A 115343-nucleotide genomic window follows, 5' to 3' on the forward strand; every position below is an offset into this window, starting at 1 on the left:
ACTGGAACAGAACGAATTCTATTCCAGTTTAATTATTTTAAAATATTAATCCAGTCAACCTTTTTCAGGACTACTCATATTAATTGAGTCCCTAATGGATCAATATAAAAACCCGTGGAAAAATAAAAATATGAGTCAATTTTGTGTTTATTTAACCGCAAAGTATTAACACAAATCAAAGTCTTTTGCACGCAGATTTTGCAGATTAAGCCGATATTTTTACTCTGTGATTTCGATAAAAACTATCTAAATAAATCTACTAGATCTGCGTGAAAAAATTTCACTGTAAACATAGCAGACGCAAAGTTTCTTTTTATACACGCAGATCTAGCAGATTAAGCCGATATTTTTACTCTGTGATTTCGATAAAAACTATCTAAATAAATCTGCTAGATCTGCGTGAAAAAATTTCACTACAAACATAGGATACGCAAAGTTAGCAGAGATAAAAAGCTTTTTTTAGATAATGCTTTGCGAACTTTGCCTCTGCACAAACAAAAATTCTTGCGAGCTTTGCGGTTAAAATAACCTATGCATTTATAAAAGACAATATTTTTATAAAAACAACTCTTTATCAAAATTGAAAAACCTGTTTCATTTCGTCACCTCGTCAATCAAAAAATACAATACGCATTCTCAACTTTGGAAATGCAACAGATTTACTAAAATTTGTTTTAAACACAACTGAAGTATTAAATTTATTCATACTAAAAAATATTTTTAACCCGACTGATTACTAAGATAAAACTCAAACACAAGACAGTTCTTAGTCCTGATTTACAGATACTTACAAAACAAAAATCTAAGTCTGGCAAGTTTACTTAAAAAGAAAGAGCCATCCCAAAAAAAACAGACTGTGGAGAACCAATGTTTTAAATGAAGCTAAAAAAAAGGGGGGAAAATAAAATCTAACCTAAATGTTCTATATTTAACATTCTAAAAACTTCAAAAAACAAAAAATGAAACAAATTAATCGACTTGCTTTATTTTTATTGTGTATCTGTACGACCGCTACTTTTGCTCAAAAAAATACAAAAATGGACATTATCGCTTATTATACGGGTGATGATAAATTAATCAACGAATACGAAGTAGGCAAACTAAATCAGATTATTTTTAGTTTTTGCCATTTAAAAGACGACAAACTAAGTGTTGATTCTCCTAAAGATTCTACCACAATCAAACATCTAGTTTCTTTAAAAGCTAAAAATCCACAACTAAAAATTCTTTTATCTCTTGGTGGCTGGGGAGGCTGTGAACCATGTTCGGGAGCCTTTTCAACAGCAGAAGGGCGATCTGTTTTTGCTAAATCTGTAAAAGAAGTCAGCGATTATTTCAAAGTAGACGGTTTAGATTTAGATTGGGAATATCCTGCGATAGAAGGCCTTCCAGGTCATTTGTATCAGCCTGCTGACAAAACTAACTTTACGGAGCTAATCAAAATTTTGCGTAGCACCCTTGGAAAAAAATACGACCTGAGTTTTGCTGCGGGAGGTTTCCAAAAGTACCTGGACGAATCTGTAGAATGGAAAAAAGTTATGCCTTTGGTTAATCGTGTCAACATTATGAGTTATGATTTGGTAAACGGTTATTCTAAAGTTACCGGTCATCATACTCCTTTGTACAGCACCAACCCAAAAGAAGAGTCTACAGACCGTGCTGTTGAATATCTATTGAAGTTAGGAATTCCGGCTGAAAAACTGGTAATTGGTGGTGCTTTTTACACCAGAATATGGAACAATGTTGAAAATGTAAATAATGGTCTGTACCAATCCGGAGTGCATATTGAAGGTGTTCCATTCAGAAACTATGCTTCAACATTCACAGAAGCAAACGGATGGAAATATTTTTGGGATGACAAGGCAAAAGCAGCATATTGGTACAATGAGAAACAAAAGACATTTGCAACCGGAGACAATATCGCTTCTATAAAAGCCAAAACAGAATACGCTAAAGCTAAAAAATTGGGTGGCATCATGTTTTGGGAACTTCCGTTAGACACTACTCGTGACGGGTTGGTAAAAACCATTTACGAAGTTAAAACAGCTAAATAAACCCGCTGTAAAATTAGAAAACACCCATTGTTTCTATAGAAATATTTCTCGCAAAGCCGCGAAATCGCAAAGTTTTTTTATTGATTATTTTAAACTTGGCGACTCCGCGACTTTGTGGGATTTTTCACAAACATGCCTTTTAGCAATACATAAAAGTACTTTGTTTTTTTAGATACCATCGCCCATCCAAAAAATGAGTTATCTAACCTTACTCTTATCCAACTCGCCAATAAAAGGAATTGCCTCCAAAATTTCGGCTTTTATTATGGTTTGCAGATAAACTTCCAGTTGAATAAATTTTGCAGCATTAATTGCTCCAACCGCTTTTTTAGCCTGGCCGTACGTTTTACAATACAATTTCTCATAGGCCATATGATTTTTCAGAGTTCCTTTGGCTAACTCATCTGCTTTTGCATCAGTAAGCGTTTCATAATTTGCCGCATAATCATTTATTAATTTAAATTTTGCCTGACCAAGAGCATTACGCTGCTCCTCGTATTTATCATAAATTTTGGTAAAGACCACGTTTTGGGTATCAGATAAATTCATGTATTGCTTTACAAGATCGGCTTTAGATTTACCGTAAATACTTTGCAAAACCTCAACATCTTCTTTAAATGAAGATTGAGAATAGCCCCAGAAGGCAGAAACACACATAACGAAAACAAGAATTAATTTTTTCATAATTTAAATGTTTAGTAATGGTTTATAATTTTTAATTTTCATACAAATTTGCATTGCCAAACGCTCCTACTTTCGTTAAAAAAAAGGAATATTGATACGAAAGCGTTAGCGCATAATAATTTAATCCGTTATTGGTATAAGCCCCACATGATACTGTAATTTTACAGACTGTCCTTTTGCAACAGGTTGTACACGAACCAGTTTATTAGCAAGTCCAAAGGTTCTGATATAACTTGCCAACAGATTGTGAATCTGAATGGTAAAATCCGCAACAGCTAACGAAGGTTCTGTAAGTACATTTCCGTTTACAAAACCATAGCCAACAGCAACCACATTAAGATCTTTGACAACATTGGCATATGCTCCGGGTTCTAAGTCCTGACTGTAAATTGAAAGATTCAAGGCATAATAATTCAACTAAAAACGCTATTTTTTATTCTCTTCCGTTTTGGGAGGCCTGATTTTCCCATCATAAGAAATCACCGCTCTGTTGTTGCTGTTAATAGACACGGTTGCTCCTCCATCATAAAACACGGAAAACAAGAGAGCATAGACATCATTTTGTCCCTTTACCGTCATTTTGACGCTGTATCCTTTTTTCTTTTTTTCTATCGTAATATTTTCCGGTTTGCCGTCAAATTTCATCCCTCCGTCAGACGATCCGTACGCAACATTGTACCCTCGCCCGAAATAAGGCAAATCACACACTACTTTCTCTTCATTGACCTTGATGGTGTAGAAATTATAATCTAAAATGATGGTCCGGTATCCCATTGGAGTAACTCGCTCTGCATCAAAAACGAAATTCTTCGAATCAATCAGTCCTTCTGTTTCTTTTTGTTTTTGAAGTTCTCTTTCGGCTTTTAATTGTTTTTTTGTTTTTTCCTGAGTAAAACCATTCAAACTTACAAAAGTCAATAACACCACTAAAAATGATAATTTCGTTTTCATAAAATAAGTTTTAATAGGATTCAAATAAAAGTACTCTCTATTTTTTGGTAAATCGCATCATCGCAATATCACCTGAAATAAAATGCAACGTTTTGCCTTCATCAGTAACATCATAGGAAGTTATTTTTGGGAGTGTACTCATAAAAACCTGTTCTCCCTGACTATTTGCACACATCATTTTTGTAGAGGCCATAGGCTGTGTAAAATCAATTTTATTACCGTCGATGCTTAATTTTCCGGAAAAAGTATTGCAGCTGTTATTTCCTGAGACTTGTTTTTCCTTTACATTAAAATTGATTGTTGGCTTTTTATTGGGATAAAGACCGTCAAATGTTATTCTTGGCCCGGTTATATAATTGAGTTCCCAGGTTCCCTCTAATTTAGAAGCAGTATCTTCTTTTTTACACTTAAAAACATTACATGAACTTATCATAAGTCCAAGAAGAACTAGAGCAAATACATTTTTTTTCATAACGTTAAGTATTAAAAATTAACCAATTACAAAATCAGACTTTGAAATTTTTCTATCAAACCCTCTACGAATTTAAACAATATTTTCGGTATATATTTAAAACTTATCCTTAATTGCAACCATTAATTTTAGTTTTTTTTAACTTTTACCGACCGGTAATTCAGTCCTTTTATGTTAATTTTACTTACTCTATAAATTTAAAAATCTCTCTAAATGAAAAAAATAATCGTTTCTTTCGCTATAATTACAGTCTTAATCATTGGTTGTAAGACCAATACAAAATCAGGTGATGCCAAAACTTTAACCATAACACTAGAACCAAAAAGCAGTAGTACTGTAAGCGGAACCGCTACCTTTACAGAAAAAAAGGGTAAAGTAACCTTTGTGGCAAAAATGGCCGGTTTAAAACCGGGGGTACATGCCATCCACATTCATGAAAAATCAGATTGTACCGCTGCCGACGGAAGTTCTGCAGGAGGACACTGGAACCCTACTTTTAAGAAACACGGTAAATGGGGTGTCGGCGAATACCACAAAGGTGATATCGGTAACTTTACCGCCGATGATAAAGGTAACGGAACGATCACATTGACAACTGACGAATGGTGTATTGGCTGTGAAGATGAAACCAAAAACATCTTAGGAAAAGGACTAATCGTTCATCAGGGAGCCGATGATTTTGTCTCTCAACCTGCCGGAAATGCAGGAGCCCGAGTTGCTTGTTCCGGAATCATTAAGTAAAAAACACGATAACCATCAGATTTAACAAAATCTGGTGGTTATTTCATTTAAAATTAATCTTAACAACAGAAAAAAATATAGCTTTGTAGCCTCAAACTAAAGTTAATGATTAATGCATCAGCATCCGGTTGGATAGATAAGTTTTTTAGCGAACAGAAGTTCTCAGAAGCCATACCTTTTGAGACAGTAGACTCGTTTTATTACAAAGTCAGAGAAACGGGTTTTATTTATGGTCATATCATCTCTATTGATTCTCAAATTCCAATTTCTATAAAGGGATGGTTTAAAACCGAAATTTCTAAAGTTGCGCTTTTAAACACTTTGTACAATATTTTTTGTTTGGAAAAAAGAAGTTCCGAACCTAACAATTTTATCGCCGAAGTTTTAAAATTCTATAAAGAAATGAATCCTGAAGGATTTAATTTGTTTAAAATTTTACTTCCAAAAGACACTCCTTCTTTAGCCTTAGAAAACATAATCGATCAGCGCGTTCAGACTAATGACAGCATTATTAGTAAAAACTTTTCGCATCTGGTAACCAATGCCTTATTATTTATTGACGTTTTGGCCTTCAGACAATATTTAGCGCATGGCGAAATTCCCGAAAAATACCTAAAGCGAATCGAAGAAACGGTATTGGGTATTGTAGCATTAGCCTTAAAAACCAAAACAGTAAAATCACAGCATGATGATTTATTAATCAAACTCTTTGAAGCTTCTATACGTTATTCGAAATTTTCAAAAGTCACAGTAGATACATTAGAGACGCTGCAATTGGATTATTTCAATACCAAACTGGAACAATACTATCTAATTGATATGGCCGGAATGGCACTTTGGAGCGATGGTGTTGTAGAAAATGAAGAGGCCTATTTCCTGTATTCATTAGGCTCAATGATGGGGGTTTCTGATGATTTTGTAAAGACCAGTATCGATACAACAAACACCTTTATTACGACGCATCAAAAGAAAATTCCTTACTTTAATTACTCTAATCCGGTAAAACATTTTTACGATCAGATGACACATACCGTTGTAAAACTGATTGTACGAAACAAAAACAGATTAGTAAAGGAAATTGTTCAAAGTAAAGAGCTCATGATTCTATTAGCGTTATCGACCACAAGAGATTTGGATGCCAAAGAAAAGAAAAAAGTAAAAAAACAACTTCTTGATATCTGTAAAACGATTCCGTCTCTAACGATTTTTTTACTTCCGGGAGGAAGTTTGTTATTACCGATTTTAATCAAGTTTATCCCAACGCTATTACCGTCTGCTTTTAATGAAAATCTGGACGAAAACGAATAAAAAAAATCGCCCTTTTGAGGCGATTTTTCTTTTTCTTAAAGATTATTCAATTGATAAACGTTATCCAATTCTTCATTCGAACTGATGTTTACATTCAGGTCAGTTACAAAACCTGAATTTAAACCGTAAACCCATCCGTGAAGTGTTAAATCCTGACCATTTTTCCAAGCTCCTTGTACGATTGATGTTTTAGCCAGATTGTAAACCTGCTCTTTCGCATTAATCTCTACAAAAGCATTAAAACGCTCCGTTTCATCAACAATAGAATTCAAATATTTATCATGTAAACGGTATTCGTCTTTAATATGACGAATCCAGTTGTCAATAATTCCAACAGACTGATTGCCCATAGCCGCTTTTACACCACCACAACCATAGTGCCCGCATACAATAACATGTTTTACTTTTAAAACATTAACCGCATAATCCAGAACACTCAACATATTCATATCAGAGTGCACAACCATGTTGGCAATATTTCTGTGTACAAAAACTTCCCCAGGTTTAGCTCCGATAATTTCATTAGCAGGAACACGACTATCAGAACACCCAATCCATAATAATGGTGGAGTTTGTCCTTTAGCTAAATCTGCAAAAAAATTAGGATCTAATGCCAATGATTTTTCAACCCACTCTTTATTATTTTCTAATATTTGTTTATAAAAATCTTTCATTCTTTATTTTAGTTTTTAAGTTGTATTCCTATCTTAATTAAAAACATCAAACTAATTTCACTTTAAGTAAATCTATTTTGACATTCCTATTTAGTTTCGGAATACTTAATTAATTTATTTTTTTTCTTCGTGTTCCACTTCTTTTTTCACCACTGTTCTCTTCACAACATCATAATAATGTTCGATGGATACATGATTATTAATGTCCGGTGAATTTTCTAGTTCGTAAGCTTCTTTAAAACCTTTAAGTTTTACTTTGATATTCTGATCTACTGCGCGTGTTCCTTTAAATTCACGAATTAAATCTAAAACGTCGTGTGCAATATACTCTGTATCGTGTGCATTAATAATTACTTTAGAATTTTCCGGAATTTCATTTAACGTCGATTTAATTGCCGCTTTATTTAAAAATGAAACTTCCTGGGCCAAATCGATATGAATAACATCTCCGTCTTCATATTCTTCTTTTTTGAAGCTGTATGCTCTTTTTAAATTACCCCTTAATACAAAGATAATACTGATAATAATACCTAAAGCAACTCCTTTCAACAAATCTGTTGCAACAACAAATACTAGGGTCGCGATAAAAGGAACAAACTGATACTTCCCTTTTTCCCAGAAATGCATAAATGTCGCCGGTTTGGCTAATTTATAACCAACCAGAATCAAAACAGTCGCTAAAGTTGCCAACGGTATTTTATTCAAAATCGTTGGAATGGATAAAACACTAATTAATAAAAGGACACCGTGAATGATTGCAGACATTTTAGATTTTGCCCCTGCATTGTTGTTTGCAGAAGATCTTACCACAACAGAAGTCATTGGTAAACCGCCTAAAAGTGAACTAACAATATTTCCTATTCCCTGAGCTCTTAGTTCAACGTTAGTATTCGTATAACGCTTTTGAACATCCATTCTGTCAGCCGCTTCAATACACAACAATGTTTCGATAGAAGCCACAATAGCAATTGTAATTCCCACAACCCAAACTTGCGGATTCGTTACCGCACCGAAATTTGGCAGAATCAAAATAGACTTGAATTCATCAAAAGACTTTGGAACCGGTAAAGAAACCAAATGGTCTTTTGTAATAGCTAATGAACTTCCTGATGAAACAAAAATTTCATTTAAAACTACTCCTGCAACAACAGCTACAAGTGCTCCCGGAATTAATTTCAGGTTCTTTAAAAATGAAATTTTATCCCATGAAATTAAAATCACAAAGGAAACCAAAGAAACAACTACAGCCCCTAATTGGATATGATTTAGCAAGTCGAATAAAAACGAGAAGGTATTACTGCCATCGTTCTGAATAAAAGCCTGATCTCCTTCAAAATCTGCATCATAACCAAAAGCGTGTGGCAATTGTTTTAAGATGATAATGATTCCGATACCGGCCAACATTCCTTCGATCACATTTGTTGGAAAATAATTTGAAATACTTCCGGCTTTTAAAAACCCTAATGCTAATTGAATTAATCCTGCGATAAAAACAGACATTAAAAACACATCAAAAGCGCCAAGATCTGTAATAGCGGTTAAAATAATAGCGGTTAAACCTGCTGCCGGCCCTGAAACACTAATATGCGACTGGCTTAAATAACCGACCACTATACCACCGATTACACCTGCGATAATTCCTGAAAATAAAGGAGCTCCGGACGCCATCGCGATACCTAAACACAATGGAAGAGCCACCAAAAACACCACTAAACCTGAAGCAAAATCAGATTTAATATTGGCAAAAAGATTGATTTTTTTTGTCATAATACAATACGTAAGAATTGATACATTAAAGAACTACTGCATAATTATCAATGCAGTTGGTTTAAAATAATCGAAAGTATTATGCCAAGTTGGGTGGTGGAGCAAATATGCTCGGAGAAATATTATCTAATTTAACAATATTTCCGGATACTATAATTTTTGATTCATTAAAAACCGGCATAACCAATTCATGCTGAAATATAGCTGCATAAACAGCTGCTTTAAGTTCTTTGTGCGATTGCTCCTCTTCAGAGCAACTGAAAGTCACGGTCGTATCAGTACTCTTCTTTATCATACTAACAATTGTTGGTGCAGATAAAAAAGTAATAAACAGAAATAGTAATATGCGAGCGATCAATTTCATAGTGGCAAAAATAACTTTAAACGAATAAAATCAAAGCGAGAAGGCAAAAATTTTATAGAAATTTAACATTATTAAAAAATCAGAATGACAGCAATCCACCATTCTGATTTTAATCCATTTATAATTAACTATTTATAATGATTCTTCCAACCAGGCATTCATCATCCAAATGGTTTTTTCCTGCTCTGCAATAAAATCACTCATCATAGAATTGGTACCTTCATCGTTAATTTCAGCTGATTGGTTCAGGATCTCTCTTTCAATTTTTAATAAATCCGATAAAGAATGTACAATCAAATGCACTGCTTTCTCATCGTTGGAGATATTTTTTCCAATCGTCAGTTTGTTATTTTTTATATAATCCTCAAAAGTATGCAGAGGTGTTCCTCCAATGGTTAAAACCCTTTCTGCAATCATATCTATTTTTAATTGAGAATCTGTATACAATTCTTCAAACTTCACATGCAAATCAAAAAAACGCTTACCACGAATATTCCAATGTACTCCACGTAAATTTTGATAATATACTTGAAAATTGGACAACAATACATTTAATTCCTTTACTAATAATTCCGACTCTTTTACAGGTAATCCTAAAATATTTGTTTTCATAATCTTTATTTTTACACTAATTTACTACAAATTTATTGTAAGTTCTTTAAATTTTATATAAATAAAAATTATATTTTGTTATTTTTGCATCAAAAAATACTATCAAAATGACGATAACTCAATTACAATATGTGTTAGCTGTTGCCGAGCATAAAAACTTCACTCTTGCTGCTGAGAAATGTTTTGTAACTCAGCCTACACTTAGTATGCAGATTCAAAAAATCGAAGAAGAACTTAACATTTTAATTTTCGACAGAAGTAAAAAACCAATCCAACTTACCGATATAGGTCATAAAATTGTAAATCAGGCCAAGAATATTGTCAATGAAGCCGACAGAATTAAAGATATAGTCGAACAACAAAAGGGTTTTATTGGTGGTGAATTTCGTTTGGGGATAATTCCGACCATCATGCCAACGCTGTTGCCAATGTTTCTAAACAATTTTATCAAAAAATATCCAAAAGTAAAACTTCTCATAGAAGAGCTTAACACTGATGAAATTATTCTGAAACTAAAAAATGGTCATCTGGATGCTGCGATTGCCGCCACTCCGCTAGAGGATGAAAAAATCAAAGAAATTGTTTTGTATTTCGAACCTTTTGTAGCTTACATACCGGAACACCACGCCAGTTTTGAAAAAACCGAAATTGAAGTAGCCGATTTAAATCTGAATGAAATTTTACTTTTACAGGACGGACATTGCTTTAGAGACGGAATCCTGAATTTATGTAAAAACGGTTCTGACATCGATCCGACCAATTTCCAGATTCAAAGCGGAAGTTTTGAAACCCTTATAAAATTGGCAGACGAAGGTCTTGGTACAACGTTACTTCCATACTTGCACACCTTAGACTTAAAAGAATCCGATAAACTGAAACTTCGTAACTTTAAGGAACCAAAACCAGCTCGTGAGGTAAGTTTAATTTACCCGAAAAGCGAATTAAAAATGCAAATCATTGACGCCCTCAGATCTACAATCGCCGGAGTTGTAAAAGGAGCAATCGTTTTTCAGAATGTTCAAATCATTAGTCCGCTACAAAAAAAATAAGCGCATAAAAAAGGAGCCGATTGGCTCCTTTTTTTATACTTTGATTAGTAGTAAACTTTGTTTTAATTCTGGTTTCTCAATAATAAAATTTAATAACCATTCTTGCAATTGTTCCATTTCGTACGGTAACAGTGTTTTGATAGCTTTCTCTAATTCTTTACAGAAAAGTATCGGATCGAAACTAACTCTCTCAAGTATTGATTTCGTGTAATCAAACATCATTTTAGACATAATAAGATAAGATTTTTGGGGGTTATATCTATTTTTAAACTCGCAACAAATTTAAACAAATATCAGGTCGAATGGCATTTTTTAACTTATTTTTTTAAAAACTTTAGCAACTAATACGTTTTCTTATTACAAATAAATCAATGTAGAATCATTCTAAACAACTCATTTAAACCTTTTTAAATGCTCTAAACATTTCTCTTTTTCCCGGTGGGCCTGCCAACTTTTCAACCGTAAATCCTACAGAAATCATACTTCTTTTAACAACTCCCCGGGCAGCATAAGTTACTAAAACGCCACCGGGCTTTAAACTATTGTACATCTTCTGAAAAATTTCAGTACTCCAAAGCTCAGGCTGCACCCGATATCCGAAGGCATCAAAGTAAATCAAATCAAAAATTTCAAAATCGCTTATTTCATCAAAAAATTGTTTCCTTTTGGTTAACGCAAAATCAGTACTAATTTCAACTTCTTTATTCCATTCGCATTCATGCATTCTTTCAAAAATAGTAACATGCTGATCTGCTTCTAATTCAGAAACATAATTCATTTCTAAAACTTCTTTTGCTTCGACCGGATAAGCCTCTACTCCGACATACTTAATTTTTTGCTGTTTCTGAGCTGATTCTAAAAAAGTAATAAAAGCATTTAACCCTGTACCAAATCCAATTTCAAGAATACTGACCGCTTTACCATCAAATAACGAAAGTCCGTTTTTAATAAACACATGTTTTGCTTCCTGAATCGCACCATGCTTCGAATGATAACATTCGTTCCATTCCTGCAAATGAATTGTGGTTGAGCCATCTAGCGTTTTAATTATTTCTCTTTTCACCTTTTAAACCGTTTATCGTACAATATCGCTGATTTTCAAGCGATTTTCAGGGGCAAATTTAGTCAAAACAACTGCGTAAAGTCATAAAAAACGAGAGTTTTTTCATAAATTCTTTACAAAACTATGCCAATTTTTTGAGTTTATTACAAGATAGATAAATCTCGGTTAGACACCGTAATTAATGTAGTTATACTAAGCAAATTATATATTTTTCCTTAATTTTGCATTCAATAAAACCTATTTACACCAAAACATTATCGTAGCCTTTCTATGGTGATGAAATTAGATAAAACTTTACATTATTATGAGTACAACTCAAACAAGCAAAATTGAAATCAGAAAAGCTACTTCATCGAAAATAAGTGGAGTTGATTTTGAAAACCTAAGCTTTGGTGCTGTTTTTACAGACCATTTATTTGAATGTGATTTTAAAGACGGGCAATGGCAAAATCCAGTCATTAAGCCTTATGCTCCTATTTTAATGGATCCTTCTTCAAAAGTCTTCCACTATGGTCAGGCTATTTTTGAAGGAATGAAAGCTTACAAAGACGACAATAATGATATTTGGTTGTTCAGACCTGATGAAAACTACAAACGTTTCAACAATTCTGCAGTACGTATGGCAATGCCGGAAGTGCCTGAAGCTGTTTTTATGGATGGATTAAATGAATTATTAAAAATAGATCAGGAATGGATTCAAAAAGGAAACGGAAGCAGTATGTACATCCGTCCTTTTATGATTGCAACCGGAGCCGGTGTTATCGCAAACCCATCTGACGAATATAAATTTATGATTTTATTGTCTCCTGCAAAATCGTACTATTCAGGAGAAGTAAAAGTAATTATTGCTGAGCACTACAGTAGAGCTGCAAATGGAGGAATTGGAGCTGCAAAAGCAGCCGGAAATTACGCTGCTCAGTTTTACCCAACTAATTTAGCAAACAAAGATGGCTTTCAACAAGTAATCTGGACTGATGATGCTACACATACTAAATTAGAAGAAGCAGGTACAATGAACGTATTCTTTAGAATAAACGATACTTTATTAACTGCTCCAACCAGCGAAAGAATCTTAGACGGTATTACCAGAAAAAGTTTAATTGCTATGGCAGAAAAAGAAGGTCTTAAGGTAGAGGTTCGCCCGGTTATCGTTTCAGAATTGGTAGAAGCGGCTAAAAACGGATCTTTAAAAGAAATCTTCGGAGCCGGTACTGCTGCCGTTATTAGTGTAATTAAAGGATTCTCTTATCAGGATACTTACTATGAAATGACTCCTGTTGAAAATTCATACGCTTCACTTTTAAAAGAAAAACTAACAAGCCTTCAAAACAAACTTTCTGAAGATACTTTTGGATGGACGGTTAAGGTTCAATAGTTTTTTAAAATTTAATTTTTAATAAAATTATTTTTAAATATTAAACCCGACAGGTTTTTGAAACCAGTCGGGTTTGTTTTTTTATTTTTTATAATAATTTCGAAAAATCGGGTTTAAAATAATTAGGCCCTTTCATCACTTTTCCATCTTCGCGGTAAATAGGCTGACCGTCTTCTCCTAATTTACTCATATTACTGCGTTGGATTTCATCAAAAACAGCTTCAATTTTATCTTGCAGACCATGTTCGATAATCGTTCCGCATAAAATATACATCATATCTCCAAGCGCATCAGCAATTTCAACAAGATCATTATTTTCTACAGCTTCAAGATATTCTTCGTTCTCTTCTTTCATTAAATTGTAACGAAGGTATTTTTTGGTAACTCCCAAATCTGCAATTGGCGTTTCACTATGACCGATTTTAAAAGCAGTATGAAATTCTTTAACTGCATCTATTTGCTTCTTCATGATTTTATTTAATTAAATGAACCACCAAATTAGTAACTATTCGTGTACAATTATCTAAATTTGCCAAAAATAATTTCAACTATGTTTAGTCAAGGTCAATTAATATTCGCAGTCTGTTTTTTTATTGCATTTGTAATCGTAATGATTTTTGCTTATCGTAAAGATTTGGCATTACACAAAATTTTCTACAAAGGAAATTACAAAGTATTACTTACTTTCCTGTTTTTTATTGTGATCCTATTTGTGATCAAATTCTTTTTTAAGAGATAAATAAAGATTTTTTTCTTATATTTAAAAATCAAAAAAATAAATTCTGTTAAATTCAAATTTAACATTTTCAAAAAAAAGGCTCTCCATAAGTTCTTTTTTATGAAATATAACCCTAAAGTATTGTTTTAACACTTATACGATTCTCAGGACCAGTATAAAATTTATAACTTTACGACACCAAATAACCTACCCAATGAAGATTTTAAAATATCTGTTTCTTTTAGCATTATTAAGCCTGGTTGCCCTTAGTGTTTTTGTAGCTACTCAAAAAGGAGATTTTACAATAGAACGAAGTAAAGTCATCAATTCACCACGAAGTACGGTTTATAATTATATCAATGATTTTAGAAATTTTGAAGATTTTGAATCTTGGGCGGTTGAAGATCCAACTATGAGAATGTCTTTTCCGGCTAAAACAATTGGCAACGGAGCTTCATTTTCCTGGGAAGGCACTGAAGGAAAAGGAAACGCAATTACATTAAAAACCAAAGACGGAGAGAGTATTAATCAAAAAATGAACTTTGACGGTACGGAAGCTGATGTAAATTGGACGTTTAAAGATACATTGGCTGGTAAAACAAAAGTGACCTGGAAAGCAAAAGGAACAATGAGCTTCCTGTTTAAAATTTATGCATCAATAAATGGCGGTTCTGATAATGTAATTGGAACAATGTATGAAAAAAGCCTTGTAAATATTGACAAAAATCTGGACTACGAAACAAAAACATACAACATAAAAGTAAATGGACTGGTTAAAAAAACCGAAACCGCTTACATCAAACAAACTTTTACAAGCGAGATACAAAAGGTAAATAAAAATGCCCGAGTTGTAATTCCGAAGCTTTTAAACTTCAGCAAAACAAATGGTTTATTGACTAATGGAAAACCTTTTATCATTTACCATACCTATGACACAGCAAGCGGTTTAGCCAAAATATCGATTTGTTTACCCATAAGCAGAGATATTTCTATAAGTGCCGGAAGCGACATCCTATCCGGAAAGTTAAATGGATTTGAAGCCGTAAAAACAACGCTGACCGGAGATTACTCGCACACCAATGAAGCAATAGCTAAAACAAAAGCTTTTATAAACAACGAAAAAATCGTTCCCGAACTAAACTGGTCGCATCTTGAAATCTTAACGATTAACAAACTAGATGTAAAAAGTCCGTCAAAATTAATAACGGAAATTTATTTCCCAACAAAACCTAAAGTTGTTCCTGTTGCCGCTCCTGTTTACAAACCGCGAGCAGAAACAACAGTTGAACCACAAAAACCTGCAACGCCTCCAACAACACCGGCAGAAGAAGAGAAATCAGAATTCTAAAAAATAACGAAAGCACATTAAACCTTTTGTAATAAATTCATTCTAACAAGATATAAATCAAAAGCTTGACAGACGAGAAGGAATTTATAGCACAATTATTAGATCCTAAAACGCAAAATACAGCGTTTCAAAAACTCGTGTCCGATTATCAAAAACCATTGTATTCTCATATTCGAAACATTGTTTTGAATCATGATGATACCGATGATGTGCTGCAAAATACTTTTGTAAAAGTTTTTCAATATTTAAAAAACTTCAAAGGAGAAAGCAAACTCTTTTCGTGGATGTATCGCATTGCCACCAACGAAGCTTTGACTTTCCTAAATCAAAAAGCAAAACTAAACGGCATAACATCTGAAGCTTTACAGAACAAAACAATCGACAATTTAAAAGCCGACGTTTATTATGACGGAGATGATATTCAGATAAAACTCCAGAAAGCCATAGTAACATTACCTGAAAAACAGCAATTGGTTTTTAAAATGAAATATTTTGAGGAATTGAAGTATGAAGAAATTGCAGAGATTCTGGGGACTTCGGTAGGCGCATTAAAAGCATCTTACCATCATGCAGTAAAAAAAATTGAATTATATGTTACGACAAATTAAACCTTTTGTAACAAAACCTATCTTATAGACATTATGAAAGCATTTAAATTAGAAAACGAACCGAAAATAACAACAGGATTTAAAACTCCGGAAAACTATTTTAATGATTTTTCGGCAAAAGTTTTACAGCAAATTAATGTCCCGGAAGTAAAAATTATTCCGTTTTACAAACGTAAAAAAGTAATTACCTTGCTTGCTGCTGCCGTAGTTGTTTTTGCCTTGATGATTCCAATCGTTAATAATTACAACAAATCAAAAGAACTGGATGAGAAAACCTTAGAAACCTATTTGGCCTATCAATCCAATCTGAATCAATACGATTTAATTAATCAGCTCGACACTAAAGACATCGAATCGCTTAACAAGAATGTTGCTCTTGAAGAAGAAACACTTGAAGACATACTGGCTACAAGTCCAAATATTGAAAATTTAATTTCAGAATAAAACAAAACTCAAAAATATGAAAATCAAAAATATACTTCCCATACTGTTATTTTTTGTTGGTTTTTCATTTTATGCCCAAAGCGATAAATCAGATGAAAAACGTGAAAAAATCAAAGCTTATAAAGTTTCATTTTTGACCACTGAACTTGAACTTACTCCAACAGAAGCTGAAAAATTCTGGCCTGTTTATAATGCGTATGACGACAAGCAATTTGAACTACGCCACGATAAAATGAAAACGTATCTTCATAAATTAGATGATGACAACATCAGTTCGCTTTCAGAAAAAGAATCGTCATCTCTTCTTTGTCAAATAGAAAGCACCGATAAAGAATTATATCTTTTACGTGAAAAATATATGTCGAACCTAAAAAAGATACTTTCGGCAAAAAAAATATTAAAACTTAAAAAATCGGAAGATGATTTTAATCGAAAACTATTAAAACAATATAGAGATAAAGCAGGGAAAAATTAATTCCAAAGAAACAACAGCGATAAGAACCCTATATAATAATACTTACTTTATTATTTAGGGTTCTTGTTATTTTATTGAAAATGAATTCGGACCAGTTTATTATAACCAGCTGCGATTGCCGTGTTTTTATTAATAAAACGAATAGTAAAGAATTTAGTGTCGCTTGATAATTCTTTCCATGAAGCCCCTCCATCTTTAGAATACTGAATCCCCAAAGCTCCTACACAAACCAGCTCTTTAGCGTTACTTCCCGGCACATATTGTATGCATGAAGCATATCCAAATCCTACATCCTGACCTGTTAACTCCCAGGTTTTTCCTCCATCTTTTGTAAATGCTTTATTATCTGTTTTTTGCTCCGGAAGCTCGTAATCTCCTCCGGCAATAAATCCGTGTTTTGAATCATAAAAATCGGCCGTAAAAATCCCTGTCATCGTTTTTCCCTGAACAATCGGCGTATCAATAACTTTCCAGGTTCTCCCTTTATCCGGCGAATAAAAAACACGTGCTTTTTTCCCTCCGGATACCAACCAGGTATCATTTCCTTTTATTACAATATTAGAATTACTGGCAGCAAAAGCAGCTTCTCCGTTAGCATTTGTCGGCAATTTATCAGAGAGTATCTTCGTCCACGTTTCTCCTCCGTCACGAGTAACAATAATCGAAAAAGTATCTTCTATAGGATCACCAATAGCAATTCCTTCCTTATCATTCCAGAACTGCATACTGTCGTAAAACACTTTAGCATTAATCTCCTTGTATACTAATTTTACCTTATGCGTTTTTTTATTCACCTGATACAATAATGCCGGATTTGCCACACTTAACAAAAAGATATTTTTTGAAGTCTGAGCAATACTTCTGAATTCTAATTTTAAAGTATCACGATAAATATGCTCCTCAAATTTTTCTTTTTTATCTAAATCAAAATAACCAAAACGGGAATTATCTGCCCCATACCAAACCTTATCTTTGTCAATTGCAATGGCACGAATACTAATTTTATCCTGTATTAAAGTTTCTATTTGCGCTGTGGTAAAACCACTATTTACGACTTCTTCATCATTGTTATTCAATGTTTTAAAAGACACAAACAAAACAAAAGCACTAAAAAACAGAATCCCTTTTTTCATATCAATTATTTTTTTTCTTGCTAAAATACAATTATTTATAACATATAAAATAGGTTTTGTTTTTTTTTCTGGCACAGTAATTGGATACCTCCAAATAATAATTTTAATATGATTTGTCATGAAAACCAAATTACTTTTTATAGCATTACTTACATTAGGTTTTAGTAGCATTCAGGCACAAAATCAGACTACTGTTTATGCAAAAAATTCAGATATAAGTGATAATTTAGATCTTAGAGCTGTTGCTTCCATATTTGGAGAATCGTCCAATCTTCAGGATTTTGAAAGAAGATTAAATGATCCTAAATATCAAATTTCCAATCTTGACTTAAATGACGATGATCAGGTTGATTATTTACGTGTTATCGAATCTGTAGAAGACCGAACTCACGTTGTAATTATTCAGGCGGTCCTCGATCGCGATGTGTATCAGGATATTGCAACCATTGATATAGAACGTAAAAGATCCAACAAAGTGATTGTTCAGGTGGTAGGTAACTCTTATTTGTACGGTCCTAATTACATTTATGAGCCTGTTTACAATGTGACTCCGGTAATTTACACCTCCTTTTGGGTTACCAATTACAGACCTTATTATTCAACATGGTACTGGAATTACTACCCAAGCTACTATTACGCCTGGAGACCTTACCCAATTTACAGATACAGAAACAATATTAATATTTGTATCAACGTAAACAACCGTTATAACTATGTGAACCAAAGAAGAAGTTACAGAGCTCCGGCATTGTACGAAACAAGACGTACGTACGGTTACGAAACAAGGCATCCGAATTATAGTTTTTCTCAAAGACATTCGAACGTTAGAAACAGATATGATTTAGATCAAAGACGTGTTGCCAGCAGAGAATACAACAGAAACGAAAACAACTATAATACCAACAGATCGACTTCCGGAAGAAATAGCGACTCAAACAACAGAAACTATACAGAAAACAGAAGTTCTAACACCAACAGAAGCTATACAGACAGAACCGGAACAGACAGATCTGCTGCAAATAGAACCAGCACGGACAGAACTGGTACTAATAGAAGTTACAACAGCAATCGTGACACTTACGAAAGAAACAATTCAGCAACTGTGACTAATCCGGTACGAGTAGAAAATACTCCGCGAACTGAAGCCGGAAGAAGTTCAAATGAAAACAGCTCAAGAGGTTATTCGGATAACAGAGGAAATTCAAACCGAACAGCTCCAACACAGCGAACTGAAAGTTCAAGAAGCTACTCTGATAACAGAGGAAGTTCAGAAAGCAGAGGAAACACTTCAAGATCACAAGCTACTCCACGATCTGAATCTCCGAGATCCTATCAGGAATCACGAGGAAGTCAGCCACAAAGAGAAAGCGGATCCAGCTCAAGAGGTGAAGGAAGAAGAATTTAATTTTACCGTCCTTACCAGTCCTAAAAATCAAAGCACAATTTCACGATTGTGCTTTTTTTTATCTTTATCTATTATAATTGACGCTAATATATTTTAAAACAGTAAATTTGCAACCGTCTTTTATAAAAATAACATGAACGCATCGCATAAAAACTTACACAGTAAGTTGTCTATTGGGGGTCTATTAATCACATTAGGAATTATTTATGGAGATATTGGTACTTCTCCATTGTATGTAATGAAAGCCATTCTTGGCGACCACACCATTAATGCAGACATCGTTTTAGGCGGTATTTCTTGCGTCTTCTGGACGCTGACACTACAAACTACCATAAAATATGTCCTTATAACCTTAAGTGCTGATAATCATGGCGAAGGTGGTATTTTTGCTCTATATGCCTTAGTCAAAAAGACAAAAATACAATGGCTCATCGTACCGGCAATTATAGGAGGTAGTGCATTACTGGCAGATGGAATTATCACACCGCCAATTTCGGTTTCTTCTGCCGTAGAAGGAATTAAAACCTATTATCCTGAGATCAACACGATCCCGATTGTTATCGGAATTTTATTTGTTCTGTTTACCATTCAACAATTTGGAACCAAATTAGTGGGTAAATTTTTTGCTCCAATGATGCTGATTTGGTTTGCCATGTTAGGAACATTGGGAAGTATTCAAATCGCCAGTCATCCTGAGGTTATAAAAGCAATTAACCCTTATTATGCTTATCACTTATTACAAATACACCCGGAAGGATTCTTTGTTCTTGGATTAGTATTTTTATGCACAACGGGAGCCGAAGCTTTGTACTCGGATATGGGGCACTGTGGTAGAAAAAATATCAGAATCAGTTGGATTTTTGTTAAAATGACTTTGGTATTAAACTATTTTGGTCAGGCAGCTTATTTAATTCACCACGAAGGACAGACCCTACAAGCTTTAGGAGGAGAAAACGGAAATCCGTTTTACCTGATCATGCCGGATTGGTTTCAACCGGTAGGAATTGTTATTGCGACTTTAGCAGCCGTAATTGCCTCACAAGCTTTAATCAGCGGATCGTTTACGTTGATCAACGAAGCAATGCGTTTGAATTTCTGGCCAAAAGTAAAAATCAAATATCCGACAGAAGTTAAAGGACAATTGTACATTCCTTCTATTAACTGGTTGTTGTTTTTTGGTTGTGTTGGCATTGTACTACACTTCGAAAAATCCAGTAATATGGAGCATGCCTACGGTCTTGCCATTGTATTATGTATGATCATGACCACAATTTTGCTTAACTACTACCTCATCATGAAACGTATCAAATTATTTTTCATGGTTCCGTTAATTACGATTTATCTATTAATTGAATTTAGCTTTTTGATTGCCAATGTTACAAAATTTGCCGAAGGCGGTTATGTAACTTTAATCATTGCTGCGGTCCTAATTTCGGTTATGACTATTTGGTATGTGGCTAAGAAAATCAATAAAAACTACACTAAAATTATCAAAATTGACGATTACAAAAAAGTGTTGATGGAGTTAAGCGAAGATTTAACGATTCCAAAATATGCCACGCATTTAGTTTATATGACCAATGCCAATCGTGTAGACGAACTGGAGCAAAAGGTGATGTATTCTATTTTGCAAAAGCGTCCAAAAAGAGCAGATATCTATTGGTTTGTACACGTTAATATCTTAACTGAGCCTTATAAAACACAATATAAAGTTACCGAAATTGCAAAAGATGATATTTACAGAATCGATTTTAATCTAGGTTTCAGAGAGCCTACCAAAATCAATTTGATGTTCCGTGAGGTAATCCGCGACATGGTAAAAAGAGGCGAAGTGGATATTACCAGCCGTTACGAATCATTAAACAAAAACAATATTATCGGAGACTTTAAATTTGTATTGTCTGAGAAGTTCCTTTCTAACGATAATGACTTAAGATGGCACGAAAATATTATCATGAACTCTTATTTCTTTATCAAAAAACTGAGCTTATCTGAAGAAAGAGCTTTTGGTTTAGACAGTAGTTCTGTAAAAATAGAAAAATTCCCGATGGTGCTTCATGCCCCTGAAAATATTGGACTAACAAGAATTACAAAATAAAGTTGTTCTAAAATAAAATCAGAAAAACACTCTTTTATACTTTATTAGAGTGTTTTTTTTCTTTTTAATGAAAGTCGAAATAACAATCAAAATTAAAAATTTAACTTTCAATCAATTAATAGTACCTTTGCAACTCAAATAATTAAAATGAGATTACACAGAAATTTAGTTTATACTACCATTGATTCTTTGAATGCTATCTTCAACGAAGGAGAATATGCAGACAAAGTGGTAGCAAGAGCCTTAAAAAAAGACAAACGTTGGGGAAGTTCCGACAGGAAATTTGTTGCTGAAACCATATACGAAATAGTTCGTTGGAAAAGATTATACGCTGAAATTGCCGAAGTTAAAGAACCTTTCGACAGAGACAATCTATGGAGAATGTTTGCTGTTTGGGCAGTTTTAAGAGGTTACCCTATTCCGGATTGGAGACAATTGGAAGGAACTCCTGAAAGAAAAATAAAAGGTCGTTTTGATGAACTTTCAAAAATCAGAGCTTTTAAAGAATCTATTCCGGATTGGATGGATGAACTGGGCGTTAAAGAACTGGGCGAAAAAGTATGGGCAGCAGAGATCGCAGCACAAAACCAGCCAGCAAAAGTTATTTTAAGAACCAATACACTTAAAGGCACAAAAGAGAACCTAAGAAATACGTTGATGGATTTGAATATTGAAACAGAATATTTAAAAGATCAACCGGAAGCTTTAGTTTTAAAAGAAAGAGCCAATGTATTCTTGACGGACGCTTTTAAACAAGGGCTTTTTGAAGTTCAGGACGCCAACTCTCAATTGGTTGCCGGTTTTCTTGATGTAAAACCGGGAATGCGTGTAGTAGATACTTGCGCAGGTGCGGGAGGAAAAACATTGCATATCGCTTCTTTAATGGAAAATAAAGGGCAATTGATTGCAATGGATTTGTACGAAAGCAAATTGAAACAATTAAAATTAAGAGCCAAAAGAAATGGTGCTTTTAATATTGAATATCGTATTATCGACACCACAAAAGTAATCAAGAAATTACACGAGAAAGCAGATCGTGTTTTAATTGACGCTCCTTGTAGTGGCTTAGGAGTTTTAAAAAGAAATCCTGACTCAAAATGGAAATTACAACCGGAATTTATCGATAACATTCGTAAAGTTCAGGCAGAAGTTTTAGAGAGCTATTCTAAAATTGTAAAACCGGGCGGAAAATTAGTGTACGCCACTTGTTCTGTATTACCATCAGAAAATCAGGAACAAGTAGAGCGTTTCCTTAAAACTGAAATCGGAAAACAATTCACCTTCATAAAAGATCGTAAAATCCTGGCTTCAGAATCCGGTTTCGACGGATTTTATATGGCTTTGTTAGAAAGAAAAGCTTAAGGTTAAATTCCAAAAAAAATACAAATCCCAAATTCCAATTTTAAACTGTTGGGATTTGGGATTTTTTTGTTTCAAGTTTCAAGTTTCAAGTTTCAAGTTTCAAGTTTCAGAGGATCAACACAAAAACTGTAGAGAGATAAATCCTTGCAAACTTTGTGTTTATTTAACCGCAAAGCTCGCAAGGTTTTTTACTTATGCTGATCGCAAAGTTCGCTAAGCTACATGTAAAGTTTTTTCAATCTTAGCGAACCTTGCGGTTAAACTTTTCAACCAGAAAATTAGGCGATGGCAAGGAAATTCCAATTAAAAAATCCCAAATTCCAATTTTAAACTTTTGGAATTTGGGATTTTTTGCTTGAAGTTTCAATTTGGAATTTGGAATTTTTCCCTTTTGGAATTTATCTTCACGATTGAAGGCTTGATTTACGAAGAAGTTTTCCATTTTCGTTTTCTTTGAATTTCGGAACAAAAACAATCTCTTTGGGCTTTTCAAACTTTCCTAAGACATTAAAAAAGTCAGGGACAAACTCTTGTTTTTCGCCTTCGATAACCAATATTAATTTTTCTCCTAAAACCGAATCAGGTACGCCTGTTACAAAAAACCTATTCGTTATTTTTCCGGTGAGTTTGGCTTCTATCTGCTCAGGAATAAGCTTCACTCCTCCACTATTAATTACATTATCAATTCTACCTAAAAAAACGAATTGTTTTTCATTTACCAGCTCCACTAAATCATTCGTAACAATTGGCTGATCCGAAACAGAAGGCACAGTAATCACCAGACAATCGCGATTATCCTTATCGATTTTCACATTCGGCAAAATCGAAAAAGCGGCTTCTCCTACCCTCTTAGCAGCAATATGCGTAATGGTTTCGGTCATACCGTAAGTTTCGTAAATCTGTGTCTTTAATGGCAGAAGCTTCTCTTCTAAAGCGGTATCTATTTTCGCTCCGCCAATGATTAGTTTCTTGACATTTTTTAGTTCTTTTATTGAATTCTGAACTTGTACCGGCACCATAGCCACAAAATCATATTTATTCTTGCTTAGCGCTAATGGTGCTACACTTGGTGAAACCACATCAAGATTTAAACCTAGAATAAAACTGCGAACCAGCATCATTTTACCGGCTATAAATTGAACAGGCAAACAAAGCAATGCCTTGTCTCCGGGTTCTAAATCAAAGAAATCGCCCGTTGCCAACGCTGACTGAATCATAGCCCGTTTTTCTAACCGCACCAATTTTGGAAGGCCCGTTGTGCCGGAGGTCGTCATTTCAATATAATCTTTATTATCGAACCAATCCAACAAAAACTCTCCTATTGCCCGTTCGTACGGATCACCTTCTTTAATATAACTATAACCGATTCTACTCAGGTCTTTTCCGTTTAGGTGATACCCATTCAGTTTAAAATAATTATGAACCTTTTTATGTGTTAATTCCAACATGATCGTTTTAGTTTTATGATTTTGTACTAATCAATTTTACCTGTTAATTTTTCTTTCCAGTTGCTCCACCCGTATTTTTTAGCAAAAATAAAAAGCAAAATAGGATATACCACCACAACCGGTAAGATAACATCAAAGCCTGCTGAAGGCTCAGACATGTCTTTAAAAATAGAATGAGTCTGGAAAACAGACCAGTCCGAAGTAACCAATAAAGCCCCTATCAGATTGTTAGCGGCATGAAAACCCAGAGACAACTCAATTCCTTCATCCATAAGCGTCAAAACACCTAAAAATAAACCTGTTCCGATATAATAAACCATAATAATATATCCCATTTTTTCTACCTCAGGGTTAAAAATATGCATCGAACCAAAAATTATCGATGTCATTACTAATGGAAACCATCTGTTTCTGGCCAGATTAGCAAATCCTTGCATTAGATAACCTCTGAAAATATATTCCTCCGTACTGGTTTGTACAGGAATAAGCATAGTACCTAAAACCGCCAAAATTAGAAAAGGAATTGCTTTAAAATTCCATACAAAATTTTCGGGCGACTGAAAATAGATCACTGCAAAACTAATGATTGAAAAAAGAGACCATAAAACAAACGAAAATGTAATACGTTTCCAATCTAGTTCCCGACGGGATGTTGATATAGACAAAATAGTCTGATGATGCAAATACTTCACCACAAAATAAATCCCGGCAAAGGCGAAGGCAAAAGATATCAATACCAAAAACAAAGTTGCATTTGGCTCAAACATTCTCATAATTGCCGCATTATCTGTAGGGAATGTAGTATTAGAAGCAAAACTCTTATAAAGCACAGCTACCGAAAAAGGAATCTGACCAATAAATGAGGCCGCAATAATAAAAACAGATCCCAGAAGATATTTCCAAAATTTATTTTCGGGTTTAATTCCTTGTTCTAAAAACATATATGATAAAGTTTAAAAATGAGAATTCAGTTTAATAAGTAAATCTTATTTTTGGAGTTGCTAAAATACCGAATTTTTTACTTTAACAATCTCATAACAAATTAAAAATATTAAAATGATCGAAATCTATCACAATCCACGTTGTGGAAAATCAAGAAGTTGTCTTGCCTTTTTAGACCAATCTAATGAAGACTACAAAATCATTCCTTATCTGACAGAAACACCTTCTTTTGATGATTTAAAGGCCTTACTTCAAAAACTGAACTTAGAACCTGTTCAATTGATAAGAACCAAAGAAAAAGTATGGATTGAAAACTATAAAGAAAAAACACTGAGTGCGGATGAAGTTATTCAGGCTATGGTCGATAATCCAATTTTGATAGAACGTCCAATCGTTATAAAAGATGGAAAAGCTATAATCGGAAGAGACTTAGATTTGGTTGCTTCTTTTTTAGATTGATTATAAAGAACAGCATTAACATTTTATTGTGATTTCAGTCTTTAAACCAAAAGCTACATTTGGTGTCTAATGAAAAAAAAGTAACCAAAATAACAATGAAACAATTCAGATTTGCTGTAGTACTTGTATTCCTTTTTACAAGTTTTTACAATTATGCACAACAACCACCCAACGGTAAAAACAAAGTAAAAATTACCGGAAAAGTTTTTGAAAAAGTTAGCAAACAACCTCTTGAATATGCTACAATTTCAATCATGAATCCAAATGATACCAAGGTTCTTGCCGGAGGGATTACCAACCCCAAAGGAGAATTTGAAGTAGCAGTTGCACCGGGGACGTACGATATCAAAATTGAGTTTATTTCGTTTAAACCAACAGAAATTAAACAAAAAAGCATTCAAAACGACACCAATTTAGGTGCTGTTAATTTATCTGAAGATGCAGCTCAGTTAAGCGAAGTTGTGGTTCGTGCAGAGAAGTCAACAGTAGAAATAAAACTGGACAAAAAAGTGTATAATGTCGGACAGGACATGATGGTAAAAGGAGGAACAGTAAGTGATGTACTGGACAACGTACCATCTGTTTCTGTTGACACGGAAGGAAACGTAAGCTTAAGAGGCAGTGACAATATCCGAATTTTAATTGACGGAAGACCTTCAAATGCTATCAATGTAGCTGAAGCATTACGCCAACTTCCTGCGGATGCTATTGACAAAGTTGAAGTTATCACCAATCCGTCTGCACGTTATGATGCGGAAGGAGGATCCGGATTAATCAACATTATTCTTAAAAAAGGTAAAAATCAAGGTTTTAACGGAACTTTCATTGCCTCAACCGGACTTCCGGAAACGTTTGGATTAAGTGCGAACTTGAACTATAAAACAGAAAAACTAAACTATTTTACTACGGCGGGCTACAATCACCGAACAAATGAGGGAGGCGGTCTAACCAACACCGAATATTTTAATGAAGACGGTTCAACCAAAAACTTTCTGGACGAGGATCGTGATACCAAAAGAACCAGAGACGGATTTAACGGAAGAGCCGGTATTGAATGGACGGTTGCTCCAAATACTTTTTGGACAAATGCTATCAATTACCAAAAAAACACAGGAGAAGATCGTGATTTAATCAACTTCAATAATTTTGACGCCAATTACAATTTTACAGGTTCAACTTATCGTTTGAATAAGGGAGATACAAGCAGTGACAATATTGAATATACTTCGAACTTAATCAAAAACTTTAATGATAAGGGTCATAAACTTACTGTTGACGCTTCTATTTCAAAAAACAGAGACGATAACAATAGTTTCATTACGGGTTCACAAAATTACAATAGTACCCTAAACGATCAGGTTCAGAAACAAGTGCTTTTACAGGCAGATTATGTTCTGCCAATAAGCAAAGGAAGTCAGTTTGAAGCGGGATACAAAGGAAGCTTTGGTGACTTAAACAACGAATACTATGTTCTGGATCCCTTTGGAGTCAAATTGACTGATTTATCGAATACTTTAGAATACAAAGAAAATATAAACGCAATTTACACACAGTATGGCTTCAAAGTAAATAAATTCTCTTATTTATTCGGATTGCGTTGGGAAGACACCAATATTCAGGTTAATCTTTTAGACACAAAAGAATTCAATACTAAAAAGTACAACAATTTGTTTCCAAGTGCCTTTATCAGTTATGAAATTTCAGATCAGAGCAACTTCACAGCAAGTTACAGCAAACGTGTTTCAAGACCAAGAGGCCGTTTTATGAACCCTGCGGTAAATTATTCGAGTAACATCAATATTTTTAAAGGAAATCCTGACCTGGATCCGGCATTAACCGACAAATATGATATTGGTTATATCAAACGCTGGGACAAATTAACTTTTAACACCTCAGCTTATTTCGAAAACACAAAAGATGTTTTCAGCTTCGTAAGAACTCCAAACGGAAACAAAGTAAACGGAATACCGGTAATTGAAAGCAAACCGATCAATTTAGGAAACGAACAAAAATTTGGTTTTGAGTTTACACTGAACTACACACCATCTAAAAAATGGAGATTAAACAGTAACTTCAATTTTTATAATGTAAAAACAACCGGAGAGAATACTTACAAAGATCTAAATACAGGTGCTCTTGTAACTCAAAACCTGGACAATCAGGCCACTACATGGTTTGCCAGAATCAATTCAAAACTAACTTTACCTTACAAAATAGACTGGCAGCTAACCGCAATGTACAATGGTTCTCAAAAAACAGCACAGGGTAAAAGTTTAGATATGTTTGGTATGAATACCGCTCTTAGCAAAGATGTTTTAAAAGACAAAGCAACAATTGCATTTAATATTAGTGATATTTTCAATTCAAGAATTATGAGATCGTACACTTATCTTGATAATCAAACCTCGTATAATGAAATGCAGTGGCGTAAACGTCAGTTTAACTTATCGTTTACCTACCGTTTCAACAAACCTAAAAACGATAGAGAAAAAAACGGTCCTCCTAAAAACGAAGGAGGCGATGGTGGAGATTTTCCGGGATAATCGGTATCAATTTAAAAAAGAAGAGGCTGTCTATATTACGTAGACAGCCTCTCTTTTTTTTTGGATGACGCTAAGCTATTTGGCTAAAGCCTTTTTTCCTCTCTTTCTTGAATCTCCAGCTAAAGCTGGAGGCTATTGAAAAATCCCTCGGCTTCGCTCGGCATGACATCCTTCGGCTTCGCTCAGGATGACAGGTTTCAGCTTTGCTCAGGATTACAGGCTTCGACTTCGCTTAGGATAACAGGCATAAAAAAAGGACTCGTAAAACGGGTCCTTTTATGAAATCAATTAAAGTTTAACTGATTGTTCTTCTCTCTTTTTCGCTCTCTTTTCTTTGAACATTTCCCAGCTAGCACCCGTAACCCAATAAGATACGAATCCAACCAAGAAAAACATTAACCAAAACCCTATAGTTAGTATGGTTAAGAAAAGTAAAAAGCCTAAGTACTGTGAAAATTCAAACATGTTTTCCGGAATTTTTGAATGTAGCCACAAATGTAAGCCTAATATTTATCGTTGCCAATAAAAACCAAATCATTTTTTACAAAATAACGACAATAAGTGTATTTAAAATGATTATAAATAAGGATTTTTTCCTAAGTTTACACACGCTGAGATACGGTCTCTTCAATTAAGATTTAAAAATTAAAAAACTAGCAACTAAGTACCAGAGACTTGGAACTAGGGACAAAAAACCAACAAAATGAAATACAGAATAGAAAAAGACACCATGGGGGAAGTTCAGGTTCCAGCCGATAAATATTGGGGTGCGCAGACAGAACGTTCAAGAAATAATTTCAAAATCGGACCATCGGCTTCTATGCCTAAAGAAATTATTGAAGGTTTTGCTTATCTAAAAAAGGCTGCTGCCTATGCTAATCACGACTTAGGTGTTTTACCAATAGAAAAAAGAGATGCTATTGCAGCGGTTTGCGACGAAATCTTAGCCGGAAAATTAGACGATCAGTTTCCATTAGTAATCTGGCAAACAGGTTCGGGGACTCAAAGTAACATGAACGTAAACGAGGTAATCGCTAACCGCGCCCAAGTTCTTAAAGGTTTTGAAATTGGCGAAGGCGAGCAGTTCGTAAAAGCAAATGATGATGTCAATAAATCACAATCATCAAACGATACTTTTCCAACCGGAATGCACATTGCCGCTTATAAAATGATAGTGGAAACTACAATTCCGGGTGTTGAAAAACTAAGAGACACCTTACATGCAAAAGCTGTAGCCTACAAAGATGTGGTTAAAATTGGCCGTACCCACCTTATGGATGCTACACCGCTGACTTTAGGGCAGGAAATTTCAGGCTACGCTGCTCAGTTAACTTTCGGTTTAAAAGCATTAAAAAATACTTTAGCGCATTTAGCTGAAATTGCACTGGGTGGAACCGCAGTAGGAACAGGTCTTAATACTCCAAAAGGATACGATGTAAAAGTAGCGGCATACATAGCGGAATTTACCAAACATCCTTTTGTAACTGCTGAAAACAAATTTGAGGCTTTGGCTGCTCACGATGCTATCGTTGAAACACACGGAGCATTAAAACAACTGGCCGTATCTTTAAATAAAATTGCAAATGATATTAGAATGCTGGCCTCAGGACCTCGTTCGGGAATTGGGGAAATTCATATTCCTGAAAACGAACCGGGATCTTCTATTATGCCGGGGAAAGTAAATCCAACGCAATGTGAAGCTCTAACAATGGTTTGCGCACAAGTAATCGGAAACGACATGGCAATCGCTGTTGGGGGAATGCAAGGACATTATGAATTGAACGTTTTCAAACCGGTTATGGCAGCAAACTTCCTTCAATCTGCTCATTTATTAGGTGATGCCTGCATTTCTTTCGATGAACATTGCGCACAAGGAATCGAACCAAACCACAAACGCATCAAAGAACTGGTTGACAACTCATTGATGTTAGTTACAGCATTAAACACCAAAATCGGATACTATAAAGCAGCCGAAATTGCTCAGACCGCACACAAAAACGGAACAACTCTAAAAGACGAGGCTGTTCGTTTGGGTTATGTAACTCCTGAAGATTTTGACGCCTGGGTTAAGGCGGAGGATATGGTGTAAGGTTGTGGGTTGTAAGATGTGAGATGTGAGTTATGAGATGTGAGATGTGAGATGTGAATTATGAGGTGTGGGTTTTGAAATACTGAACGTGACACATGAAATGTGAGATGTGCGTTTTTTAAACTTGAAACGTAAAATGTTAATTATAAAAAGCGGATAAACAAATCTTACTATTTACTTTTAATAATTAATCTGATAATTGTAAAATACATAAATCAATTAAAAACATCAACAACCTCATCAATACTCTTCGAAATTAAACAAAGAGCCCCGTAACTTTGAAATTACGGGGCTCCTTTTTATACATATTAATTCTCTACTTCTAAAATTTAACGTTTCAGGTTTCAAGTTTCAAGTTTAAAAAACTCACAACTCCCAACCTACAACCCACATCTCACAACTAAGACTTCCCATCCACATAATCTTGTAAGTAGCTGAATCTCGGAGTTAATTTACCATTCTCCGTCATTTTTGCTCTTTCGAGAATTCCGTCTTTGTCTTTATTAAAAAAAGCAGGAATTACGTGCTCCATAAATTGTTCTCCAAAACCTTCACTCGCATCTTTTGGAATTTCACATGGCAAATTATCAACGGCCATCACTACAACAGCGCCGGGATGAAACACATCTACTTCTTTGCCTTCACTTGGCCAGTATCCGTAAATAGGCTCTGCTATTGTAGAAGAACGCAATGTACAGGCAATAGGTCCATTCACATCACAGGAAATATCTGCTACCACTTTTATTTTGCAGTCACTAGCATTTAGCATTTCTCTTGTCAAAATAACAGGAGCACCACTGGCGTAAAAATGGCCTGTGAAATAAATATCGGTTACCTTTGTGAATTTTTCGAAATCTGAAACATAAGCTTCAGGATGATCTACGAAATCATTAAAGTCGATAACCTGTCCGTCAATTCTTTTGTTATATTCTAAAACATCCAGTTGCACATAAACCGGTTGTGTGTAATTCTTAGTCAAATAATTTTCAACTTCTATTTCCTTAACCTTTATGGCATCCAGAATTTCTTTGGCTCCGCTCCCAACCTTACCGGTTCCGGTGATTACAAATTTTAAAGGAGGTAAAGTAATACGTTTTAAATGCATAATTAGTGCCTCTTTACCTGCAAGTGTTTCTGCTTTTGGCAGTTTAAACAATTCGAATTTAATTCCGAAAGCACGTATTCCGTTATAAACACCAACCATTCCGGCATATTTTCCAAAACCGATTAGCCTTCTGTTATGACTGTCTACTATGGTCTCATGATCGTATAAGTCAATATTCTTTTCTAAAATCGCCTGTAATAGTTTTCTATTATAAGGTTGTTTTTTTATGGTATGCGAAAAAAAGAAATACGACTTGTTCGGAATTAAGTCCTCTACAGGAACTTCCTTGACACCAAATAAAACATCACTGTTGGAAATATCGTCTGTAACAGTTATCCCCATACTTTTATATTGTACATCCGAAAATATTCGGATATCTGAACTTTCAACCTCAACTGTAGCTTCATGATAAAGCTGTTTTAGTTTAGCCAATTCATTAGGAGCAAACACAACGCGTCTGTCCGGTGGGTTTTTTCGTTCTTTTATAATACCAAATTTCATTTATATCGGATTAAAGTGAATATTAATATAACTTTTTTGATTCAATTTGTTTCAAATATAACAAAATAAGTTAAATTTTTGTTGTAAATCTTTAATTTTAAACAGAAATATAACGCTAGAAGCTGACATACAATCGACTACAAAAAAAAGACGTTAAAAAAAAGTTAAAAACTATATGTTGCAGATTTAAAAATGCCAAAACAAAAGTATTGAATTCTATATATTTGTTTTTAAAGAATGATGAAAATGAGCTTCCTTAAAAAAACAAATATAATACAAATACTTTTTCTAATTTTAGTTTTAGGATCGTGCGGAAAAGATAAAAAAAACACAGAAAAAGAAGTTACAACGGCAGAAGATACTTTGCCTAAAATGAAACCTTTAGGTCCCGAAAAAAAAATAAGTCAGGCGTATATCAATTCCGTTGCAGGAAGAATAAATCACTTTTACAACAAAAACTGGCCTAATAATAGTATGAATGGTAGCTTTCTTGTAGCGAGAAACGGCCAGATTATCTTTGAAAGATACAATGGTTTTGCCAACAAAAATGAAGGCACCAAAATAACAGCTGAAACACCGGTTCAAATTGCTTCTGTAAGCAAAGTTTTAACGGCAACAGCTGTTTTAAAACTAGTAAATGCAGGCAAACTTGATTTAGACCAGAAAGTAAATACGATTCTGAAAACGTTCCCTTATCCGGAATGTACGGTAAGAATGTTATTAAGTCATCGTACCGGAATGCGTAACTATGCCTACTTTACAGACCGCGATAAATCAATTTGGGACAGACACAACCAATTGACCAATAAAGATATTTTAGACATCCTGGCAACAAAAGACATTGGACTGGAATCCAGAACGGGTACCCGTTTTAGCTATTGCAATACCAATTATGCTATGTTGGCCCTGATTATCGAAAAAATTACGGGACTAACTTATAAAGAAGCAATGTCTCAAATGATTTTCAAACCACTGGGTATGACGCATACCTATGTTTTTGATGATGATAAAGACCGAAAAAAAATTGTTCCTTCGTATAAAGGAAATGGTGTAGAAATCGGTTTTGACTATTTAGACAATGTTTATGGGGACAAAAATATCTTTTCAACGGTACGAGATCTTTTAAAGTTTGACAGAGCCCGAAATTCACCTGATTTTTTAAAACCTGAATTACTCAAACAAGTTTATACAGGTTACAGCAATGAGCGCAAAGGAACTAAGAATTATGGTTTAGGAATCAGAATGATCAATTGGGAAACCGGTCAGAACTTTTATTTTCACAACGGTTGGTGGCATGGTAATACCTCATCGTATATTACTTTAAAGAAAGAGAACGTTACGATTATTGCCTTGTCCAACAAAATGACCCGTAATACTTATGCGGTGCGTAAACTGGCTCCTATTTTTGGCGATTATCCTTTTAATTTTAAAGACGAAGAATAATATTATTTTTTTATCGGTTAGATGCCGTTCGTAAAAAATTATTCTTAACACATAGAAACCGCAAAGGTTCTCACGCAGATTTAGCAGATTATGCTGATATTTTTTTGTGGTTCCGATAAAACTAAGTGAATAAATCTGCGTAAAAAAACATTTCTATCACATAATCAAACCAGGAGGTTTTAATTAAGTGAAGCATCTTTTTTTTCAAAACGATGTACTTATGTGTTTTAAGAATAATTACATCTAACGCGATATTTTTCTCAAAGTTTTTTACGATACTAAGTTCAAATAGTATAAATTTGCAAACTCATTTTTGGGGTCGACTGGTTTTGACAGCAAGTCGAATTGAAAAGTAAGCACGTCGAGCATTGAGACCTTGCTCGTAAATATAAGATCTTACAATTTTACACGGCGAAAATAACTACGCTTTAGCTGCATAATCTGAATTATAGTACGATTAGCCACGTCCCTATAAGATAGGGAAGCTGGATTCTCCTTGAAAGCCTTGGTTTGTGGCGGTCAGTTTAGGGGAACCGTAAAAATAAACCTAGATTTCCATGAGCTTCGGGTGGATTTCGAAATTAAGAAGATAAGTGTTGAGTGGTTGTTCCTGACCTAGCTTAACATCGAAAATCCAATCAGGGAATAAGCGTGTAGAAAGCTCTTTAGTTGCTTGTTTGGACCCGGGTTCGATTCCCGGCGACTCCACAAAAAAATCCTGAAAACGTACTGTTTTCAGGATTTTTTGTTTATAGCTATGTTTTAACCGCAAAGTACGCAAGAATTTTTGTTTGTTGTGAATCGCAAAGTGCGCAAAGCTTTGCCTAAAAAGCTATCTCTAATCTTTGTGAACTTTGCGTAAAATCTTTGTGCACCTTGCGGTTAAATCGCAGTTTGGAAAAGTCAAAAAAACATATAAAAGTAAAAAGTCTCTGTTAAAGAGGTCTCCGATGCTTTCCTACTTAAAACTAATTTGTAACAGCAGCTTTTATGAAACAAAAAAACACTCCGAATGGAAGTGGCTCTTGTATTTGCTTTAGATTGCGGGCGCAAAGCCAGAGACATTTGCGCAGCACTAACAACAAATTTATTTATGCATTAGAACACTTTGCGCAGCTGGGTTTTATTCCTGGACAAAAGAAACTAAACCGAGATTGTGCCTCAAAATTATGGAGAAAACTCGTAATCGATGGACTCAAAATAAATGTAAATATGTACTCTCTAAAACATCTTGGAGCAAATAAGAAAATATTAGCCGGAGTTGAATTAGATGCTTTACGAGAACTTTATGGTCACACATCAAAAATGATGACTTTGAGATATGCAAAAGTTGTTAGAGAAGTTAATCGCCAGTAAATATTAGAGAAATCCTCAGATTTTTAATACTAAAATGAATTAAAAAAAGCCACTATGTCGTGGCCTTTTTTATTAAGAGAATTAAGATCTTAAGATCATCCCAAAAGAAAATATAGCAGATTCTTTATTTGCGAAAGTTCCATTAGCAAAAAAACCTAATTCCTTAGAAATGGGTAAAATAAGAGTAGCATCCCAGACAATTAGTTCCTTTTTTTCTTCATCAAAAATTAATTTGTATTGATTTTTATCAAATCCTAAGTAAGAAAGACTTCCTGTAAGAGACATTGCTCCACCACTTTTAAATCCAGCTAATTCAAATTCGGTTCCTAAACTACTAACCCATTGTGTGAAATTTTGGCTTTCCTTATTTACGCCAACATTTTTGTATGTTGCAAAACGTCCTCCGCTAGTTAAAAAACCTCTCCATTTTGTAGTTATGTATTTTCCTTGTGCATTTTTATACACAGACAAGAATGTCTCCATTGTGTAACCAAATCCAACCATTAAACCATTTATGGATTGAGCCATCTTTTTCACGTTACTTGCGTCAGTTGAATCCTTTGTAAAACGAAAGTTTCCAATATTACCTAATACTCCAAACTTATGATGCCACCTATATTTAGTAATATTATATTTTTCCATATCAATACTGCCATCTGCCTTCGTAACTACCGTGCCATCTGCATTTTTTTTTGCTCTTTCTTTTTGCTTTTTGTAAACAAATTGATTTAAATATTCGTCTGATCCTACTTCAAATGGTTCACTAGTTTCCTCCTCTGGCCCAATGTAAGACTCAGCTTTTATACGTTTAATAGGATGAGAATTACTTAATAAATTAATAGCGATACTAGCTGAACCTATAAAATTATCGTCAGTATTTGACGTGAAATTATAACCTATCTTAGCACCAATCCAAAAATTATTCATTGATAAAACAGGTCCTACTATTGCTCTTGGACGCTTACTTTGTGCTGCTGCTTCTGCTACAAGCGCTGCTGCCTCATCTGCCTTTTTTAGCTTAATGTATACAAATCTGTCTGATGCAGGCACTGTAAATTTATAATCGTCAAATTTGGGGTATTTAATAGTTATAGTTTCATCTTTTTTAGCAATAATTGCAAATTCTCCAATTTCATTCGACTTACTCAAATATATTTTGTCGTTCAATATAATTGTACATTCAGATAATGATTTATTTTTATCATCCACGACAACACCTTGTAATTTTACATCTTGTGCATATGAAAATGTCATTGATAATAACAAAACTAACAGCAAGTAATTTTTCTTCATATTTTTTTGGTTTAAATAGATTAATAGTATTTTCTTATAAAAATAATATTTAAATGCAGAAAAATAACTGGAGCTGTTAAAACAGGTATTTATACGTGTTTTAATTATTTGTCTTGAGTATATATTTGATGATTATAAAATAAGTAAACCTTAACAGTTCTAGAAATTTTAATTGTTGATTTATGTCGTACATTTGCACACCCTTTTTGGGGTATGCAGGACTTAATCTTTAAAAGGTGCATTTTGTCGATTATTTAGAATTAGTACAAATAAATAATAAAAATAGACCTAATCTAATTGAATTTCGTAAATTTAGATATATTTACACGGGATTTGAAGTAATTAAGTTACATAAAATCAAAAAACTATCATGACACAAGAAACACTACAAAATTCAACAGGGATAAAATTGTTTAATGAATATTTAGCAAACCACTCTGAGGATGCTAAAACATCGCAAACAAATGATTCATATTATCATGTAGATATCGTTGCAGAAGCCTATGGTCAAGGATTAAATGATGGTAAGAATTTGGGCAGAAAAGATTTTTTAGAGAAAGTAATGAAATCTTCAGCTGATAGATTTGCTCAAAAGGCAAACCAAGTTTATATTTGTACAAAAAAAACTCAATCATTTTTGGATCAAAATGGATATACTGTTCAATCATTTCATATAAATATATTTCATTCTAATCCGAAGGTTATTATTGCGGTTAGTAACGAACTTTTATTAAATGATGAATTTGTGGAGCTTGCCTATACTAAGATTCATGAAGTTAAATGTGCATTTAAAGAATTATTTGATAGTACATTGGATATGGGATTAATTGGAAGTGACAATATTGATTTAGAACTTTTAGGTCAAGATGGATTTGAATTTTCTGAAGAAGTATAAGTATGGCGAATAAGAAAGAATTTGGTGATAGAAATAAAGCACTTAGTGATAAACTGCTTGAAGAAAAAATATACTATGATTGGGTAATTACAACTGCATTCTATTCTTCAATTCATTTTGTAGAAGACAAAATCTTGCCGCTTAAAATTTCAACTACAGAATGTAAATGTATTGCTGAGGTAAAGAAGGCATACAAAATGAATGGTAGGCATGAAGCCAGAGAAAAATTAGTTTTCGATAATCTTGGTACTGTGGTAGGGGCAAAATATAGGTGGTTAGATGATAGATCGCGTTATTCGAGATATGAAACATTTAAACATCAACCTGCCGAAGGTGCAAAAGCCCAAGAATATCTGAATTTTATTAAAAAGGTATGTTATCCACCGGCAGTAAAAGTGACAATTGAAGAATTATAAAAAACCACTCTAATTGAGTGGTTTTTTATTGTAACTTATTGATATGCAATATAACACACTCATATTATCTACTTCGAAGGTAATAATTCCTAAAGTACTTACAATTGATTTTGTTACAAGATTAATTAATCGTGGCTTGACTGCAATTGATTATTTTGGAATTGAAATTGACAATCCAGAAGATTATATTGAGAAAGACATGAAAGAAGTTAGTAAATCTATTTCTTACTTTGAATTTCAATTTGAAACTTCGGATAATATAGATTACGACTCTCTTACAGAACTATAAGTTGATTCTCTTATTTTGGACCCAGATGGCACAGATATCAACGCAACGATAGCACAGATTTACAATCTGTTTCCACAACGATGAGCAGATAAAAGTCATAATGACAGAAATTCAGACGGCTCGGATATGTCGTCAACGTTTCTGGGTGCTAAGTCAAAGAAATTCGTACGACACGACTATAAATTTATTTTTAACTTTAGAACTCTTTGCTACGCATGGGAAGATATTTTACAGGATATTTTTTTATCTTTGAAATTCGGACTTTTTAAGCGAAATGGCTTTATCTTTGAGCCTTTAGAAAATTGATACTCATTATGGAACAGAAAATACATCAGGGAAGAAACGTAAAACGCTTCAGAGAAATGCTTGGCGTCAAACAGGAGGCATTGGCTTTTGATCTGGGAAATGAATGGAATCAAAAGAAAATTTCTATGCTTGAACAAAAAGATGTAATTGAGGATAATTTGCTTAAGCAAATCTCAAATTCATTAAAAATTCCCGTGGAAGCGTTTCAGAATTTTGATGAGGAGCAAGCAGTAAATGTTATTGCAAATACATTTAATAACAATGATAGTGCGATTGGGTTTGTAATTAATAACCACAATCCAATTGAAAAAGTTATTCAATTACATGAAGAAAAGATTGCTTTGTTTGAACGCATGTTGAAAGAGAAAGATGAAATGATGGCAAAGCTTGAAAAATTAATCAATAGATAATTTCGAAATAATTCTTACTCCTATTTGAAAAAATTAAAAGTGAAATAACCTTATCCCACCCTGAAATAAGTTTATACAAAACTGGCTTATAAAAAACAAAAGCCCATTCCTTTTCGGTTTGGGCTTTATTGTATTCTGATTTCAGTCTTACAACTCGATTGTTATTTTGTATTAGGTTTACTTATTTATCCTAATTTCTTGTTTTATCTTCCAACAACAGCTTTCAGTTGCACATATTTGTCAAGGTCTTTAAAATCATGTCCTTTTGATTTCATTGATTTTATAAAATCCGGTGAAGCTCCTACTGATTTTGCCGCAATGACATCGTCCAGATTCAGGTCACCAAAACCTAAATCTTTGTATTGCTTAATTAAATCAGCTGTAATATTCTGCGATTTTAAAGCAAACAGATCATTCGGTTTAATGTTTTTATAACCAGTTTTTTCAAATTCGTTTATATATTTCGGAGTAATATTCATGGATTTCAATGCAAACAAATCATCTACTTTGATGTTTTTGTAACCTATTTTTTCAAAGTCTTTTACATACTCCGGAGTTACATTTAAGGACTTTAACGCCATTAGTTCATCGTTTGAAAGATCATTATACCCTAATTGTTTAAAGGAATCAATAAATTCTTTATCAATATTTAATGATTTAAATGCTAATATATTGTCCTCTGTTATGTTGCCGATATTTCCTTTTGAAGCATCATGAAAATCAGCAATATATTTCCCGTCAATTCCCTGAGACTTTAAGGCAATCAGTTTATCTGCACTAATGTCTTTATAACCTGCTTTGCGTATCTCGTCTATAAAATCTTTATCAATTCCCAGTGATTTAAAAGGAATTAAATCTTCCAAATCGAAGTTCACAAGTCCGGATCCTTTGATCGAATTGACATAGTCTTCATTTACATCTAAAGCAGCCAAGGGAATCAATTGTCCCTTATCTACATTTTTGTAACCGTTTTTCTTAAGCATTTTTACGTATGAACTTTTTAGGTTTACCATAAAAAACACCATAAGATCATCCTCTTCTGTAACTTTCACACCTTCCTGAGCCATTTCTTTGCTGAAATTTTTATTGGCAACAAATTTATAGGTTCCCATACCGGTTTCTCCTTCAAATTTTCCAATAAAGTTCATAGTTCCGGATTCACGTGTTATGGTAAATTCCCCATTTTTATCTTTTGGAAGCGCACTTAATTCACTCAATTGAAAAGTAGTGGAAGAGTTATTATTTCCATCGTTTTTGAATTGAATGTTTACGGTATTGCCTTTGATCGTAGCAAACCAACTTCCTTCTGTTTTCATTCCGTTTTGAATGTTTGACTGCTCTTTGTTCTCTTTAATTGAACTTAGCGTCTGACTTTGCGCTGCCGGTTGATTAAAAAGGCAGGCAAACAATACCAATAATGGCACCAGGAAAAAATATTTCCAGGTGGTGTGTACGTTTGATTTTTTTGAATTCATCATAATGATTCGTTTTTTGAGTAATGATTGATTATAGTTAGTTGTAAGACTCAAAGGAAACTGGGGCGCCGCTACTTTGAGCAGGCTAAACTGATAACTTTCTTTTTCTACAGTGTTTTGTTGTAACATTTTGTCATCAGTCAAAAATTCAAGATTGCTTTCCAGTGTTTTTCTCCATTGCCAAGCAAAAGGATTAAACCATTGAAAAATGAGCACCAGCTCTGCAAGCAAAAGATCGATAGTGTGTTTTTGTTCTACATGAATCTTTTCATGCAACAAAATCTGATTGTAGGTGTCCCACTCGTATTTTTCGGGATTGATAAAAATCGTATTGGCAAAGGAACAAGGTGCTTTGTCTTCTTTTATTTCGACAATTCTGAATTTACCATCCTGAATCACCGATAATGAATATGATCGATATAACAGTATAATGGTCTGCATCAAAAAGTTAAATGCAAAAATCAATACACCAAACCAATACAAATAAACCAAACCTTGTAACATTACCTCAACATTAAAGTGTTGCTGCGTTTGTTCGACCTGGGCTTCCTGAACGGGCGTTACTTTCGGTGCTACGATTGTATTATCATCAACCGGCATTTTAGCCACTACAATTGGCGTTACTACCGTATCCTTTCTAAAAGAAATTTGATGCGGTACCGGAAGCAGCGGCAAAACAAAAGCCACTACCATGCAGGCCAACAAAACAAACCTATTGAGATGAAAAAAAGTTTCTTTCTGCAAAAGCAACTTATAAAATGCCAAACAAGCGGAGAGAATAAGGGCTGTATATAAGATATATGGTATCATACTTTTCCTTTTTTAATGATTCCAACGATTTCGTCCAATTCATTCTCTGTCATTTTTTGCTCTTTGGCAAAAAAAGCAAGCATTCGGGGATAGGAATTATCAAAATATTGACTTACAATATCCTTTAATGCAAATTTCTGATACTCCTCTCTGCTGATTACCGGAAAAAAGCAATGCATATTCCCTATGGTCTCGCGATTCAGAAATCCTTTTTCTTCCAATATCTTGACTATTGTGGCTACACTGTTGTAATGTGGTTTTGGGTCCGGCAACAATGGAATTACATCTCTGATAAAGGCTTTATTCAGATCCCAATATACTTGCATGATCTGTTCTTCTCTTTTGGCTAGTTTTATCATAGTTAAATCTTTTCACAAATATAACTACTAATTAATTAGTAGCAAAACTAATTCATTAATATTTATACTAATTTGTTAGTGATTAACTGGAAGTCGTTTAACCGCAAGGGGTACAAAGGGTTACGCAAGGTTCGCGAAATTGAAAAAAGAGGCTGATTCACTAAACTATTGTGAAACGGCCTCTTTTTCTCTTCTAAGTCAGAAAACACAAATCAAAGAAAGTATAACTTATGCTCTTTCTATTGTCTTATCTCAACATGTATTGCACCTTCTTTCGCATCATATAGCAACTTTCCACCCGACCCAAGACTACTATAAGGATGAATGATTTTAGTCACAGCATCAAACTCAACTAAACTCCTTATAAAATCTCTTGGGTTAATTATTCCATATTTATAAGAGACATCGACAATATTAAAACTTTTAAAGACTTCTTGAGATACACAATGCCTAGAAACTAGCTCACCTAATTTATAGAGTTTATCTGTCTTTTCTGCCATCAATTTTATAATTTCATCTTTAGATTTCCCATTCTTTACACCATCTTTATAGACTTTAACTACTGCTTCACCCGGTGCTGCATAATCAATATGATTACCGTTTGACTCATTTTCATACATAGCATTGGCTTGCTGAAGGGAGTTTCTAATAGTACTGGTTATGATTACTGATGTATTTGACGAATCAATGGCTGCTTTTTCTAAAATTTCTATAGTTTTATTACTAATTTGTTTAATTCGTTCTTGCGATAAACTTCTGGCAAACGAAACAATAGTACTATGTTTTCTTTTACTTTCAATTGCACTTTTTTTCTTATCAACATTTTTGTTCTTATCTGTGTTTTTGTTCTGCTTTATTTTCTGCTCCCCAATACTCACAGTTCCGGTGTTACTAGTTTTACCCGCCGGGTTTTGCACAATTTTTAAACTTTTGCTAAATTTTTCAGCATCCGCTGCAATCTCCCTACTTCTATCCCTTCCATTAATAACTTTTCTGGCATTCACATAATCTGTTTTTGAATCATTTATATATCTATTAATCCCAACACCGGTAAAAATTCCATTATTCATACCCCAAATCAAAATTTTAACCGCTAATTTTGGCTCTAACACTTTGTCAGGATAATTAACAGTATCTACACCAAACTGATCCTTTATTTTTTTATAATTTTTCTTCCATGTCAATTGCACATATCCTCTACCACAATACTTTACACCATCACCTTCTTTAGTATTTCCATTCTCAATTGCGGCTTTTCTTCTTTTTTCAGTATTAGCCAAGACCGGGTCATATCTATGATAACTAGCCTCTCTTCTTTCTTTATTCTTAATCCAAAAGCTCTCAATTACAGGTTTAAATGTTTTAAATGTTTCTGTATAAACCGTTGCAAGTATATAAGCGACTTGTTCTCGTCGTGGTGTTATTTTTTCTGCTGTATAATATTCGTTCATATCATTCAACAGATTTTTTAGATTTTCTTTGTTTTCGTCCTTATATTTTGCCATAAAATACTGCACATCAATTCCATATTTAGCGCCTCCTTTTATAGCGTTCTTAGATTCTCTCATAACAGCATTCAATCCGTTTGCAAAATACAGACTCGACTCAAAACCTTCTATTTCAATACAATAAACATCAATCAATGTTAACAAAGAATTCATTATATGCCAATCTTTGTTTAAAGTAAAATTGATTGCAATCGTACCTTCATTATTAACAATAGCCCTTTCTTTAACTTGTGGGTAATGCGCATATTTTTTAGAAACTTTTAATATTACATTGTTCCCAATCATATTTAACGTTTTAACCACCCCCGTTACTTTTGCGCCATACGGTACTTGGGTAAATGGCGTTACACGACTACCTTCATACATAAAATAAACATCGGTAATTTTTACACCGGACGTAACATTTAAAATAGCATCTTTATAAGCATTCTCATTTTTCTTAAATGGAAATACTACTCCATTTTCCAACCTTTCCAGTTCAAATCTAACCTTAGCCGTTTTACTGTTCTGAATACCAAAACGTTGTTGTAAAGCTGTATCAAATTTTATTGTTTTATTTATATTTCCGTTTTCGTCAGTTTTAGTGTCATTGTAATAATTAGGAACTTTACTGCCATTTAAGTAAAAATTAATTCTTACCGATTGTTTATTGTATTCCGGAATACTTGCTACAATATGATTGACCTCTCCTGCAAAACCGGATGTTTTCTTTTTAGTACCATCCTGGTATGCCCAATACGTCTGCGTTACTTGTGGGTCTTTTACAACTATCCTTTTAATCGATTTAGAATTAGATCCTTCTTTACTATTACTATAGGCTTCAATAATGAAATCCCCTTCTTTTTTAGGAATAGGAAAAGTAAAAGATTCTCCTTTAGCCAAATAAGGTTTTTTAGTTTCATCATTTTCTAAGTTTAACATCCAGTCGTCAGGAATATATATTCCGTTTTTATCATAAACCAGCCATTTCACATTTGCTTTTTCCTGCGGAGTAGCCGGAATTTGAAACGTATCGGCCTTAAACTTTGCCTTTTGATTGGTTTGTTTCAATAGGTAAGTATCTTTTACATTTCCTTCTTTTATAATGCTTTTTACAAAATTCTTAATCGTTTTGATACTATGATTTTGGCTCAAACCATATTGATCTTTACTGAATACTTTAATCGTAAATTGTCCTAAATCAGACATAACAAGACTGATACTGCCTGTTGTATCTAATTCTTGTTCTTTCGAAATGATACTTTTTTTCTCGGCATTTTCGTATATTACCTGATAGTACAGTTTTAACGGATTTAACGTTTTTACTGTCGGGTATTTTAAGTCAACTTTAAACGATTGTGTTTCTGCAGAAGGTCTTATAAATTTGCCTGTACTACTTGCGGGAGGAGTAATTGTAATTTCCTGAGCCACAATTTCTACCTGAACAAAGGCGGATTCATTTTCTTTTTTGCTATTGTTTGCTCCGGGATTAAGTCCGTATGCTTCTATTCTATAAATTCCTGCTGTTTCAAAAATATAATTAAACGAAGTTCCTTTGTCTGCAAAAACAATTCCTTTGTCTTTTTTATTTTTGCTATTGTAAATAATCCAGTTGATGTTTCCTTTTTCATGTAGATTTTCATTTATAAAAATTTCATCAACTAAAAATTCAAGATTTTCCCCAACAATAAATGAAGTTACCGCAGCATTTTTAATTTTTACTGCACCTTTATTTACGCCACTTCCCTGGATATCTTTCATTTTTCTTAGGAAAGCATAAACTTCCACTTTCCCAATAGCTGCGTATAGTTTATCGGCACTTAAATTAGGATATACTTTGGTTTTGGTGGTTATGGTAATGGTATTAGGTAAAACATCCAGTCCTTCGACTTCTTTTAACAATAAAAACAGTTCGTCGTATTGTTCGAAAAGGTTACTTATATTGATTGTATCATTGCTTAATTGTTTTACAATTGCTGTCCAACGCAATTTACTTTCTTTAGAAATCTTCCCTTTTAAGATATTGGCATCAATTGCCTTAATCATTTTTTTGCGAACAATATCCCAATTAAAACTTTGAGTTTCTATCACTTTCGTATTCGCCTGTTTTAAGAGGGCATACATTTGTGTGAATAGTACGTCTTTCGGTTTATCAATAAAATCTGCTGCAATGGCTCCTTCATCAAAAGCTTTAGAAATACTAGTCCAGTAGGCTATTACAGTTGCATCATTTGTAACTTTAGCAGCAGCTAGTCTCTTTTTAATTGCTTCTTTAATAGCTTCTAAAGTTGGTTCATCTGTATTCGTTTGAAGTTTATCCGGTACTGTTACTGTTTCTAATGCTGCCACACCCGCATAGGCCTGAGTTGTTAGACCGCTACTTAAATTTGACACACCATTCACCGCTCCCGACACCGGAGAAGTAATGCCGGCTGATGTGGAAGAACTAGTAGTCATTCCTTTTGTTACATCAGTAACGCCTTCTCCGGTTGGAGCATTTGAAATTGGTTTTGTTACCTGAGTAATCGAAGAATTACTATTTGACGATGTTGATCCTTTGGTTATTTGCCCTCTCTTTGAGGCAGTCGAGGAAGAAACCGAAGAGATGATACCATCGCCAGTACCTCCTACATTTGATGCTATCAAACCTGATTTGGCTCCCTCAGAAACCGAAGGAGTAGTACCAGCCAATACAGACGGATTGTTATTTGTTCCGATCATTTTATTGGTAGCGCCTCCTTCGATTGAGGTATTGGAATTATTTAAAATAGCAGCAGCATTTCGCTGTTTTTGCTCCTCCCATTCTTGTACTATATCTTTCTGCTGACTCATCTCTTTTGAAACTTTGGCCAACTCTTTTAGAATGTCTTTAGTTAATTGTTCGGAGCTACTTATAGCAGTACTGTCTTCTATCGAAATATTGAAATTATGAATGGTCTTTTTACGCATAGCTAGAGTATTTTTCAGGGTGTAAAAGTACCATTGACATTCGCGATTTTAAAATTTCAAAGCACTTGTATTCAGTAGTTTCAGCAAGTTTACTTTCTACTGAAACTACTGAATAGAGTGGCTTTTTTTTAGTTCTTTTTACATCCCTCTGCCCTACTTTTACACCCTCAAATAATACATGGTATAGTTGTATAACAGCCAATAGAAATTTGAAAATTTTCCCCAAATCAGCCTTATAAAATAATCCCTGTTTTATTAGAAATTAAATAAGGAAAAAGAAAATTTTATAAGAATCAATCGTTTCCCATTCATTACTATTTACGAGAACCATACAATAATCTCAACCATTGTTTTAACATCCTAAAATCTTTACTGTACAAGTTCCAAATCAGTCAGTAATTACCAATTGAATCACTTAATTATTTAAACTATATAAAAATGAAAAACAGCATTAAAAATTGGAAAACAACAGTAGCAGGAATTATCGTTGGCGGAGTAGCTGCCGCCGTTGCTTTAGGCTATATCACAACCGAAGTGGGCACACAAATAACCGGTATTTGTATTGCTCTTGGCTTAATTGTGAGCAAAGATGGCGATCAGAGCGGACAAACCGGTACAGCAAAATAACATTAAAAAAAACTAAGTCAGCTGTCACAAAATTGTATACTACTCCGTTGCAACAAATACTAAAATCAATTAAAAAAACGGAACAAATTAAAAAACAGCTCTTTATCAACATCTCTTAAAAAGAAAAAAACATGGCTATACAAACATTAGACACTATAAAAAACTGGTTTAAAACACGTTCGAAACCAACGCAAACCCAATTCTGGGATACCTGGGATTCCTTTCGACATAAAAACGAGAAAGTTCCCGTAAAAGAGATCGAAGGCATTGATGCTTTCCGACATAAAAGTGAAAAAGTTCCGACAAAAGAGGTTGCGGGCCTTGACGCAATGCTAAGTTCCAAAACAAGCAGATATGATTTCAAAACCGTTAATGGAGAAGAAATAGTCGGACAAGGAAATATAACAACATCCGGACCGGCTAAAATATCCTTACGCATCAGTAATAGAAACTCCAGCAACTTAACATTTGACGAATATTACAATTCTACTGATATAGCGGTAGCGATTAATCCTAAAGTCAGGACCGTAAATATATCAGGAGTAAACACGCCTGTATTGGTTTTAGAAACAAACATCCCCTATAACGGAGTGGTTAACGGTAGAAATGTATGGAGTGTACCACAAGAAGCCAGTACTCTCATAGTAGCATACTTCGTAAATGCTATTAGTAAGAATACAGAAGAAACAAATTGGATCAGAACTTCCCAAATGACAATGCCTTATGAGTACAAGATTAAATGTTTTCAGGATCCATTGAATGATTACAAAATTACTATGTTTTTAGAAAGGAAAAATGTAACCACCGGTTTAATAGATTACCCTATAGCCGGTTCAGCAATTGACAACGTTTATTTCAACATCACTATAGACTTTTTTGATCAAGTAATGGCTCCATAACAAATCTACTACTCCAATATCCGAAAGAGCTGAACCTAATAAAATCTACACTCAAAAATTTAAAAGAAAAAAATGCCTATACAAACTTTAAACACCATCAAAAACTGGTTCAAAACCAACTCCAAACCAACACAAAAACAATTTTGGGATACCTGGGATTCTTTTCGTCATAAGCACGAAAAAGTTCCGGTAAATGAAATTGAAGGAATTGACGATTTGCTTAATTCTAAAGCTGACAAAACAGTTTTAGATGAACACTTAAACGATGAAAACGCGCATGCTCCACAAGTGAATACAGATTGGAACAGTTCGTCCGGGTTTAGTCAGTTGCTTAACAAACCTACATTTAAAACTATAAATGGAGAAGCGGTAATTGGTGATGGAGATATCGTTATAAATAATGAGCCTCAAGGATTAAAATCGGTATTGGATAATAATCCTATTGCCGCTTATCCAACTGATTCTCATGGATACAGTAATGCAACCATAATGGGCAATTACGGTAATTATAAGTATAATAATATTACGGTAGGAAGTGAATCAGACAGCACCTCTTTTTTCCAGTTAACAAATCAAATATCGCTTAGTTGCAGAGTACTAGAAACTGGAGATACGGGTACAATATCTCTTTTTAGAGGTGACCCTCAAATATCTAAATATAAAAATGGAAAAAGTACAATAATAAAAATAGCTGACCCCATAACAAGCACCTTATTTGAATTTCCGGCAAAACCAGAAATATTTAACAAACATACTTATACCATCGCTACTACGGACGATTTCAAAACCGTTAATGGAGAATCTATCGTTGGAGAAGGAGATATCATTATCAATGAAAAAATAGGAGAAGCTCCCGTTGACGGAAATCAATATGGCAGACAAGATGGGGAATGGAAGCCAATTGCGAAAGCGACGTCTCCGAATTTACAAGAAGTTCTGACACAAAATAAAATTGCAGCATTTGATGGTATTGCGATGCAAATTGAAGATACGGCTACAAATAACCAAACTACAATATCCGGATCTACCATTACGATGACCGGTGCACCTCATAACAATACCTCCACTCTTTACAATGTAAACGGTTTTCAAACAATAGATAAAGTCAACAATAGCAATTTTTCATCAACAAAAAATGGATTCTTTTATTTCAATAATGCCTCTAAACATAATAGACTTGTTTTTGCTGAACCAGGTGACTCCAATTCGACAATTATACTTCCAGCCAAATCAGGAACTATAGCAACTACAGATGAAGTAAAAGCTCCGGTTTCGGCTACACAAATAGGAGTAGTTGACAATACCCCTCTGCAAGAATTAGGAGGAGTTGATAAGCTTATAAATGGCGTAAGAATAGGTAAAGGCAGTGGTACAGTTGATGCGGTGGGTAATACTGCGTTAGGTAACCTTGTTTTATCTAATAATACCACGGGTACCTTTAATACCGGTGCCGGTTGGAATGCGCTTACTGCCAACACTACCGGAACACAAAATTTAGGATTAGGAGCAAGTGCATTGAGCAGTAATGTTTCCGGAAACTATAATTTGGCCATAGGAGCATTAGCTTCAGCATATACTACAACTGGCAGTCAGAACACAACTATAGGAGCCGCAGCTGGTGGCGGAGTTGGTTCCAATTTTAAGCGAAGCATAGCAATTGGTTACAAATCATTAGGAGGTGCCGCTAATACCGGAGACCTAAATATTGCAATTGGCCATCAAATTGGGGGCAATCTAACCACAGGCTCGAGAAACGTTTTAATTGGGAATTCAAGCAACTCAACGACAGCTAATAATTTAACAACAGGAAATGACAACGTAATTATAGTCACTGCCGGTATTACTGCTGTAGGTATTACTACCGGATCAGGAAACGTAGCCATAGGCAAAATAACCGGTTTGGATCCCGCATTATCAAATACCATCGTTTTAGCTGATGGAGCCGGAAATAGAGCAATAGTTAAAAAAACTAATGGAGAAATACAAGCCCCAAATTTAACCAATGAGCTTATCGAGTCCGGAGGAAATACGTCACTAATTACAAAACAGTACTTTGACAGTATAGTTCCAAAAGTTGTCAATGACCTGTCAACTTCTCCTGTATCACTCGAATATTTAAATTCAACGTATCCCTTATTTCCTATCGGTTCAAGGGTTCAGTGTTTATCTATTGATACTGGCGCAATGATTTATGAAAAAACAAATTCGGGGTGGGTTAGCCATGCTATTAATTGGGTCGCTTAAATTTAAAATTAAATAATCTAAAAAAATACTCTCAAAAGTAATTCAACTTCCGGGGCTAAAACATTTAGATAAAGCTCCCGGATGAGAATTACATCTAACATAAAATCAACAATTATCAACAGAAAATTGGTTATTGCTTTAGAACTTAATTCTAAAATAAACAAACAACATAACTATAAAAAATATGGCTATACAAACATTACAAACTATTAAAAGCTGGTTTAAGACCGGTTTAAAACCAAAACAGCAAGAATTTTGGGATACCTGGGATTCTTTTCGTCATAAGCACGAAAAAGTTCCAGCAAAAGATATTGAAGGAATTGACGAATTATTAGAGGGAGATAAAATTATCCCATCTGGACAGTTTCTAATTTTTAAAGTAAATCCCAATATCGCAAATTATTTAGAAGCCGGTGACAGTGTAATAGGATATTGTGAAGGCAATTTTCTTTGTGAAGCCACCTATTATGGCGGAGACACCAATTTGATGAGCAGTTTTACAAAACCAAACAATATAGTGGGGAAAATTATATCATATGCCTCTAATGATCGACAATATCTTGACACTATTACTTATGAACTTAATGAGGAAGTATTACTAAGATCTTATAGTTGTGGTGCCTACAATGGAATTTTAATTATGTATAAAAAGCCTGGACAATCCGAATTTTCCAGTGCATGGCCTAGTGGTGTGTACCCACAATCATGGGTAACATGGCTTGAATTGACTGAAGGCACCATTATTAAATTAGTAGATACTATAGGGGGCCTAGCGGATTCGGAAGAATTCATAATACCTTATATACCAGCAGAATAAACATTGAAGAAAACAAATTAACAACTATGAAAAAAGCAATTGTACTATGCCTTTTAGCTATCGGAACGATAGTAAATGCTCAAAACCAGATTATAACTAAAAAATTACAACTTGATAATGTGCCTGATGGAAATAACACTGAAAAAATTCTTGTCATTGGAACGGATAAAATTGTAAAAAAAATCAATATTCCAGCTGCTGCTGATGGTAGTGAAACAAAGATACAAGCCGGAACCAATACCACTATTACAGGCGTTGGAACTCCCTACAGCCCATACATTATTAATGCTTCCGGTGGATCATCTTCTCCCGTGAGTGCATCACTACCGGGAATTGTTGATAACAAACAATTACAGGAACTTGGTGGAGTTGATAAATTGATCAATGGTGTCAGAATTGGAAGAGGCAATTCTAACCTACACAGAAACACCGCAATAGGCGCAGAAGCACTAAGATCTAATACTACCGGCGACTTTAATACTGCAGTTGGATTTCTTGTCCTGGAATACAATACGACAGGAAAATCAAATACCGGGCTTGGAGCTGGAGCATCCTATTATAATACTACCGGATCTGAGAACACAGCCTTAGGTCATCAAACTCTAAATTTTAATACTGTTGGAAATGGTAATACTTCTGTAGGGTTTCAAAGTTTAGTTCGAAATTACGCAGACAACAATACCGGAATAGGAACTTATTCATTGTGGGGGAATACAACAGGTGTCAACAATGTAGCTGTCGGATACAGCTCCGGAGCTGGTATCTCTTCAGGATCCGGAAATGTAGTAATTGGTGCTCGAACAGCTACTTCTGACAATACAAAGACCATAACTACCGGTAATAATAACCTAATAATTGCTCCAAACGGTGGTATTTTTAATGGCATAGTTTCCGGTTCCGGAAATATTGTACTCGGAAAAGCAGAAGGATTGCCAGCTACTTTAGAGAATAATATTGTAATTGCTAACGGTGTTGGTCAGATCAAAGCTCAAAATAATGGCACAAACTGGACTTTTAACGGACAAATCAATAAAAGTGCATTGGATACCCCTCCAACCTCAGCAACCGCTCCAGGTGTACTTGGAGAGATTAGAATAACAACAGCTTACATCTATGTGTGTACGGCAACAAATACATGGGTTCGTTCTTCTTTAACAACCTGGTAAAATAGTAATAATACAATCCGTTGGGTCTACTTATTATCTAACACATAGGAACATAGTTTAGAAATCAAAAAAAGACGTTTCACTTATTTAAAATTTCAATTGTCGGTCTGAGCAAAATCGATGGCCTCATAGCTAGACTATGTGATAGAAATGTGTCTCACTTTTATACTCTTTTTCAGAAGTAGAATCTATGCCTCCACATGTTATGTATAATTTTACCACTTTTACCCAACGGATTAATAACTTATAGACCTGGTTGCATCATATCAATGTAAAACTTACTTGCACGTTTTACTGAATTAGCACTATCGACTGCAACATCATTCTCAGTGATAGGAATCTAAAAAATCCGCCAAATCAGTATTTTCAAAACAATTTAACTAACCATTAATTCCAATACAATATGGCAACAAATATCAATACCATTCTAAGCTGGTTTAAAACCGGTAAAAAACCAACGCAAAAGCAATTTTGGGACGCTTGGCAAAGCTTCTGGCATAAGGATGAACAGATTCCACAAAGCAGTGTGGCTAATCTGGTAAATACACTGGATGAAAAAGCAGAAAAAACACAGTTTGAGGCACATCAAACAGACGAAAAAGCACATGCCGATTTACTGAATCTAAAAGAAGATAAAGCTCGTAAAGGACTAGCAAACGGTTACGCCCCTCTTGATGCCTCAGGTAAATTACGATTGAATTATCTATATGCCGCAAACGATCTTACTTCCGGCGGAACTCAAGTCGTACTAACGGCTGAGCAAGGTAAAATTTTACAAAACACAAAGCTAACCGCTACAATGGCTACTGATTCTGAAACACAAATTACCGGTCTCATTACCGAGGACGTTAAAGTCGTTAGTCGTTTAAAGCTTTTTAATTGGTGGGAATGGATTCGCTCCAAAAAAATACTTTTAAAATCAATTCAGTTACAACCAGGCACTACTACTGAGTCTCCTTTGATAATTCCAAACGGAATTTTGACCACAACACCGCAAGAAGGAGCGATTGAAAGAGATGCGAATGGTATCTTATGGGAAACACATGGTGGAGTAAGAACCCAAATTACAGCAACTCGATTCACTAAAAATATCGATCCCACTATCGGTACTAGTTTATTCGCACAGGAGAACCTTGTTGCGGGATCTGTTATCCCAGCTGCTACCTCTACAGGTCAGGGCAAAATTTACCCTTATGGATTAAAAAGCTCAACAAACATGGAAGCATTCGATATAATTGAAAGCTCATTTCTTATGCACCGGGAAACAAATCCTCCTACTGCCAATTACACCCTTAGATTTGAATTTTGGAAAACGGTAACAGCAAAAGGAACACCTGTTGTTCACAGGACTTACAACTATTCCTGGAACTCTGCCGAATTCCGTACACTTCCGGTAAAAATAATAATGACAAAAAATACCAACATGACAGAATTGGGGTATATCCTTTCGTATGTTGTATTAATTAATGGTGTTTTTGCTTATTCAACGTTTAACTTTTTTACCAATGATGATGCCGATTGTCGTCTGTTTTTGGTAAACAATGCACCGGAAACACATAACATTAATATCACTCAGATTCAGGCAACTAATTTGTTCATCCCAAGAGCTTTAAGCTTGTAAAAAACTAAGCTATAACAGCAGATTCAAAATTTCGAATAAAGCAAGTTCTCTACCGGCAGTAAAAACTCAAACTGCTTCATTAATAGTAAAGCCCACATCGGAAAACATAAGTTATCGATGGTGGCTTTACTATTTTTTTTTAATTGATATCAACTTTAATTTACATTTTCAAATCGATAAAAAACATCGGAAGCACAGCAACTAAACGCTCTACTCCTTTCTACTGAAACTACTGAAAACGAGAACTCTAAAATTCTTTTTTTCTCTTCTTCTGGAGTACTTTTACATACTCTAATATCGGCTATTGATTCTCAAAATAAACACTATAGTCCCTCCTAATTTTCAGATTTTTTAGAGCAGCATCACCTCAACAGTTTTAATAATCAAGTAACAATTAAACACTAAACCAATTATGGATTATACACCAAAAGATCTGGGAGAAACACCTAGAACACCCGACATGAGTACGTTTAAAAATCCCTTAGCACAAGTATCTGAAGGGAATATTTTTATAGACAGTTTTACGATTAATCCTTTAAATGTCTCTGAAAAAAAAGAAAGCCTGTCTGAAGTCATAAAAAAAGAAAGTCGAGACAGTTCGATTTAGTATTCAAAAGCTATAAAAAACTTTTGTAACTGACTCCGGATTACCATAAAATGACACCATTTATAAAACCACAAAAAAATGCCTGACGAAATAACCCTGCAAAACCTAAAAGAAAAATACGGTACCGTATTAAAACTCACCTCAGAGGATCAATTAACAACCGCTTACTGTAAAAAACCATCCTTTACTACATTTTTAAACTATCAAAATAAATACAAAGGCAATCCGCATGAAGCCATACTGTTTTTATTTAAAGAATGTGTACTTGAGAAAGAAAATTACGAAGACGAATTCATGCTTTCGGCCGGAAATTCTCTTGTAGCAATGATAAAAGCGGATAGCGAATTTGCAATAGACGCTACACCTCAGAAGGATGAGTTTAAAAAATCGGCAGCCCTTATCAGACAAGCTTTTCAGGTAGATCCTTATCAATTAACAATGGATGAGTTTTACAAATTACTCGAAGAAGCCCTATGGTTGCAAAAACACAATGAGATAAGGCTGGAAAACACTTTCATCACGGCCTTTGCTAAAACATTTTCAAACTAAAAATAATAACATAAAAACACATGAAATTCAATTTTAATGTAAACGAAATTTTAGATCCTAAAGACAACGAATATACAGGTATTAACTATAACGAAACCGAGTCGAAAGATTTTATTATAGACAAAACTGGGGGAGAATTTAATCTGAGAGTATTTGCCCCTTTGGTTTTTGAACCTCTAACCAAAAAAGACCTTAAACTTCCGGGTTTGCGAATCGATGCAGTTACCGTTAATCTAAATCGATCCAAAACCATAAAAAAAGAGAGCATCGAAGGGAGAGATTCAACGATCAAAGAACATATTACAAATGGAGATTTTAGCATTTCTATAGATGGACTTATTGCTAATGAAACGGGAGATGAATATCCAAAAGAAAAACTTTTTTTGCTGAAACAATACTTAAATGCCCCTTATGCTTTAAGAATTACACATGCCATTTTAAATCGATTTGGAATTTATGAGTTAGTAATCGATTCGTATTCCATTCCTTCTATTTCGGGAACAAAAAACATCCAGAAATTTACGGCCAGTGCCACATCAGACGAAACAGTAGAACTAATAATTAGAGACAATGCTTAAATTAAATGCTAAAATTAGAGTTTACGAAACAATAAAACTTATCCCGACTCCTAAGTTTTATGAATTTACTTATGTAAAAAATGTAGAGATCAGCAGTTCGTATAAATCACTTACTGACACAGCTACTCTTGTAATGCCCAAAAAAGTATATACGGATACTAAAGATTTTGATCAGAATCTATTTTCAAATGCAAGTGGTAAGGAAAAAACAATTCATGATTTTTTTAAGCTGGAAAACTTCATAGAAATATTTTTAGGCTATGACGGCGATTACAAACCCGCTTTTAGAGGTTATATAACAGGAGTACAATCTGACATCAATGCGACTATATCTTGTGAAGATATGATGTATGCTTTAAAAAAAATAAAAGCCGTAAAAAATGACGATGTTCAGGATCCGAAGGATGCACTTAATATTGTGGCAGCGAATCCGACTACAAATGTTGAAAATTTTAATCCCAAAACATTCTTCGAAAAAAGAATCAGAGAATTAAAATTACCTTTTAAAGTGAATGCTCTTAACGAGGAATTGGGCAATATAATGATTAACAGAAATCATAGCTTGGCTCAGGTTTTTGAAATGCTGAAAGACCGTGGAATTTTTACCTATTTCAAAATCGAAAAAACAGGACCTGTACTTACCATTACCAATAATCCGCAGCAGTATACAGCTACTGAATTAGGCGGTTTTATTGATCGAAATTTTATTAAAAGTCCACTGGTTGGAGCCCTTACAAAAAAATTGATCAATAAAGGGCTTGACTTGTTAAGTTCTCAATTAAACAAAGCAATGCAGGCCATTCCCGGAGGTTTTTTAGGGAAAGCACTTTTTAGATTTCATTATAATATCATAGAAGATAAATTGGTTGTTGTTAAGGAATCCACAAAGAATACCCGTACTCGAGTAGAAAAATACTTTAAAAATTCAAACACTCCAATCTATATTGAATTAGGAGATCCAAACGGACAGTTAATAAAAACCCATGTATTGCATAGTGATACCGACGAATTGCCTACAGATCCTACAGCTTTTAAAAAAGCGGCTGCCGAAACTGCTTCAGCATTATTTCAACATGCTGCTTTTAGAGCAATAGAATCTAAACCAAGTGGATTTGAAGGTTCTTTCCTCACTTTTGGAGAACCGTTTGTAAGACCAACAGACAAAGTAATTCTTGAAAATGCAAAAGACAAAGAAAAAAACGGAACCTTTCAGGTAGAAAAAGTAGAACGTAGTTATGGCGAAAATGGCTATAGACAAAGGATTTATATAGGACGAAGAGTCGAAGCAATCTAAAAACACAAAAATGGAAAACATTACAGATCTAATAAAAAATGTTGCTGCTAAAAATCAACTTATTGAAACTTTTGCGGCAAAAGTCATTGCGATAAATAAGGAAAAAGAATCCTTTCATAACACCGAAGATGCTTATACCGTAAACATTATGCGAGCCGATGGCGCCATACTTAAAAACGTAAGACTGAAGGCATCCATTCAGGATTTGGAGCAGGGAATTATCACCATTCCTAAAAAAGACAGCTGGGTTTTAGCCACCATTATCGACGGAGTAGAAACCCGTGCGTTTATTTCACAATATGCCGAAGTCGATAGATTAATGGGACGAATCCAAGCTACCAATGACCCAAAATTATTTTTTGATTATAGCGCTGATGGCAGTAAAATGCATATCCGTTACATAAAAACAGAAAACAAAGCTGAAAGTAATGAAACCCAAATTACTGATATCGCTAAAATAGAGTTTGATAAAGACCAAAATTTTAAGGTTAGCTATTTTAATGAGGATGAAAAACCATTGGCTATCACCCATTTCTCGCCTGATAGTCTGACAACGACTTTTAATTCCATTAAAGACAAAGAAGCAAAGGAACGTTTGGCTTTAACGATATCAAAAGAGACTGTTTCCCTGAAGTTTAAAGACGATCAAGGCAAAGAATTAAACACTTTGATCGCAACCCCAGAAAAGTATGACATCTTACTAAAAACCGATCAGGATAAAAAACAAACTTCTTTGACAATTGAAAAAGAAAAAATAGCCGGCTACCTCTACCAAGAGGATGAACTCAAAAAATTAGCATTTGAACTAAATGGGGAAAGCGATAGTATTCGATTAAAAAAAGATGACAAAAATTTAATTGAGTTAAAAGGAAAAAGCGCAATTACTCTAAAAACCGAAGGAGATATAAACATAGAAGGAAAAAACATCAATATGAAATCTACCGAAAAAACAAATATTAATGCTGCCGGCGATACAACTATTAGCGGAGCTAATGTAAAAATTAATTAGTTATGGCTACCAAATATGTATGCAATGGTGCTTCATGCATTTGTGATAAAGGTTCTGCTCCGGGTACTTTAATTGTAGCATCTCAAACCAACATTTTTATACAGGAAAAATTAATGGCTACTGACGAGGAAAAAAAATTTGGCCCCTCTTTTTTCGGAACCTGCTCTATGCAAAATAATAAACCTTGTACTCCTGTTATACAAACCAAATGGGAAAAACCTGCAAATAATGTAAATCCAAACGCTAAAAAAGCACTTTTAGAAACCTCAACAGTAAAATGTTTTGCTACTGGGGTAATTACCGGAACAATTTCTATTACTGATTCCCTCCAAACCGGTCCTAAAAAAGTTGTATTTGATGATTACTCGCCACCCACAATAACGCCTTTAGAAAAGCAAATAATAAGTGTGAACTGGAAAAATGGAAATTTGGACAATGATATAGACACTGCCAATATTGGAGACAAAGTGAGTCTGGTTGTAAAAACAAAAAATTACACAGAGGGAGAAACAGTGGTGGTAGTAATAGATGAAGTAAACGGCAAAGATATTAAAGCAAACACTAAACTACTAAAATTTAGTGGAGAAGTAAACGCAGACGGCCTTGCCATTTTAAAAGAAGAAATTCCAATAGAAAGTGTAAACTAGTAACAAATAAGATGGAAAGAACATTTAGAATTAAAGAAGTTAATGGTGATACTAGTTTTCAAGATCAAACGTTAGTAGTAGAAAAGAAAAAAATCAATCTTCTCATTGTTTTAGAATTAGGAGGTGTAGCACAATTTAAAAGAACTTATAATGACATTTGGGAAGTTATCAAGTTGGAAAGCCTCACTGACTTAAGCAAAATTAGAAAACTTGGTGATACATTTGAATATAAAAACATTTGCATTGTACATCATGGGAATATATTTTCTGACACTTCTATAGGTAAAGCAAGCTGGGCAGTTTTATTTGCCAATAAAATTCGTGAAATAAAATTAGTTATTTCCAGATTAGGAGAAAGTCCGGACGTTATAGATGATGCCTATGCATTAAAAATATTAGAAAAATCAAAACTTGTGTTTACCAAAAATGGTCCCGATGAATTAAGAATCAAAACTTTTTTAGGTTTAAAAATTTTACTAAGTGGTTTGCTAGATGAGGGAGCATTCATTTCGGTAGCTTGTAATGAAGCAGATGACTCGGATTTCTTAAAAGAGCTTGCGGATTTCACGAATAAAAACATTAAAATATTTGGCAATACTAATTTTTCTATCATTGATGATGGAAGTGATTACAAATATGGCAAATTAACCATTTATGACTATCACTCCATTTTAAATACTTACTTGTCATCTGCATGGCAAGACACAAAAGGATGGTTGTATTATGACACTAAACTAAAAGAGTTAATCGTTACAAAAAAAGAGCTTTGGCTTCATAGTAAAGGAAAGAAAATATACACTTTGTTAAATAGAAAAAGTAAATTGACACAAGTACAAATTGATAAAGAACATTATGCCCAATTATATTTTTCGAAGAAATATGAGATATTCCACCGAAAAAATGTCACCACAATTAGCTATGAAAACTGGAAAAAACAAATAGAACAAAAGTATCCGGATTTTAAATAAAAACAAAGATTTCATTGCTTTTCCAAGTCAAATATTCCGAAGAACAAGCTTTAATGACAAAGAGTTAACGGGTTTGGATATTACTGCCGAAAAAGAAAAAATCATACTGGAAATATTCGGCGTAAAAATGGACAACTAAATACTATATAAACAAAAACTGCAACATATTTGTTGCAGTTTTTGTTTATAATTAATTCTGTTTTTTTCTTATAGTCTCTTCCAATTCATAGAATTTACTTTCAAGCGTATGTAATTTTTCATAAATATTGATCGGATCCGGCATTTGTTTAGAGGCATACATACTGGCGTACCAAACCTCCAGGATATCTTCGGCATAAATAGAATACATCGGGTAATTTCCATCTCTGTTGTCGGATTTAAGAATTAGTTTACCACTTTCCCTAATCCTGTTTAAAACCCTTTTTACAACTACTCCGTCATTTTTGCTGATAATAACATAAATTCTTCCGTCTAGTATATCATCAAAATTATCAACATATTTTCCAAAAAGATAATCTCCGTCATGTATCGTTGTCGACATGGAGTTTCCTTTAATTTCAAAACACCTGTAGGTTCCGTTCTTTAACATTGGCATACTAAAGGAAGGAAGACTCTCCATATATTCCGGATCAGCATAGCCGTCTAAATAACCGGCACGTGCTTTGACACCAATAAAATTAATATTTTCGTCTCCTTTTTCATTTACCGTTATAATCTTTGGCAACTTTAAATTGGCGTCATTACTTGTGGCACGCACAAAAATCTCTTCACTGTCTCCAAAAAAATACTCCGGATTTACATTACAATGTGTAATGATACTATTAATAAGATCAAAACCCGGTTTGGTTCTTTTTCTATTTCCGTCAGATTGTAATCTGCCACTGGTAATACTGTCTATCGTAGTACTGGTTACTCCAATTAGCTTCGCAAAGGAGTTATTATTGAGATTCATCTCATCTATAATGCGTTTTATTTTTGCGTGTATTTCCATGTCATCAATGCTTTTATGTAATATGTTTTTATTTCTTATAAAACATTCCACTATATGTTGCAAAAATAAATAATATATAGGTAACAATTGTCTTTCTTTCGCTTTTTTTTCATTAAACACTTAATTATCAAGATTTACTTATTCTGTTTCTTACTACCATCTCATAACACAAAAGGACGTAAAGCCCTAATAATACTGGGCTTAATGCGTTTTTTTCATTCAAAAATCAAAGCTCTTTATTTATTTCAATCTAAATTTAAATAGGTAAAATTTTTCTTAAACCCTCATAATCCACAAGATAAAGAGATTTTTATTGTAGCAAAATACTGTAGAAAAAGGCTTTTTTCCAGATTTTAACTGAGAATCAACCAACTTATCATATTACTGAAACTATTGCTTTTATTATGTAATATGTTTGTATTATTTAAACATATGTTTTATATTTGCATAAAAATAATCCAACATATGATTCTAAAAGATTTTTATACCGAGAAAAAAAATGCCATCGAAACAGCCTTTGCTGCTAATGCTCCAATAGTACATTTGTATAGTGATGCCATTTTTAAAAATGCTATTGATAAACCTGTAGTACTGTTTAAATACAACAACGTAGCCTGGGAAACCTCTTCTGAGAAAACCTACAAAGCAGATGTTACTTTTTGTCTTTCTGTTGTAATGCCTGTTGGTACGATCTCTTCAACAAGTTATGAAGAAGCTTTTGAAATTGCACAACGCATAGACAAAGCTGTATTGTCTGTGAGTAATAGCAATAGTTTTATAGATACCAATTCAACATTTAAGATAAATGAAAAACAATGCAACAATGACAAAGTTTATTGGGCTAAAAACGATTATTTCATTTGGGAAATAACATACAAAACGACATTAATAGAAAATATACTCAAGAAAAAATACATCCTCTTTAATAACGGATTAAGCAATGAAGCTCTGGAAAAACTTGGTTATAATCTGACGACAGGAATAATTGGAATAAACCCAAACCAGGTTGGCGGAATTATAGAATTAACTCCCAAGAAATAAACAGGAACCGCATACAAAAACCACAAGCAAATAAAAATTAATCCCACTATTAAATACCACAAAATGAAAAGAAGCAGAACATTATTAGACAAAAGAAGAGATTATGTAATCAATTACTTAAATAATAATCAAGCTAAACAAATGAAAGTTGTAGTCTCAGAACTTTCCGACACTTTGTTCCTGACAGAGCGTACCATCTATACCATTATAAACGAAGGACTCTCTTCTGAAGCCAGAGCTTAAATCGCTGAAACTACTGACTTTGCAAGTCAAAAAAATTGGAAAAAGCAACCTTGAATCTTAAATTTGTACTCGATATCAAAAGCAAATTCAACTCCTGGCCAAGAGTAAAATCCAATTAAAAAAAACGCTTTTTCAAATCCTTCAAAAAATACCAATCCACTTTTTGGATTACAGATTACAAACACTTTAAAAAAAGAATAAACAATTGATTATAAGAAAACTAAAAACTTCTTACAGCCCTTCTTTTGCCTTTTTTTAAGCAAAAACAAATTTTAAACAATTAAATATTTTATATTATGAGTACATTAAACGATGTAGTGATTACCAAATTATCAGGCGGATTAGGAAGAAGAAATCCAGAGCAGGACATGGTTTCCGGGTTACTTTTTGATGACAACGGAAGTATCTCTAAAATGGATTTTGGCAAAATCGAACGTCTGGCTTCCTTAAAAGATGCTGAAAAATTAGGTATCACTGCCAGCACAGACATAGAAGGCCAATCTGTTTACTATCAAATTGAGCAATTTTTCAGAATGAATCCTTCTGGAGACTTGTATATCATGAAAGTAAAAGCTTATTCTTACCAAGAAGTTGTCGAAAGGGCATTAGAAATGCAGGAAAAAGCAAACGGGAACATTCGTCAAATGGCGATTATCTATTCTGGAGCAGAAACTGAATTCACAGACACAAAAGTAGCAGTTAAGGCGGCACAAAGTCAGGCAAGTTTGGCTTACAAAAACTACATGCCTTTTGAAGTTATAGTGGAAGGAAAAGGTTTTTATCCGGAAGCAGATACTGCTATTTCTTTAGCTGAATTAAACGCAGAAAACGTATCAGTAGTTGTGGCTATGGATGTTGAAAAAGCATTTGAACAAAAGTTATTTAAAAACGGAACTTCAACACTTTATACTTTAGCGCCAAAAGAGAAATTAGTCCCTACACAACCTAATTCTGTTGTTTACAACATAGAGACAGAAAAAGGCTTGAAAAAAGAAAACGAAGTCCTTATTGAAGTCATTTTCAAAGAATCATACAATAATACTGCAGCAGTAGGAATGGCATTGGGTACTATCTCGAGAGCAAAAGTATCAGAAAACATTGCCTGGATCGAAAAATTCAACCTGACTGGTCAAGGTTTTGCAAAAGCCGGTTTTGTTGGCGGTCATGAAGTTAAAACATTGGGAACTTTAGAAACATTAAACGAAAAAAGATACATTTTCGCTAGAACACATACTGGTTTACCAGGGGTTTATTTCAACGACAGTCATACTTGTACTACCGGAACTTCAGACTTTGCTTATGTAGAAAACAACCGTACCATCAATAAAGCAACTCGTTTATTACGTACTGCTTTATTACCAAAATTAGCGTCTCCAATTTTAGTAGATATCGATGGCAAATTACCGCAATCTGTTTCAAAAAACTTTGAAGGTTTGTGCAGAAGCGCTTTAGAAGGAATGGTAGCCAACCAGGAAGTATCTGTCTTTGATGTATATGTAGATCCAAAGCAAAACATTCTGGCTACTTCAGAATTAAAAGTGAAGGCAGAAATTACTCCAGTTGGAACTGCCCGTAAGATTATGGTTGATTTAGGTTTCAAAAATCCTTTTGGAATTGACAAAGCCTAATTTGTTTTCCAAACTATAATTTACAAACAATAAAAATTCACAACCGATAGCGCCATAATCCAATTGTAATCCATACAAATGGAGAATAATGGTACTCCCCGATCGTTATCAGGATCATTAAAAAACAAACAAAAATCACATTATGAATAAATTACCATTAATTAACGGACAACAACACAGCTGGTCATCAATTGAAGTAAGTATTGCAGGGAACATCGTTACCGGTATTACAGCAGTAAACTATAGCGACTCTGTATCTAAAGAAAACCACTATGGTGCGGGAGATATGCCGATACACAGAGGTAGAGGTAAATATGAAGCAAAAGCTTCCATCACTTTATACAACTACGAAGTAGAAGCTATTTTGGCTGCTTTACCAAAAGGACAAAGATTACAGGATATTAATCCTTTCAGCATCATCGTAAGCTATTTGGATGACAGCAACGAAGTAATTACACATACCGTAAGAAACTGTGAGTTTAACTCAAACAGCAGAGGAATCAGCCAGGGTGATACCAAAATTGCGGTTTCTTTTGACTTGATCTGTTCTCATGTTGAATGGAACTAATCGTTACAAATAGGTCTTAATCCTCATAATTCCCGTCTAAAACCGACTCAAAAGAGAAAACCAATTGTACAGCGTTATACCGAAAAGAAGCTCAAAAGCAGCATGATTTTGGTCAGCAAATTTTTTCTACCGCTCTTAACGAGTCCGTTTTCAGACGGGCAATTATTTACTTCACAGGCTGCCTGAGCATTTTTCGTCCTGAAATGCAGCTCAGGCAGCCTATTTTCAATAAAAAATAAAATGCTTAAAATGGAAACAACAGAACCAAAAAAGGTTGACATTCTTGACGGAAACATTACTCAGGCACAATTAAACCAATGGAAATACAAGCATAAAAAAGTAGTAAAACTTACCATCGCAGACGATGATGAAACTACTTTGTTTGCTTATTTCAAAAAACCTGATATGAGTATTCGCGCAGCAGTATTGCAAGCCTCCAAAATGGATGAATTTAAGGCTCTGGAAGTATTGTTTAAAAACTGTTACTTAGGTGGTGATGGTAAAATTGAACAGGAAGACGATTTACGTCTCAATATCACCACAGCTTTCTCCGATCATATCCAGCCCAAACCTGTAAAAATTGAGGTGCTGTAACAACAAAAAACATCTTTTTCGCACTCTTATAAAAACACCCTCAAAATGATTATTAGAAACCACAAAATAAATTTAAAAAACGTCAGTCCTGCAGAAATGGCAAGACTCAGACAAAGTATCATTGATATTTGGCGTCAACAGTTGGAAGATGATAAAAATGCTGATGAAATGCAGAAGTTGGTTAGAGAGAATTATGTTACCGCCAATACGCTTACTGAAGAAAATGCGGAGGGCTCTAATACACCGAAAGAAATTAGCGATATCTCTTATACTTTTAATACTGATTTAACGGATCCCCAATACAAATATTCCGGAGACTTTTATTCTATAGACGGTCGATATTTAGGTAATAATGGTAATACAATAGATAATAATTTATATATAGTTGAAAAAGATGCGTACAGAATACACAGCACCGGAAAACGAACCGCTGAAATCCTTATGGATAAGGATAAAATTATCAATCTAACGGAAAAAACAGGACTCACTCACTCACAAATGTTAGATAGAGCCAATTGGATATATGCGGAAGGAGGTTATAAAATTCCTGAATTTTATGCCTATACCATAGAAAATGCCTACCAGGATAAAAACATTGCAAAGAAAAAAGAAGCTCGACTTTATTATTATTTAATGCAAGATGAAAGTGGCAGACTTGATAAAGACAAGTATTTTTCCGGAGGATATAAAAATCAGACCGGTAAACTTTTTTGGGAAGCAAGAGGCACAACTACAATGAACAATGATATGAGAAATACAATAGCTGCCGTAATAAAATCCAAATTATTTCCTGAAAAAGACCCGACGGGTGGTACCAATTCCTGGTTGGGGTATGCCGGTGGTTATCATCAAGGAGAATATTATATTGTATCACTAAATTCCAGACATTTTTTTCAAAAAAGAGCTCCTAATATACCTCTTCAAACGACAACTACTGAAAAAAAATACAAAACAATAGAATAAGAAAGATACTATTTTGTTTTTCTTACAGTACTGGTATAAACGAATATCCAATTATGTTCCTGAATACAAAAAAGGATATCTAAAACTAAATTGCCTCCAAAAAGTTAAATACTTTTTGGGGGTATTTTTATAAAAAAAAGCCAACTATCATCTACTGAAACTACTGATTTACAAAGCTCTATCATTCTTCAAACAAGCCATTTCAAAGTATCTTTACACTGTTATTCAAAACGGCTGTCTTCCTCTTAAAAGTAGCCAAAAAAAAAATTTTTCACAAATTTATTTACTGTCTTGTTTTAGGCGAAAATAAATTTCAATCACACCATTTCATTCAGCTCAATTTTACACTGTGCTTGTTTTCGAACAATCACAATGGCTTTTTAGGCTTTAAACTGTAAATCATTATTACACAAATATGGATCAAACAACAAAAAAACACATTGATTTGCTTCATCCTACGGTAAGGGAAGAAGTCACCAAAATTATCGAGGAATGCGATCTTGCTCTGACCGGAAAAGCAAAAGTGCGCATTACACAAGGGCTTAGAACTTTTCAGCAACAAGAAGATCTTTATGCTTTTGGAAGAACCAAACCCGGAAAAAAAGTAACCAATGCCAAAGGTGGCCAATCAATTCATAATTATGGTTTTGCAGTAGACATCTGTTTGATTATAGACGGTAAAACAGCTTCCTGGGATACGGCAAAAGACTGGGACAACGACCAAATTTCGGATTGGCAGGAATGTGTCAAAATTTTCGCCAAATATAACTGGAACTGGGGTGGTGACTGGAAAACCTTTAAAGATCTGCCACATTTTGATAAAAAAGGATGCGATGACTGGAAAGTACTAAGCAAACTAAAACGAGACAAAAAAAACTATGTAATCTTATACAAGTAGAAAAATGAAATATTTAAAAGTAAAACTACTCCCTTTTCTATTCCTTTTTTTTGCAACAACCTCTTGTATCTCTACCAAAACGGCACTCTTCGATGTCTACTCCTATCAAAAAACCACCGCAATAAAAGTAGAAGCAACCGCATTAATGGCTAAAGCCAATACTCCTTATACTTCACATAAAAAAGACGTTGAAATAGTACTGCTGGATATTGAAAAATTACTCGAATACGAAAAAAACAAACCCGACAACGAAATCACTTTTGCCATGTGGAAACTGTTGACGGACAAAGAAAAAAATCTTCTTACCGGTTTTTTCAAACGTTGGGAAACAAAAGAAACTTTTACAGAAGATTTTCTGGAGGAATCCAAAAAACAGGTTATAGACGCTTTGGATTTACTTATTCAATATGAAATAAAAAAAGATAAAGAATCAAAGGATGCGCTTTTGAATTTGCTTAACAGTAACACTTAGTACTTATGGATCACGATAAATTAATAGAAGTTCTAAAAAAACAATTAAAACCTCTTATTACAAAAAGTTACAAAGACAGTAAATTCGAGTTAGAGAAAGACCTGAATCATTTTTTGGAAACCTCCAAAGAAAAACTCGAACGCTGGGTCAAACTCTATACCTCTGCTTCCTTAAGCGAAGAAGAATTTGAATGGTTGCTGAAAAGTCAACTTGATTTACTAACCTTACAAGCGTTGCAAAGCACAGGGATATCAAAAATAAGGCTGAATACCATTAAAAATAACATTGTCAAAATGATACTTAAAATCATTCTTGAACTGGTTATTCCGGGAATCTGATAATCGAATTCTTTTATCAAAAAGAAACGAAAAAGCAAATAGAAAATAAGACCATCAGTACTGATTAAGAGCACTAAAAAAACAAAATCGAACTTACTGAAACTACTGATTACTAGCCCCAAAAATCTTGGCAAAAGATAAAGCATAGCTTATTTTTACAGTATCAAATACGAATCCTCTTTTAGGATATGGCGCGCAAATCCGGAGAAGATTTTACAAGAAGTATTAACCAAAAATAACAACAAACGGTAACTAAATATGACAGATTTTATCATTGAAGAAGACTTGCTAATTGTAGGTAATGATTTTGCTCTTCAAGAGGCAGACCAGCAAAATCTACAACATTTACTCCTAAGCCAAAAAGGAAGCTACAAAGAGTTTCCAATACTTGGAGTAGGAATTAAAAAATTCATCAATAGCCCTGACGCAACCTCCAGGCTAAGACTAGAAAACGAAATAGATAAACAATTAACGTATGACAACTTTTATGTAAAAACATTAGATGTTAACGATTTACAAAACATTAGAATCGATGGGAACTATTAAACCACAGCAAAACCAAAACATTTTCGACATCTCCTTACAGGAGTACGGCAGTATCGAAAAAGTATTCGACCTCCTGGAGGACAATGATCAATTTGATCTTACAAAAGATATTTCTGTTTATAATGATTTAAAAGTAGGCAGAGAAGTTTTTAAAAAAGATATTGTTGAATATTACAATTCCAGAAATTTAAATCCCGCCACTGCACTTAGCGAAGAAGAAGAGTATTTATTAGATAAATTCTCCGGGATTGATTATATGATTATTGATGATGATTTTTTTGTTTATTAATAAACAATCTGGTCTCCAATTACCTGAAATACAAGCTCTAAAGTAGCCCAATTAATCAGTAACGCTACAACTTCTAACAGCTTCTTCTTAGGAATCTCCAAGAGCAAAACTACATCTCTGTAGTATTTACAAAAAACATAAACAAGTATCGATAAGCATATTACACATGTCTTACAGGCTAACCTATATTAAAAAATTAAAATATGGCACGTACAATTGCTGAAATACAGAATGAAATTCTGGCAGAAAAAGAGAAATATGCTTCTCTCAACAACTTAACAAAATCAAAGACCAGTATTTGGAATCTTTGGATCAACATAATGGCCACTGCCATTTGGATACATGAAAAAATCGTAGAAAAAAATGCCTCAATATCAAGACCACACACCTTAAACTGGTATCGCGAGCAGTCTTTAAATTTTCATTACGGCAAACCTTTAGATCCGGATTCCAGCAACGAAATGTCGCTAATTTGGAAAGAAGGCTCCTATCAATTTGATACCACAGGTCTTACACCGGACGAAATTGAAGCCTCTAAAATCATAAAACACTGCGCTGTAAGTGAAGTTGATTTGGGAACAATCCTTGCCCCAAAAAACAAACCCGAACAAACTTTTTCAGATTACTTTCACAATAAAATTGGGGTTGTTTTTATAAAAGTGGCCACTATGACTGGTGGAAAAATTTCTAAAATAGACGTCCCGAACGAACTTTATGCCTTCAAAGAGTATATTGCTAAAATTAAAGATGCAGGAAATCAAGTGCATATTACTTCTGATCAGGGTGACATTTTAAAATTAAATTTAAATGTCTATGTAGATCCTTTGCAAATTTATATCAACCCAAACGATATTGAATATTATCAATTAAAAAGTTTAGGTGAAGAATTAACGACAGAAGAGAGAGCGAAATTGCAAGAATATGAATCGAAAGGTCATAAACTACATCCTGAAAACGGTTCACTAATATCTGATAAAGAAACTTTTCCAATACTGGAAGCTGCCAACGAGCATTTAAAAAATATCGAGTTTAATGGTGCCTTCGTCAAAACTTATCTAATTGATAGTCTTCAGAAAGCTGTGGGCATTAAAATTCCAATAGTCACTAAGATTCAAACCAGTGCGGCAAAAAATCCGAATGACGAACAGGATCCTGAAATTTATGATGTTAGTAAAATAGAGTATTTCATTCCAAAAGCAGGTTATTTTGATTTGGATACTCTGGCCGTTGAGGTAAACTACATTCCCTATAAATTTTACCGAGATAAACAATAGTCTAATATATATACCATGAATAAATACACCACGTTAAAATGGGAAAAGCTGCTTTTATGGCTCATCCCTCCTATTCTCAGAAAAAACACACATTTTGATTGGCTCAACGTTTTACTTGCCCCAATTCGGATTATTTATGAAGAGGTTCTTTATAAAATGCAGCATACCGGTCAGGTTATTTATCTGGAAAAAGTGTTGAATGAGACTTTTAATCCGACCAAAGATTACGATCCTAATTTAAGCACCGAACAAAAACGACTGAAGGAGCTGATTTATATTGATGAATCAGTCAAACCTACTATACAGTACTTATACCTGCATAAAGAGTATTATGAAGTGGATAAAGCGCTGTCCACGCCGACATTAAAAATCTTTAAATTATCACTACCGTTATTAAAAATTTTTAAACACGATGACTATAAAAGCAGAAAGAATAAACCTGTTTATCTCGCCCATCGTAACGATTACACCACTATATCCTATGCCAACTTCAGAGTCTTTATCCCGGAAAGTTTAATAGCAAACGGAACAATACTCTGCGAATTAAATAATGACAGTACTGCGCAGAAAACAGAACCTATTAAAGTAGCGACTATTGCGTACCACAATCTTCTTAATTTCTATAGACTAGCCGGTAAAAGTTATGAAACCTACTCTTACTCGCCACAAGAGTAAAACTAAAGGTATAGTATAAAAAGCACTGACAATTCCTTAAGCTAAACCGGAGAGGAATAAAAATAACAGACATTTAAATTAATAAAAAATGAAACAAGTAAATTTTAGTTACTCAGGAGGTTTTCCTCTTGAACAAGAAACTTTAGAAAGGCTTCAAACTGCCTATAGATCGGAACTATACGAGGCTATAAAAGCGCACTTAAGTATTAAGCCTGATACCAATTATATTATAGCTCCCCCAACAATTGAAAAAGGGGGCTGGGCAATCGTGCATCAGACAGTAAAAATACCAAAAGACCCAAAAAACCCTAATGCACCAACAGAAAAGGTGGAAGGAATTTTGTACCCGATCAAAGTATTAAAAAACGACGAATCCGATGCTTATCTAAAAACAACCCGAATCGGCACCGATTTAGTATATGGAACCGGAACTCCCCACACCGCATATTTTGATTATGAAGCGGAATACATTACTCTAGACGAATATAACAGCACTGATAAAACTATTCCAAATACTGATGCACTAACCGTAAATTATTATGATCTTAGTAAAACTCCAATAGTTACAGATATTGCAACTATTGACGCAATTCTAAAAAAAATAAACGAAACCATTAATCAATTTAAAACTGAAGTTGCAAACAATTTTACCAACGTAAATGCCAATATTAGCGAATTTAAAACCAATGTCGCAAATAATTTTACCACTGTAAATAACACCATTAGTCAATTTAAAACTGATGTTGCAAATGATTTTACTACTGTAAATACCACTATTAATACGTTTAAAACTGAAGTTGGAAATAATTTCAATACTGTAAATGGAGCAATTGATGGCGTAAGAACCAATGTTACAAACAATACTACATTACTTAACACTATTAATAATTCCTATTTTCCTTTTGACGGTTCAAAACCTATTACAGGAAATTTAACTGTGGGCGGAAAAGCACAATTAAATAATGTAGATGCGACAGACTCTTACAGCCCTTTACTAGTCTTAAATGCTCAAAATCAAGTTGCTAAAAACAGTACTGTAATTGATTGGCTTATTGGTCGTCTTAATGTTTTGGAAGCTAGACCAACAGCGACAGCAATACCAATCGGGATGGTAGCTATCTGGGGGAAACCTAAGCATCAAATTCCGGAAGGGTGGCAAGAGTATAAACCATTATCCGGAAGAATGCCGGTAGGACTGTACAACCCAGATGCCCGAGAACGACAAGCGCAATTCGATGGAAAAGCATATTTCCAAAATCTAACTTTCTATAATAACAATGGGACAATGACATGGCCCTTTGATACATTAGAAGATTTCGGTGGCCATGTAGCCAAATCTTTAAGTATTGATGAAATGCCACCTCATAGCCATGGTTTACCTACTGATGGGAACGGCGATATGGACACTGGTACCGTAATGGACTCACGTAATGAAGACGAAAAAATCTCTGAAACCCAAAGAACGGGAACAACTGGGAAAGGTTACTCTTTTCCTTTACTAAATCCCTACCGAGTAGTCCAATTTATTGAATACACAGGCGGAAACAACCCTACAATAGCACCAACAGCACCAAGAAATTTAATTTATTCTCTTGAGTGGCCAAATTTGTTGCTGTTTGAATGGGGTCCATCAATAGATAATGAAACTACAGTTAACTATGAACTATGGGTAAAAACTGGTAATGAAGAGTATAAAATACATTATACAACTCCAGGTCTCACTGCCAATTTTTTTGGCACAAGTGGCACAACATATCACTTTATAGTACGTGCTATAGATAGCAATAACAATAGATCTATTCCTTCTAATGAGTGGGAAATAACTATTCCGTAGATCAATTTTTATTAATAATCGGGCTGCTACGAACAAAAATAGTACCATAAGAAGCAGCTAATCACTAAACGAATCCGTAAAAACCAACTCATTAAAAATCTGTAATACTCTTTTGGGGTTCTTTCCCCAAAAGAGTATTTACTCAAAAACCATTAAATGTTAAAAGACTATACATGAAAATAGCCCAATTTATTCTTACCTCCACAACAATGCTATGGTTTTTAATAACCTTCCTAACCCTGATGCCAATTGGTCTCTTTTTACTCCCAACACTTCTCGTCTCAAAAAAACACTACACAAAATGGGTTCTTTTTTTAGCTGAATTACTTTATTCTTTCGGGCAATACCCAAATAGTCTGACGAACACTATCACGGAATCAAACAGTTACTTAGCTTTCTTTACAAAACTCCGTTTACACCTCAATATCTACGGAAAAAGGATAATTGGAGCAATTTTAAACGAACCAATACTTGCTTCAACCGCCTCAAATAAACCTGTACTTCGCAATTAATAAAAACCAAAAAAACTATGATGCATAAAATTTCAGAATATTCGAACGAAATAAAATTATTGCTTTATGGGATTTTTGTTTACTTAGAAATGGATATCGAAATTGTTAAAGTACTATTTTACCTGATGGTACTCGATACTTTTTTGGGTATCGTCAAAACTATTGTATTAGGAAATACGTTTAGCTTTAAAAAATTAGCCCTCGGTTTTGTATCCAAATTAGCTGTTTTGTTAATCCCAACTGCCTTGGCCTTAATGAGTAAAGGACTTAATTACAACTTTAAATGGTTTGTAACCATCGTAATGGATTTGCTTATTGTGAGTGACGGTATCTCTATAATCAGCAATATCATTGCAATAAAGACAAAAAAAGAAGTAGAAAATTTCGATGCCATGACGTTAATTCTCAAGTCCATAAGAGATAGTTTAATACGGCTGTTTAAAAAACTTCTGATTACCATTGATCCTAAATTTAACATCGAAAAATAACATCTGTTATTGGTACTAAATGTTAAAAATTAATTAAATAAAACAAACATCAAAACTGCTCGTAATCCCCTTAAAACAAAGAGGTAAAAAAGAAGAATTTATTGTCATAAATCACTGTTAATTTCGTTTTTCACACCAAAAACAAAGAGTATTTTTACTCGTGTTATTTACAACAAATTGCCCCAAATTAAATTGTTTGTATTTTTTCAAAATTCAAAAGAACAACATAACCAATGACATTAAAAGCAGTAACCAAGAATGCAAACAATTTATTAGAGCGGGTATTTAAAATTAAAAGAATCCAAAACACAATCGACTTAAGCAATTCTTTTTATGTTGTAAATAAAGAAATCTCCCCAAAATTATTTGAAGCCGAAATCTACAAAGTAACGTTCCGTACGGAACAAAACGGAGAAGTAAAAAGCCATGATCTTTTCCTGCCTTTCAACGAATTAATCTGCGAGTTGGAAATCGCTTTTTTAGAAGATTATTTAGGTATAACCCTTTCCGGAGATGGATCACAATTTGAAATTCTGGAGTACCAAACGGATTTCTCCATTCAATTTGATCAGGAAAACAGCTATTTTATAAAATCGGACGGAGTAGACAATGGTTTACTGTTTTTTAAGAAATAAAAAAATTGTAAATGTACTTTTTAAACAAACTTACTTTGTTGAAAACACAAAGCAACTGTCAATGTCATTAGAAAAAAAATCGCTTCGACAATAGAGAAATCACAGCGGTAAATAAAATACCGAAATATTACTGGTGATTTCTCTTTAGTCGAAACCGACACGATTGTGGAACATAAATAAGATTTAATAGACGTTTCCTTCGGCTTCGCTCATGATGACCTTCGACTCCGCTCAGGTTGACATCGGGCATTGATTTGCTCTACGACTCCGCTCAGAGTGACACCCGTCTTAATTTGCTCTTCGACTTCGCTCAGAGTGACATCCGTCTTAATTTGGAATTTATTGATCTTTATCTCTCAAAAACATCTCTAAACTGATACAGTAATCTTTCAATTAATCGCAGGTCTTCTGTTACTATATCTGCATTTCCCTGCATTTCCTGCTGAAAAGGAATTCCTTTTTTATAAGATGTCTCTAGTCCGTTAGGCAATAAAACATCTACCAACAGATTTCCTTCTTTATCCGGAGTTAAAGAAATTGCCTGGGTTTTACCTTTTAGTATTCCGAATTCTCTATAAGGAAAATTGGTAAGTTTGATATTAACGTTTTGACCTACTTTGATCTTTCCTGAATTTAATGTAGGCGCTTTAACTTTTCCAATATATCCGCTTTCACGACTTGGAATAATTGCAAAAACGGTTACCCCTGCTTCAACAGGTTGATTTTCGGCCCAGATTTGTAAAAAACTGATTTTACCATCAATTGAAGATCTTAAAACATAGTTGAGTTCCCAGTCCTTTACAGCTTTTTTTAATTGGTAAAATGCCTGAATTTTATTGTTCTCGAGATTAATTAATTCTTTACTTTCGTTTATATGAGTCGTTTTGCTATTTCGGCTTAATTCATTCAATGCCGATTTTAATTGCGAAATGGTACTAAGCAAACTTTTGTAACTTTTTTGGGCCTGCAAATAAAGCAATCGTTGTCTTTCTATTTCCTGTGAGGAATAAATTCCTTTTTGAAATAAAATTTCATACCTGTCAAAGTCCTTTTTTTGCAGTACTAATTCGCTCTGGTTAATTTCTTTCTGTCCTTCCAACAGATTTAACCGTTCCTGAAGTTGAATTGCTTCATAATTCTGAGCACTTCCTTCAACACGGTAAGGCTGAAGTTTAGCATTTAACTGATCTGCCACACATTCTTTTCTGAAGTTAGCAAAAGCACTTTCGACCTCTCCCAGTTGTGCCGTGTTTAATTTCTCAAATGGAAACTTGCTCTTATAAATATTTATAGTATCTAAAATATTTTTCAGGATGAATACGTCCTGGTATTTAGCCGCATTTTCGAGTATCGCCAGCGGCGTATTTTGTTTTACTATTGTTTTGTCTTTCACTAAAATAGCCTCAATTCTTCCTGACGTCTTGACCACTAATTTCTGTGGTGGCGTATTTGTAGTTATTACGATCTGCGAAACTATAATATCCGGGTATTTTACAAACCAGGAGATTAAAAACAGTAGTACTATAAACAGCAGTAATATCGTATTACCCCATTTCTGAATAGCTTTTGGAGGGTCAGATAAAATATCTCTTACCTCCTCGCTATATATTTTCAGATCATCCTTTAGTTCTTCCATCTTAATTTCCTAGTTCTAATTGATTTTTAACCAAGGCATAATATTTACCTTTTAACTTAGTCAATTCCTCATGATTGCCCTGTTCTACAATTTCTCCGTTTTCAAGTACAATAATATTATCTGCATTTTTTACCGTACTCAATCTGTGGGCAACAATGATGGCCGTTTTACCATGAATAAAATTGCCCAGATTTTCCATAATTACCTTTTCATTATTGGCATCAAGAGCACTAGTAGCCTCATCAAAAAACAAGTAAAACGGATCTTTGTACACTGCCCTTGCGATCATGATACGCTGCTCCTGCCCACCACTCAAACGGATTCCTGACGTTCCGAGTTCTGTGTTGTATTTATTTGGTAGTCTTTCGATAAAGTCTTCAATATTGGCCACAAATGCGGCATTGTTTAGTTTATCCCTGTCAATATATTCATTCTGTTCCGATTCGGAAATATTACCGCCAATCGTATCGTTAAACATAAAAGTATCCTGCATTACAGCTCCGCAGTTTAATCGCCAGAAATCATTATGAATATCATTCAAATTAATAGCTCCAATATTGATACTTCCTTTAGTAGGGTTGTAAAACTTTAATAACAATTTCATTAAAGTTGTTTTACCACTTCCACTCGCACCAACTATGGCAGTAGTTTTACCTTCGGGAATAGTACAAGTAATGTTTTTTAAGATTAAAGGAGAAGCTTTACCGCCATAACGAAAAGACAGTTCTTTTAAATTGATAGACTTATCGGTTGGTAATTCTTTTGCTTTATGTGCGGAAATAAGATCTTCATCCTCTTTGAGATGGACTTGTGACAAACGCTCTAAACTAATTTTGGCATCTTGCCAGGATTGAATAAAAAGCACAAAATTACTTAAGGGCATATTAAGCTGCCCGACAATAAACTGTATAGAGGTCATCATACCAAGGGTTAGATTACCATCTACAACAGCCTTCGCAGAAAGAAATGTAATTATAATGTTTTTAAACTCATTGATAAAATTAGCGCCAATCGTTTGGTATTGCGCTAATTTTAAAGTACTCAAAGAAGTCTTAAACAAACTGATCTGGTTAAACTCCCATTTCCAGCGGTTTTTGCGCTGTGAATTATTTATTTTTATTTCTTTAACCCCATTAATAATCTGAATTAACGATGTCTGATTTTGTGACAGCTGATCAAATCTTTTGAAATCTAATTCTGCTCTTTTTTTAAGAAAGAAAAAAGTCCATCCCACATAAAGAACAGCACCAATTATAAAAACCAGAAAGATTGTCCAATCGTAATAAGCTAGAATTACATTAAAGATTAAAAAGGTTACCATCGAAAAAACCATATTCAAACTCGACGAAGATATAAAGTTTTGAATACGGGTATGGTCAGTGATTCGTTGTAAATGCTCACCCGCATTTCGGGTTTCAAAATAGTTTACCGGTAATTTCAGCATTTTATATAAAAAATCTGAAATCATTTTTATATTAAATCTGCTTGTAATATGAATTAGTATCCATTCTCTGAAAACGGTAACTAAAGTTTGTGACAAAATCAACACAAACTGCGAGATAAGAATCAAATAAATAAACGGTATATCCTGATTATTTACCCCTACATCAACTATAGACTGCATCAGGAAAGGCAAAATAAACTGGATCACGGTAGCTACCAGTAACCCTATAAAGATTTGATAAATCAGTTTTTTATACGGCCTGAAATAAGGATACAAAAACGAAAACCCCTTAGAAGTTTCTTTATGTTCTTCCTGATTAGCAAAGTTAGTATTAGGTTCCAGAATTAAAACAAATCCGGTCCCGTCTGCGGTATCTGTCCACGCTTTTTTAAAATCTTCGTGAGTGTACACTAATAATCCCATCGCCGGATCAGCAAGCCAGACTTTTGTTTTAGAAGTTTTGTAAACAACAACAAAGTGTTTCTGTCTCCACGGCACAATAAAGGGTGTAGGAGCTTCATTTATCAAGCTTTCCAACGAAATACGCATGCCGAGTGTCCGCATTTCTATAGCTTCTGCGGCTTCGACAATACCCGCCATAGTCACTCCAATTTTGGTGATACCGGCTTTATCTCTTAAAAATTCTCGTGAAAACGTCTTACCGTAATGTTTGGCAATCATTCTTAAACAAGTCGGACCACAATCTCTGTAGTCCAATTGTTTAAAATAGGGGAAATTTTTTTTAATCATTTTATACTTTACTTTCTGCAATCAGCTCCCAAACTTTTGCATTGAAATTACTTTTGTTAATTCCAGTTAATTTTTCTAATACGATAAAATAATTATCATTTCCTCCTTTTTTATTCTTTCCGCAACACAGGAATTCAATAACGGCTGAGAAACCTTTTTCTTTTTCAATTTTTTCAACGAATAAGGCATTTACCACATAATCTGCCATTAAGTGTTTTTCCTGACTCTCTCCAAAATTTAGCTGAGGTGTTTCATATAATGCTAAAGTCAGCCAGTCGGTCTTTGGGTTTGAAGCTACTTTCTCTTTGAATGTCTTCAAAATTTGCTGCCAAGAAATCCCCCAACTTCCCCCGTACAGATAAGCACAACCCTCATCGACCGGCTTATTTATTACATTTCTTGAATAAGCAAAACGCGCTCTTTCATGCCACAAATCATGTGGATCAAAACTATTAAAACTCTCGTCACCACTACCATTTACCAACAATAACGTATTGTTCTCGTTTGCCGTAAAATTGGTTGCACTTTTACCGGTATAATCTAGTTTATAATCAAGTCCGATATTTTGCATGATATCCGGAAAATCTTTACAACCATACCATTCAATCTGTGCATTGGTTGTTTTGAGCTTTTTGTCCAGAAGTGCTACTGTTTTTACATATTCAGAAGCTACCTTTGTATTTAAAGTGTTTTTAAAATGAAAAGTACAATTCCCTATTTTTTTACTTTTCCACGAAGAAGTATTTCGTTTTAGCGGAGATAAAAAATAGAATTTATCCTCCTTTTGTTTCGCAATAACATCAAAACTGGCTGCCAAAACCGGAGCATTTTCACTTATTCCCATATAAGAAAACTGAACTAAAAAACTGGTAGCATCCAATTGCACCACATTTGTTATGTAGCCTTTGTAGAAATTATCGTCTTTGGTTTTAGCATTTCTCTCTATTTTTTTTATTTCATCGAGTAATAAAGAAGTTTCCGGTAAATCTTCTTTCTCGACAAAAGTATTTTCTTTATTTGGATTTTCTTTTAGAGCCAGAAAATCATTAAAAGATTTAACCAGCTTGTTAGATACGATTGTATCCTTAGGTAAATTTACATTTGCCGCCACCGTTACTGATTTTGTCTGACCAAAAAAAGTAAGTGAAAACGATAAAAACAGGGTAATAAGAAAAATTTTTAATGCCATTGTTAGAGTTATTTTTTAGTATTGTCGTTAAAATTCAAAAAAGCCTTCTTTTTCTTTTTTATAAAAATCTTCAATTGGATTTAATTTGCAAAAATCTTCATATCTGAAATCCAAATCCCGATTGCTAAAATCAAAATAGGAATCCAACTTTCTGTATTTATCTAAAATATTCAGGCACTTGATATCATATTCATCGTATAGCTCTTTTCCTTTTTCAGTAAAAACTACATCAAAGTCCAGGAGTTCAAGACCCGTTCTAAATCTGGAAATCTGATCGGTTAATCTGCCTAAAAGTTCATGTTTTTCCCTTCCGGAAAAAACATTCTTACGCAGCAAAATATCAAAACATTCCACTCTTTTGGTTACCGTATATAAACCATGGAAAGCACCGTAAATATCTCTGTAATCCCATTCTTGTTTGGTATAATCCCGCATTACTAAATTGCTGACATCGATTTTAAAAAAATCTTTTTTATTTTGTAATACATAATAAAAAAAATTGTGCGATCCCTGATGTATTAATTCTTCAATGTAATAGATAAGATTATTTTTTCCGAGAACATAAAAATAAAGTGCTCCAAGCGTCTCAACCGTTGCGAAATTTAAGATTTTTGAATTGTTATGCAGATAAATCTTCTTGTTTGCAAAAGCCAACTGCTCATAAAATTCCGGAAGGTTCTCTTTTATAATTGTAATAGCTTCAAATAATTCCTCGTAGTTTTCTTTCCAAACAGATTGGTACTCCGGATTATGATTTAAAATGTGCCCTTTATAAAATTCCCGAAAATAACGTTTCTGAGTGGGGTGTATCTCTTTTAATATTTCAAAATCTCCAATTTTTAATACGGGTTCATGCAACTCTGCTTTGCCTTTCTGAAAATAACCTACATTCGGAATATAAGCAATATCATTATGATACGAATGCTTGATTTTTAATTCTCTTTTCTCAACAAAATATCCTTGCAATAACTCTTCTAAAAGTTCATTTGAAAATGCATTTTCCTTCTTAGAACTAAAATAGGAGAATAATAGCGGTTCTAAAAAAATATCATCATCATCAAAATTTATATTTTCCAGCAAAGCGGGAGCTTCTTTGTAGATCAGTAACTTGATAATGTTGACAAACTCTATTTTTTTATTAGTGACATTAACCATAATAATACAGAATTTAAAAATAGTTTAAAAGTTAGAAAAATGTCCGTAAAGAACCTTTACTAAAATTGTAAATGTTACTTACGGACAAATCTATAGGTACACATTATATTGGTGCAACACTACTGTTGCACCAATTAATATTGAGAATTACTCTGCTGCTACAAGTTTTGGATCGTGACAAGACTCTAATACACCACCTGAGATAGTTTCCAATAATTCTTCTGAAGCTACTGCTTCTGCTCTGTTTTTTAAAGCGTCTAAACTTAATTTCATAATTTTTTATTTTAAATAGATCTGTAAATAGTTAGGCATATAAACCGTGCCATCGGTTTGCTTGCAAGCAGTTTATTTAGATACATTCTTCTACAATTGGCCTTTTGCGGAATACTTGCACTTAAATTCATTTTAAATTTTTATGATCTGAATGGTTTTTCTATCATAAGTATTATAGAAAGATGTTTTTTTAGAACTGTCATTTGTAATACAATTTAAAACCTAGGATGATAAATTGTATTCATGTTTTTTTTGATCTAAAATTTTTCATTTTCCTGAATCCAAAACTAGATAAAACATAATGTTGTTCGCAAATGTTCCGTATCGGAATTCAGGAATCCTGATACGAGATTCTTGAATTCCGACAAAAAAACCGCATAAACACCTGAACAACAATAAATTAAATATTTTGCAAAAAATTCATTTTGTAGGTTGAATTTTACGCATATACATTTACTTTTATGAAAAATTACAATGCATGACCCCATCTACATTTAGACAAACTTTCATTTTATTATTCCTTTGTGCTTCTTTAGTAGCACAAACATCAAAAAAGAATCTTACAGAACTTTCTTATTTAGAGTTGAAGGAGCTTTTTATGAATAATGAGCAAAACAAAAAGTTACAACTGGAATGTGCCAAAGCCTATTTAAATAAGGCTAATAAAGACGGAGTTTCTATCGAAAAAGCACGTGGCTTGTATTTACTTGGATTACTAAAACAGGGAAATGAAGCAATCAAACTTTTTGACAGCGTAATCTATTATTCAAAAGACTTAAATGATACTAAGTTTCCTGCTTTTGCTTATCATAAAAAAGCCTATCAGCTAAAGAATCAATTTAAATATAAAGAGGCCATAGATAATTTTCTAATTGCGGAACGAATTGCCAAAAGCAACAATCCCGATTTTTATTATAAAGTAAAATTTGCGATTGCCCTCTTAAGATCTGAAGAACTAGGCGAAGTAAACGAGGCACTTGTGCTCTATAAAGAGTGTTACAACTATTACAAAAAGAAGGATATTAGCGAACCACAAAATTATTATGCTTATCAGAATGTGGTGTTTGCGCTGGCAGATGCTTATAAAGCACTCAATCAAACAGATTCAACTACTTATTACAACAAAATAGGTTACAAAGAATCAAAATTACCCAAATATTCGGAGTATAATGCTCTTTTCATATTAAACGAGGGAGCAAATATGACGATAAAGAAAAATTACAGCGCAGCTTTGGATAGTATAAATAAGGCATTACCCAAACTTATTTTCCATAAAAACACCGACAATGTTCTCGCTGCCTACTACTATTTAGGCCAGACTCATGATGGTTTAAACAATAAAGAAAAAGCCGTTAAAAACTTTATAAAGGTAGACTCCATCTACACGATTACTAAATCTATTGCACCTGAATTTAAAAGTGGTTATCCCTATTTAATTGAGTATTACAAAAACAAAGGAGATAAAGCAAATCAACTAAAATACCTGACCCGATATATGCATATTGACAGTGTTTTGCAAGCTAATTACAAAGAACTGACCAAGAAACTGCGTATTGAATACGATACTCCCAACCTGATTTTAGAAAAAGAATCTTTAATCCGGGCACTTGAAAAAGATAATATACTATCTCATTGGGGCATAAGTGCTCTATTCCTGTTGGTTATTCTGGCAATCGCATTTGGATATTATCAATACCAATCGAAAAAGAAACAGCGAGCCCGATTTGAAAAAATAATGCAAAAAGAGGCTGATACTGTTAACCCGACAGAAATCAAAACAAAGAAGCAAGAAAAAATAAATCGCGAAAAAACAACCGACATTGGAATAAATGAAGAGTTAGTGGCACAGATTTTAGAAAAACTGGAGAAATTTGAACTGGAGAAACGTTATTTAGAATCCAGTATCACTCTTCAGTCTTTATCTGATGCATTTGACACCAACAACCGATATGTATCTAAAATTGTAAATCTTTATAAAGAAAAAACCTTTATACAATACATCAATGATCTAAGAATTGAACACGCCATAGCTCTTTTAAAAGAAGACAAAAAATTAAGAAAATACACCATTCAGGCGCTTGCTCTTGAGTTTGGATTCAATAATGCTGAATCGTTTTCTATTGCTTTTTATAAGAAAACAGGCATAAAACCAACTTACTTTATTAAACAAATAGAAGAATCTACAAAACCTAAAACAGTTTAAAAATCAACCCATTAACCCTTTTAAAATATCGGGATTCATGAATTCCGATAAATCAAAACTATAATTTGGTTGTTTTTCCCAAACTACAAATATATTTGCGATTCAAACAAACAAATCAACAAATTATACAAAACATGAAAAACGCAAAAAAAACTAAAAAGGAAAACAAAAAATTTGATTTAGACAAAATGGAAGTTGTCAAATTAAAAAACCTACATCTGATTGTTGGCGGAAATAAGGATGATATTACAGTAACTAAAACAATTGACTCCGACTCCCAAACTTTTTAAAAAATCCCATTCTAACCGTTTATGAAATCAATTATTAGTTCTTTATTCTTTCTTTTCTTTTTTGTTATTAGCTGTAAACCAATAAAAGATACCAATCTTTCTAAATCGCAAAACACAGAGGTTTCGAAAGCCTGGTATCAAAAAGATTACTCCGAAAATAATATTCCGGGGATCTCATTAGATAAATGGTACAATCAAAATAAGAAAAAATCTAAAAAAGATATAATTGTTGCCATAATAGATACGCAGGCCGATATAAATCACGAGGATTTACAAGGGCAACTTTGGATAAACCCAAAGGAAATCCCGAATAATGCTATAGATGATGATAAAAACGGCTATATTGATGATATAAACGGTTGGAATTTTACTGCAAACAAAAACGACGATTATGTAGTTTGGGGTAATTTTTCATTTGTTAGAGTAATTAGAGAATGGGGAAAATTATTTGACGGTAAAAAAGAAGATCAAATTTCGCCTCAGGAAATGCCAAAATTTAAAGAGTATCAAAGGGCATTAAAAGTTTTTGAGAAAGAAAACTCAAATTATAACAATTGGTTAAAATCATGCAAATACAGTGTGGCTTTATTTCCGGTCTCAAAAGACAGTCTGAAACATTATTTTCCAAAAGAAAATTATACACATGCACAACTGGATAGTCTTTACAAAATAAAAAAAATAAACGATAAAACTTTCAGACAACGAAGAGAAGACGACGATCGTGACATAGGAGCCTTAATTGGTTTCATGAAATTTCGCTTTGAAAACAACGAAAACACCTTAGAGAAATTACTCGAAACAGAAAGAGAAATAGATTCTATCGTAAATCGAAATTTAAATAAAAACTTCAACGACAGAAAAGTAATTGGTGATAATCCTTCTATTTTAGAAAAAGGATATGGCAGTGCTTCTGTCAGCATCTCTAAAAACGGATTTAAAAACCTAAAAGGGCATTGTACCAAAGTATTTGGTATTATTGCCGCCAACAGAAAAAACAACCTTGGAATAAAAGGGTTTTCTGACAACATAAAAATCATGAGTCTTCCTATCTCTTACTCCGGAGATGAAAACGATAAAGATATTGCAATGGCGATCTATTATGCTGTTGACAATGGTGCTAAAGTAATTAATATGTCTTTTGGGAAAGGTTTTTCTCTAAATCAGCAATGGGTTTCGGATGCCTTTAAATATGCAGAAAAACATAATGTTTTGCTGGTTCACGCTGCCGGAAATGAAAAATCCGATGCCGATAAAATTCCTAACTATCCGAGCGACAATCATTTTGATGGCAACGCTGAGGTTTGTACTAATTTTATCAATGTTGGTTCAACATCCAATAGATTCGACCACACATTTGTATCTAATTTCTCGAACTACGGAAAACAAAATGTAGATTTATTTGCTCCCGGAGAAGATATTTATACCACAGGAAAAGACAATAAATATGAATCTGATTCAGGAACTTCACTAGCCGCTCCAATGGTATCGGGAACCGCTGCGCTTATTTGGTCGTATTACCCAAAACTTACTGCAGTAGAGATCAAACACATTATAATAAACTCCGGAACGTCTTATAATTTTGAAGTAATTGTACCGGGTACTAAAGATAAAAAAGTTCCCTTTTCAGAATTGTCTCAATCCGGTAAAGTCCTAAATGTTTATAGCGCTATGGAGCTTGCTGAAAAAGTAAGCAAACAGAAAAAATAATGCCCGATTTTAAAATCAACTGCTTTCCGCAATACGTACTTAGAACACCTATATTTCCGTTAACTGCCTATTTTGGATTAATTCAAAACTATTCTTCCGAAAAAGCAGTGGAATTCTATAGGGATGTCTTTGTGAAAGAAGCTATCCGTTTAGCTTCGCCTGAATTGTGCAAACAATTAGACAAGTGGGCATCAGGAGTGGCTACATTATCTGAAGAAAAAGCAGCAGTATTAGAACTTAGTTTTTTAAAATATATCGCCAGAATGTCTTCCCGCTGTACTCCTTTTGGGCTATTTGCAGGATGTTCCGTTGGAATTCTGAATACTGCCGATACCAATATCACAATAAAATCTATTGCCGAGCATACCCGTTTTACGCAATTTGATATGCAATATTGGATCGCCATGCTTCAGGATATGGCCAAAAGAAAGAAGGTCGCTTCTTATCTCCGCTATTTTCCTAATTCTTCTATTTACAAAATAGGCGATTTTTTTCGATTTATTGAATATAAATATGTCGGCACAAAGCGGGAACATACGATTTCGGCGTTGCGAAAATCTGATTTGTTGAAAGAAATTCTATTTCAAACAAAATCAGGAAGCACAATTGACGAAATGGTTCTTTTTTTAGCCGATGACGAATCTGAAAAAGAAGATGCTGAGGTATTTATTTCTCAATTAATTTCTTTTCAATTTTTAGTGAGCGAATTAGATGCGGTCGTAACAGGTAATGACGAATGGAAACGACTATTTTCTATCCTTAACACCATTCCTAATTTTGGTACAGAAATCAAATTGCTTGAGGATCTAAGGACAAAACTTTATGATCTCGACACTTCTTTAATCCCTAAAAAGGAAGCTTACGAAAAAATCAAACTGGCTATTGACTGCATTGGAACTGATTACGAAGAGAAATATCTTTTTCAAACCGATTTGAATATAGCAACGCTAAACAATACTTTAAATAAAAACAGTTCCAGAAAAGTACTCAAAGCTATTCAATTTCTAAACGGCATTCAGCTTCGAAAAGAACCGGAAAATCTTGAAAATTTTAAGAAAGCTTTTACTCAGCGATATGAGTCCAAAGAAATGCCTTTAACCACTGTACTGGATCCCGAAATTGGAATTGGTTATCTGCAAAATCAGGAACTGAATGACACCCATGAAATACTGGAAAAATTCTCATTCCGAACTAAACAGTCCAAAGAAAAAAAACAAATTTGGACGGCTGTAGATTTTATTCTGCAAAAAAAACTACACAACTGTCTTCTTAAGCATGAAAAAAATATTGTCCTAACCGAAAATGACTTTCCGGATTTTGATGACAATTTAAAAAATGCTCCGGTTACATTTTCGGTAATGATTGAGCTTTTTAACGATGACCAAATTGCTTTAACATCGACCGGAAATATCAGTGCTGCGAAACTACTGGGTCGTTTTTGTAACGGAAATAACGGTATTCATAATTTAACGACTGAAATCATTGAAAAAGAGACCGAATATCACAAGGATAAAATCCTCGCAGAAGTGGTACACATTCCCGAATCAAGAACAGGAAATATTCTAAAAAGACCTACTCTTCGAAAACATGAAATCAGTTATTTGTGTACGCCCGGTGTGACACGAGAAGATAACTTAGATTTAGAAGACTTGTATCTATCGGTTTCTGCCAATAAAATTATTCTGCGCTCTAAAAAACAAAACAAAGAAATACTGCCGCGTTTATCAAATGCACATAATTTTTCAAAGAATGCACTACCCGTTTATCATTTTTTAGGTGATCTTGAACGACAGCACACCAAACCGATTCATGCTTTTAGCTGGGGCGTTTTAGAATCAAATTATGATTTTTTTCCAAGAGTAACCTACGCCAAAATAATACTCTCGAAAGCCAAATGGAGGGTCAAAAAAGAAGAAATATTGTTTTTTTATAAGTTGGATCAAAATCTTTTAACCGAAGCATTTTTTAATTGGAGATCAGGCAGAAACATCCCCCGATATACCAATTGGATTAATTCTGATAATACGCTTTTGTTTGATTTCGAATCTCCAATTTGCATTTCTTTATTTTTAAATGCTGTTAAACAAAAAGAAGATTTTTTCCTCGAAGAATTTCTATTTACCGAAGAATCAGTTGTAAAAAATACTACCGGAGATTTCTTTTCCAATCAGATTATACTCTCCTATTTTAAAGAAAAAATGTAAAAATGCAAAGAGATTTTTGTTTAGGCAGCGAATGGCTGTACTATAAAATTTATATCGGAGTAAAAATTTCCGATTCTATTTTACTGGAAAAACTAGAACCTGTTATAGCCGATTTGATACATAAAAAAAGCATTACAAAATGGTTTTTTATTCGTTTTAGAGATCCGGAAGAGCACCTTCGTATTCGTTTTTTAATAGAAGACACAGCTCATTTAACAACCGTAATACAGGCCTTCTATCCTATTTTTAACGAATTGATAAGCCAAAATATAATTTGGAAACTACAAACCGATACCTACAAAAGAGAAATAGAAAGATACGGTGAGACGACTATCATTGCTTCAGAAAATCTTTTTTACAGAGATAGTGAATTGATGCTGCAATACATCCGAATTAAGCCCCGGTTTGTGCAACAGGATGATCCTTTGTTCTTCAGTTTTTATGCCATTGATTCGTTCTTAAATTCGTTTCAATTATCAAATCAAGAAAAACTATCTCTGCTGAATGATTTGCAACATTCTTTTAAACTCGAATTTGAAACAGACAAAGAACAAAAAAAAGAACTGTCCAGAAATTATCAGTTATTATTTCCTCAAATGCAAGAGATTTTATCAGGTAAATCTACTCGCAACTTTGACGCAATCTTGAAAATTGTCAATTCGAAAACAAAAAAATGCAACAAAACAGTATTAGAAATTAAAACTAAAATTGAAATTCCGTTGCATCAATTTCTGTCGGCTCACATACATATGATGATTAACCGACAATACAATTCTAAACAAAGAATGTATGAAGTATTAATTTATGATCATTTGTTCAGATATTACAAAAAACAAAGTTTTCATAATGTTGTTTCATGAGTCTGTTTCTAAATAGAAAATCAGCTTTCTTCGACTTTGGTTAGGGGTCCTTCGGCTTCGCTCAGGATGACATCGGGTATTGATTTGCCCTTCGGCTTCGCTCAGGGTGACATCACGTCTTAATTTGGAATTTGAGTTTTTGGAATTTGGAATTTTGTTTTTTTGGAATTTGTAAAATGGATAGCTCAATAAAAAACTTTGCGCCTTTGCGTCTACGAGAAATACTTTCAGACTAACAATGAGCATGGTTTTTACCAATTAAATGGTTAAGAAGGGAATAAAGGGTTAACGGGTCATCCCGCTCAAAACAAGTATTTCTACTTAAAAACAGTACGTAGTATCTTTCTATATTGGTCTGGTTAAATGTTAACCCTTTAATTCCCTATAACAAAAATGAGCAACTTCTATCTTACAGCCCTTTTACCCATACAAAAAGAATATTCTGTTCATACTTTACCTGATAGAAATTTCCTCCCTTTTAATGGAAAGCCCATGTACAAATACATCATTGAAAAACTGCTGGCATTCCCACAATTTGAAAGTATCGTCATTAATACCGACTCTGATGAGGTAAAAGAATATTGCAAATGGAACGGTAGGCTAAGAATAATCGATCGACCGGAATCATTAACAGGTGATGATGTAAAATCCGACGACATAACAGCTCATACTCTGGAGAAAATTTCAGGTGAATATTTTATTGAATTTCAAAGCTTTAATCCTTTAGTTACAAACTACACCATCGACAATTTTATTAAACAATATATGGACTATATCGTGCCCGGAGAATACTTTGATTCTATTTGTAGCATTCAGCGTCATGAATTACGAAATTTTGATATTAACACAAGGGAACTGAATGATGAATTCCAATTTGTGGTATTTGAAAATGGAATTCTTCACGGATTTACCCGTTCTGCTTTCCTTAAACAAGGAAAGCGTAAGATTGGAAAAACAGCCATGCTCTCTGAAATAAAAGAAGTTGAAAATACCCTTTTAGATTCCAATACCAATTATGAATTAGCCAAGTTGGTCTATGCCAATCGAGACAAGTTTCCTGCTGTTTTTCATAGTGGCGTTTAAAACTGTATGTATTCAAACCTATAAAACCCATTTTGCAAATTGTAAAATGGGTTTTTCTTTTACTAAAAAACCATCCGCAAAGTAGCCTTACTTACTGACTACCAAATATTTATACTTAAAACAGGTACTTTTACGCTAATTTCCTACAGCTATTGTTTCTAATTTTACCTGTCCAAATTCTATTCTATACGCTGACTTCGATTTATCCCCTTCCACTTTACGATACTACCGTTACAACTACGACACGATCCAAATTTCGAACTAAAAAGTGGAATCCTGAACCCACTTAAAAAAAAGGGGCGAATACTGAAAAGCCAAACGAGTAAGATCAACCAAAAAACTATTATTATGGAAACAAAAGACACAAACGAACAAGATGACGTTGCTGTAATCAACAATTCAGCCGTTAATTTTCAATTCAGAACACCGGCCGGAATCCTGGATTTTCAAGGTGACAATGCAAAACAAACCGCAATGAACACTCTATGGAGTTCCAATTTGGATGGTTTTACACAACAAGGCATGTTAAACAATGCCTGGAATACCACAAATACCCCAAGTACAACCAATTACTACAACCCTATACAGCAAAATCCGCAAAGCAGAGTATATCCGGTTTTATGGTCTGCTTTCCCGGGAAGACTTGCTTTTAATTTTCCGAATGCTTCGCAAGATCAATTAAATATAATGGCAGATACAGGCGTTATGCCGGCATTAATCAAAAACAATCCATGTGGTACCCCAACGGGAACTATTCCTTATTTTCCATATGGGCCAAGAGGCTGGCAGGATGAATATTGTGAATGGGCCGTAACAAGAGACGAAACTCACCCAGATAAGGTGATTACCCGTATTGACTTTACCTGTGAAAATCCGGAATACTGGAACAGTCTGTGGCTTATTGATCCTAATAAAGTCCTTTCTCTTTATCAATCAACACTAAACAAACCACAAATTACTCTTACTGATTTAAGCTTAAGAGGAGCTGTAAACCCTATTACAGGCGGTCCGGTTTACAATCCGTTAAATAAATGGAACACCGGTACAGTGTCTAATCCTACCACCGGAGGTGCGATGCATTTAACCAGTACGCCAAATACACTACAAACCGAAATTGGGCTGGCTACCTCGGCAACCGTGCAACGTAACAATCCGGCTACCGGTAATACCATTTGGCCCTCAAGATCATACAATGATTTATTGTGTTTTGCACAATACGGACAAAGAAACCGCAATAGCGATCCTACCATTGGCGGTACTGTAAATAATTTAGTAAATGGTGTACTCACTAATAATATCCCGAAAGTGGCAACGCTTGCAGACCCTCCGGGACTGTATATTCAAATGCCTGATTTTAGGAATTATAAGACACCCGACGGAACAGATGCCTCTACATTTTGGAGAATTGTACGTGGTTCTAAAACACTAAAAGATCAATATGGCAATACGATGCCCGGCAATTTTATACTTCACGCTGTGTTTGAAATTCCTGAAGGCACAAAAGATTATACAATTAATGATATCGAAATAAACGGTGTGCCAATCACGCAGGGATCGCAAATAGCCAGTACTTTTCAAATGCAGATTGTTGCGAGTGCTTTTGACAGCCCTACTCAGCCTAGAGGTTATGACGCTGTAGGTACACCGGATCCTGCCAATACTTTTGCCCAGCCGCTACAACTTTTCCATCAGGATTATTTTTATGCTATGTATGATGTAAAAGTTCCTAATCCTGTCAATAATCCTATTCCGCTATTAAGCAACAGTACTTTTATTCCGCCAACCGTTTTTAATACGGCAAACAGATTACAGATGGTATTGGTTTGTGACACCTGCACCGCAGTACCGGGGAATCCTTCGACCTTTCCGAGAGTAACATTTGACGACAATAATATTACAGCAGTTGTTAATTCTGTTAGAACCAACATTGAATATGCCGTACCAGGAAATAGCATGCCCAGCAGCTATACGGCCTTGTTTATAACCCTAAACGTAGGGGTGAATGCTGCTGCAGGGCCACATGGTATTTTTGTAACCAATGTTGGCCAAAATCTAAGCAAGGCAATGCCAGCGTCATTTGTCGTGGCTCCCACAAGGATACAAGCCAATGTTAAATGGCAAAATACCGGCGTTACAGTTACTCCGGGAACTCCGGTAAAAATTGCGTACCAAAACGGTCTTTGGTCATCAAATCCCGGAGATAATAACGGACAACCTTACAACGCTTACGGAACGCCACACTTTAGAGCTGTTCAGCCCGGTTATACGATGCCGGGGCAAAATGATGGTGCCTTAATAGGACGTGTAGGTGGTACAGAATTTCTTGTGGGTATGGGAGCTACTGTTCCCGCTAATCTTGAGGGTGAACTGCAACTGTGTATTAATGATGATTTAAATGGTACTTACGGAGCCGGTTTTGTAGACAATATTGGCAGTATAACCGTTAAAATTACTATTGGCTAATTTATTAGCCTAATCTAATATTATGGGGAAGACTACAGGAAAATCAATTCAATTCAAACCTTAGTTTTCCCCTCTATTTTCATCTAACCCCTAGAAACAATGAATGTAAAAACAATACTTTCTAAAAACCTGGTATTGCTGGCAGTGGCCATAATTCCATTGGTAGCTATTAGTACAAAAACAAAATTTGGAAACTCCCGCTCGTCTTACAGTGCGGTTATCCCCACCCAAACCAATACCTGCAATTGTTATGCAACGGACTCCACAAGTTTTAGTCTCCCCATAACATTTAATAATAAAGTACCCGGCGATTTGCTAACCTTTAACCAAACCTTAGCCGACTGTTTTGCCTGGCAGCAATTTATTTCTTTAAACTGGTCCACAAATCCATCCTCGGGTTTCGGTGATCCTAATGACTTTTCGTTTGTAGAATGGGAAAACTATATGCCAAGAGAAGTCATGTTTGCAGATGACGGATCAAGGCCACCGGCTTGGGGAACTTTAGTATCGGATGAATATAGTAAATTGTTTAAAACACAAAAAGTGTTATTTAAAAAAACAGAGACGAAACTGCTCACATTTGACAGTAAAATTGAAAAAAATGGTGAGGCAATAACCTTTAGTCCTAATCAGGCGTTTCCTATTGATAAGCCAAGCTGGCAGGGTGCACAAAACCATACCAATTTGTGGTATGAAATTATGCTGAACAAAGACTACTATGATTTTATTGTAGAAAAAGGATTTTATAACGCCAGAGTACAACATGACAGCGTAAGACGAAACCTGCCCATTAATTTTCCACAAGGAGAATATAATGGAGTTGTTGGGGCCATTGAACTAAAAGCAGCATGGCTGGAAGTTCCTGATCCGCAATCGCCAAAATGGAGAAGATATAAAATATCTAAAGCCGTTGTATTAGACCCCCTTACAAGAAAACTAAGAAATACCGTTGTGGCACTTGTAGGCTTGCATATACTGCACAAAACACAAAATCAGCCTACATGGGTATGGGCCACATTTGAACAGATAGACAATGCACCTGACAGAGATCACTTAAACAGTCCGCCACCCTCTCCTTATGGATACAATTTCTACAACCCTGACTGTAAAGATCGGAAAGTCGTAATTCGGACCCGTACCGGTGATTCTACCGTAGTCGTACCTTGCGATCCCAACAGACCACCTCCTTACTATCTCGAACAGGCAGCTCCGGTACCGATACAAACGGTGCGCATAAACAGTATAGATAAAAAAGATGCTGCTCCTATTAATGAAGTGATGCAAAGAAACATTCGAAAGTTTTATCCTAATTCGGTTTGGCAATACTACAAACTGGTAGATGTTATTTGGTCACAAAGTTTCCAACCGGATCCGACTGTCCCAATCCCGGCACCAAGGAATATCAATATTTCCTCAATGCTTAGCGGTGTCAGTAATGTTGCTAATGCTACAATGGAAACCTACATCCAAACGACAAGGACATGCTATACCTGCCATGTTTTTAGCACCATAGCGCCTTACCCAAGAGACAGTGTAAACAATTCTAAGTTTGGCGATTTTAGTTTTGCCCTCTCTTTTGCTAAGTATCCTGCTGCAAAAAAAGATTATATGAAAAGAATGCGCAAAAAATAACCATTAAACTGCTATTCCCGTCCGCCTTACATTTATAAAGTTATCCGATTGCATAAAGTAGCTCATTGGGTGTAATTATTTTCCAACATCGAGATATAGTCTTTTGAAAACGAAAAAAAGTGTTTCATTTATTTAAAATTTCAATTGTCAGTCTAAGCGAAATCGAAAATCTCGTAGTTTGACTATATGATAAAAATGTATTCCTTTTTGCCCCTTTGTTATTCGCAAAATCTATGTTTCTATGTAGCATTTTTATAAATTACACCCAACGAATTAAATTAAATCTACCAATCTCGACAGCGTAACGGTTTATTGATGTAAAGCGGCAGGATAGCTTTTCACTGCTATAATCTATTTGCTATAAATATGTCGCTTCTCTGAAGCTTGATAAATTATTTTATCTTATTTAATAAAAAACGGAATTACTGCACCACAAAAAGATGTATCCCAATAGCCGTCTATCTTTTCCTGCAAAAATTCAGTTTATATATACCTATTAATAATATTCTCAAAAAGTTCTTGTTTCCCACTTTGCAATTCTATTGGGTCGTTGTCTCTGGCAATATTGTATAAATCTGTAAAATTTAATTTTCCTTCTTCAAATTCTTTTCCCTTTCCATCATCAAAAGAGCTGTAACGTTGCTTTCTTAGACTCTCATAAGGAGAAGAAGTAATAATCTTATCCGCTGTCAGTAAAGCTCTTGCGAAAGTATCTGCACCACCAATATGTGCCAAGAAAATATCTTCCATATCGGTGGAATTTCTTCTTATTTTGGCATCAAAATTTACTCCGCCACCCTGAAGACCACCTGCTTTAAGAAAAACCAACATCGCCTCTGTCACCTCCTGTATATTATTTGGAAACTGAGCCGTATCCCAACCGTTTTGGTAATCGCCTCTGTTGGCATCAATACCTCCCAGCATTCCGGATTGTGCCGCTACTTCAAGTTCGTGTTGAAAAGTATGCTGAGCCATTGTGGCATGATTTACTTCTATATTTACTTTAAAATCTTTCTCCAAACCATATTGACGTAAAAAACCAATCGTAGTAGCACAATCAAAATCATATTGGTGTTTGGATGGTTCCATTGGCTTTGGTTCGAGTAAAAAATTTCCTTTGAATCCTTGTCTTCTTGCATAGTCCCGTGCCTGAATCAGAAATTGTCCCATATGATCTAACTCGCGTTTCATATCGGTGTTCAGTAGTGTCATATAGCCTTCTCTTCCACCCCAAAAGACGTAGTTTTCACCACCTAAAGCAATAGTTGCATCCATTGCTAATTTTACCTGTGCTGCGGCTCTGGCTACTACCTTAAAATCAGGATTGGTAGCTGCTCCATTCATATAACGGGCATTCGAAAAACAATTTGCAGTCCCCCAAAGCACCTTAATTTCCGTACCTGCTTTTTTTTCATTCAAATAAGAAGTCATCGTAGCCAAACGTACTTCAGATTGTCCGAAGTTTTCTCCTTCCTGCACCAGATCGAAGTCGTGAAAACAAAAATAATCAAAACCCATCTTGCTTATAAATTCAAAAGCCGCATCTGCTCTGATTTTTGCAGCTTTAATCGGCTCTCTTGTCTCGTTCCATGCAAAATTTTGAGTGCCTTGTCCAAATAGATCCGATCCGTTACCGCCAAAGCTATGCCAATACGAAACGGCAAACTTAAAATGCTCGCGCATCGTTTTACCAGCAACAATTTGCTCCGGATTATAATATCTGAAAGCCAGCGGATTATCAGAATCCTTTCCTTCATACTTAATCTGACCAATGCCTTTATAATATTCTTTGTCTCCTAAAACTATCATAATTATTTTTTTATACTCTTTTTTTCTTGCGACGTGGTGATCAAAGATATAGTTTAGGCCTTCATATAGGAGATCAAAAATGTTACAAAAATCTGTTTTAGAATAAATTTTGTTGCATTTAATTTTATACCCAAAAAAAAAGAAATGCTCTTCAAAAAAAAAAATCAACTTTTATTTATATCTCCTGTGTTCGTCTAAAGCTTTCTCACGCAGATTTGCTCAGATTATTTTCATCGGAACCAAAAAACAAGAAAACAAAACCTGTAACTCGTTCTTTTTCAATACATGGCAATTATATAATTCTCTAAACAATAAAATTATTTCAAAAGTTGTTATATTTAGTGAACCCTATTTTAACCATAAAAAAATTACGTTATGAAAAAATATTTCCTAAAAAGTCAATCAGTCTTTTTGTATTTCCCGGTCTTATTTATGGCCTTTTTACAATTGTCCTGTAACAATGATAAACCAAATGCCCCTGCTGAAGAAGAAGAATCTACAGCCACTTTACCACCCGTAGAAACGAATCCGCCAAATTCGAAATACAAACCCGCCTTTAAAGGACAAACCAGAATTGGAGGTGTGAAGACCCAAACAGCCTATACCGTTAAAGTTTTTGCAACCGGTCTGACAAATCCTTGGGGAATGGAAAATTTACCCGACGGAAGAATTTTGGTTACACAAAAAAACGGAACCATGCGAATTGTAACTCAGGCAGGAGTTGTAGGTGGAGCTATTACCGGAATTCCAACCGTAAACAGTAGCGGACAGGGAGGTTTGCTAGACGTTGCAGTCGATCCTGACTTTGCCACTAACAGAATGGTATATTGGAGTTTTGCACAGACCGGAACAAATGGTACCACAACTTCTGTAGCAAAAGGAAAACTTTCTGCCAATGAAACCAAAATTGAAAATGCTATAGTAATCTACAAAGCGATTCCGGAGTTTAACAGTACACTACATTATGGTTCCCGTCTTGCTTGGGACAAACAAGGAAATCTTTTTGTAAGTACCGGGGAACGCTCTGACATACAGTCCAGACCTTTGGCTCAGAAACTGGATGCTGCACTGGGCAAAATAGTCCGCATTACCAAAAACGGAGCGGCTGCAGCCGGTAATCCTTTTATCGGCCAAACTGGTGTTTTACCTGAAATTTACTCTTATGGACATCGAAATGTACAAGGTCTGGCCATTCACCCGGTTACAGGTGATCTTTGGGAAGCTGAATTAGGTCCGCTGGGAGGTGATGAAATCAATAAAATTACAGCAAGCAAAAACTACGGCTGGCCAACAATTAGTTATGGACTTGAATATAGTGGTGCTGCTATTGGTGCAGGCATTACAACAAAAAGCGGTATGGAACAGCCGGTTTATTACTGGGATCCTGTAATTTCTCCAAGTGGCATTACTTTTTACTCCGGGAATCAGATTAGTGAATGGACTAACAATTTGTTTGTTGCGGCTCTAAGCGGTCAGCATGTCGCAAGATTAGTAATTAAAGACAATGCTGTAGTTGGTGAAGAGCGTTTACTTACGACCTATAAAAGTCGATTTAGAGATGTGTTAGAAGGAAAAGACGGTGCTTTATATGCCGTTACAGACGGTTCTAATGCTTCAATCTACAAAATCGGAAAATAAAGCAACTATTTAGAAAGGCGATAACTGTTTTTCTACGAAATCTAAAATCTGTTGGGCTCAATTCTTGAAAGTTACGGCTCACTATCGTTTTTGACAGTATCTCTCGCAAAGTCTCAAAATCACAAAGTTAAAAAAATCAATAAAAAAACTTTGCGGCTTGGCGACTTTGCGAGATTATCGAAATCAATATTTTTTTATTTGGATATATGTATTTAACTACGTAGTTTTGTACACATATTTAAATCTTATAAAAATGCAGATCAAACCTATCCAAAATGAATACGAAAAACAGATTATAAATTTGATTTTAAATATTCAGCAAAACGAATTTAATGTTGCCATTACTTTAGAAGATCAGCCGGATTTATTAAACATTAAGAATTTTTATTACGAATCGGGCGGTTGTTTTCTTGGTGCTTTTATTGACGAAAAACTGGTTGGCACTATTGCGCTGGTAAAATTTAATGAAAAGACCGCTGCCATCAGAAAAATGTTTGTTTTAAAAGAGTACAGAGGCAAAGAATATAATATTGCCCAGCAACTATTAGAACAACTGATTGCATACAGCAAGGAAAACGGATTAAGTAACCTATATTTGGGGACGGTTTCTATCCTGCAGGCAGCATTGCGCTTTTACGAAAGAAATAATTTTGTGAGAATACAAAAAGAAGCTCTTCCGCACGATTTTCCGTTAATGAGCGCTGATAATGTGTTCTGTCATTTACAACTAAATCCGACAAAATGAATATAATAGACGAAATTGGTATTCTGGCCCTATCAACACGATTACAACGACTTAGTGAGCAATTACGAAAAGAGGGTGCCCTGGTGTATAAATCTTACGATATTGATTTTGAGCCAAAATGGTTTCCTGTAATCTATACGTTGCATATCAAGGAAATCCTAAGTGTGGTCGAAATTGCAAATGAAATTGGCTATACCCATCCGTCTACTATAAGTTTGCTTAAAGAATTGGAAAAACAAAAAATTATCAGTTCCAAAAAAGACAAACTCGACGAACGCAAACGCTTAATTGTACTTACAACAAAAGGAAAAGAGCTTGTTGCAAAAATGCAACCGGTTTGGGACATTATCAGAACTACGCTAACCGAAATTACCGACAATCAAAATAATCTCCTGAAAGCAATTGAGGAAACGGAACAGAAATTAGCCCGTCAGAGTTTTTTTCAAAGGGCATCTGAATTAAACAGTTAATATTATTCTTTCCCTGTAATTTTCTTTCTGTGATTATGCCCCCACTTTGCTAAAGAATCTATCACTTCTTTTAAAGTATGTCCATAGTCTGTCAGTTTATATTCTACAGTGATCGGTTTGGTGTTGAGAACTGTTCGGGTTACTAATTGGTTCTCTTCCAGATTTTTTAGTTCCCTGCTTAACATCTTACCTGAAATCCCTTCCACTTCTCTTACCAGATCTGTGAATCGCATAGTATTAAAACATAAGGATGCAATTATCGAAATTTTCCATCTTCCATTCAGAACATACATGGCATCATGCACGGCCATAATGTGTTGGCTGCATTTTTGTTGATCGTGTTCGGGCTCTTTTATCATAAAATGTCAGTTAGTTACCTCAATGTTACAGTTACTTTTGGTAATCAGATGACAAAAATACACTTAAAGTCTTTACATTTGAATAGAATTTAAATTTAACATCAAGAACATGGACTTAATAAAAGCACTCGAGTGGCGTTATGCTACTAAAAAAATGAACGGACAAGTTGTCCCACAAGAAAAAATCGATTACATTCTGGAAGCCGCTAAATTAGCACCTTCATCATCGGGTATACAACCGTATCAGATTTTTGTAATTACAAATAAAGAAGTAAAAGAAAAATTAAGAGCTGTAGCTTTCGACCAAAGTCAGATTACAGATGCTTCTCATGTATTGGTTTTTGCAGCCTGGGATGGTTATTCTTTAGAAAAAATCTCAGCAGTATTTGACAGAACCCTTGCTGAAAGAGGATTGCCTGCCGATACCATGGACGATTACAAAAACACACTTTGGGGAATGTACGAACCATTGGGTCAGGAATGGCACGCGAACCACGCGGCAAGACAAGCTTATATTTCATTTGGTATCGCAATTGCAGCGGCAGCGGAACAAAAAGTAGATGCAACACCAATGGAAGGTTTTCTTCCTGCTGAAGTAGATAAACTTTTGGGGCTAAACGAACTTGGTCTTAAAAGTGCTATAATATTAACACTTGGCTACAGAGATGAAGCTAACGACTGGTTGGTAAATATGAAAAAAGTGAGAACCCCTCAGAACGAATTCATAACGGAGATCAAGTAAAAAAAGCAATATACTTATTAAAGAGACTATTTCAATTACGAGATAGTCTCTTTTTTTTATTAAGCCGCAGTATCTATTAAATTCCAATTTTTTAAATTCCAAATGGGTGAGCCGATAAACCTGATGGATTATTATACCGAGTGATATTCTCCACTACTGTCACTCTGAGCGAAGAGCAGTGTCATCCTGAGCGAAGTCGAAGGACAAATTCCAAGGTGTGAGTCGATAAACTTGATGGATTATTATACCAAGTCATATTCCCTCCCTACTGTCACCCTGAGCGAAGTCGAAGGCTACGTAAGAAACTAAATTTTCTTAAGCACCGAATTTTTCATATTAAGGAAAACCGTAAAAGTAACATTCAACAAAATCGGAACTTTATACTTATTACCAGCATTTTCCAATAATTTGAACTTAAATCTATGCTAAAGAGAACCATTTTAATAGAAAATAAACTTTCTGTCACTACCAAAAACCAACAATTAGTATTAAAATCAGAAACAAAAGAAAGTACTGTCCCGATAGAAGACATTGGTTTTCTTGTTTTGGATCATAATGAAATTTACATAAGCATTCCCGCTATGAATTTACTCGTTGAAAATAACACATCTGTTATCATATGCGGAAAAAATCATCTTCCAAACGGAATGTTACTCAACCTCAACAGTCATCATATTCAACAGGAAATATTTAAAAATCAAATCGAGGCTTCTATGCCATTAAAAAAACAATTATGGCAACAAACTATAATTGAAAAAATTAAAAATCAGGGACAATTACTGGCAAGAATAACTCGCTCTAAAAACAGCTTTGCATTTTTAGCAGGTAAAGTATTAAGCGGAGATTCCTCTAATATGGAAGGAGTTGCAGCACAGTAATACTGGAAATATTTCCCAAATCCGAATTTAGAAACAAACGGCATCAAAAGAGAACGTTACGGCGATTATCCGAATAATTTTCTGAATTACGGCTATGCCATTTTAAGAGCGGCAACTGCCAGAGCGCTTTCCGGAAGTGGTTTATTGAATACTTTAGGAATTCACCATAAAAGCAAGTACAATGCCTTTGCACTTGCAGATGACATTATGGAACCGTTTCGCCCTATTGTAGATGAAAAAGTCTTTGAAATTATGCAACATTTTGACGAACAGGAATTGAATACAGTCATCAAAGCCGAATTATTACAAATACTGACCAGGACAGTCTATTTCAAAGACGAAAAAAGCCCATTACTCATTGCATTGCAAAAAACAGCAAGTTCGCTCCAGCAGTGTTTTACAGGAACTCGAAAAAAAATTAAATATCCTGCATTATGGAGCTTAACGGATACCGAATAATGTGGCTATTTGTTTTTTTTGATTTACCCACCGAGACAAAAAAAGACAGACGAAATGCCTCCGGATTCAGAAATAATTTGCTCAAAGATGGATTTTCGATGATGCAATACTCTGTCTATATGCGTCATTGTGCCAGCAGCGAAAGTGCCGATGTACATGAGAAAAGAATTCACAAGTTATTACCCCCTTTAGGTAAAGTAAGTGTGCTTCGAATAACCGACAAACAATTTGGCAATATTCAGAATTTTTGGGGAAAAGCAGAAATCCCTAAAATATCACAGCCTACCCAATTAGAATTATTTTAAAACTAAAAAATGCTTCAATCTTACTTTATCAAGGCAAAAAAGAAGCATTTTCTCAAGCGACATTACTAGATAAAACACTAAAAATCAACACTTAGCAAAACAACTAATATCGTTTTTTCTAATCTTTAATCAAACTACAACTATGAAAGAATCTTTAATTTTTGACCCACAAATATCGTTTTTTCTAATCTTTAATCAAACTACAACTATGAAAGCAACAGTAACGCCTTACGCAGGAATATCGTTTTTTCTAATCTTTAATCAAACTACAACATAGAGGGGATTCAACATATCCCCTCTCCTAATATCGTTTTTTCTAATCTTTAATCAAACTACAACTTTTCACGTCCTGCTACTGAACACCAACAAAATATCGTTTTTTCTAATCTTTAATCAAACTACAACGATTTCATTTCTCAGTTCTGATTTGTTTAAAATATCGTTTTTTCTAATCTTTAATCAAACTACAACACTTGCGCGTTGCTCATACTGCTTTTGTTTAATATCGTTTTTTCTAATCTTTAATCAAACTACAACAAAAGTAGACTGATGCTTTCACAATATCCAAATATCGTTTTTTCTAATCTTTAATCAAACTACAACGCAGTTACATAAGCAGTTCGACTTTTCTTAATATCGTTTTTTCTAATCTTTAATCAAACTACAACGTGTGAATATGTCTCCTCTTCTTGGAATTGAATATCGTTTTTTCTAATCTTTAATCAAACTACAACATCCTCCGCTTACGCCAGTTCCTTGTGCTAATATCGTTTTTTCTAATCTTTAATCAAACTACAACAATAATTGGCGCATCCTTCAGGATAAAAAAAATATCGTTTTTTCTAATCTTTAATCAAACTACAACGGAATATTTAATCGGTCGTCGGGTAAATATAATATCGTTTTTTCTAATCTTTAATCAAACTACAACTGTGTCTCTGTTATTGTTGGCATTTGTGAAATATCGTTTTTTCTAATCTTTAATCAAACTACAACTGGTTAAATAGAGCGTCCTGCTCAGCAAAAAATATCGTGTTTTCTAATCTTTAATCAAACTACAACACCACAGTCAAACCCAGTGTATTGTGATAAAATATCGTGTTTTCTAATCTTTAATCAAACTACAACTAAAGAATTAAAAATAATCCTGAACCATTCAATATCGTGTTTTCTAATCTTTAATCAAACTACAACACTTTTGGTTTGCGCTATTTTCTGCCACGAATATCGTGTTTTCTAATCTTTAATCAAACTACAACACATTACTTGAATTCCATTTTTTATACAGAAATATCATGTTTTCTAATCTTTAATCAAACTATAATCATCTTTAAATGCGTCATAAAATCGGTTTTAATATTGTGTTCTCTCTTCTTTAATCAAACTATAGCAATCGTATCGAAACGGATTTACTCAATTTAAATATCGTGTTTTCTAATCTTTAATCAAACTACAACGATTAAAACCTTATTTAGATTTCAAATAAGATATCGTGTTTTCTAATCTGGATTTAAATTACAACTTTAATATACTTCCTAAAAAGGTGCAAGAAAAACGCTTGGCTTTTTCTTTTTTTGTTCTAATACGATTCATAACTATTTCAACAATGTACTATTCATGGTCAAGAAATTAAATATTCACTGCTTTTTGAATTTTCCCCAAAACTGAAATTCTCACTTTTACCGGAGAAAAATTAAACCAACCCGTTTTTCCGCTACCAAACCCCCTAATTTGCTTATAATTATCATCTGTCACGGTAGAAGACAAATGTTTTCTGTAAAAATAATCACCTGAAGATAATTTTTGAACTCTATACAAATGTTCCTTCAAAACTTCATAATTTGGATTTTCCCAATTGATCTCCTCTTCATTTAGTCCTAATAGAAACATATCGTTAATGTGCAAAGCAGTTACTATTTCCTTTCCTTCTATTGGCACTTTATAAACCGGTTCTCCTGTTCTCTTTCTTTCAACCACAGTCCAAAAAGTAACAACCTCTTCTTTCAGATTTCCTTTTTGATCTTTGTAGATCAATACATGATGGTTGTTTCTTGGATTTACCCACTGATTTATATTGTCTTTTAACTTTTCTGCTCCACTGATATTTTCTTTCATTCTTACTTTTAAAATGGGAACCGGTGCGCCATTTTTGTTTGGTAAATAGATCTGAGGTTGCCTTACTCCATTTTCATTAACAATAAAAAAAGCATTAGCAGGGACTTTATCTTTTACAAAACCTCCTAATTCCTGAATCCTTTTTAAAATTAGATTTCTTGTACTGGCATCCACGACTTTTTCAATTTGTTTTAAAGTAGTTAAACTCTCTATAGGTTTTCGAACATGAAAAGCTTCTTCTCCATTAAAATTTCTTTTACCAAAAACGGTTTCTTTGTGCAATTGCCCTCGCGCAGCTACACCAACATTTTGATAAACAACTCCATTTTTCTCCGTTTTATGTGTCCGGATCGTAATATCATTGGAAACTTTTTTATGAGAAATTAATATTTTTTCAACAGCTTTTTCTGCATCAAAATTAAATCCTTCCCAAGGCAATGGAAATCTTTTTAATTCGGGTTTCCGATCGTATCTGTTCCATTTTGACAATTCTTGCAAATAACTCGTTTTCCCACAAGCCATAACCAATGCGTCAATAGCATGGTGACGATGATCCTCACGTGATTTTGCATTATTCTCCGTATTTAATAGGTGATTCAAACCCCACTTCTGACGCAAATTAGAGGTCATCTGGCCCGGTGATACGTTAACTTTTCTGCAAACTAATGCTAGATAATCTTTAGCTTCCTTACTTATATATCGCGTATCATTTAACTGACGTGTTGAAAAATCATCATCAAATTTTTGTTGTACAAATCTTTTGAATTTTTGATAAGCATTTGGATATTCTTTGGTATCTGAAAACAATTTCAAAGCTCTTTCTTTAATACCTGACCAATGAGTTTCATCAATACCATAAAATTCATATGGTGTTTTGTCTCCTTTTCTTCTGTTCTCATTGGCATAACAAAGGGTTTTATTGGCAAAACTATCATTTAAAGAGCGACTCCAGGGATGAATATGTTCTATTTGAACTTCTCCTGAATACAACTGCGATAGGGAAATCGGCTTTCCGGTATATGGACATGTTTTTCTACATTCTTCCCACAATTTATAAAGCAAAAGAGTATCATGAGTAATTCTGATTCCTTCTTCTGTTAATCTGTTCTTCACGCGATCATTCTCCCTCTCCAGACGTTTTTGATCTCTGCGAATTTTATTTCTTTGCGATTTAGATAGTTTTAAATCACGAGCCATTTCAACTTTTATCTCATCAAGGTTACCATGCTCTTCAATAAGCTCATTAACTAATTTCCTTAATTCAAATAAAGCTGTTATTACAATAGGATTTTTTATGGTTTGAATTTGCCTGTCTGCTTCTTTACCAACCGGTAATTTTGTCAAGAGCTCTTTAACGCCAATCGCTGCCGAATGATGATACAATTTTCTCATCCGGTTATCTGAAAGAGTATAATCATTTCTTAGAATATCCTTGATAATTTCGATAAATCCACCTTTTGCTCCTGAACGAACAATTCCTTCGATATTATCCAGTAAAAAGTTCCTTTTCGCATCAGACAATTTCTCCCAATCAGAACCAAAAGCATTTCTAATACCTCCAAAAACTACAGCAACATCATAAGTAAATCCCATTTGAAGAAATGGAAGGATCATACTTATCGCTTTTCTGCTTAAACTTGCATACCCTTCCTTTACATTAAACTTAGAAATAGATTCTGCTTGTTCCGCTGTAAAATTCCAGTTTTTAATGGCATACTCCTTTAAATTCGATTTACTGTCAAAAAAATACAAAACATGCCAAATGTCTTCCTGTTCTTTCTCTGAAAAGGAAAACCATTTGGCACCGAAATATTTTTTATTGGACAAATTAGAAATGGTATAGGCACCTACAATTTTATCATCATCTTTATAATTAAATTTAAATGCTGCACTTTCTTTCCCAATAACTTTCCTTATTTTTTTGAAATCCGGTTTTTCATTGGCACATAAAAAATCAACTATCTTTTGCTTTTCTCCTTGTGAAATTTTACTTCCGTTATATTCAATCGTATTTACCCATTGCCAAACTCTGAACAATTCAAACGGAATTGCACTTACAGGGCACTTAGTTTTTGATGGTTCAAAAGAACAATTTCCCACAAGATGTTTCTGAGACTTCAAAGGGCGTTGATAAAACAAAATACCATCTTCTTTGTAGCCATCTAATTTCCTCCCACCAAAAACCTGTTTCAGATCTTCATTTAAACCGGAGTGAAATTGCATTTGTTTTTCCCAAATCATTTCAAATTCATCCACATACATTTTGCGGGTTGTATATCGATTTCTTATCCTTTCCAATCCCTCCTGAAAAGGTTGATTTTGTTTGGGATAAATTTCATATAAATAAGAACCTAATGTCTTGTTTTCTATTTTATGCTGTGTTTCGGTAATTCCTATTTTCCCTTCTTTGGCATTTCCGCTAAAAATGGCTCCGTCGGTACTCCCCGCTTTCCTACTGTTACTTAAAAAACCCCTGCGTTGAATTAAATGATAAAATAATCTTCCTATTTCTTCCAATGATAATTTTTCATTCAATGCTTTATTTCGTAATTCATACGGATTTAAAGCAAACCATTCTGCTAATACTTCTGAAGGAAAGTTTTTCGTTTTCTTCCATCTTTCAAAATCATCTATATTCAGCGGGCACATCTTATTCTCGGAAAGTGCTTTTAATAAAATCTTCTTCCTTAGTCTTCTTCTAAAAAATTGTCTCCTTATCCCTCTCGCTCCGGTCCTGCTTGCATTTTTAGAAATTTCATTATCACCATCTCCTAAATTTTCAACACCCATAGGAAAAATTCTGCTTCCAATTCCTAAAATCTTATTTAATCTGTCATCTATAAGCGCCCATCCAATCGAATTTGTTCCCAGATCCAAACCTAATATTTTTGCCATAATAATCTGATTTTTCTTTACAATCGTTAAATATAGGCAAAAATTAAATCCCTGTTTTATGGCTTTCCTCATTGCATTGCAGTTATTTTTGATATATCTTTACAACTGATTAAAATTTCTAATCTTTAATCTTATCACAATAAGGCTATATGCCGTAGATGAAAATCTTTAGTCCTGCTTCGGTGGGACTTTTTCATTTTAGAAATTAATCGCTTTCTCCTTCCCTACATCTTAATAATAATAAACTCAGATCACCTGTTAAGTTGATGTTGTTCTTCGGTACAAGGAACACCATTTTTACAGTTGTTGATTAGCAATAGAGGAGGTAAATCAGCATATAAAGACCCTACTACCAGTAGCCAAAAATCACACTAAAAACCAATTCATTACATCTTTTACACCTGTTTCACTTATCGTTTTATTTCTTATATTCGTTTAGCAGAAACCCCTCTTAAAAGCCGGATAAAAAGTACTTTCAATATTCGCAAGAGAAACTCTAAAAATTGCAACCGTTTGAAAATAATCTAAAATGAAAATTGAGGAATATCTACCATCCGAATTATTAAGACCTTTCATTAAATCTTACAAGATTATAGAAAGTAATGACGAATTGGTTAATCGTGTTATACCCAATACCTCATTTGCAATTGCATTTCGTTTGTCGGGGCAAACTTTCTACAACAACGAAATGGATAAAATAGCCTTATCTCCTACTCTTTTCTCGGGTCTTCGAAAAACGGTACGAAACATTAACTACGCACCAAAAACAGCTTCCTTGATTGTCCTCTTTCAGGAAACGGGAGCTTCTGCGTTTTTTAAACAACCTCTGCATGAATTATTTGAGGAAAGCGTTTCATTAGACCATTTTTTCGCTCCATTGGAAATTTCAATTGTGGAAGAACGTTTAGCTCTGGCTAAAAATAATACCACTAAAATCGCTGTTATTGAACAGTACTTCTCTTTAAAACTCCAGAACATTAAACCTGATTTTCTGGTACAAAATGCCATCACTACCATTCATACAAACAATGGAACCATGAGAATAAACAAACTTGCAGAATCGCTATTTATTAGTCAGGATGCTTTTGAAAAACGGTTTAGAAAAGCAGTAGGTGCTAGTCCAAAACAATTCTCTTCGATTGTAAAAATGAACGCTATTATTTCCAAAAATACTGAGTCTGCCTCTTTCCTTGATATGGCATTTGAAAATGGATTTTACGATCAGGCACATTTCAACAAAGACTTTAAACTTTTTACAGGGCAAACACCAACTGACTTCTTTAAATCAGAATTGTATTGGTAAATCAATGATTTTTTACAAGGATTAAGTTACTGATAAGCGGACATTTGTATCTAAAATAAACAACAAATGAAATCACGTTTACTAGTATTTATCGCTTTTACTGTATTTGCATCAAGTCAAACTTATGCCCAGTCAAAAATTAATGTCCCACAATCTAACAACAACAAAATGAAAGAGTATAGCTTATTGATTCGTGTTCCTGTTACGTATACTACTGAACAAGCAAAAACAGTGGGTCCAAAATGGGACGCATTGCTTAATCAGTGGAAAGAAAACAACATCTACATTATAAGTTTTCCCTTCCCGGGAGAGGGCTATATTGTTTCCGGTCCCGACAAGAAAATTGTAAAAGGATATATTATCTCTGAGGGCCTCAAAGTAGTCAGCAATTTATTCATTCGTTCTGAGAATATGGAAACTGCTATCGAATTATCAAAGGCCTGTCCTATTCTTGAATTTGGCGGAAGTGTTGAGGTGAGAGAAATTCCACAAAAAGTGGTTAGCATTAAATAATAATTTAAAAGCGTCTGTTTCCGAATTATTTTTACAACAATACACAGGTATTTTTTATCTGTGTATTGTTATTATATCCACCTGATTCATTCCAAAATTTGCTGAGCCATAAAATATATTCTTTTCAAATCTTCCTTTGAAACTAAACCCGACAGGTTTTAAAACCTGTCGGGTTTAATTTTTTAATTAATCGCTTTCTCCTCCCTACATTTTAATAATAATAAACTCAGATCGTCTGTTGAGTTGATGTTGTTCTTCGGTACAAGGAACGCCATTTTTACAGTTATTGATTAGTTTTGTTTCGCCATAACCAATAGCACTTTGTATTCGTTCTGCGACTATTCCTTGCGAGATTATATAGTCTCTTGACGATTTTGCTCTTTTATCTGAAAGCACAAGATTGTAATTATCTCTGGCTCTCGAATCGGTGTGGGATTCTATTTTGATTACCATATCCGGATATTCATTCATCAATAAAACCACTTTATTTAACTCAATAGCAGCGTCATTTCTAATATTGGATTTGTCTAAATCAAAGAAAATAATGCCGATTTTTATTTTTAAAATACCATCTTCTTTTACAATCAGTGGTGATTTTATACCTAAGTCTACTACTGTTTCTCCTGAAGTACCTTGTGTTAGAACCGGAAGTACAAGCGGAGTAAATCCTTGTTTAAATGCTTCCACTTTGTAGCTGGTGCTACAAGCAACAGGAGTATTAAATCGATACTCCCCTAATTCATTTGATGTTGCTTCCTCCAGTTTTGCACCATCAGCTGCGTACAAAGTCACCTTTGCGTTGACTATTTTTCCGCCTGTAATTTCATTAAAAACAAAACCTTTAATCTGTTGTTTGCAAACAGGTATTCTTTCGAAAGAATAGATATCGTCATCGCCTTTTCCGGATTTTCTGTTGGAAGACACAAAGCCTAAATTTGTTTCTTCGTTAACGATATAAGCAAAATCATCTAAATTGCTGTTTAATGGGGCTCCAAGATTAACGGGGCTTTCAAAAAGTCCGTCTTTTACAGGGCTTTCAAAAACATCAAGTCCGCCTAAACCTAAATGTCCGTCACTGGCAAAATACAAAGTTTTATCTGTAATAAACGGAAACATTTCTCTTCCCATTGTATTGATTTTATCCCCTACATTTTTGGGCTGTGAAAATTTATTATCTCCTAAAATATCGACCACAAAAATATCTGTAGAACCAATGGAACCGGGCATATCTGAAATAAAGTAGAGTTTTTTTCCATCTTTGCTTACACTCGGTTGTCCAACTGAATATTCGTCACTGTTGAAAGGAACTTCCCGTATGTTTTCCCAACTCGTTTTATCGTCTTTTGTTATGGCAGTAGCCGAATACAATTTTAGATTATTGGTTCCTTTTCCATCTCTTCTCAGTTTTCCGTTGTAATTATTTCGGGTGAAATAAATGGTATTTTCATCTGGCGAGAAAGAAACACAGGCTTCATGATACTGGCTATGAAGTGCATTTGAAAATCTTCTGATACGGGTCACATCAGATTGTGAAGGACTAATTTTTCCCAATTGAAGACTCAAAAACGGCTGATCGTTCCAGGCATATCTTCTTGTGGCAGCGTAAGAAGAATCTATAGAAGTAGCATAAATAAGCTGACCTTTATAAAACATAGGGCCAAAATCTGAGTACGAAGAATTAATCGATAAATTTTGAAGTGTAAACTGAGGTTCGATGCTCATAATTTTTTCGATTGTGTTTTCTTTCAGTGAAAAATTTTGCTTTCTGGCATCTGTAACCTCTGCTTTTTTGCTAAAATTTTTCAACCACTTTTTGGCTAAATCGTAGTTTTGAATTCCTTCTAAAGTTTGGGCATAACGAAAAATATACTCAGCTGAAACTTCATTTGGATATTCTGCAATCAGCAGTTGGTATTTTTCATTTGCCTGCTTCATATCTGTATTAAAATAATACGAATCTCCGGCTCTCTGTAAGGTTTCCATAGAACGATCTCCTTTTTGTATGGCATACTCATAAGCCTTAGCTGCCTCGAGATACCACATTTTATCAAAAAGAGCATCAGCAGTTTTGTTTTTGGTCTGCGAAAAGCCGGCCATTACTATAAATAATCCGATTAGCGTAATTATTTTTTTCATAACTCTTTAGTTTAAAAAAATCTAGGCGATTTTAGTCCTTTCTCTTTTGATTTTAACTCAAAGCGCAACATTATCTCATGACTTCCCGATGAAAATTTCTGAAGTTCGGTTGTCGTATAATCATAGGTATAACCAACTAATAGCTGAGGTGTTATCTGGAAACCTGCCAACGCACTAAACGAATCTCCGGTGCGGTAAGAAGCACCTAGTCTAAATTTATCATTAAACATAAAATTGGCTGATAAATCTACAATGACCGGTGCGCCGGAAACATACTTCGTTAGAAAAGCCGGTTTAAACTTGACACTTGGACTAAGATCAAAAACCCATCCTCCTATTAAAAACAAATGCATCCGTTCATCCGCTAAACCTTCCTGAACATCATCATAACGCTCATCTGTTAAAAAATTAGGGACTGATAAACCCAAATAGCTTTTTTCGCTATGCAGATAAATCCCGGCTCCAACAACGGGCAAAAACTTATTCTGAATGTTTTGTTGAAATTGGACATCATTATCTTTAAAACTTCCTTTTGACCAGTCAATATTCAGTACTCTTCCTCCTCCTTTTACTCCAAAAGAAAGTTTGTACGTATCTGAAGCTTTTATGGAATAAGAGAAATTCAAATCTACATATTGTTCTTCCGACGGGCCAATTTCATCATTTACGATTGACAATCCCAGTCCGACATTTTTTCCAACAGGGGAATCCAATGTGAAAGATTGCGTGTTTGGGGCGCCTTCCAATCCAACCCATTGTGTTCTGTATATTCCTGTAATTGTCAAATGCCCCGCAGATCCTGCATAAGCAGAATTGACACTCAATGTATTGTACATATATTGTGTGTATTGCGGATCTTGCTGCCCATACATAAAGTTTGCGATAAGCAGCATTAGTATAGCGATAATTTGGTTATATCTTCTGACCATTGTTCAATGTTATTAGCAATTTACTATTCCGTTTACTTTCTACTTATCGTTTTAAATACAACCAGCCTGATGTTTTAGGCGTTCCGTCTCCCAGATCCAGAATATAGAAATAGGTTCCGACCGGTAATAATTTTGAAGATCCGTCAGCCGTTCCGTCCCAGGTGTTTTTATAACCCTGCTGTGTATAAATCAGATTCCCCCATCGGTTATAAATTTCGAGTACATTTTTAGGATAGTTGGCAATACAATCTATATAGAATACATCGTTAACACCATCATCATTAGGAGAGAACTCATTGTGGACTTTTAAGCAAACAGGTTCTATTGTAGCACTGCTTTGATTATTGGAAGCATTAGTATCGATCTGATCTAAAGCAATCAATTTTGCAGTGTTTGTATAGTCCTTAACATCAAGTACTTTTACTTTTAAGGTTAAAGTCTGAACCGAATTAACGTCAACAGCAGGTATTTTCCATATTCCTGTTTTTGAATCAAAAGTCCCTGAACTTGTCGCTGCCGATACAAATTGGTAACCGGTAGGTAAAATATCCTGTACTTCTACATTTGTGGCTTTTAAACTTCCGATATTATCAGCTGTAATGGTAAAGTTGATCAACGCGTCAATTGAAGGATCGATCGCATCCACAGTTTTTATAATCGCGATATCCGTTTTTGGTGTTTCGATAGCGGCATTGTCTTCATCGTCTTCACTTTGATCGCCATCGTCATTATCAGGAGTACTGTTTGGGTCAAATTGATCACTGGCTGTAACCTGTGCCGTATTGACATAATCCGAATCTTTTAAACCATTTGGTGTTTCAACCGTTGCCTGAAACGTTAAGGTTGTTCCACTAAGCGGAATCTGCAAATTAGACCAAGTGATTCTAAAACCACTGTAAATACCTCCACCGGTTATATTAGTTATATTCGTATATCCAATTGGCAGTAAATCCTCTATGGCAACACCGGTCGCCACTACGGGACCTGCATTATTAACCTGAATGGTAAAAGTAACAACCTCACCGACATTGGCTTTTACATTACTAACCGATTTTTCCAGACTCAGGTTTGCCATTTGTACATCTACCAGAATACTATCATAATCGTCTTCTGTGGTGATGCCATTGTTTGGTGTACTGTCAGGATCAGGTAATCCGCTTGCCGTCACTTCGGCGACGTTTAAATATTCGTTTGCGGCTCCTGTTGCCGGTTTTACGGTAGCGTTAATCAACAGGATCTGTTCGGTATTATTGAGAATTAGCCCAATATTCCATCTGCCATCTGCAAAAGTGTACGTTCCGCTGGTAGCACTATGCATCATATAAGCAAATCCTGAAGGAAGCAAATCTTTGACCTCAACACCTGTTGCATTTCCTGGTCCGTCATTTCTAACCCTAACTTGAAAAGTAACAATATCACCCACATTTGGTTTTTGATTTCCAATAATTGTTTTTTCAACAGACAAATCTGCCATAACAATAATTGGCGTTACCGAAATACTATCGTAATCATCTTCTGTGGTGATACCATTATTTGGTGTACTGTCTGGATCAAAATCATCTGCTGCCGTTACTTCTGTAATGTTTAAGTATTCATTAGCTGCACCAGTTGGAGCATTAACCAATACATTTATTAACAAGGTTTGACTACTGTTTGGAAGTACAATTCCTGGGTTCCAAATACCTGTTAGTCTATTGTAAGAACCCGAACTCGCATTGTAGAAAACAAAGGTATAACCGGGAGGAAGAAGGTCTTTTACTTCAACACCCGTAGCAATGTTTGGCCCTGAATTCATCAATGTAATTTGGAATGTAATCTGTGATCCTACCAAAGGAGTTAACATGTCATCGACTACCAGTTTTTCAATTGACAAATCGGCAATAGTATTAACTGGTGTCAGAATTACAGAACTTATATCGTCTTCTGTTACAACACCATTGTTTGGTGTACTATTTGGATCCGGTAAATCTGAAGAAAATACCTCAGCCGTATTGCGGTAATCTCCTGTAGTATTTACGATTGCAGTGATCAACAAAGTTTCCGAAGCTCCACTGGCAATCGCTCCAACATCCCAGATTCCGGTTACTTCGTTATAAACACCGGAAGTAGAACTAAATACAACATAAGTATAACCACTTGGCAACTTATCTATAACTTGTACTTTTCCGGCATCTTGCGGCCCTTTATTGTTTACTGTAATCTGAAACGTTACCGACGTAAAATATGACGGACTAGTATTACCTCCCACTATTGTTTTGGTCAATGCTAAATCAGCGGACAAACTAGTTGGTGTGACAATTACGCTTCCGTAATCGTCTTCGGTCGTTACTCCATTATTTGGGGTACTGTCCGGATCCGGCAAACTACTGGCGGTAACTTCGGCAATATTGGTGTAATTGCCTGTTGCATTTACTGTTCCGCTTATCGTTAAAGTTTCGGATTTGCCGTTCACTAATCCTCCAACATTCCAGATTCCTGTTATCGCATCATAAGTTCCGGTAGAAATACTCGAACGCGTATACGTAAATCCTGATGGAAGCAGATCCGTAACCTGAACACCTGTCGCATCCTGAGGGCCACTATTGGTTACAATTATATCAAAAGAAACTTCTGAGCCTACCAGTGGTGTAGTATTTCCACCTACAATGGTTTTGGTTAAAGATAAATCGGCAGCTAAATTTGTTGGTGTTACAGTTACGCTTCCGTAATCGTCTTCGGTCGTTACTCCATTATTTGGTGTACTATCCGGATCCGGTAAACTACTGGCGGTAACTTCGGCAATATTGGTGTAATTGCCTGTTGCATTTACTGTTCCGCTTATGGTTAAGGTCTCTGATTTTCCGTTGATTAATCCTCCAACATTCCAGATTCCTGTTATTGCATCGTAAGTTCCGGTAGAAATACTTGAACGTGTATACGTAAATCCTGATGGAAGCAGATCGGTAACCTGAACACCCGTCGCATCCTGAGGGCCACTATTAGTTACAATTATATCAAAAGAAACTTCTGAGCCCACTAGTGGTGTCGTATTACCTCCCACAATTGTTTTAGTCAACGATAAATCGGCAGCTAAATTAGTTGGTATTACAGTTACGCTTCCGTAATCGTCTTCGGTCGTTACGCCATTATTTGGTGTACTATCTGGATCCGGTAAGCTGCTGGCGGTAACTTCTGCAATATTGGTGTAATTGCCTGTTGCATTTACTGTTCCACTTATCGTTAAAGTTTCTGATTTGCCGTTGATTAATCCTCCAACATTCCAGATTCCTGTTATCGCATCATACGTTCCGGTAGAAATACTCGAACGTGTATACGTAAATCCTGATGGAAGTTGATCCGTAACCTGAACGCCTGTTGCATCCTGAGGGCCACTATTGGTCACAATTATATCAAAAGAAACTTCTGAGCCCACTAGTGGTGTCGTATTACCACCCACAATTGTTTTAGTCAACGATAAGTCGGCAGCTAAATTGGTTGGCGTAACAATTACGCTTCCGTAATCGTCTTCGGTTATGTCACCATTATTTGGTGTACTATCCGGATCCGGTAAGCTACTGGCGGTAACTTCGGCAATATTGGTGTAATTGCCTGTTGCATTTACTGTTCCGCTTATGGTTAAGGTCTCTGATTTGCCGTTGATTAATCCTCCGACATTCCAAATTCCTGTTATCGCATCGTAAGTTCCGGTAGAAATACTTGAACGTATATACGTAAATCCTGATGGAAGCAGATCGGTAACCTGAACACCTGTTGCATCCTGAGGACCACTATTGGTCACAATTATATCAAAAGAAACTTCTGAGCCTACCAGTGGTGTTGTATTTCCACCTACAATTGTTTTGGTTAACGATAAATCGGCAGCTAAATTTGTTGGTGTTACAATTACGCTTCCGTAATCGTCTTCGGTCGTTACGCCATTATTTGGTGTACTATCTGGATCCGGTAAGCTGCTGGCGGTAACTTCAGCAATATTGGTATAATCGCCAGTTGCGTTTACAGTAGCTGTTACAACCAACGTTTGTGATTGTCCATTTGGTAGTCCTCCAACATTCCAAATTCCTGTACCTGCATTATAGGTACCTGCTGAAGGAGTAGCAATAGTAAAAGTATAGCCTGTTGGAAGCAAATCGGTAACCTGAACTCCGGTTGCGTCCTGAGGGCCACTATTGGTCACAATTATTTCAAACGAAATTTGCGAACCAACTAATGGTGTTGTATTTCCTCCAACAATTGTTTTGGTTAAAGATAAATCGGCAGCTAAATTAGTTGGCGTTACAGTTACGCTTCCGTAATCGTCTTCGGTCGTTACGCCATTATTTGGTGTACTGTCCGGATCCGGTAAGCTACTGGCGGTAACTTCGGCAATATTGGTATAATTGCCAGTTGCATTTACTGTTCCGCTTATGGTTAAGGTCTCTGATTTGCCGTTGATTAATCCTCCGACATTCCAGATTCCGGTGATGGCATCATAAGTTCCGGTAGAAATACTCGAACGCGTATACGTAAATCCTGATGGAAGCAGATCGGTAACCTGAACACCTGTTGCATCCTGAGGGCCACTATTGGTCACAATTATATCAAAAGAAACTTCTGAACCTACCAGTGGTGTGGTATTTCCACCTACAATTGTTTTGGTTAACGATAAATCGGCAGCTAAATTAGTTGGTGTTACAGTTACGCTTCCGTAATCGTCTTCGGTTATGTCACCATTATTTGGTGTACTGTCAGGATCCGGTAAGCTACTGGCGGTAACTTCGGCAATGTTGGTGTAATTGCCAGTTGCATTTACTGTTCCGCTGATGGTTAAGGTCTCTGATTTTCCGTTGATTAATCCTCCGACATTCCAGATTCCTGTTATCGCATCATAAGTTCCGGTAGAAATACTCGAACGTGTATACGTAAATCCTGATGGAAGCAGATCCGTAACCTGAACACCCGTTGCATCCTGAGGGCCACTATTGGTCACAATTATATCAAAAGAAACTTCTGAACCAACCAGTGGTGTTGTATTTCCACCTACAATTGTTTTGGTCAACGATAAATCGGCAGCTAAATTGGTTGGCGTAACAATTACGCTTCCGTAATCGTCTTCGGTTATGTCACCATTATTTGGTGTACTATCCGGATCCGGTAAGCTACTGGCGGTAACTTCGGCAATATTGGTGTAATTGCCTGTTGCATTTACTGTTCCGCTTATGGTTAAGGTCTCTGATTTGCCGTTGATTAATCCTCCGACATTCCAGATTCCGGTGATGGCATCATAAGTTCCGGTAGAAATACTCGAACGCGTATACGTAAATCCTGATGGAAGCAGATCGGTAACCTGAACACCTGTTGCATCCTGAGGGCCACTATTGGTCACAATTATATCAAAAGAAACTTCTGAACCTACCAGTGGTGTGGTATTTCCACCTACAATTGTTTTGGTTAACGATAAATCGGCAGCTAAATTAGTTGGTGTTACAGTTACGCTTCCGTAATCGTCTTCGGTTATGTCACCATTATTTGGTGTACTGTCAGGATCCGGTAAGCTACTGGCGGTAACTTCGGCAATGTTGGTGTAATTGCCAGTTGCGTTTACAGTTGCTGTTACAACCAACGTTTGTGATTGTCCATTTGGTAGTCCTCCAACATTCCAAATTCCTGTACCTGCATTATAGGTACCTGCTGAAGGAGTAGCAATAGTAAAAGTATAGCCTGTTGGAAGCAAATCGGTAACCTGAACTCCGGTTGCGTCCTGAGGGCCACTATTGGTCACAATTATTTCAAACGAAATTTGCGAACCAACTAATGGTGTTGTATTTCCTCCAACAATTGTTTTGGTTAAAGATAAATCGGCAGACAATGTTGTCGGAGTAGTTGTAGCTGTCGCGTAATCATCTTCGGTCGTGACTCCATTGTTTGGTGTTGAATCCGGATCAGGGAGCGCACTTGCTATTATTTCAGAAACATTGGTATAATCTCCTGTACTGTTTACTGTTGCAGTAATTTTAAGTGTCTCAAAACCTAAGGCGTTAAGATTTTGAATTATCCAAAGCCCCGAGGTCGGGTCATAGAATCCTGAAGTTTCAGAAGACGATACAAAAGTGTATCCCGATGGAAGCTGGTCATTTACAATAACGCCATTCACATCTTGTGGACCATTATTAATCAACACTATTTCAAAAATAACCTGAGACCCTACTAATGGTGTTGTAATATTAACCGTTTTAATTAAAGATAAATCAGCAGATGGTGCTATCGGTGTAGTTGTAACAGTTGCGTAATCGTCTTCAGTCGTTACTCCATTATTTGGGGTACTGTCAGGATCCGGTAAGTTACTGGCGGTAACTTCTGCAATATTGGTGTAGTCACCCGTGGCGTTTACGGTAGCGGTTATCACTAATGTTTGTGATTGTCCGTTTGGTAGTCCTCCAACATTCCAGATTCCTGTACCTGCATCGTATGTTCCTGCTGAAGGAGCTGCAAGAGTAAAGGTATAACCAGTAGGAAGTGAATCGGAAACCTGAACACCCGTTGCATCCTGAGGGCCGCTATTGGTCACAATTACTTCAAACGAAATTTGTGACCCCACTAATGGCGTTGTATTTCCTCCCACAATTGTTTTAGTCAACGATAAATCGGCAGCTAAATTTGTTGGCGTTACAATTACGCTTCCATAATCATCTTCGGTTGTTACTCCATTATTTGGGGTACTGTCAGGATCCGGTAAATCACTCGCAGTAACTTCGGCAATATTGGTGTAATCGCCTGTAGCATTTACAGTTCCGCTTATCGTTAAAGTCTCTGATTTGCCATTGATTAATCCTCCAACATTCCAGATTCCCGTCGTAGCATCATACGTTCCGGTAGAAATACTCGAA

At 34.7% G+C, this 115343-nt stretch carries 96 protein-coding genes, 1 other RNA gene, 1 pseudogene and 1 CRISPR repeat array (1 of these 99 running past the window's edge); of the genes and pseudogenes, 67 read left to right on the top strand and 31 right to left on the bottom strand.

Going from position 1 to position 115343, the window contains the following annotated elements:
• Positions 1-959: 959 nt before the first annotated feature.
• A complete protein-coding gene (locus G3A47_RS09575) occupies positions 960-2054 on the top strand; it encodes a glycoside hydrolase family 18 protein (protein WP_166921944.1) in 1095 nt (364 codons plus the stop codon).
• 198 nt (positions 2055-2252) lie between these two features.
• On the opposite strand, the gene G3A47_RS09580 is transcribed toward G3A47_RS09575, so the two are convergent.
• The 4 genes from G3A47_RS09580 to G3A47_RS09595 form a co-directional block, all read right to left on the bottom strand.
• A complete protein-coding gene (locus G3A47_RS09580; RefSeq protein WP_166921945.1) occupies positions 2253-2738 on the bottom strand; it encodes a hypothetical protein in 486 nt (161 codons plus the stop codon).
• Between the two features lie 120 nt (positions 2739-2858).
• On the bottom strand, positions 2859-3140 hold the full coding sequence (locus G3A47_RS09585; RefSeq protein ID WP_208328354.1) for a hypothetical protein: 282 nt from the start codon (positions 3138-3140) through the stop codon (positions 2859-2861).
• Positions 3141-3164: 24 nt separating this feature from the next.
• On the bottom strand, positions 3165-3689 hold the full coding sequence (locus G3A47_RS09590; protein WP_166921946.1) for a DUF4251 domain-containing protein: 525 nt from the start codon (positions 3687-3689) through the stop codon (positions 3165-3167).
• Positions 3690-3726: 37 nt separating this feature from the next.
• Positions 3727-4161, bottom strand: a complete 435-nt coding sequence (locus G3A47_RS09595; RefSeq protein ID WP_166921947.1) for an META domain-containing protein — start codon at positions 4159-4161, stop codon at positions 3727-3729.
• A 213-nt stretch (positions 4162-4374) separates the two neighbouring features.
• Between G3A47_RS09595 and G3A47_RS09600 the strand changes: the two genes are divergently transcribed.
• Both G3A47_RS09600 and G3A47_RS09605 read left to right on the top strand, forming a co-directional pair.
• Positions 4375-4902, top strand: coding sequence for a superoxide dismutase family protein (locus G3A47_RS09600; RefSeq protein WP_166921948.1), 528 nt, complete (start codon positions 4375-4377; stop codon positions 4900-4902).
• A 105-nt stretch (positions 4903-5007) separates the two neighbouring features.
• The gene (locus G3A47_RS09605) at positions 5008-6210 is read left to right on the top strand and encodes an LETM1-related biofilm-associated protein (protein ID WP_166921949.1); all 1203 of its coding nucleotides are present in this window, start codon (positions 5008-5010) and stop codon (positions 6208-6210) included.
• Between the two features lie 35 nt (positions 6211-6245).
• On the opposite strand, the gene can is transcribed toward G3A47_RS09605, so the two are convergent.
• From can to G3A47_RS09625, 4 genes are all read right to left on the bottom strand, one after another.
• Entirely contained in the window at positions 6246-6884 is a 639-nt protein-coding gene (gene can, locus G3A47_RS09610) for a carbonate dehydratase (RefSeq protein ID WP_166921950.1), read from the bottom strand.
• Between the two features lie 114 nt (positions 6885-6998).
• Complete coding sequence (locus G3A47_RS09615) at positions 6999-8651, bottom strand: SulP family inorganic anion transporter (RefSeq protein ID WP_166921951.1); 1653 nt, start codon at positions 8649-8651, stop codon at positions 6999-7001.
• Positions 8652-8730: 79 nt separating this feature from the next.
• Positions 8731-8946: a hypothetical protein gene (locus G3A47_RS09620; RefSeq protein ID WP_243860410.1), complete on the bottom strand. Its 216-nt coding sequence runs from the start codon at positions 8944-8946 to the stop codon at positions 8731-8733.
• 201 nt (positions 8947-9147) lie between these two features.
• Entirely contained in the window at positions 9148-9627 is a 480-nt protein-coding gene (locus G3A47_RS09625; RefSeq protein ID WP_166921953.1) for a Dps family protein, read from the bottom strand.
• A 107-nt stretch (positions 9628-9734) separates the two neighbouring features.
• Between G3A47_RS09625 and G3A47_RS09630 the strand changes: the two genes are divergently transcribed.
• Positions 9735-10676, top strand: a complete 942-nt coding sequence (locus G3A47_RS09630) for a LysR substrate-binding domain-containing protein (RefSeq protein WP_166921954.1) — start codon at positions 9735-9737, stop codon at positions 10674-10676.
• A 33-nt stretch (positions 10677-10709) separates the two neighbouring features.
• On the opposite strand, the gene G3A47_RS23865 is transcribed toward G3A47_RS09630, so the two are convergent.
• Together G3A47_RS23865 and mnmD are read right to left on the bottom strand one after the other, a co-directional pair.
• Positions 10710-10907: a hypothetical protein gene (locus G3A47_RS23865; RefSeq protein WP_017496117.1), complete on the bottom strand. Its 198-nt coding sequence runs from the start codon at positions 10905-10907 to the stop codon at positions 10710-10712.
• 166 nt (positions 10908-11073) lie between these two features.
• Entirely contained in the window at positions 11074-11739 is a 666-nt protein-coding gene (mnmD, locus tag G3A47_RS09640) for a tRNA (5-methylaminomethyl-2-thiouridine)(34)-methyltransferase MnmD (RefSeq protein ID WP_166921955.1), read from the bottom strand.
• A gap of 304 nt (positions 11740-12043) precedes the next feature.
• Between mnmD and G3A47_RS09645 the strand changes: the two genes are divergently transcribed.
• Complete coding sequence (locus tag G3A47_RS09645; RefSeq protein ID WP_166921956.1) at positions 12044-13114, top strand: branched-chain amino acid aminotransferase; 1071 nt, start codon at positions 12044-12046, stop codon at positions 13112-13114.
• Between the two features lie 88 nt (positions 13115-13202).
• On the opposite strand, the gene G3A47_RS09650 is transcribed toward G3A47_RS09645, so the two are convergent.
• Positions 13203-13583, bottom strand: coding sequence for a pyrophosphohydrolase domain-containing protein (locus G3A47_RS09650; protein WP_166921957.1), 381 nt, complete (start codon positions 13581-13583; stop codon positions 13203-13205).
• Positions 13584-14046: 463 nt separating this feature from the next.
• Between G3A47_RS09650 and G3A47_RS09660 the strand changes: the two genes are divergently transcribed.
• The 4 genes from G3A47_RS09660 (at position 14047) to G3A47_RS09675 (ending at position 16707) form a co-directional block, all read left to right on the top strand.
• A complete protein-coding gene (locus tag G3A47_RS09660; protein ID WP_166921959.1) occupies positions 14047-15180 on the top strand; it encodes an SRPBCC family protein in 1134 nt (377 codons plus the stop codon).
• 65 nt (positions 15181-15245) lie between these two features.
• A complete protein-coding gene (locus G3A47_RS09665; RefSeq protein WP_166921960.1) occupies positions 15246-15788 on the top strand; it encodes an RNA polymerase sigma factor in 543 nt (180 codons plus the stop codon).
• Between the two features lie 33 nt (positions 15789-15821).
• Positions 15822-16232 (top strand): hypothetical protein, encoded by a 411-nt coding sequence (locus G3A47_RS09670; protein WP_166921961.1) that lies wholly within the window; start codon positions 15822-15824, stop codon positions 16230-16232.
• Positions 16233-16248: 16 nt separating this feature from the next.
• Positions 16249-16707, top strand: a complete 459-nt coding sequence (locus G3A47_RS09675) for a sensor of ECF-type sigma factor (RefSeq protein ID WP_166921962.1) — start codon at positions 16249-16251, stop codon at positions 16705-16707.
• A 71-nt stretch (positions 16708-16778) separates the two neighbouring features.
• On the opposite strand, the gene G3A47_RS09680 is transcribed toward G3A47_RS09675, so the two are convergent.
• Positions 16779-17840 carry a WD40/YVTN/BNR-like repeat-containing protein gene (locus G3A47_RS09680; protein ID WP_166921963.1) on the bottom strand — a complete coding sequence of 354 codons (1062 nt, stop codon included), beginning with the start codon at positions 17838-17840 and terminating at the stop codon, positions 16779-16781.
• 118 nt (positions 17841-17958) lie between these two features.
• On the opposite strand from G3A47_RS09680, the gene G3A47_RS09685 reads away from it, so the two are divergent.
• From G3A47_RS09685 to G3A47_RS09695, 3 genes are all read left to right on the top strand, one after another.
• Positions 17959-19245, top strand: coding sequence for a hypothetical protein (locus G3A47_RS09685; protein WP_166921964.1), 1287 nt, complete (start codon positions 17959-17961; stop codon positions 19243-19245).
• Between the two features lie 133 nt (positions 19246-19378).
• Positions 19379-21343 (top strand): KUP/HAK/KT family potassium transporter, encoded by a 1965-nt coding sequence (locus tag G3A47_RS09690; protein WP_166921965.1) that lies wholly within the window; start codon positions 19379-19381, stop codon positions 21341-21343.
• Between the two features lie 147 nt (positions 21344-21490).
• On the top strand, positions 21491-22705 hold the full coding sequence (locus G3A47_RS09695; RefSeq protein ID WP_166921966.1) for an RsmB/NOP family class I SAM-dependent RNA methyltransferase: 1215 nt from the start codon (positions 21491-21493) through the stop codon (positions 22703-22705).
• Between the two features lie 404 nt (positions 22706-23109).
• Here the strand turns inward: G3A47_RS09695 and G3A47_RS09700 are convergent, their stop codons facing one another.
• Both G3A47_RS09700 and G3A47_RS09705 read right to left on the bottom strand, forming a co-directional pair.
• On the bottom strand, positions 23110-24153 hold the full coding sequence (locus G3A47_RS09700; RefSeq protein ID WP_166921967.1) for an AMP-binding protein: 1044 nt from the start codon (positions 24151-24153) through the stop codon (positions 23110-23112).
• A gap of 26 nt (positions 24154-24179) precedes the next feature.
• Positions 24180-25094 (bottom strand): CPBP family intramembrane glutamic endopeptidase, encoded by a 915-nt coding sequence (locus tag G3A47_RS09705; RefSeq protein WP_166921968.1) that lies wholly within the window; start codon positions 25092-25094, stop codon positions 24180-24182.
• A 115-nt stretch (positions 25095-25209) separates the two neighbouring features.
• Here G3A47_RS09705 and G3A47_RS09710 point away from each other — a divergent pair, with 115 nt between their 5' ends.
• The 3 genes from G3A47_RS09710 to fumC all read left to right on the top strand — a co-directional run bounded on the left by G3A47_RS09710 (position 25210) and on the right by fumC (position 30186).
• On the top strand, positions 25210-25554 hold the full coding sequence (locus G3A47_RS09710; RefSeq protein ID WP_166921969.1) for an arsenate reductase family protein: 345 nt from the start codon (positions 25210-25212) through the stop codon (positions 25552-25554).
• 95 nt (positions 25555-25649) lie between these two features.
• Positions 25650-28097 carry an outer membrane beta-barrel family protein gene (locus G3A47_RS09715; protein ID WP_166921970.1) on the top strand — a complete coding sequence of 816 codons (2448 nt, stop codon included), beginning with the start codon at positions 25650-25652 and terminating at the stop codon, positions 28095-28097.
• A gap of 703 nt (positions 28098-28800) precedes the next feature.
• Positions 28801-30186: a class II fumarate hydratase gene (fumC, locus tag G3A47_RS09720; protein WP_166921971.1), complete on the top strand. Its 1386-nt coding sequence runs from the start codon at positions 28801-28803 to the stop codon at positions 30184-30186.
• A gap of 400 nt (positions 30187-30586) precedes the next feature.
• Here fumC and G3A47_RS09725 read toward each other — a convergent pair whose 3' ends face one another.
• Entirely contained in the window at positions 30587-31792 is a 1206-nt protein-coding gene (locus G3A47_RS09725; protein ID WP_166921972.1) for an NAD(P)-dependent oxidoreductase, read from the bottom strand.
• Positions 31793-32032: 240 nt separating this feature from the next.
• Between G3A47_RS09725 and G3A47_RS09730 the strand changes: the two genes are divergently transcribed.
• From G3A47_RS09730 to G3A47_RS09740, 3 genes are all read left to right on the top strand, one after another.
• The gene (locus tag G3A47_RS09730; protein WP_166922161.1) at positions 32033-33235 is read left to right on the top strand and encodes a serine hydrolase domain-containing protein; all 1203 of its coding nucleotides are present in this window, start codon (positions 32033-32035) and stop codon (positions 33233-33235) included.
• Positions 33236-33550: 315 nt separating this feature from the next.
• Positions 33551-33946, top strand: a transfer-messenger RNA (tmRNA) gene (gene ssrA, locus G3A47_RS09735).
• Positions 33947-34225: 279 nt separating this feature from the next.
• Entirely contained in the window at positions 34226-34591 is a 366-nt protein-coding gene (locus tag G3A47_RS09740) for a site-specific integrase (protein WP_166921973.1), read from the top strand.
• Between the two features lie 81 nt (positions 34592-34672).
• Here G3A47_RS09740 and G3A47_RS09745 read toward each other — a convergent pair whose 3' ends face one another.
• Positions 34673-35884 (bottom strand): hypothetical protein, encoded by a 1212-nt coding sequence (locus G3A47_RS09745; protein WP_166921974.1) that lies wholly within the window; start codon positions 35882-35884, stop codon positions 34673-34675.
• A gap of 370 nt (positions 35885-36254) precedes the next feature.
• Between G3A47_RS09745 and G3A47_RS09750 the strand changes: the two genes are divergently transcribed.
• The 4 genes from G3A47_RS09750 to G3A47_RS09765 all read left to right on the top strand — a co-directional run bounded on the left by G3A47_RS09750 (position 36255) and on the right by G3A47_RS09765 (position 38200).
• Positions 36255-36779: a hypothetical protein gene (locus G3A47_RS09750; RefSeq protein ID WP_166921975.1), complete on the top strand. Its 525-nt coding sequence runs from the start codon at positions 36255-36257 to the stop codon at positions 36777-36779.
• Positions 36780-36781: 2 nt separating this feature from the next.
• Entirely contained in the window at positions 36782-37195 is a 414-nt protein-coding gene (locus G3A47_RS09755) for a hypothetical protein (protein ID WP_166921976.1), read from the top strand.
• Positions 37196-37238: 43 nt separating this feature from the next.
• On the top strand, positions 37239-37484 hold the full coding sequence (locus tag G3A47_RS09760) for a hypothetical protein (RefSeq protein ID WP_166921977.1): 246 nt from the start codon (positions 37239-37241) through the stop codon (positions 37482-37484).
• Positions 37485-37798: 314 nt separating this feature from the next.
• Positions 37799-38200, top strand: coding sequence for a helix-turn-helix domain-containing protein (locus G3A47_RS09765; RefSeq protein WP_166921978.1), 402 nt, complete (start codon positions 37799-37801; stop codon positions 38198-38200).
• A gap of 203 nt (positions 38201-38403) precedes the next feature.
• Here G3A47_RS09765 and G3A47_RS09770 read toward each other — a convergent pair whose 3' ends face one another.
• From G3A47_RS09770 to G3A47_RS23660, 3 genes are all read right to left on the bottom strand, one after another.
• The gene (locus G3A47_RS09770) at positions 38404-40485 is read right to left on the bottom strand and encodes a M56 family metallopeptidase (protein ID WP_166921979.1); all 2082 of its coding nucleotides are present in this window, start codon (positions 40483-40485) and stop codon (positions 38404-38406) included.
• On the bottom strand, positions 40482-40844 hold the full coding sequence (locus tag G3A47_RS09775) for a BlaI/MecI/CopY family transcriptional regulator (RefSeq protein ID WP_166921980.1): 363 nt from the start codon (positions 40842-40844) through the stop codon (positions 40482-40484). The genes G3A47_RS09770 and G3A47_RS09775 overlap by 4 nt, the downstream gene beginning before the upstream one ends.
• A 239-nt stretch (positions 40845-41083) precedes the next feature.
• Positions 41084-45280 carry a hypothetical protein gene (locus tag G3A47_RS23660; protein ID WP_208328355.1) on the bottom strand — a complete coding sequence of 1399 codons (4197 nt, stop codon included), beginning with the start codon at positions 45278-45280 and terminating at the stop codon, positions 41084-41086.
• 438 nt (positions 45281-45718) lie between these two features.
• Between G3A47_RS23660 and G3A47_RS09785 the strand changes: the two genes are divergently transcribed.
• From G3A47_RS09785 to G3A47_RS09845, 13 genes are all read left to right on the top strand, one after another.
• The gene (locus G3A47_RS09785; RefSeq protein WP_166921981.1) at positions 45719-45907 is read left to right on the top strand and encodes a hypothetical protein; all 189 of its coding nucleotides are present in this window, start codon (positions 45719-45721) and stop codon (positions 45905-45907) included.
• Positions 45908-46038: 131 nt separating this feature from the next.
• A complete protein-coding gene (locus tag G3A47_RS09790) occupies positions 46039-46806 on the top strand; it encodes a hypothetical protein (protein ID WP_166921982.1) in 768 nt (255 codons plus the stop codon).
• A gap of 72 nt (positions 46807-46878) precedes the next feature.
• Entirely contained in the window at positions 46879-49050 is a 2172-nt protein-coding gene (locus G3A47_RS09795) for a hypothetical protein (protein WP_166921983.1), read from the top strand.
• Between the two features lie 184 nt (positions 49051-49234).
• Positions 49235-49867, top strand: a complete 633-nt coding sequence (locus G3A47_RS09800) for a hypothetical protein (protein WP_166921984.1) — start codon at positions 49235-49237, stop codon at positions 49865-49867.
• Positions 49868-49893: 26 nt separating this feature from the next.
• Complete coding sequence (locus G3A47_RS09805; protein ID WP_166921985.1) at positions 49894-51033, top strand: hypothetical protein; 1140 nt, start codon at positions 49894-49896, stop codon at positions 51031-51033.
• 403 nt (positions 51034-51436) lie between these two features.
• Positions 51437-52654, top strand: coding sequence for a hypothetical protein (locus G3A47_RS09810; RefSeq protein WP_166921986.1), 1218 nt, complete (start codon positions 51437-51439; stop codon positions 52652-52654).
• Positions 52655-53066: 412 nt separating this feature from the next.
• A complete protein-coding gene (locus G3A47_RS09815; RefSeq protein ID WP_166921987.1) occupies positions 53067-53261 on the top strand; it encodes a hypothetical protein in 195 nt (64 codons plus the stop codon).
• A gap of 78 nt (positions 53262-53339) precedes the next feature.
• Complete coding sequence (locus G3A47_RS09820) at positions 53340-53810, top strand: hypothetical protein (protein ID WP_166921988.1); 471 nt, start codon at positions 53340-53342, stop codon at positions 53808-53810.
• A gap of 20 nt (positions 53811-53830) precedes the next feature.
• Positions 53831-54388, top strand: a complete 558-nt coding sequence (locus tag G3A47_RS09825; RefSeq protein WP_166921989.1) for a DUF6046 domain-containing protein — start codon at positions 53831-53833, stop codon at positions 54386-54388.
• A complete protein-coding gene (locus G3A47_RS09830) occupies positions 54381-55682 on the top strand; it encodes a hypothetical protein (protein WP_166921990.1) in 1302 nt (433 codons plus the stop codon). Before G3A47_RS09825 ends, G3A47_RS09830 begins: the two co-directional genes overlap by 8 nt.
• A 10-nt stretch (positions 55683-55692) precedes the next feature.
• Entirely contained in the window at positions 55693-56691 is a 999-nt protein-coding gene (locus G3A47_RS09835; protein WP_166921991.1) for a hypothetical protein, read from the top strand.
• Positions 56692-56693: 2 nt separating this feature from the next.
• Positions 56694-57338, top strand: a complete 645-nt coding sequence (locus G3A47_RS09840) for a DUF4280 domain-containing protein (protein WP_166921992.1) — start codon at positions 56694-56696, stop codon at positions 57336-57338.
• Positions 57339-57349: 11 nt separating this feature from the next.
• On the top strand, positions 57350-58306 hold the full coding sequence (locus G3A47_RS09845; RefSeq protein ID WP_166921993.1) for a hypothetical protein: 957 nt from the start codon (positions 57350-57352) through the stop codon (positions 58304-58306).
• Between the two features lie 190 nt (positions 58307-58496).
• Here the strand turns inward: G3A47_RS09845 and G3A47_RS09850 are convergent, their stop codons facing one another.
• Positions 58497-59297 (bottom strand): XRE family transcriptional regulator, encoded by an 801-nt coding sequence (locus G3A47_RS09850; protein WP_166921994.1) that lies wholly within the window; start codon positions 59295-59297, stop codon positions 58497-58499.
• A 465-nt stretch (positions 59298-59762) separates the two neighbouring features.
• Between G3A47_RS09850 and G3A47_RS09855 the strand changes: the two genes are divergently transcribed.
• The 16 genes from G3A47_RS09855 (at position 59763) to G3A47_RS09935 (ending at position 72295) form a co-directional block, all read left to right on the top strand.
• Positions 59763-60338, top strand: a complete 576-nt coding sequence (locus G3A47_RS09855) for a hypothetical protein (protein WP_166921995.1) — start codon at positions 59763-59765, stop codon at positions 60336-60338.
• Between the two features lie 63 nt (positions 60339-60401).
• Positions 60402-60581 (top strand): hypothetical protein, encoded by a 180-nt coding sequence (locus G3A47_RS09860; RefSeq protein ID WP_166921996.1) that lies wholly within the window; start codon positions 60402-60404, stop codon positions 60579-60581.
• Between the two features lie 296 nt (positions 60582-60877).
• Positions 60878-62209, top strand: coding sequence for a DUF2586 domain-containing protein (locus G3A47_RS09865; protein ID WP_166921997.1), 1332 nt, complete (start codon positions 60878-60880; stop codon positions 62207-62209).
• A 142-nt stretch (positions 62210-62351) separates the two neighbouring features.
• Entirely contained in the window at positions 62352-62777 is a 426-nt protein-coding gene (locus tag G3A47_RS09870; RefSeq protein WP_166921998.1) for a hypothetical protein, read from the top strand.
• 249 nt (positions 62778-63026) lie between these two features.
• Positions 63027-63371, top strand: coding sequence for a hypothetical protein (locus tag G3A47_RS09875; protein WP_166921999.1), 345 nt, complete (start codon positions 63027-63029; stop codon positions 63369-63371).
• A 45-nt stretch (positions 63372-63416) separates the two neighbouring features.
• Positions 63417-64334: a hypothetical protein gene (locus G3A47_RS09880; RefSeq protein WP_166922000.1), complete on the top strand. Its 918-nt coding sequence runs from the start codon at positions 63417-63419 to the stop codon at positions 64332-64334.
• Between the two features lie 415 nt (positions 64335-64749).
• A complete protein-coding gene (locus G3A47_RS09885; protein ID WP_166922001.1) occupies positions 64750-65232 on the top strand; it encodes a M15 family metallopeptidase in 483 nt (160 codons plus the stop codon).
• Between the two features lie 4 nt (positions 65233-65236).
• Positions 65237-65704, top strand: coding sequence for a hypothetical protein (locus G3A47_RS09890; protein ID WP_166922002.1), 468 nt, complete (start codon positions 65237-65239; stop codon positions 65702-65704).
• Between the two features lie 5 nt (positions 65705-65709).
• A complete protein-coding gene (locus G3A47_RS09895; protein WP_166922003.1) occupies positions 65710-66042 on the top strand; it encodes a hypothetical protein in 333 nt (110 codons plus the stop codon).
• 258 nt (positions 66043-66300) lie between these two features.
• Positions 66301-66588, top strand: a complete 288-nt coding sequence (locus tag G3A47_RS09900) for a hypothetical protein (RefSeq protein WP_166922004.1) — start codon at positions 66301-66303, stop codon at positions 66586-66588.
• A complete protein-coding gene (locus tag G3A47_RS09905) occupies positions 66575-66877 on the top strand; it encodes a hypothetical protein (RefSeq protein WP_166922005.1) in 303 nt (100 codons plus the stop codon). The genes G3A47_RS09900 and G3A47_RS09905 overlap by 14 nt, the downstream gene beginning before the upstream one ends.
• Positions 66878-67080: 203 nt before the next feature.
• Positions 67081-68151, top strand: coding sequence for a hypothetical protein (locus G3A47_RS09910; protein ID WP_166922006.1), 1071 nt, complete (start codon positions 67081-67083; stop codon positions 68149-68151).
• A 15-nt stretch (positions 68152-68166) separates the two neighbouring features.
• On the top strand, positions 68167-68826 hold the full coding sequence (locus G3A47_RS09915) for a hypothetical protein (RefSeq protein WP_166922007.1): 660 nt from the start codon (positions 68167-68169) through the stop codon (positions 68824-68826).
• Positions 68827-68914: 88 nt separating this feature from the next.
• Positions 68915-70660 carry a hypothetical protein gene (locus G3A47_RS09920; protein ID WP_166922008.1) on the top strand — a complete coding sequence of 582 codons (1746 nt, stop codon included), beginning with the start codon at positions 68915-68917 and terminating at the stop codon, positions 70658-70660.
• Between the two features lie 529 nt (positions 70661-71189).
• Complete coding sequence (locus G3A47_RS09930) at positions 71190-71660, top strand: phage holin family protein (RefSeq protein ID WP_166922010.1); 471 nt, start codon at positions 71190-71192, stop codon at positions 71658-71660.
• 233 nt (positions 71661-71893) lie between these two features.
• On the top strand, positions 71894-72295 hold the full coding sequence (locus G3A47_RS09935) for a hypothetical protein (protein WP_166922011.1): 402 nt from the start codon (positions 71894-71896) through the stop codon (positions 72293-72295).
• Positions 72296-72644: 349 nt separating this feature from the next.
• On the opposite strand, the gene G3A47_RS09940 is transcribed toward G3A47_RS09935, so the two are convergent.
• From G3A47_RS09940 to G3A47_RS23950, 5 genes are all read right to left on the bottom strand, one after another.
• Complete coding sequence (locus tag G3A47_RS09940; protein ID WP_166922012.1) at positions 72645-73931, bottom strand: HlyD family secretion protein; 1287 nt, start codon at positions 73929-73931, stop codon at positions 72645-72647.
• A gap of 1 nt (position 73932) precedes the next feature.
• Positions 73933-76125 (bottom strand): peptidase domain-containing ABC transporter, encoded by a 2193-nt coding sequence (locus G3A47_RS09945; RefSeq protein WP_166922013.1) that lies wholly within the window; start codon positions 76123-76125, stop codon positions 73933-73935.
• A gap of 1 nt (position 76126) precedes the next feature.
• On the bottom strand, positions 76127-77314 hold the full coding sequence (locus tag G3A47_RS09950; RefSeq protein ID WP_166922014.1) for a hypothetical protein: 1188 nt from the start codon (positions 77312-77314) through the stop codon (positions 76127-76129).
• Between the two features lie 27 nt (positions 77315-77341).
• The gene (locus G3A47_RS09955) at positions 77342-78469 is read right to left on the bottom strand and encodes a hypothetical protein (protein WP_166922015.1); all 1128 of its coding nucleotides are present in this window, start codon (positions 78467-78469) and stop codon (positions 77342-77344) included.
• Positions 78470-78616: 147 nt separating this feature from the next.
• Entirely contained in the window at positions 78617-78742 is a 126-nt protein-coding gene (locus G3A47_RS23950; protein WP_256371222.1) for a hypothetical protein, read from the bottom strand.
• A gap of 478 nt (positions 78743-79220) precedes the next feature.
• On the opposite strand from G3A47_RS23950, the gene G3A47_RS09960 reads away from it, so the two are divergent.
• From G3A47_RS09960 to G3A47_RS09995, 8 genes are all read left to right on the top strand, one after another.
• A complete protein-coding gene (locus G3A47_RS09960; protein ID WP_166922016.1) occupies positions 79221-80945 on the top strand; it encodes a helix-turn-helix domain-containing protein in 1725 nt (574 codons plus the stop codon).
• A gap of 134 nt (positions 80946-81079) precedes the next feature.
• The gene (locus G3A47_RS09965; RefSeq protein WP_166922017.1) at positions 81080-81235 is read left to right on the top strand and encodes a hypothetical protein; all 156 of its coding nucleotides are present in this window, start codon (positions 81080-81082) and stop codon (positions 81233-81235) included.
• 21 nt (positions 81236-81256) lie between these two features.
• Positions 81257-82942, top strand: a complete 1686-nt coding sequence (locus tag G3A47_RS09970; RefSeq protein ID WP_166922018.1) for a S8 family serine peptidase — start codon at positions 81257-81259, stop codon at positions 82940-82942.
• Positions 82942-85146 carry a lantibiotic dehydratase family protein gene (locus G3A47_RS09975; RefSeq protein ID WP_166922019.1) on the top strand — a complete coding sequence of 735 codons (2205 nt, stop codon included), beginning with the start codon at positions 82942-82944 and terminating at the stop codon, positions 85144-85146. The genes G3A47_RS09970 and G3A47_RS09975 overlap by 1 nt, the downstream gene beginning before the upstream one ends.
• A 2-nt stretch (positions 85147-85148) precedes the next feature.
• On the top strand, positions 85149-86006 hold the full coding sequence (locus tag G3A47_RS09980) for a thiopeptide-type bacteriocin biosynthesis protein (protein WP_166922020.1): 858 nt from the start codon (positions 85149-85151) through the stop codon (positions 86004-86006).
• A gap of 393 nt (positions 86007-86399) precedes the next feature.
• Positions 86400-87089, top strand: a complete 690-nt coding sequence (locus G3A47_RS09985; RefSeq protein ID WP_166922021.1) for a cytidylyltransferase domain-containing protein — start codon at positions 86400-86402, stop codon at positions 87087-87089.
• Positions 87090-87437: 348 nt separating this feature from the next.
• A complete protein-coding gene (locus G3A47_RS09990; protein ID WP_208328356.1) occupies positions 87438-89552 on the top strand; it encodes a hypothetical protein in 2115 nt (704 codons plus the stop codon).
• Between the two features lie 99 nt (positions 89553-89651).
• Positions 89652-91184 (top strand): cytochrome c family protein, encoded by a 1533-nt coding sequence (locus G3A47_RS09995; RefSeq protein ID WP_166922022.1) that lies wholly within the window; start codon positions 89652-89654, stop codon positions 91182-91184.
• A 483-nt stretch (positions 91185-91667) separates the two neighbouring features.
• On the opposite strand, the gene xylA is transcribed toward G3A47_RS09995, so the two are convergent.
• Positions 91668-92993 (bottom strand): xylose isomerase, encoded by a 1326-nt coding sequence (gene xylA / locus G3A47_RS10000; RefSeq protein ID WP_166922023.1) that lies wholly within the window; start codon positions 92991-92993, stop codon positions 91668-91670.
• A gap of 375 nt (positions 92994-93368) precedes the next feature.
• Here xylA and G3A47_RS10005 point away from each other — a divergent pair, with 375 nt between their 5' ends.
• The 3 genes from G3A47_RS10005 (at position 93369) to G3A47_RS10015 (ending at position 95846) form a co-directional block, all read left to right on the top strand.
• Positions 93369-94631, top strand: coding sequence for a PQQ-dependent sugar dehydrogenase (locus G3A47_RS10005; RefSeq protein ID WP_243860411.1), 1263 nt, complete (start codon positions 93369-93371; stop codon positions 94629-94631).
• A 253-nt stretch (positions 94632-94884) separates the two neighbouring features.
• A complete protein-coding gene (locus G3A47_RS10010; protein ID WP_208328357.1) occupies positions 94885-95376 on the top strand; it encodes a GNAT family N-acetyltransferase in 492 nt (163 codons plus the stop codon).
• Positions 95373-95846: a MarR family winged helix-turn-helix transcriptional regulator gene (locus tag G3A47_RS10015; protein ID WP_166922024.1), complete on the top strand. Its 474-nt coding sequence runs from the start codon at positions 95373-95375 to the stop codon at positions 95844-95846. Before G3A47_RS10010 ends, G3A47_RS10015 begins: the two co-directional genes overlap by 4 nt.
• 2 nt (positions 95847-95848) lie before the next feature.
• Here G3A47_RS10015 and G3A47_RS10020 read toward each other — a convergent pair whose 3' ends face one another.
• Positions 95849-96205: a winged helix-turn-helix transcriptional regulator gene (locus tag G3A47_RS10020; RefSeq protein WP_208328358.1), complete on the bottom strand. Its 357-nt coding sequence runs from the start codon at positions 96203-96205 to the stop codon at positions 95849-95851.
• A 109-nt stretch (positions 96206-96314) separates the two neighbouring features.
• On the opposite strand from G3A47_RS10020, the gene G3A47_RS10025 reads away from it, so the two are divergent.
• The 3 genes and pseudogenes from G3A47_RS10025 (at position 96315) to cas2 (ending at position 98589) form a co-directional block, all read left to right on the top strand.
• Positions 96315-96947 (top strand): NAD(P)H-dependent oxidoreductase, encoded by a 633-nt coding sequence (locus G3A47_RS10025; RefSeq protein WP_166922025.1) that lies wholly within the window; start codon positions 96315-96317, stop codon positions 96945-96947.
• Between the two features lie 422 nt (positions 96948-97369).
• Positions 97370-98284: pseudogene (gene cas1 / locus G3A47_RS10030) on the top strand (type II CRISPR-associated endonuclease Cas1).
• On the top strand, positions 98260-98589 hold the full coding sequence (cas2, locus tag G3A47_RS10035) for a CRISPR-associated endonuclease Cas2 (RefSeq protein WP_166922026.1): 330 nt from the start codon (positions 98260-98262) through the stop codon (positions 98587-98589). Before cas1 ends, cas2 begins: the two are co-directional and overlap by 25 nt.
• Positions 98590-98694: 105 nt before the next feature.
• Positions 98695-100111: a CRISPR direct-repeat array (repeat unit 36 nt; unit sequence AATATCGTTTTTTCTAATCTTTAATCAAACTACAAC).
• A 107-nt stretch (positions 100112-100218) separates the two neighbouring features.
• Here cas2 and cas9 read toward each other — a convergent pair.
• Positions 100219-103599, bottom strand: coding sequence for a type II CRISPR RNA-guided endonuclease Cas9 (gene cas9 / locus G3A47_RS10040; protein WP_166922027.1), 3381 nt, complete (start codon positions 103597-103599; stop codon positions 100219-100221).
• Between the two features lie 529 nt (positions 103600-104128).
• Here cas9 and G3A47_RS10045 point away from each other — a divergent pair.
• Complete coding sequence (locus G3A47_RS10045; RefSeq protein ID WP_166922028.1) at positions 104129-104902, top strand: helix-turn-helix domain-containing protein; 774 nt, start codon at positions 104129-104131, stop codon at positions 104900-104902.
• Between the two features lie 66 nt (positions 104903-104968).
• Positions 104969-105415 (top strand): YciI family protein, encoded by a 447-nt coding sequence (locus G3A47_RS10050; RefSeq protein ID WP_166922029.1) that lies wholly within the window; start codon positions 104969-104971, stop codon positions 105413-105415.
• Between the two features lie 204 nt (positions 105416-105619).
• On the opposite strand, the gene G3A47_RS10055 is transcribed toward G3A47_RS10050, so the two are convergent.
• The 3 genes in view from G3A47_RS10055 to G3A47_RS10065 are tightly spaced (at most 43 nt apart) and all read right to left on the bottom strand, a layout consistent with a single transcriptional unit that may run on beyond the window.
• Complete coding sequence (locus G3A47_RS10055; protein ID WP_166922030.1) at positions 105620-107551, bottom strand: OmpA family protein; 1932 nt, start codon at positions 107549-107551, stop codon at positions 105620-105622.
• Positions 107552-107562: 11 nt separating this feature from the next.
• Positions 107563-108480, bottom strand: a complete 918-nt coding sequence (locus G3A47_RS10060) for a PorP/SprF family type IX secretion system membrane protein (RefSeq protein ID WP_166922031.1) — start codon at positions 108478-108480, stop codon at positions 107563-107565.
• A gap of 43 nt (positions 108481-108523) precedes the next feature.
• Positions 108524-115343, bottom strand: partial view of a PKD domain-containing protein gene (locus tag G3A47_RS10065; RefSeq protein ID WP_166922032.1) — the 3' end only. 7244 nt of this gene lie beyond the right edge of the window; the window shows 6820 of its 14064 coding nt (coding positions 7245-14064); the start codon falls outside the window, past its right edge; its stop codon occupies positions 108524-108526.

The sequence above is a fragment of the Flavobacterium poyangense genome (assembly GCF_011751075.1).
Taxonomy (GTDB): Bacteria; Bacteroidota; Bacteroidia; order Flavobacteriales; family Flavobacteriaceae; genus Flavobacterium; species Flavobacterium poyangense.

What these genes read in the sequence shown, in the direction of transcription:
- G3A47_RS09755 (WP_166921976.1), top strand. Translation starts at nt 36,782, where the DNA reads ATGGCGAATAAGAAAGAATTTGGTGATAGAAATAAAGCACTTAGTGAT.
- G3A47_RS09915 (WP_166922007.1), top strand. Translation starts at nt 68,167, where the DNA reads ATGAATAAATACACCACGTTAAAATGGGAAAAGCTGCTTTTATGGCTC.
- G3A47_RS09575 (WP_166921944.1), top strand. Translation starts at nt 960, where the DNA reads ATGAAACAAATTAATCGACTTGCTTTATTTTTATTGTGTATCTGTACG.
- G3A47_RS09690 (WP_166921965.1), top strand. Translation starts at nt 19,379, where the DNA reads ATGAACGCATCGCATAAAAACTTACACAGTAAGTTGTCTATTGGGGGT.
- G3A47_RS09795 (WP_166921983.1), top strand. Translation starts at nt 46,879, where the DNA reads ATGCCTATACAAACTTTAAACACCATCAAAAACTGGTTCAAAACCAAC.
- G3A47_RS09815 (WP_166921987.1), top strand. Translation starts at nt 53,067, where the DNA reads ATGGATTATACACCAAAAGATCTGGGAGAAACACCTAGAACACCCGAC.
- G3A47_RS09800 (WP_166921984.1), top strand. Translation starts at nt 49,235, where the DNA reads ATGGCTATACAAACATTACAAACTATTAAAAGCTGGTTTAAGACCGGT.
- G3A47_RS10010 (WP_208328357.1), top strand. Translation starts at nt 94,885, where the DNA reads ATGCAGATCAAACCTATCCAAAATGAATACGAAAAACAGATTATAAAT.
- G3A47_RS09740 (WP_166921973.1), top strand. Translation starts at nt 34,226, where the DNA reads ATGAAACAAAAAAACACTCCGAATGGAAGTGGCTCTTGTATTTGCTTT.
- G3A47_RS09705 (WP_166921968.1), bottom strand. Translation starts at nt 25,094, where the DNA reads ATGTTTTTAGAACAAGGAATTAAACCCGAAAATAAATTTTGGAAATAT.
- G3A47_RS09920 (WP_166922008.1), top strand. Translation starts at nt 68,915, where the DNA reads ATGAAACAAGTAAATTTTAGTTACTCAGGAGGTTTTCCTCTTGAACAA.
- G3A47_RS09620 (WP_243860410.1), bottom strand. Translation starts at nt 8,946, where the DNA reads ATGATAAAGAAGAGTACTGATACGACCGTGACTTTCAGTTGCTCTGAA.
- G3A47_RS09990 (WP_208328356.1), top strand. Translation starts at nt 87,438, where the DNA reads ATGGAAACAAAAGACACAAACGAACAAGATGACGTTGCTGTAATCAAC.
- fumC (WP_166921971.1), top strand. Translation starts at nt 28,801, where the DNA reads ATGAAATACAGAATAGAAAAAGACACCATGGGGGAAGTTCAGGTTCCA.
- G3A47_RS09965 (WP_166922017.1), top strand. Translation starts at nt 81,080, where the DNA reads ATGAAAAACGCAAAAAAAACTAAAAAGGAAAACAAAAAATTTGATTTA.
- G3A47_RS09650 (WP_166921957.1), bottom strand. Translation starts at nt 13,583, where the DNA reads ATGAAGAAGCAAATAGATGCAGTTAAAGAATTTCATACTGCTTTTAAA.
- G3A47_RS09845 (WP_166921993.1), top strand. Translation starts at nt 57,350, where the DNA reads ATGGAAAGAACATTTAGAATTAAAGAAGTTAATGGTGATACTAGTTTT.
- G3A47_RS09700 (WP_166921967.1), bottom strand. Translation starts at nt 24,153, where the DNA reads ATGTTGGAATTAACACATAAAAAGGTTCATAATTATTTTAAACTGAAT.
- G3A47_RS09660 (WP_166921959.1), top strand. Translation starts at nt 14,047, where the DNA reads ATGAAGATTTTAAAATATCTGTTTCTTTTAGCATTATTAAGCCTGGTT.
- G3A47_RS09715 (WP_166921970.1), top strand. Translation starts at nt 25,650, where the DNA reads ATGAAACAATTCAGATTTGCTGTAGTACTTGTATTCCTTTTTACAAGT.
- G3A47_RS09835 (WP_166921991.1), top strand. Translation starts at nt 55,693, where the DNA reads ATGGAAAACATTACAGATCTAATAAAAAATGTTGCTGCTAAAAATCAA.
- G3A47_RS09820 (WP_166921988.1), top strand. Translation starts at nt 53,340, where the DNA reads ATGCCTGACGAAATAACCCTGCAAAACCTAAAAGAAAAATACGGTACC.
- can (WP_166921950.1), bottom strand. Translation starts at nt 6,884, where the DNA reads ATGAAAGATTTTTATAAACAAATATTAGAAAATAATAAAGAGTGGGTT.
- G3A47_RS10050 (WP_166922029.1), top strand. Translation starts at nt 104,969, where the DNA reads ATGAAATCACGTTTACTAGTATTTATCGCTTTTACTGTATTTGCATCA.
- G3A47_RS09695 (WP_166921966.1), top strand. Translation starts at nt 21,491, where the DNA reads ATGAGATTACACAGAAATTTAGTTTATACTACCATTGATTCTTTGAAT.
- G3A47_RS09600 (WP_166921948.1), top strand. Translation starts at nt 4,375, where the DNA reads ATGAAAAAAATAATCGTTTCTTTCGCTATAATTACAGTCTTAATCATT.
- G3A47_RS10060 (WP_166922031.1), bottom strand. Translation starts at nt 108,480, where the DNA reads ATGGTCAGAAGATATAACCAAATTATCGCTATACTAATGCTGCTTATC.
- G3A47_RS09750 (WP_166921975.1), top strand. Translation starts at nt 36,255, where the DNA reads ATGACACAAGAAACACTACAAAATTCAACAGGGATAAAATTGTTTAAT.
- G3A47_RS10055 (WP_166922030.1), bottom strand. Translation starts at nt 107,551, where the DNA reads ATGAAAAAAATAATTACGCTAATCGGATTATTTATAGTAATGGCCGGC.
- G3A47_RS09955 (WP_166922015.1), bottom strand. Translation starts at nt 78,469, where the DNA reads ATGGTTAATGTCACTAATAAAAAAATAGAGTTTGTCAACATTATCAAG.
- G3A47_RS23865 (WP_017496117.1), bottom strand. Translation starts at nt 10,907, where the DNA reads ATGTCTAAAATGATGTTTGATTACACGAAATCAATACTTGAGAGAGTT.
- G3A47_RS09730 (WP_166922161.1), top strand. Translation starts at nt 32,033, where the DNA reads ATGAAAATGAGCTTCCTTAAAAAAACAAATATAATACAAATACTTTTT.
- G3A47_RS09875 (WP_166921999.1), top strand. Translation starts at nt 63,027, where the DNA reads ATGGAAACAACAGAACCAAAAAAGGTTGACATTCTTGACGGAAACATT.
- G3A47_RS09805 (WP_166921985.1), top strand. Translation starts at nt 49,894, where the DNA reads ATGAAAAAAGCAATTGTACTATGCCTTTTAGCTATCGGAACGATAGTA.
- G3A47_RS09810 (WP_166921986.1), top strand. Translation starts at nt 51,437, where the DNA reads ATGGCAACAAATATCAATACCATTCTAAGCTGGTTTAAAACCGGTAAA.
- G3A47_RS09890 (WP_166922002.1), top strand. Translation starts at nt 65,237, where the DNA reads ATGAAATATTTAAAAGTAAAACTACTCCCTTTTCTATTCCTTTTTTTT.
- G3A47_RS10015 (WP_166922024.1), top strand. Translation starts at nt 95,373, where the DNA reads ATGAATATAATAGACGAAATTGGTATTCTGGCCCTATCAACACGATTA.
- G3A47_RS09670 (WP_166921961.1), top strand. Translation starts at nt 15,822, where the DNA reads ATGAAAGCATTTAAATTAGAAAACGAACCGAAAATAACAACAGGATTT.
- G3A47_RS09995 (WP_166922022.1), top strand. Translation starts at nt 89,652, where the DNA reads ATGAATGTAAAAACAATACTTTCTAAAAACCTGGTATTGCTGGCAGTG.
- G3A47_RS09870 (WP_166921998.1), top strand. Translation starts at nt 62,352, where the DNA reads ATGAATAAATTACCATTAATTAACGGACAACAACACAGCTGGTCATCA.
- G3A47_RS09980 (WP_166922020.1), top strand. Translation starts at nt 85,149, where the DNA reads ATGCAAAGAGATTTTTGTTTAGGCAGCGAATGGCTGTACTATAAAATT.
- G3A47_RS09685 (WP_166921964.1), top strand. Translation starts at nt 17,959, where the DNA reads ATGAAAACCAAATTACTTTTTATAGCATTACTTACATTAGGTTTTAGT.
- G3A47_RS09905 (WP_166922005.1), top strand. Translation starts at nt 66,575, where the DNA reads ATGGGAACTATTAAACCACAGCAAAACCAAAACATTTTCGACATCTCC.
- G3A47_RS09865 (WP_166921997.1), top strand. Translation starts at nt 60,878, where the DNA reads ATGAGTACATTAAACGATGTAGTGATTACCAAATTATCAGGCGGATTA.
- G3A47_RS09760 (WP_166921977.1), top strand. Translation starts at nt 37,239, where the DNA reads ATGCAATATAACACACTCATATTATCTACTTCGAAGGTAATAATTCCT.
- G3A47_RS09630 (WP_166921954.1), top strand. Translation starts at nt 9,735, where the DNA reads ATGACGATAACTCAATTACAATATGTGTTAGCTGTTGCCGAGCATAAA.
- G3A47_RS09975 (WP_166922019.1), top strand. Translation starts at nt 82,942, where the DNA reads ATGCCCGATTTTAAAATCAACTGCTTTCCGCAATACGTACTTAGAACA.
- cas2 (WP_166922026.1), top strand. Translation starts at nt 98,260, where the DNA reads ATGGAGCTTAACGGATACCGAATAATGTGGCTATTTGTTTTTTTTGAT.
- G3A47_RS09840 (WP_166921992.1), top strand. Translation starts at nt 56,694, where the DNA reads ATGGCTACCAAATATGTATGCAATGGTGCTTCATGCATTTGTGATAAA.
- G3A47_RS09765 (WP_166921978.1), top strand. Translation starts at nt 37,799, where the DNA reads ATGGAACAGAAAATACATCAGGGAAGAAACGTAAAACGCTTCAGAGAA.
- G3A47_RS09900 (WP_166922004.1), top strand. Translation starts at nt 66,301, where the DNA reads ATGACAGATTTTATCATTGAAGAAGACTTGCTAATTGTAGGTAATGAT.
- G3A47_RS09930 (WP_166922010.1), top strand. Translation starts at nt 71,190, where the DNA reads ATGATGCATAAAATTTCAGAATATTCGAACGAAATAAAATTATTGCTT.
- G3A47_RS09625 (WP_166921953.1), bottom strand. Translation starts at nt 9,627, where the DNA reads ATGAAAACAAATATTTTAGGATTACCTGTAAAAGAGTCGGAATTATTA.
- G3A47_RS09885 (WP_166922001.1), top strand. Translation starts at nt 64,750, where the DNA reads ATGGATCAAACAACAAAAAAACACATTGATTTGCTTCATCCTACGGTA.
- G3A47_RS10020 (WP_208328358.1), bottom strand. Translation starts at nt 96,205, where the DNA reads ATGATAAAAGAGCCCGAACACGATCAACAAAAATGCAGCCAACACATT.
- G3A47_RS09935 (WP_166922011.1), top strand. Translation starts at nt 71,894, where the DNA reads ATGACATTAAAAGCAGTAACCAAGAATGCAAACAATTTATTAGAGCGG.
- G3A47_RS09785 (WP_166921981.1), top strand. Translation starts at nt 45,719, where the DNA reads ATGAAAAACAGCATTAAAAATTGGAAAACAACAGTAGCAGGAATTATC.
- G3A47_RS10025 (WP_166922025.1), top strand. Translation starts at nt 96,315, where the DNA reads ATGGACTTAATAAAAGCACTCGAGTGGCGTTATGCTACTAAAAAAATG.
- G3A47_RS09960 (WP_166922016.1), top strand. Translation starts at nt 79,221, where the DNA reads ATGACCCCATCTACATTTAGACAAACTTTCATTTTATTATTCCTTTGT.
- G3A47_RS09895 (WP_166922003.1), top strand. Translation starts at nt 65,710, where the DNA reads ATGGATCACGATAAATTAATAGAAGTTCTAAAAAAACAATTAAAACCT.
- G3A47_RS09940 (WP_166922012.1), bottom strand. Translation starts at nt 73,931, where the DNA reads ATGGAAGAACTAAAGGATGATCTGAAAATATATAGCGAGGAGGTAAGA.
- G3A47_RS09850 (WP_166921994.1), bottom strand. Translation starts at nt 59,297, where the DNA reads ATGGAAATACACGCAAAAATAAAACGCATTATAGATGAGATGAATCTC.
- G3A47_RS09605 (WP_166921949.1), top strand. Translation starts at nt 5,008, where the DNA reads ATGATTAATGCATCAGCATCCGGTTGGATAGATAAGTTTTTTAGCGAA.
- G3A47_RS23660 (WP_208328355.1), bottom strand. Translation starts at nt 45,280, where the DNA reads ATGCGTAAAAAGACCATTCATAATTTCAATATTTCGATAGAAGACAGT.
- G3A47_RS09645 (WP_166921956.1), top strand. Translation starts at nt 12,044, where the DNA reads ATGAGTACAACTCAAACAAGCAAAATTGAAATCAGAAAAGCTACTTCA.
- G3A47_RS09680 (WP_166921963.1), bottom strand. Translation starts at nt 17,840, where the DNA reads ATGAAAAAAGGGATTCTGTTTTTTAGTGCTTTTGTTTTGTTTGTGTCT.
- G3A47_RS09860 (WP_166921996.1), top strand. Translation starts at nt 60,402, where the DNA reads ATGAAAAGAAGCAGAACATTATTAGACAAAAGAAGAGATTATGTAATC.
- G3A47_RS09590 (WP_166921946.1), bottom strand. Translation starts at nt 3,689, where the DNA reads ATGAAAACGAAATTATCATTTTTAGTGGTGTTATTGACTTTTGTAAGT.
- cas9 (WP_166922027.1), bottom strand. Translation starts at nt 103,599, where the DNA reads ATGGCAAAAATATTAGGTTTGGATCTGGGAACAAATTCGATTGGATGG.
- G3A47_RS23950 (WP_256371222.1), bottom strand. Translation starts at nt 78,742, where the DNA reads ATGAAATTAAGTTTAGACGCTTTAAAAAACAGAGCAGAAGCAGTAGCT.
- G3A47_RS09710 (WP_166921969.1), top strand. Translation starts at nt 25,210, where the DNA reads ATGATCGAAATCTATCACAATCCACGTTGTGGAAAATCAAGAAGTTGT.
- G3A47_RS09770 (WP_166921979.1), bottom strand. Translation starts at nt 40,485, where the DNA reads ATGATACCATATATCTTATATACAGCCCTTATTCTCTCCGCTTGTTTG.
- G3A47_RS10045 (WP_166922028.1), top strand. Translation starts at nt 104,129, where the DNA reads ATGAAAATTGAGGAATATCTACCATCCGAATTATTAAGACCTTTCATT.
- G3A47_RS09595 (WP_166921947.1), bottom strand. Translation starts at nt 4,161, where the DNA reads ATGAAAAAAAATGTATTTGCTCTAGTTCTTCTTGGACTTATGATAAGT.
- G3A47_RS09950 (WP_166922014.1), bottom strand. Translation starts at nt 77,314, where the DNA reads ATGGCATTAAAAATTTTTCTTATTACCCTGTTTTTATCGTTTTCACTT.
- G3A47_RS10005 (WP_243860411.1), top strand. Translation starts at nt 93,369, where the DNA reads ATGAAAAAATATTTCCTAAAAAGTCAATCAGTCTTTTTGTATTTCCCG.
- G3A47_RS09615 (WP_166921951.1), bottom strand. Translation starts at nt 8,651, where the DNA reads ATGACAAAAAAAATCAATCTTTTTGCCAATATTAAATCTGATTTTGCT.
- G3A47_RS09880 (WP_166922000.1), top strand. Translation starts at nt 63,417, where the DNA reads ATGATTATTAGAAACCACAAAATAAATTTAAAAAACGTCAGTCCTGCA.
- G3A47_RS09675 (WP_166921962.1), top strand. Translation starts at nt 16,249, where the DNA reads ATGAAAATCAAAAATATACTTCCCATACTGTTATTTTTTGTTGGTTTT.
- G3A47_RS09855 (WP_166921995.1), top strand. Translation starts at nt 59,763, where the DNA reads ATGATTCTAAAAGATTTTTATACCGAGAAAAAAAATGCCATCGAAACA.
- G3A47_RS09985 (WP_166922021.1), top strand. Translation starts at nt 86,400, where the DNA reads ATGAGCAACTTCTATCTTACAGCCCTTTTACCCATACAAAAAGAATAT.
- G3A47_RS09945 (WP_166922013.1), bottom strand. Translation starts at nt 76,125, where the DNA reads ATGATTAAAAAAAATTTCCCCTATTTTAAACAATTGGACTACAGAGAT.
- G3A47_RS09745 (WP_166921974.1), bottom strand. Translation starts at nt 35,884, where the DNA reads ATGAAGAAAAATTACTTGCTGTTAGTTTTGTTATTATCAATGACATTT.
- G3A47_RS09725 (WP_166921972.1), bottom strand. Translation starts at nt 31,792, where the DNA reads ATGAAATTTGGTATTATAAAAGAACGAAAAAACCCACCGGACAGACGC.
- G3A47_RS09970 (WP_166922018.1), top strand. Translation starts at nt 81,257, where the DNA reads ATGAAATCAATTATTAGTTCTTTATTCTTTCTTTTCTTTTTTGTTATT.
- G3A47_RS09825 (WP_166921989.1), top strand. Translation starts at nt 53,831, where the DNA reads ATGAAATTCAATTTTAATGTAAACGAAATTTTAGATCCTAAAGACAAC.
- G3A47_RS09910 (WP_166922006.1), top strand. Translation starts at nt 67,081, where the DNA reads ATGGCACGTACAATTGCTGAAATACAGAATGAAATTCTGGCAGAAAAA.
- G3A47_RS09790 (WP_166921982.1), top strand. Translation starts at nt 46,039, where the DNA reads ATGGCTATACAAACATTAGACACTATAAAAAACTGGTTTAAAACACGT.
- G3A47_RS09830 (WP_166921990.1), top strand. Translation starts at nt 54,381, where the DNA reads ATGCTTAAATTAAATGCTAAAATTAGAGTTTACGAAACAATAAAACTT.
- G3A47_RS09580 (WP_166921945.1), bottom strand. Translation starts at nt 2,738, where the DNA reads ATGAAAAAATTAATTCTTGTTTTCGTTATGTGTGTTTCTGCCTTCTGG.
- G3A47_RS09775 (WP_166921980.1), bottom strand. Translation starts at nt 40,844, where the DNA reads ATGATAAAACTAGCCAAAAGAGAAGAACAGATCATGCAAGTATATTGG.
- xylA (WP_166922023.1), bottom strand. Translation starts at nt 92,993, where the DNA reads ATGATAGTTTTAGGAGACAAAGAATATTATAAAGGCATTGGTCAGATT.